The 115,343-nt window shown below is 35.2% G+C and carries 92 protein-coding genes and 22 tRNA genes (2 of these 114 cut by a window edge); 43 read left to right on the top strand and 71 right to left on the bottom strand.

Annotated features, from left to right (window positions below; all coding sequences use genetic code 11):
• The 4 genes from cobN to AVL50_RS22235 all read left to right on the top strand — a co-directional run.
• Positions 1-135: the final stretch of a cobaltochelatase subunit CobN gene (cobN, locus tag AVL50_RS22250; RefSeq protein ID WP_062618642.1), read on the top strand. It extends 3,606 nt beyond the left edge of the window; 135 of the gene's 3,741 nt are visible here — the last part of the coding sequence; the start codon falls outside the window, past its left edge; it ends in the stop codon at positions 133-135.
• Between the two features lie 123 nt (positions 136-258).
• Positions 259-1,530 (top strand): phosphopyruvate hydratase, encoded by a 1,272-nt coding sequence (gene eno / locus AVL50_RS22245; RefSeq protein WP_062618641.1) that lies wholly within the window; start codon positions 259-261, stop codon positions 1,528-1,530.
• Positions 1,531-1,729: 199 nt separating this feature from the next.
• Positions 1,730-2,410, top strand: a complete 681-nt coding sequence (locus AVL50_RS22240; protein WP_062618640.1) for a hypothetical protein — start codon at positions 1,730-1,732, stop codon at positions 2,408-2,410.
• Between the two features lie 6 nt (positions 2,411-2,416).
• Complete coding sequence (locus AVL50_RS22235) at positions 2,417-2,944, top strand: YceI family protein (protein WP_062618639.1); 528 nt, start codon at positions 2,417-2,419, stop codon at positions 2,942-2,944.
• 139 nt (positions 2,945-3,083) lie between these two features.
• Here the strand turns inward: AVL50_RS22235 and AVL50_RS22230 are convergent, their stop codons facing one another.
• Complete coding sequence (locus AVL50_RS22230) at positions 3,084-3,398, bottom strand: hypothetical protein (RefSeq protein WP_062618638.1); 315 nt, start codon at positions 3,396-3,398, stop codon at positions 3,084-3,086.
• Between the two features lie 131 nt (positions 3,399-3,529).
• Between AVL50_RS22230 and AVL50_RS22225 the strand changes: the two genes are divergently transcribed.
• Positions 3,530-4,069: a TetR/AcrR family transcriptional regulator gene (locus AVL50_RS22225; protein ID WP_062618637.1), complete on the top strand. Its 540-nt coding sequence runs from the start codon at positions 3,530-3,532 to the stop codon at positions 4,067-4,069.
• A 75-nt stretch (positions 4,070-4,144) separates the two neighbouring features.
• Positions 4,145-4,912: a carbonic anhydrase gene (locus AVL50_RS22220; protein WP_062618636.1), complete on the top strand. Its 768-nt coding sequence runs from the start codon at positions 4,145-4,147 to the stop codon at positions 4,910-4,912.
• A 307-nt stretch (positions 4,913-5,219) separates the two neighbouring features.
• Here the strand turns inward: AVL50_RS22220 and AVL50_RS22215 are convergent, their stop codons facing one another.
• The 3 genes from AVL50_RS22215 to AVL50_RS22205 all read right to left on the bottom strand — a co-directional run bounded on the left by AVL50_RS22215 (position 5,220) and on the right by AVL50_RS22205 (position 9,873).
• Positions 5,220-6,365: a cysteine desulfurase family protein gene (locus AVL50_RS22215; RefSeq protein ID WP_062618635.1), complete on the bottom strand. Its 1,146-nt coding sequence runs from the start codon at positions 6,363-6,365 to the stop codon at positions 5,220-5,222.
• Between the two features lie 176 nt (positions 6,366-6,541).
• Positions 6,542-7,948, bottom strand: coding sequence for a phosphoglucosamine mutase (gene glmM, locus AVL50_RS22210; RefSeq protein ID WP_062618634.1), 1,407 nt, complete (start codon positions 7,946-7,948; stop codon positions 6,542-6,544).
• A gap of 83 nt (positions 7,949-8,031) precedes the next feature.
• Positions 8,032-9,873 (bottom strand): ComEC/Rec2 family competence protein, encoded by a 1,842-nt coding sequence (locus tag AVL50_RS22205; RefSeq protein ID WP_062618633.1) that lies wholly within the window; start codon positions 9,871-9,873, stop codon positions 8,032-8,034.
• Positions 9,874-9,937: 64 nt separating this feature from the next.
• Here AVL50_RS22205 and AVL50_RS22200 point away from each other — a divergent pair, with 64 nt between their 5' ends.
• Entirely contained in the window at positions 9,938-10,735 is a 798-nt protein-coding gene (locus AVL50_RS22200; protein WP_157491492.1) for a hypothetical protein, read from the top strand.
• A gap of 2 nt (positions 10,736-10,737) precedes the next feature.
• Here AVL50_RS22200 and AVL50_RS22195 read toward each other — a convergent pair whose 3' ends face one another.
• Positions 10,738-11,346, bottom strand: coding sequence for a YceI family protein (locus AVL50_RS22195; RefSeq protein WP_062618631.1), 609 nt, complete (start codon positions 11,344-11,346; stop codon positions 10,738-10,740).
• A gap of 311 nt (positions 11,347-11,657) precedes the next feature.
• Between AVL50_RS22195 and AVL50_RS22190 the strand changes: the two genes are divergently transcribed.
• A complete protein-coding gene (locus AVL50_RS22190) occupies positions 11,658-12,689 on the top strand; it encodes a ferredoxin--NADP reductase (protein ID WP_062618630.1) in 1,032 nt (343 codons plus the stop codon).
• Positions 12,690-13,238: 549 nt separating this feature from the next.
• Here the strand turns inward: AVL50_RS22190 and AVL50_RS22185 are convergent.
• Together AVL50_RS22185 and AVL50_RS22180 are read right to left on the bottom strand one after the other, a co-directional pair.
• Positions 13,239-15,428, bottom strand: coding sequence for a bifunctional alpha,alpha-trehalose-phosphate synthase (UDP-forming)/trehalose-phosphatase (locus AVL50_RS22185; protein WP_062618629.1), 2,190 nt, complete (start codon positions 15,426-15,428; stop codon positions 13,239-13,241).
• Between the two features lie 121 nt (positions 15,429-15,549).
• Complete coding sequence (locus tag AVL50_RS22180) at positions 15,550-16,002, bottom strand: hypothetical protein (protein ID WP_157491491.1); 453 nt, start codon at positions 16,000-16,002, stop codon at positions 15,550-15,552.
• 353 nt (positions 16,003-16,355) lie between these two features.
• Between AVL50_RS22180 and AVL50_RS22175 the strand changes: the two genes are divergently transcribed.
• Entirely contained in the window at positions 16,356-17,318 is a 963-nt protein-coding gene (locus AVL50_RS22175; protein WP_062618627.1) for a FecR domain-containing protein, read from the top strand.
• Between the two features lie 76 nt (positions 17,319-17,394).
• Here AVL50_RS22175 and rpsJ read toward each other — a convergent pair whose 3' ends face one another.
• The 4 genes from rpsJ to rpsL all read right to left on the bottom strand — a co-directional run bounded on the left by rpsJ (position 17,395) and on the right by rpsL (position 20,908).
• Positions 17,395-17,700 carry a 30S ribosomal protein S10 gene (gene rpsJ / locus AVL50_RS22170; protein WP_044202335.1) on the bottom strand — a complete coding sequence of 102 codons (306 nt, stop codon included), beginning with the start codon at positions 17,698-17,700 and terminating at the stop codon, positions 17,395-17,397.
• Between the two features lie 104 nt (positions 17,701-17,804).
• Complete coding sequence (fusA, locus tag AVL50_RS22165) at positions 17,805-19,943, bottom strand: elongation factor G (protein ID WP_082795960.1); 2,139 nt, start codon at positions 19,941-19,943, stop codon at positions 17,805-17,807.
• 6 nt (positions 19,944-19,949) lie between these two features.
• Positions 19,950-20,432, bottom strand: coding sequence for a 30S ribosomal protein S7 (gene rpsG / locus AVL50_RS22160; protein ID WP_062618625.1), 483 nt, complete (start codon positions 20,430-20,432; stop codon positions 19,950-19,952).
• A gap of 101 nt (positions 20,433-20,533) precedes the next feature.
• On the bottom strand, positions 20,534-20,908 hold the full coding sequence (gene rpsL / locus AVL50_RS22155; protein ID WP_062618624.1) for a 30S ribosomal protein S12: 375 nt from the start codon (positions 20,906-20,908) through the stop codon (positions 20,534-20,536).
• A 408-nt stretch (positions 20,909-21,316) separates the two neighbouring features.
• Here rpsL and AVL50_RS22150 point away from each other — a divergent pair, with 408 nt between their 5' ends.
• Positions 21,317-22,075, top strand: coding sequence for a hypothetical protein (locus tag AVL50_RS22150; RefSeq protein ID WP_063850837.1), 759 nt, complete (start codon positions 21,317-21,319; stop codon positions 22,073-22,075).
• Between the two features lie 101 nt (positions 22,076-22,176).
• Here the strand turns inward: AVL50_RS22150 and AVL50_RS22145 are convergent, their stop codons facing one another.
• Together AVL50_RS22145 and AVL50_RS22140 are read right to left on the bottom strand one after the other, a co-directional pair.
• On the bottom strand, positions 22,177-24,027 hold the full coding sequence (locus AVL50_RS22145; RefSeq protein ID WP_062618622.1) for a PAS domain-containing sensor histidine kinase: 1,851 nt from the start codon (positions 24,025-24,027) through the stop codon (positions 22,177-22,179).
• 248 nt (positions 24,028-24,275) lie between these two features.
• Entirely contained in the window at positions 24,276-24,644 is a 369-nt protein-coding gene (locus AVL50_RS22140) for a hypothetical protein (RefSeq protein WP_157491490.1), read from the bottom strand.
• A 232-nt stretch (positions 24,645-24,876) separates the two neighbouring features.
• Between AVL50_RS22140 and AVL50_RS22135 the strand changes: the two genes are divergently transcribed.
• Both AVL50_RS22135 and AVL50_RS22130 read left to right on the top strand, forming a co-directional pair.
• Positions 24,877-25,482, top strand: a complete 606-nt coding sequence (locus AVL50_RS22135; RefSeq protein ID WP_157491489.1) for a hypothetical protein — start codon at positions 24,877-24,879, stop codon at positions 25,480-25,482.
• Positions 25,483-25,629: 147 nt separating this feature from the next.
• Positions 25,630-26,283: a DUF1349 domain-containing protein gene (locus tag AVL50_RS22130; protein WP_062618619.1), complete on the top strand. Its 654-nt coding sequence runs from the start codon at positions 25,630-25,632 to the stop codon at positions 26,281-26,283.
• A 100-nt stretch (positions 26,284-26,383) separates the two neighbouring features.
• On the opposite strand, the gene AVL50_RS22125 is transcribed toward AVL50_RS22130, so the two are convergent.
• Positions 26,384-27,022 carry a MarC family protein gene (locus AVL50_RS22125; protein ID WP_062618618.1) on the bottom strand — a complete coding sequence of 213 codons (639 nt, stop codon included), beginning with the start codon at positions 27,020-27,022 and terminating at the stop codon, positions 26,384-26,386.
• A 123-nt stretch (positions 27,023-27,145) separates the two neighbouring features.
• Positions 27,146-28,510: a saccharopine dehydrogenase family protein gene (locus AVL50_RS22120; RefSeq protein WP_062618617.1), complete on the bottom strand. Its 1,365-nt coding sequence runs from the start codon at positions 28,508-28,510 to the stop codon at positions 27,146-27,148.
• Between the two features lie 210 nt (positions 28,511-28,720).
• On the opposite strand from AVL50_RS22120, the gene yihA reads away from it, so the two are divergent.
• From yihA to fabD, 5 genes are all read left to right on the top strand, one after another.
• A complete protein-coding gene (yihA, locus tag AVL50_RS22115) occupies positions 28,721-29,323 on the top strand; it encodes a ribosome biogenesis GTP-binding protein YihA/YsxC (RefSeq protein WP_044202318.1) in 603 nt (200 codons plus the stop codon).
• A gap of 156 nt (positions 29,324-29,479) precedes the next feature.
• Positions 29,480-29,553 (top strand) — tRNA-Asn (locus AVL50_RS22110).
• A gap of 19 nt (positions 29,554-29,572) precedes the next feature.
• A tRNA-Asn gene (locus AVL50_RS22105) sits at positions 29,573-29,646 on the top strand.
• 16 nt (positions 29,647-29,662) lie between these two features.
• A tRNA-Asn gene (locus tag AVL50_RS22100) sits at positions 29,663-29,736 on the top strand.
• Positions 29,737-29,945: 209 nt separating this feature from the next.
• On the top strand, positions 29,946-30,815 hold the full coding sequence (fabD, locus tag AVL50_RS22095) for an ACP S-malonyltransferase (RefSeq protein WP_062618616.1): 870 nt from the start codon (positions 29,946-29,948) through the stop codon (positions 30,813-30,815).
• A gap of 61 nt (positions 30,816-30,876) precedes the next feature.
• Here the strand turns inward: fabD and AVL50_RS22090 are convergent, their stop codons facing one another.
• On the bottom strand, positions 30,877-31,287 hold the full coding sequence (locus tag AVL50_RS22090; protein WP_062618615.1) for a response regulator: 411 nt from the start codon (positions 31,285-31,287) through the stop codon (positions 30,877-30,879).
• Positions 31,288-31,605: 318 nt separating this feature from the next.
• Here AVL50_RS22090 and AVL50_RS22085 point away from each other — a divergent pair, with 318 nt between their 5' ends.
• The 7 genes from AVL50_RS22085 (at position 31,606) to AVL50_RS22055 (ending at position 40,647) form a co-directional block, all read left to right on the top strand.
• Positions 31,606-32,529, top strand: a complete 924-nt coding sequence (locus tag AVL50_RS22085) for a peptidylprolyl isomerase (protein WP_062618614.1) — start codon at positions 31,606-31,608, stop codon at positions 32,527-32,529.
• Positions 32,530-32,583: 54 nt separating this feature from the next.
• Positions 32,584-33,048: a DUF4920 domain-containing protein gene (locus tag AVL50_RS22080; protein WP_063850835.1), complete on the top strand. Its 465-nt coding sequence runs from the start codon at positions 32,584-32,586 to the stop codon at positions 33,046-33,048.
• A gap of 13 nt (positions 33,049-33,061) precedes the next feature.
• Positions 33,062-33,499: a hypothetical protein gene (locus AVL50_RS22075; protein ID WP_062618612.1), complete on the top strand. Its 438-nt coding sequence runs from the start codon at positions 33,062-33,064 to the stop codon at positions 33,497-33,499.
• Between the two features lie 396 nt (positions 33,500-33,895).
• On the top strand, positions 33,896-34,540 hold the full coding sequence (locus tag AVL50_RS22070; protein ID WP_062618611.1) for a TetR/AcrR family transcriptional regulator: 645 nt from the start codon (positions 33,896-33,898) through the stop codon (positions 34,538-34,540).
• Positions 34,537-35,964, top strand: a complete 1,428-nt coding sequence (locus AVL50_RS22065) for a TolC family protein (protein WP_062618610.1) — start codon at positions 34,537-34,539, stop codon at positions 35,962-35,964. The genes AVL50_RS22070 and AVL50_RS22065 overlap by 4 nt, the downstream gene beginning before the upstream one ends.
• Before the next feature lie 13 nt (positions 35,965-35,977).
• A complete protein-coding gene (locus AVL50_RS22060) occupies positions 35,978-37,141 on the top strand; it encodes an efflux RND transporter periplasmic adaptor subunit (protein ID WP_062618609.1) in 1,164 nt (387 codons plus the stop codon).
• Positions 37,142-37,155: 14 nt separating this feature from the next.
• Positions 37,156-40,647, top strand: a complete 3,492-nt coding sequence (locus AVL50_RS22055) for an efflux RND transporter permease subunit (protein ID WP_062618608.1) — start codon at positions 37,156-37,158, stop codon at positions 40,645-40,647.
• A gap of 186 nt (positions 40,648-40,833) precedes the next feature.
• On the opposite strand, the gene AVL50_RS22050 is transcribed toward AVL50_RS22055, so the two are convergent.
• The 3 genes from AVL50_RS22050 to udk form a co-directional block, all read right to left on the bottom strand.
• Entirely contained in the window at positions 40,834-41,775 is a 942-nt protein-coding gene (locus tag AVL50_RS22050) for an NAD-dependent epimerase/dehydratase family protein (protein WP_062618607.1), read from the bottom strand.
• 323 nt (positions 41,776-42,098) lie between these two features.
• On the bottom strand, positions 42,099-42,800 hold the full coding sequence (locus AVL50_RS22045) for a TrkA family potassium uptake protein (RefSeq protein ID WP_062619163.1): 702 nt from the start codon (positions 42,798-42,800) through the stop codon (positions 42,099-42,101).
• A gap of 104 nt (positions 42,801-42,904) precedes the next feature.
• Positions 42,905-43,519: a uridine kinase gene (udk, locus tag AVL50_RS22040; protein ID WP_062618606.1), complete on the bottom strand. Its 615-nt coding sequence runs from the start codon at positions 43,517-43,519 to the stop codon at positions 42,905-42,907.
• A gap of 456 nt (positions 43,520-43,975) precedes the next feature.
• Between udk and AVL50_RS22035 the strand changes: the two genes are divergently transcribed.
• Entirely contained in the window at positions 43,976-45,280 is a 1,305-nt protein-coding gene (locus tag AVL50_RS22035; protein WP_062618605.1) for an aspartyl protease family protein, read from the top strand.
• Between the two features lie 62 nt (positions 45,281-45,342).
• Here the strand turns inward: AVL50_RS22035 and AVL50_RS22030 are convergent, their stop codons facing one another.
• A complete protein-coding gene (locus AVL50_RS22030) occupies positions 45,343-46,125 on the bottom strand; it encodes a biotin--[acetyl-CoA-carboxylase] ligase (protein ID WP_063850877.1) in 783 nt (260 codons plus the stop codon).
• Positions 46,126-46,297: 172 nt separating this feature from the next.
• Here AVL50_RS22030 and rsfS point away from each other — a divergent pair, with 172 nt between their 5' ends.
• The 3 genes from rsfS (at position 46,298) to AVL50_RS22015 (ending at position 49,438) form a co-directional block, all read left to right on the top strand.
• Entirely contained in the window at positions 46,298-46,666 is a 369-nt protein-coding gene (rsfS, locus tag AVL50_RS22025; RefSeq protein ID WP_044213236.1) for a ribosome silencing factor, read from the top strand.
• A gap of 72 nt (positions 46,667-46,738) precedes the next feature.
• Positions 46,739-48,733 (top strand): ATP-dependent zinc metalloprotease FtsH, encoded by a 1,995-nt coding sequence (gene ftsH, locus AVL50_RS22020; protein WP_253764314.1) that lies wholly within the window; start codon positions 46,739-46,741, stop codon positions 48,731-48,733.
• Between the two features lie 243 nt (positions 48,734-48,976).
• Positions 48,977-49,438 carry a MarR family winged helix-turn-helix transcriptional regulator gene (locus AVL50_RS22015; protein ID WP_062618602.1) on the top strand — a complete coding sequence of 154 codons (462 nt, stop codon included), beginning with the start codon at positions 48,977-48,979 and terminating at the stop codon, positions 49,436-49,438.
• A 53-nt stretch (positions 49,439-49,491) separates the two neighbouring features.
• Here the strand turns inward: AVL50_RS22015 and AVL50_RS22010 are convergent, their stop codons facing one another.
• From AVL50_RS22010 to AVL50_RS21960, 11 genes are all read right to left on the bottom strand, one after another.
• A complete protein-coding gene (locus tag AVL50_RS22010; RefSeq protein WP_157491488.1) occupies positions 49,492-49,917 on the bottom strand; it encodes a hypothetical protein in 426 nt (141 codons plus the stop codon).
• A 119-nt stretch (positions 49,918-50,036) separates the two neighbouring features.
• Positions 50,037-50,109 (bottom strand) — tRNA-Lys (locus AVL50_RS22005).
• Positions 50,110-50,138: 29 nt separating this feature from the next.
• A tRNA-Lys gene (locus AVL50_RS22000) sits at positions 50,139-50,211 on the bottom strand.
• Between the two features lie 29 nt (positions 50,212-50,240).
• Positions 50,241-50,313 (bottom strand) — tRNA-Lys (locus tag AVL50_RS21995).
• A 29-nt stretch (positions 50,314-50,342) separates the two neighbouring features.
• Positions 50,343-50,415: transfer RNA gene (locus tag AVL50_RS21990), tRNA-Lys, on the bottom strand.
• Between the two features lie 29 nt (positions 50,416-50,444).
• Positions 50,445-50,517, bottom strand: a tRNA-Lys gene (locus AVL50_RS21985).
• A gap of 29 nt (positions 50,518-50,546) precedes the next feature.
• A tRNA-Lys gene (locus tag AVL50_RS21980) sits at positions 50,547-50,619 on the bottom strand.
• 29 nt (positions 50,620-50,648) lie between these two features.
• Positions 50,649-50,721: transfer RNA gene (locus AVL50_RS21975), tRNA-Lys, on the bottom strand.
• A gap of 29 nt (positions 50,722-50,750) precedes the next feature.
• A tRNA-Lys gene (locus AVL50_RS21970) sits at positions 50,751-50,823 on the bottom strand.
• A 38-nt stretch (positions 50,824-50,861) separates the two neighbouring features.
• Positions 50,862-50,945: transfer RNA gene (locus tag AVL50_RS21965), tRNA-Leu, on the bottom strand.
• 23 nt (positions 50,946-50,968) lie between these two features.
• Positions 50,969-51,041: transfer RNA gene (locus AVL50_RS21960), tRNA-Lys, on the bottom strand.
• Between the two features lie 125 nt (positions 51,042-51,166).
• Between AVL50_RS21960 and AVL50_RS21955 the strand changes: the two genes are divergently transcribed.
• On the top strand, positions 51,167-51,895 hold the full coding sequence (locus tag AVL50_RS21955) for an SH3 domain-containing protein (protein WP_172826901.1): 729 nt from the start codon (positions 51,167-51,169) through the stop codon (positions 51,893-51,895).
• A gap of 90 nt (positions 51,896-51,985) precedes the next feature.
• Here the strand turns inward: AVL50_RS21955 and AVL50_RS21950 are convergent, their stop codons facing one another.
• The gene (locus AVL50_RS21950) at positions 51,986-53,929 is read right to left on the bottom strand and encodes a GAF domain-containing protein (RefSeq protein ID WP_062618599.1); all 1,944 of its coding nucleotides are present in this window, start codon (positions 53,927-53,929) and stop codon (positions 51,986-51,988) included.
• A 335-nt stretch (positions 53,930-54,264) separates the two neighbouring features.
• Here AVL50_RS21950 and AVL50_RS33565 point away from each other — a divergent pair, with 335 nt between their 5' ends.
• Together AVL50_RS33565 and AVL50_RS21940 are read left to right on the top strand one after the other, a co-directional pair.
• On the top strand, positions 54,265-54,660 hold the full coding sequence (locus AVL50_RS33565) for a transposase (protein WP_062617403.1): 396 nt from the start codon (positions 54,265-54,267) through the stop codon (positions 54,658-54,660).
• A gap of 26 nt (positions 54,661-54,686) precedes the next feature.
• Complete coding sequence (locus tag AVL50_RS21940) at positions 54,687-55,544, top strand: IS3 family transposase (RefSeq protein WP_216639051.1); 858 nt, start codon at positions 54,687-54,689, stop codon at positions 55,542-55,544.
• 233 nt (positions 55,545-55,777) lie between these two features.
• Here AVL50_RS21940 and AVL50_RS21935 read toward each other — a convergent pair whose 3' ends face one another.
• The 8 genes from AVL50_RS21935 to AVL50_RS21900 all read right to left on the bottom strand — a co-directional run bounded on the left by AVL50_RS21935 (position 55,778) and on the right by AVL50_RS21900 (position 62,851).
• Positions 55,778-57,154, bottom strand: a complete 1,377-nt coding sequence (locus AVL50_RS21935; protein WP_253764313.1) for an MFS transporter — start codon at positions 57,152-57,154, stop codon at positions 55,778-55,780.
• Between the two features lie 211 nt (positions 57,155-57,365).
• Entirely contained in the window at positions 57,366-57,563 is a 198-nt protein-coding gene (locus AVL50_RS21930) for a hypothetical protein (protein WP_044203012.1), read from the bottom strand.
• Between the two features lie 209 nt (positions 57,564-57,772).
• On the bottom strand, positions 57,773-58,189 hold the full coding sequence (locus AVL50_RS21925) for a DUF2141 domain-containing protein (protein WP_062618598.1): 417 nt from the start codon (positions 58,187-58,189) through the stop codon (positions 57,773-57,775).
• A 113-nt stretch (positions 58,190-58,302) separates the two neighbouring features.
• Positions 58,303-58,902, bottom strand: a complete 600-nt coding sequence (locus AVL50_RS21920; RefSeq protein ID WP_062618597.1) for a trimeric intracellular cation channel family protein — start codon at positions 58,900-58,902, stop codon at positions 58,303-58,305.
• Between the two features lie 10 nt (positions 58,903-58,912).
• Positions 58,913-59,959 (bottom strand): glycosyltransferase family 9 protein, encoded by a 1,047-nt coding sequence (locus AVL50_RS21915; RefSeq protein ID WP_062618596.1) that lies wholly within the window; start codon positions 59,957-59,959, stop codon positions 58,913-58,915.
• Between the two features lie 84 nt (positions 59,960-60,043).
• Entirely contained in the window at positions 60,044-60,652 is a 609-nt protein-coding gene (locus AVL50_RS21910) for a DUF4254 domain-containing protein (RefSeq protein ID WP_062618595.1), read from the bottom strand.
• 50 nt (positions 60,653-60,702) lie between these two features.
• Positions 60,703-61,500, bottom strand: a complete 798-nt coding sequence (gene rlmB, locus AVL50_RS21905; protein ID WP_062618594.1) for a 23S rRNA (guanosine(2251)-2'-O)-methyltransferase RlmB — start codon at positions 61,498-61,500, stop codon at positions 60,703-60,705.
• Between the two features lie 133 nt (positions 61,501-61,633).
• Positions 61,634-62,851: a M28 family metallopeptidase gene (locus tag AVL50_RS21900; RefSeq protein ID WP_062618593.1), complete on the bottom strand. Its 1,218-nt coding sequence runs from the start codon at positions 62,849-62,851 to the stop codon at positions 61,634-61,636.
• 271 nt (positions 62,852-63,122) lie between these two features.
• On the opposite strand from AVL50_RS21900, the gene AVL50_RS21895 reads away from it, so the two are divergent.
• Entirely contained in the window at positions 63,123-64,265 is a 1,143-nt protein-coding gene (locus AVL50_RS21895) for an acyl-CoA dehydrogenase family protein (protein WP_062618592.1), read from the top strand.
• A gap of 87 nt (positions 64,266-64,352) precedes the next feature.
• Here the strand turns inward: AVL50_RS21895 and AVL50_RS21890 are convergent, their stop codons facing one another.
• From AVL50_RS21890 to AVL50_RS21855, 8 genes are all read right to left on the bottom strand, one after another.
• The gene (locus AVL50_RS21890; protein WP_062618591.1) at positions 64,353-64,553 is read right to left on the bottom strand and encodes a PspC domain-containing protein; all 201 of its coding nucleotides are present in this window, start codon (positions 64,551-64,553) and stop codon (positions 64,353-64,355) included.
• 202 nt (positions 64,554-64,755) lie between these two features.
• Positions 64,756-64,840: transfer RNA gene (locus AVL50_RS21885), tRNA-Ser, on the bottom strand.
• A gap of 86 nt (positions 64,841-64,926) precedes the next feature.
• Entirely contained in the window at positions 64,927-65,877 is a 951-nt protein-coding gene (locus AVL50_RS21880; protein WP_062618590.1) for a YihY/virulence factor BrkB family protein, read from the bottom strand.
• Between the two features lie 6 nt (positions 65,878-65,883).
• The gene (locus tag AVL50_RS21875) at positions 65,884-66,372 is read right to left on the bottom strand and encodes an acyl-CoA thioesterase (protein ID WP_371259050.1); all 489 of its coding nucleotides are present in this window, start codon (positions 66,370-66,372) and stop codon (positions 65,884-65,886) included.
• 172 nt (positions 66,373-66,544) lie between these two features.
• Complete coding sequence (dnaJ, locus tag AVL50_RS21870) at positions 66,545-67,708, bottom strand: molecular chaperone DnaJ (RefSeq protein WP_062618589.1); 1,164 nt, start codon at positions 67,706-67,708, stop codon at positions 66,545-66,547.
• A 17-nt stretch (positions 67,709-67,725) separates the two neighbouring features.
• Positions 67,726-68,289 carry a nucleotide exchange factor GrpE gene (locus AVL50_RS21865; protein ID WP_062618588.1) on the bottom strand — a complete coding sequence of 188 codons (564 nt, stop codon included), beginning with the start codon at positions 68,287-68,289 and terminating at the stop codon, positions 67,726-67,728.
• A gap of 266 nt (positions 68,290-68,555) precedes the next feature.
• Positions 68,556-69,752 carry a M20 family metallopeptidase gene (locus AVL50_RS21860; RefSeq protein WP_062618587.1) on the bottom strand — a complete coding sequence of 399 codons (1,197 nt, stop codon included), beginning with the start codon at positions 69,750-69,752 and terminating at the stop codon, positions 68,556-68,558.
• 43 nt (positions 69,753-69,795) lie between these two features.
• Positions 69,796-71,094, bottom strand: coding sequence for an FtsX-like permease family protein (locus AVL50_RS21855; RefSeq protein WP_172826900.1), 1,299 nt, complete (start codon positions 71,092-71,094; stop codon positions 69,796-69,798).
• 420 nt (positions 71,095-71,514) lie between these two features.
• Between AVL50_RS21855 and AVL50_RS21850 the strand changes: the two genes are divergently transcribed.
• The 3 genes from AVL50_RS21850 (at position 71,515) to AVL50_RS21840 (ending at position 77,199) form a co-directional block, all read left to right on the top strand.
• On the top strand, positions 71,515-74,145 hold the full coding sequence (locus tag AVL50_RS21850) for a WG repeat-containing protein (protein ID WP_157491487.1): 2,631 nt from the start codon (positions 71,515-71,517) through the stop codon (positions 74,143-74,145).
• A 309-nt stretch (positions 74,146-74,454) separates the two neighbouring features.
• Positions 74,455-75,906, top strand: coding sequence for a sodium:proton antiporter (locus AVL50_RS21845; protein ID WP_253764318.1), 1,452 nt, complete (start codon positions 74,455-74,457; stop codon positions 75,904-75,906).
• Positions 75,907-76,167: 261 nt separating this feature from the next.
• Positions 76,168-77,199, top strand: a complete 1,032-nt coding sequence (locus tag AVL50_RS21840) for a gliding motility lipoprotein GldB (RefSeq protein ID WP_157491486.1) — start codon at positions 76,168-76,170, stop codon at positions 77,197-77,199.
• Between the two features lie 417 nt (positions 77,200-77,616).
• On the opposite strand, the gene hpf is transcribed toward AVL50_RS21840, so the two are convergent.
• The 6 genes from hpf to AVL50_RS21810 all read right to left on the bottom strand — a co-directional run bounded on the left by hpf (position 77,617) and on the right by AVL50_RS21810 (position 82,504).
• Positions 77,617-77,931: a ribosome hibernation-promoting factor, HPF/YfiA family gene (hpf, locus tag AVL50_RS21835; protein ID WP_062618583.1), complete on the bottom strand. Its 315-nt coding sequence runs from the start codon at positions 77,929-77,931 to the stop codon at positions 77,617-77,619.
• A 187-nt stretch (positions 77,932-78,118) separates the two neighbouring features.
• Positions 78,119-79,009 carry a tyrosine-type recombinase/integrase gene (locus tag AVL50_RS21830; RefSeq protein WP_062618582.1) on the bottom strand — a complete coding sequence of 297 codons (891 nt, stop codon included), beginning with the start codon at positions 79,007-79,009 and terminating at the stop codon, positions 78,119-78,121.
• A gap of 215 nt (positions 79,010-79,224) precedes the next feature.
• Positions 79,225-79,419: a 30S ribosomal protein S21 gene (gene rpsU / locus AVL50_RS21825; RefSeq protein ID WP_044203046.1), complete on the bottom strand. Its 195-nt coding sequence runs from the start codon at positions 79,417-79,419 to the stop codon at positions 79,225-79,227.
• A gap of 134 nt (positions 79,420-79,553) precedes the next feature.
• Entirely contained in the window at positions 79,554-80,630 is a 1,077-nt protein-coding gene (locus tag AVL50_RS21820) for a potassium channel family protein (protein WP_062618581.1), read from the bottom strand.
• Between the two features lie 247 nt (positions 80,631-80,877).
• A complete protein-coding gene (locus AVL50_RS21815) occupies positions 80,878-81,534 on the bottom strand; it encodes a rhomboid family intramembrane serine protease (RefSeq protein WP_062618580.1) in 657 nt (218 codons plus the stop codon).
• Entirely contained in the window at positions 81,521-82,504 is a 984-nt protein-coding gene (locus AVL50_RS21810) for a PhoH family protein (protein WP_062618579.1), read from the bottom strand. The genes AVL50_RS21815 and AVL50_RS21810 overlap by 14 nt, the downstream gene beginning before the upstream one ends.
• 130 nt (positions 82,505-82,634) lie before the next feature.
• Here AVL50_RS21810 and dacB point away from each other — a divergent pair, with 130 nt between their 5' ends.
• From dacB to AVL50_RS33125, 3 genes are all read left to right on the top strand, one after another.
• Complete coding sequence (gene dacB / locus AVL50_RS21805; RefSeq protein WP_172826899.1) at positions 82,635-84,092, top strand: D-alanyl-D-alanine carboxypeptidase/D-alanyl-D-alanine-endopeptidase; 1,458 nt, start codon at positions 82,635-82,637, stop codon at positions 84,090-84,092.
• A 190-nt stretch (positions 84,093-84,282) separates the two neighbouring features.
• A complete protein-coding gene (locus AVL50_RS21800) occupies positions 84,283-87,462 on the top strand; it encodes a SpoIIE family protein phosphatase (protein ID WP_062618577.1) in 3,180 nt (1,059 codons plus the stop codon).
• Between the two features lie 754 nt (positions 87,463-88,216).
• Positions 88,217-88,720 carry a hypothetical protein gene (locus tag AVL50_RS33125; protein WP_157491485.1) on the top strand — a complete coding sequence of 168 codons (504 nt, stop codon included), beginning with the start codon at positions 88,217-88,219 and terminating at the stop codon, positions 88,718-88,720.
• Here the strand turns inward: AVL50_RS33125 and AVL50_RS21795 are convergent.
• Positions 88,650-90,728 carry a hypothetical protein gene (locus tag AVL50_RS21795; RefSeq protein ID WP_062618576.1) on the bottom strand — a complete coding sequence of 693 codons (2,079 nt, stop codon included), beginning with the start codon at positions 90,726-90,728 and terminating at the stop codon, positions 88,650-88,652. The two genes, AVL50_RS33125 and AVL50_RS21795, sit on opposite strands and share 71 nt — an antisense overlap.
• Before the next feature lie 55 nt (positions 90,729-90,783).
• Positions 90,784-96,045: a C25 family cysteine peptidase gene (locus AVL50_RS21790; protein WP_062618575.1), complete on the bottom strand. Its 5,262-nt coding sequence runs from the start codon at positions 96,043-96,045 to the stop codon at positions 90,784-90,786.
• Positions 96,046-96,167: 122 nt separating this feature from the next.
• On the opposite strand from AVL50_RS21790, the gene recG reads away from it, so the two are divergent.
• Positions 96,168-98,273 carry an ATP-dependent DNA helicase RecG gene (recG, locus tag AVL50_RS21785; RefSeq protein WP_062618574.1) on the top strand — a complete coding sequence of 702 codons (2,106 nt, stop codon included), beginning with the start codon at positions 96,168-96,170 and terminating at the stop codon, positions 98,271-98,273.
• Here the strand turns inward: recG and AVL50_RS21780 are convergent.
• Positions 98,270-99,880, bottom strand: coding sequence for a tetratricopeptide repeat protein (locus tag AVL50_RS21780; RefSeq protein ID WP_062618573.1), 1,611 nt, complete (start codon positions 99,878-99,880; stop codon positions 98,270-98,272). The genes recG and AVL50_RS21780 overlap by 4 nt on opposite strands.
• A gap of 185 nt (positions 99,881-100,065) precedes the next feature.
• Between AVL50_RS21780 and AVL50_RS21775 the strand changes: the two genes are divergently transcribed.
• Positions 100,066-102,981 carry a glycosyl hydrolase 115 family protein gene (locus tag AVL50_RS21775; protein WP_062618572.1) on the top strand — a complete coding sequence of 972 codons (2,916 nt, stop codon included), beginning with the start codon at positions 100,066-100,068 and terminating at the stop codon, positions 102,979-102,981.
• 75 nt (positions 102,982-103,056) lie between these two features.
• On the opposite strand, the gene AVL50_RS21770 is transcribed toward AVL50_RS21775, so the two are convergent.
• The 3 genes from AVL50_RS21770 to AVL50_RS21760 all read right to left on the bottom strand — a co-directional run bounded on the left by AVL50_RS21770 (position 103,057) and on the right by AVL50_RS21760 (position 107,393).
• Positions 103,057-103,842, bottom strand: a complete 786-nt coding sequence (locus AVL50_RS21770) for a hypothetical protein (RefSeq protein WP_062618571.1) — start codon at positions 103,840-103,842, stop codon at positions 103,057-103,059.
• Positions 103,843-104,064: 222 nt separating this feature from the next.
• Positions 104,065-105,696, bottom strand: coding sequence for a hypothetical protein (locus tag AVL50_RS21765; RefSeq protein WP_216639077.1), 1,632 nt, complete (start codon positions 105,694-105,696; stop codon positions 104,065-104,067).
• A 203-nt stretch (positions 105,697-105,899) separates the two neighbouring features.
• Positions 105,900-107,393 carry a DUF1254 domain-containing protein gene (locus AVL50_RS21760; protein WP_062618570.1) on the bottom strand — a complete coding sequence of 498 codons (1,494 nt, stop codon included), beginning with the start codon at positions 107,391-107,393 and terminating at the stop codon, positions 105,900-105,902.
• Positions 107,394-107,605: 212 nt separating this feature from the next.
• Here AVL50_RS21760 and AVL50_RS21755 point away from each other — a divergent pair, with 212 nt between their 5' ends.
• Both AVL50_RS21755 and AVL50_RS21750 read left to right on the top strand, forming a co-directional pair.
• Positions 107,606-108,079 carry an SMI1/KNR4 family protein gene (locus AVL50_RS21755; protein ID WP_062618569.1) on the top strand — a complete coding sequence of 158 codons (474 nt, stop codon included), beginning with the start codon at positions 107,606-107,608 and terminating at the stop codon, positions 108,077-108,079.
• 101 nt (positions 108,080-108,180) lie between these two features.
• Positions 108,181-108,828 (top strand): response regulator transcription factor, encoded by a 648-nt coding sequence (locus tag AVL50_RS21750; protein ID WP_062618568.1) that lies wholly within the window; start codon positions 108,181-108,183, stop codon positions 108,826-108,828.
• Here AVL50_RS21750 and AVL50_RS21745 read toward each other — a convergent pair.
• The 10 genes from AVL50_RS21745 to AVL50_RS21700 all read right to left on the bottom strand — a co-directional run bounded on the left by AVL50_RS21745 (position 108,825) and on the right by AVL50_RS21700 (position 113,444).
• A complete protein-coding gene (locus AVL50_RS21745; protein WP_062618567.1) occupies positions 108,825-111,509 on the bottom strand; it encodes a tetratricopeptide repeat protein in 2,685 nt (894 codons plus the stop codon). The two genes, AVL50_RS21750 and AVL50_RS21745, sit on opposite strands and share 4 nt — an antisense overlap.
• 112 nt (positions 111,510-111,621) lie before the next feature.
• A tRNA-Ser gene (locus AVL50_RS21740) sits at positions 111,622-111,706 on the bottom strand.
• Positions 111,707-111,918: 212 nt separating this feature from the next.
• A tRNA-Phe gene (locus tag AVL50_RS21735) sits at positions 111,919-111,991 on the bottom strand.
• A 38-nt stretch (positions 111,992-112,029) separates the two neighbouring features.
• Positions 112,030-112,102, bottom strand: a tRNA-Phe gene (locus AVL50_RS21730).
• 39 nt (positions 112,103-112,141) lie between these two features.
• Positions 112,142-112,214: transfer RNA gene (locus tag AVL50_RS21725), tRNA-Phe, on the bottom strand.
• 38 nt (positions 112,215-112,252) lie between these two features.
• Positions 112,253-112,325: transfer RNA gene (locus tag AVL50_RS21720), tRNA-Phe, on the bottom strand.
• Between the two features lie 39 nt (positions 112,326-112,364).
• A tRNA-Phe gene (locus AVL50_RS21715) sits at positions 112,365-112,437 on the bottom strand.
• Between the two features lie 39 nt (positions 112,438-112,476).
• Positions 112,477-112,549: transfer RNA gene (locus tag AVL50_RS21710), tRNA-Phe, on the bottom strand.
• 39 nt (positions 112,550-112,588) lie between these two features.
• Positions 112,589-112,661: transfer RNA gene (locus tag AVL50_RS21705), tRNA-Phe, on the bottom strand.
• A gap of 108 nt (positions 112,662-112,769) precedes the next feature.
• Positions 112,770-113,444, bottom strand: a complete 675-nt coding sequence (locus AVL50_RS21700; RefSeq protein ID WP_157491484.1) for a SprT-like domain-containing protein — start codon at positions 113,442-113,444, stop codon at positions 112,770-112,772.
• A gap of 119 nt (positions 113,445-113,563) precedes the next feature.
• Here AVL50_RS21700 and mazG point away from each other — a divergent pair, with 119 nt between their 5' ends.
• A complete protein-coding gene (gene mazG, locus AVL50_RS21695; protein ID WP_172826898.1) occupies positions 113,564-114,382 on the top strand; it encodes a nucleoside triphosphate pyrophosphohydrolase in 819 nt (272 codons plus the stop codon).
• A 395-nt stretch (positions 114,383-114,777) separates the two neighbouring features.
• Here mazG and sdaAA read toward each other — a convergent pair whose 3' ends face one another.
• Positions 114,778-115,343 carry the 3' portion of an L-serine ammonia-lyase, iron-sulfur-dependent, subunit alpha gene (sdaAA, locus tag AVL50_RS21690; RefSeq protein WP_062618565.1) on the bottom strand. It continues 337 nt past the right edge of the window, so 566 of the gene's 903 nt are visible here — the last part of the coding sequence; its start codon lies beyond the right edge, outside the window — the gene reads right to left on this strand; its stop codon occupies positions 114,778-114,780.

Below are 115,343 nucleotides of genomic sequence, written 5' to 3'. Positions count from 1 at the left end.
AATCCTTGGGCATTGAAAGATATGTCGGAGAGAATGCTGGAAGCGATCCAAAGAGGATTGTGGGAAAACCCAAATCAAGAAACATTGGATCAGTTGAAATCGCTCTATATGAAAGCGGAGGGAGAATTGGAATAGGATAATAGTAATATAATTGATATTCAATGTAATGTGAGTGTGAATTTGTGTGGTTAATGTGTCAATAGGTATTCTTTTTCTTTTTAATTTATAAAGAAATAATACACAACCCTTAAACTATTTATGGACACATTAATTGAATCAATCTACGCCCTTGAAATTCTAGATTCAAGAGGCAATCCCACAGTACGCGTTTATGTTGAATTATTTGATGGAACAAGAGCATATGCTTCCGTACCATCAGGAGCATCAACAGGTCAAAACGAAGCCTTAGAACTAAGAGACGGAGATGAACGATATGGAGGAAAAGGGGTACAGAAAGCAGTAGAAAATGTAATCACTACTATTGCTGATGCCTTGGAAGGGATGGACGCTACCCAACAAAAAGAAATAGATTACACTATGATTGAATTAGACGGAACTGACAACAAGTCAAAGCTCGGTGCTAATGCAATTTTAGGGGTATCAATGGCAGTGGCAAAAGCAGCTGCACAATCTTTGGATTTGCCTTTATACCAATATTTAGGAGGAACTAACGCTGTTCGTATTCCAGTACCTTGTATGAATATTCTGAATGGTGGGGAACATGCTGATAACAGTGTAGACTTTCAAGAATTCATGCTTGTACCTCATGGAGCACCTTCATTCAAAGAAGGATTACGTTATGTGGCGGAAACGTTCCATATTCTGAAAGGAATTTTAAAAGAAAGAGGCTTAGCAACAAGTGTGGGTGATGAAGGAGGTTTTGCTCCGGATTGTGAAAGTAATGAAGCGGCGATAGAATTAATTATTGAAGCCATAGAAAAGGCAGGGTACAAGCCCGGAAAAGATCTTTCAGTTGCAGTGGATAATGCGGCCAATTCATTTTGCTCTAATCTAAAAGATAATTATGATTTAGTCTGGTCAGGAAGAGGGAAAATGACTTCAGATGATTTAATAGCCCTAACAGGAGAGTGGTTGGACAAGTACCCGATTATTCTTTGGGAAGATCCATTAGCAGAAAAGGATTGGGATGGTTTTGCTAAGTTCACCGCAAAGTATGGAGATAGAATTGAAGTGGTAGGTGATGATATTTTCGTGACCAATACCAAATACATTAAAGAAGGAATTGAGAGAAAAACAGCGAATTCTTGTTTGATCAAACTCAATCAAATTGGTACAGTAACTGAAACGATTGAAGCCGTCAGAATGTGTAGAGAAGCAGGGTGGCGCTATTTCCTCTCACATAGGTCAGGAGAAACAGAAGATACTTTCTTAGCCGATTTTGCTGTTGCTATGGACGGAGGACACCTTAAAACAGGCTCTGCTTGTAGAGGTGAGCGTATTGCAAAATACAATCGTCTACTGGAAATTGAGCATGAACTGGCAGGGAGATCAGAATATAGATGGAAGTAAATAATACTTCAAATGATATAAAAATATCACCTGCATTTGTAGGTGGTATTTTTCAATGAGAATGAAAATGAAATTTATTTTTCACTTTTTTTGTCAGTAAAATGCTAAAACCACGACTTAAATATGATGCTGTTCAAAACTATCGCTGAACAGCCATTGCAGTAACAATAATTTTTTGAACCAAACTTTAACTTTTACTATGAAAAAGCAATTACTTACCCTAGTAATCTCCCTTTTTTCTTTATGCTTGTATGCACAGGACGCTGAAACATTACCTTCAAAATACTTATATGCTGATGCTACAGTACAAATCAGTTCTGACTTTGTAGGGTCGCTTTCTCTTGGACATTCTTGGGGACTTGGGAAAAAGAAAAGATTTGTTCTTGGAACAGGTGTTCGATATTCATTTTTCCAAGGAAAAGATAATAAAGAGTTTTACTCTGCTCCTCCAGAGTATTTCGGGAAGGCTGATAAGCAAGATACATTGACAATTGCATCTCCTAGTCAGTCAAATATTGTCCTTTATATTTCTTTGAGTTACCGTATCAAGAGTAAGTTTGAAGTGGGTATGAATATCGATGCTGTAGGTTATACTTTTGGTGCTGACAAAGATGCAGTTTATACAGGAAATGGTAGTAGTCAACCTACTACAGCTTCTTCAGGCAATGCATCACTTTTACTTATTGGAGCAAATGATACAGGTATGTTAAGCTCTGAATTCTATGTACAATATCACTTCAATAAAAAGTGGTCAGCGAAGTTAGGTTTTGCTCATACCTTCACAGAATTTCAAACACCAACCGAATTACAACCTGGAAATAAAAGATTCAGAGGTGTAAGTGATGGATTAGTAATTGGAGCAAGGTATAACATAAAATAAAGAACGATGAATAAAATAACCCTAATCTTATTAACCTCATTTTGCCTTTTTATTTCAAAAGGATACGCTCAGGAAATCAATACTTCAGCATCAAAAATTGATTTTACAATCAGTAATTTCAAAGTCAATTCTGTTGAGGGCTTTTTCAATGGCATGAGTGGCAGTATTCAATTTGATGAAAATGATTTATCCTCTTCAGAATTTAATGTTTGTATTGATGCATCAACCGTTAATACCGACAACGAGAAAAGGGATGATCATTTAAAAAATGAAGACTTTTTTGATGTTGAGAAATATCCCAAAATATGCTTTACATCTGATGAAGTAGTGAAAAATGGCAACAAATATATTACTAAAGGAAATCTAACACTGCATGGTGTAACCAAAGAAGTTTCAATACCTTTTGTCAAAAATGGATCTAATCTGGAAGGCAAATTAGAAATAAAACGCCTGGATTATGACTTGGGTAAAGGAACAGGAACATTTACAGTGGGAGATGAAGTTGAAATTAAAATTACGTGTGTTTTAAACTAATTTCCTAATATATAACCGAAACGTTGGGTGATTAGATAAATAAAATGGAACACTCCATCAAATGTAACTTATGGTTATTTTGATGGAGTGTTTCTTTATTCAGAATTCCGTTTTTACTAAAACCTTTCAACTAAAAATATCAAGAGAAATAATTTTTAGCCTTTTGGCTCAATTGTAAAATCAAATAGCCGATAATAGTATAAATTATAAAATCAGCAATCAAAGGTTTTAGATACCAACCGGAGTTTGGTGTACAGCATTCTACAAAGAACTCTTCATAATAAGTAAACGGCAATCCAATCTTTAGAGAAAAAGAACTATCATAAATTGCAATCTCTTTTGGCAGATTAATGTAAGGAAGAAGACTGAAAAATGAAGAAGTGGAAAATAATAGTATGCTTAAAAGAATGATTTTAAAAATACTATAGGAAGCGAGTTTGATAGATGAAAACATGCTTCAATTTAATAAAAAAAGCCCATCAATGTGTTAAAAATTTGATATTAAACAATTATACTTTAAACAAAATATAAAAATGTCACTATGTAGTGACATTTTTTTTACTTTTGTCATCAAAGGGTGACATTATGAAAAGAACAAAGAAAATAATCATCGATTCAGCAATTAAAGCTCTAAGTGAGAATAGCAATGCGACACTTGATGAAATTGCACAAAAAGCAGAAGTCAATAAAAGAACTTTACATCGCTATTTTGATGGAAAAAAAGATCTTGTAGTTCAGGTTTTTGAAGAGTTGGGGAATACTTATTTTGAAGATATCATTGAGATTCTATCAAAAGAACAAAGTACAATTGTCACATTTAAAGAATTGTTCAGGTATGATGTAGAGGTCTTTCAGAATTATAAGACTATCCACAACCTATATGAAAAACATAGGTCTGATTTTCTATTCGAAACGAATATCATGAAAAAAATTAATGGTGAGTTTGCATTGGTATACCAAAGTTTGAAAGATGAAGGTTTCCTTAATGCAGAGTTCTCTATTGAATGGATTCAAGTTTATCATTTCGGGTTATTAGAGTCGGGTTACAGATTTAATAATAATTATAAAGACACGGAAGAGTGTTTTCAAAAACTATGGAAATTATTTTGGTGTGGAGCGAGCTGATTTATAAAAGACTAAAAACTAGACCAATACTATTAATAAGAAATGAGAAGATATGCATTTTTTAATTTTATTTTAATGAACCTTTTCATATGGGGAGTTTATTTTTGTGAGTATCATCCCAAAAGTCATTCTCATTGGGATTATTCTGAAAAACATGGACCACCTCATTGGAGTGAAATCGATTCGAATTGTAATGGAAAACATCAATCACCAATTAATATTATAGATGTTGAAACTGTACCTGCCACATTTACTAAAGGAATTATTGAGACGAAATATGAAAAAGAAACAACGATAAAATCAGTAACCAATAATGGTCATTCAATACAATATAATTTTGATGAAAATCTCAATAGCATTGAGTATGCTAGTGTCGAATATAAACTAAAACAATTTCATTTCCATTCGCCTTCAGAACACACTCTGAATGGAGTCAGTTATCCTTTGGAAATTCATATGGTTCACCATTCCGCTGAAAAGGATGCTTACATCATTTTATCATTATTGGCCCAGCAAGGTAAAGCGGATACGGTTTTTTCTTTCCTGCAGAAATATTTACCTCTACCAAGTGGTGAGACTAAAACAGTAGAAGAAAAGTATGACTTTGGTACTACTATTTCCTCTGCTTTCGGGGTGGACAGTCTAAGTGTATATACCTATAAAGGTTCACTGACAACTCCTCCTTGTTCTGAGGAAGTGTATTGGATTGTAATGAAAGACCCTATTCAAATATCAGAAAAACAATTACATATGATTCAGAAATTGATGCCTCACAATAATCATAGAGATATCAAGCCTCTGAATAACCGGATAGTTTATCATGAGATAATATTTGATGAATAAGACTTAACTCAAATACGCTTATACTAATATGACTACTAGACCAATTTTTAATTAAATCGTATTCCTTTTTTAATCTGAATATATAAATAGAAAACAGAATTGTAGTGAAGCTTAGAAAACGTTTTTTCGGAATCTGAATAAATCGTTTTAAACTCTTGTACGGAAGAGTATTTTTTAATTCTATTGAAAACGTAAATTGAAAGAATGACGGTCATCTCAGTATCTGAGGTGACCGTTTTATTTGCATAAAAAAACACTCTACTTTTCAGCAGAGTGTTTCAATATTTTGACTCGAACTAATAAGGTTTTAAGCCTCTACTAGATCTAAGATTTCTTTCAATTTTACGACTACAGTATCGATTTCTTCTTTTGTATTATATTTTGAGAAAGAAAAACGAACTGAAGTTCTATCAGCATCCCCGCCGATTCCAGCAATCACGTGAGAACCTTGAGTGGCTCCACTACTGCAGGCACTACCGCCAGATACAGAGATTTTTTGAAGATCTAAGGCGAATAATAGCATCCCATTTTTGCTAGAAGGAGGGAAGCTAACATTCAGCACTGTATACAAGCTATTGTCAAGATCATCGCTCATTCCATTAAATTCAATGCCTGGAATATGCTCTACTAATTGACCTCTCATATAGTCTTTTACTTCTTTAATATGAGCTGTGTGAGTATCCATTTCAGCATTGGCAATTTCTAAAGCTTTAGCCAAGCCTACAATTCCCCATACATTTTCAGTACCTGAACGAACTTCTCTTTCTTGCCCGCCACCTTCAATCAAAGCAGGCATTTTTGTTCCTTTTTTGATGTACATAAAGCCTGCACCTTTTGGTCCGTGGAATTTATGAGCAGCACCTGCCAATGTATGGATATGCAATGCTTTTACATCCACTGGGAAATGACCTACACTTTGTACGGTATCAGAATGGAAGTATGCACCTGAAGCTTTGCAAAGTTCGCCAACACGTTGAATGTCGAGGATGTTTCCAATCTCATTGTTACAGTGCATCAATGTCACCAATGTCTTTTCACCATTTTCTGTTAAAAGAGCTTCTAACTGATCAAGATCAAGATTGCCTTTTTTATCTACATTCAAGAAAACTAATTCAATACCGTTTTCTTTTGCTAAGTGTTCAGTGATATGAAGTACTGCGTGGTGCTCTAACTGAGAAGTGATAATTCTTTTCAAACCATAAGCTTGAACAAGACCTTTAATAGCTGCATTATCTGTTTCAGTACCGCCAGATGTAAAAATGATTTCAGAAGGTAAAGCATTAATACTTTGAGCAATCATTTTACGCGCTTTTTCAATCTCAGCCTTAGAGGCTCTACCATGTGCGTGTGTAGAAGATGGATTACCAAATACGGTATCCATTGAAGCAATCATTGCTTCTTTTACCTGTGGATCAAGTTGAGTACTTGCTGCGCTATCTAAGTAAATGCTCATGCCGTGTTTAATTTTGAATTGGTTGTGTGTATGTGTGAAAGTTATATCGTTTACACTCCAAAGCGTAAAGTTAAGACAAAAAACGGGCAATCTGTGAAGATCGCCCGCTTGATTATTATATATTAAGATACAACAGTCAGACTATTAGGAGTTTAACTCTTGTTTTCTTTCTAGTTTTAAGCATCTGAATCTTCAGCTTTGAACTGAATAATTTCCTTAATATCAGAAATGATTTTTTGAGCTAAATGCTCAGCAGTTTGTTCCGAAGCAGATTCAGAGTAAATACGGATAATCGGCTCAGTATTCGATTTTCTAAGGTGAACCCACTCTTTATCAAATTCGATTTTTACACCGTCCAAAGTATTTACAGGTTGATTAGCATACTTCTCTTCCATTTTTTGAAGGATTAGATCAACATCAATCTCAGGAGTCAATTCAATCTTATTTTTAGAAATATGGTAATCAGGATACGACTGACGCAACATGCTGGCAGAACCGTTGAATTTCGCCAATTTAGAAAGGAATAACGCGATTCCCACTAACGCATCTCTACCGTAATGAAGTTCTGGAAGAATTACACCTCCGTTACCTTCACCACCGATTACAGCGTTCGTATCTTTCATCATTTTCACTACGTTCACCTCACCTACAGCTGAAGCAGTATAAGTACCGCCATGCTTTTCAGTAACGTCACGCAATGCTCTAGTTGATGACATGTTAGAAACTGTATTGCCTTTTTTATGCTCTAAAACATAATCAGCAACAGCTACTAATGTATATTCTTCACCAAAAGGAGTTCCGTCCTCAGTAGTGAATGCCAAACGGTCCACATCTGGATCTACAATAATACCTAAGTGATAGTTTCCGTTTTGCAGCGTAGAACTTAATTCCGTGATGTGTTCAGGAAGTGGTTCAGGGTTGTGAGGGAATCTACCATTCGGCTCGCAGTATAACTCTTCAATTTGAGTTACGCCCAAAGCATTCAAAATTTTCGGTACAGCAATACCACCTGTTGAGTTTACACAGTCAATTACAACTTTGAAGTCTTTTGCACGGATAGCTTCAACATCTACCATTGGTAATGCCAAAATCTTCTCAATGTGTTTGTCAATGTAAGTGTCGTCGTGGGTAACTTTACCAGTTTTTTTGTAATCTACGAACTCAAAGTTGCCTTCCTCAGCATTCTTCAGGATTTCTCCCATTGCTTCAGCTGAAATAAATTCACCTTTAGAATCCAATAGTTTTAGGGCGTTCCAATTAGCGGGGTTGTGGCTTGCAGTTAAAATAATACCACCTGCAGCCTCTTCCATTTCTACTGCCATTTCAACAGTAGGAGTAGTAGAAAGACCCAAGTTGATCACATGAACACCCATAGCTTGAAGAGTACCAGAAACGATGTCGGCTAACCAACCACCAGAAACACGAGCGTCTCTACCTAATACTACTTTGTTGTTGTCAGAGTTTTCAAGGATCCACTTTGCATAAGTGGAAATAAATTTAGCTGCATCAATAGGGTTTAATGAATCTTCAGTAGATCCACCAATAGTTCCCCTAATACCAGAAATAGACTTAATTAATGTCAATGTCTCAAATTATTTGATTAGGCTACAAAAATAACGCTTTAAGTGATAGTGTAAAGAGAATTAACATTCTTATTTATTATTATTTAATAAAAAGTATATACCCTTGTGGGATAGTTTTGGAGGTGTAAATAATTGATATTTAGTAGTGTTGAGTCCTCTTTGTATAGTGTGAAATTAGGTTTTGAATAGTGAAAAATTAAACCATTGTTTAGTTCTATTTCCATGACATCTTTATTTTGATTCATATTTATAAAATGAGTCTCTTTTTGGGAGAAAAAAGATTGATGCTTTTTGACGATCGTTTCATATTCAAATTGGGCTTTTATACTGTCTCTTAATATAAAAGAATGCACTTTATTTTCATCAATGATACTAATAGCAGGCGTTCTTGATGCGTATAAATAAATTGCAGGCTGATGTTGAAGGTGTGTGATGTAAAACTGAAGGGTAAAGGTGAAAATCATAAGACTGATGAAGAGCCATTTTTCTTTTCTATAGACTAAAGTGATGTAAATAGTAATACTCAACAAAATGGCGGTATAAGGACTTATGTTCACAAAGGGCAGTTGTGGAAAATATTGAAAAATTGATAGCCACTTTTGAAAAAGAAAGTATACGATATCATAAGTATTGATCAATAATTCTAATGGAAGTTGAAGTGCATCAAAAAGAAGAATAAGCAAGCCATTATACATTAAGAGTAATGTAAAAAAGCCACTTAATAAGCCAGAAAATAAGCTATATGCAGGTATGTATTGGAAGAAATAAGAGGTAAAACTAATGGTGCCTAACTGAGCAAAAACTGAAACGATCACAATAGAAAGAAATGTTCTCCCTGCATAAGGTAGTTGTCTTACTTTTTCCCAATAAGGAAAAACACTAATGAAAAGGACGGCAGAAAATGATAGAATAAAACCAATATCAAAAAGTAGGTATGGATCGTAGAGCAGGAAACAGAAAGAGACAAAGCAGAGTAAATTCAAAAGGTTGACTTTCTGATGAAATGCTTGACCGATTATTAAAATAGAAAACATGCTGACGGCCCTTAAAATGGAGGGAGTGAAGCCTGCAATGGAAGCATAAAACCAAAGTAAGGGAAGGTAAAGGAGTTGTAGTTTTTGAGCAGTTCTGATATTCAAATACTTTCTCCAAAAGAAAATCAAATCCAATATTAAAACGATAATACCTACATGCATTCCAGATAATGCCAGTAAATGCATATTGCCAGTTTGTTGAAAGAGCTTGTATTCTTCTTGTTGAAGGTGGGTTTTGTCTCCTATCAGTAATGAAGAACTGATACCTTGAAGTGCAGATGGAAAAATTGTTTTAATTCTACCTTGGAGTTGATCTCTGAAAGTTGAAGAATATTTTCCCCTTTCGATCACTTCAACAGCATTAGTAGTGACTTTAAAATGTATATTTTTCCCAAGTAAATAATCACTATAATCATACATAAAAGGAAAATGATCCTTAGGAATGGGCTGTAGTGAATCTGAGACGAATACAAGGCTTTTTATAGAGAGATGTTCCTTCCCGAAATAGGTGAGCATTACATTATAATTGACTTCTTGATATGCTGGATGAGATAGGCTTTTGACTTTCGCAAAGTAACGCTTCACTTTTTCTTTTTCAGAAAGAATATCTACTATTTCTAAATAGATTTCATTATGTTTTGGAGGAATAACGCCTCCTTTTTTGATTTGAAATAATGTGAAACCCAATAGAAATACAGTAGAGAAAATGCAAATCGAAGGGAAAATTAATGATAAGTTTTTACGGTAGCCTACAAGTGATAGGATAAAAAGGAGTAATATACACCCAATTAATAATTCATTTAAAAGGAACTGATTTTCAATAAAAGAAGAAAACAGTATCCCTAGAATAAGAAATATATTAATTTTGAAAAAAGGAACATTATGAATCATTTTTTAGCAGTTGAGTTAGTTTTAGAGATTTTTGTTCCTCTAATATAAAGAAGATTTAATACCAATGAAAAAGCTATACCTATTCCTAATTTTGAGCATGCTCTGTTTTTCTTGTTCTCAGAAAGAAGATAATGAAACAGAGACTGAAGATAATTTCTTTGATTTTGATTTTTTTGATGATGAGGAGGAGCAGGAAGTCATTGAGGAAAAGGTTGTCCGAAAACCGCTGGATGAAACACCGAAATTAAAAACTACTGCTATTGAAATAGATCAATTGGAGGAAGTACCTATTGAAGAAGAAGTAGTAATAGAAGAGGAAAATATGGAAGAAGCAGATGAGCTTGAAGAAGTAGTTGCTGAAGAGGAAATGGAAGAAGAAGATAAATTGATTCTTATTGACTATCAAGAATTCAGAGTTCGATTCAAGGCCAAGGAAACTTTTGATGTGAATGAAATTGATTTTGAAGAAAAATTAAAAGATAAAGGCTTATTGAGAAGGTATAAAACCCAACAAAGTTACTTTGATATTTATGATATCGACAAAGCCATAAATTGGAGTGGCGCAGGTGATTTTGCCGAATTTGGTCAAGGTTTTTATGAACGTTCAAAAGAGGTATATAGTGGCAAATATGTCAATTTTGCCAAGCGTAAAGCTTTTATGTTTCATACTAAAATTTCCTTTGAGGAAGACCTGAATTACTCTAATATCAAAAAGTTGAAATCAGACCATGAAGTGGAGAATGATCATAAAGTAGAGGCCATAGTTGTATTTTTTGGAAAAGGCAATTACGGTTACAGGTATATCTATGAAATAGGAAATGAGCACGCAGAATTGACATCACAGACTATTGAAACTTATTAGATTTAATGGTCGTCAATAATGAATTTGAAATTAAAATTCACATCAATATGCGGGTCCACTTTTACCATACCCATCATTTTTTTGGGAGGAGTAAGGCCATAATCAAGAATGTTGATTTGCTTAGCACCTATGATTTGAAAGTTTTTACCTTCTAAATGTGGAACTTCATAAGTGATGTCCTCAATTCTTTCCTGACCAGCGATGATCATACTTACTTTTCCTTTGCCCTTGATTGTCTTGCCTTCAGCTTGATAAATGTACATTGAAAGTAATTTCATAGTAATAATTGGATACTCATCAGCATTCAATAATTCTGTGAATTCCTTATTCATGAGTGCAATACCGCAGTCAAAACATGTGACACAAAACTCTAAACCGGAATGTTGTACTTCGGTTAATTCATTGAAGATATTTTGTGTGAGTGTCAATTGACTTTTAATACCATTTTGAAAAACACAATCAAAAGTATTGATATTAGTTTTCCCGTCTATGTGCATACTTGTATTCGGAACCACTTCTAAAATATATTCAGTGGGAATATAATCTGCTTTTTGACTAAAAGCAGTAAATGAAATTAGGAAAAGTATAAGTGTATGAAGTAAGTGTCGCATCAAAGTTGAAAATCAGGTGGTAGATAATTCTATGTTGATGTGGATAATGCGTAGTAACAATTACCCACTCTTTGTAGTTACATTTAAAATTAATAGAAAAATAGGAAGACTTAAACAGTAACTTCTTAATACAATTTAAAAATGCCTTACTTTTATAATTATTATATTTTAAATTAAGTATACGGGCAGTATAGGATGCTTTTAATCTGCTATTTGGAGTCTAGCATTGACTTTTAATACTTTATTGCCACTGTTTTAATACTTAATTGAATGCACTATTGTAATTGTAGAAAAGGATAAAAATTTATACAATGAATCAAATTACACTCAAAGTAAAAGAAGTAGTTCATGAAACTTCTGATACAGTCACTATAAAGCTAAAGCAACCACTTTTTAAGAAAGTCCAATATCAGGCAGGACAATTCCTAACCATAATTGCAGAAGTAGGAGGCCAAAAGCTAAGAAGGTCTTATTCTATGTCATCAGCACCTCACCTTGATGCTACAATCGACATCACTGTCAAAAGAATTCCAGACGGAAAAGTATCCAATCATCTAAATGACAATGTGAAAGCAGGTGATATGTTGGAAGTGGTGGAACCTATGGGACAATTTGTTTACGAGCCGGATAAAGATACAGAGAGACACGTTGTACTATGGGGTGCCGGTTCTGGTATTACTCCTTTATTTTCAATGTTGAAAAGCTGTCTGTTTTTTGAGCCTAAATCAAAAGTAACTTTAGTATTTGGAAATAGAAATGAGGAGTCAGTGATTTTCAAAAAGTCGCTGGAGGAATTGAAAGAAAAATTTGAAGATAGATTGGAGGTGGTACATGTGATGTCGAGACCTTCAGCTCAGTGGGGAGGATTTTCTGGAAGAATCGATGATGTGGTAGCAATTAATATCATGAATAGATTGTCACTTGACCATTCAGAGCATTATTTATGTGGACCTGACGGAATGATGGATGCAGTCAGCAATGCTTTGAAAAGAAATAAAATGGCTTCATCAAAAATTTTTAAAGAAAGTTTCACACCTGTGTCAGGAAGTGATCACAGTGATAATGTTTCCTCAGAAAATATTTTATTGGTAGTAGACGGAGAAGAGCACAGTGTTTTTGTAGCTCCAGACCAAACCATTTTAGAAGCAGCATTAGAAGAAGGTCTAGATGTGCCATATTCTTGTCAGAATGGAGTTTGTACAGCTTGCAGAGCCAATTGTTCTTCAGGAAAAGTTGAGATGGGAGACACTTCTGTATTATCCCAATCGGAGATGGATAATGGTGATATCTTAACATGTATTAGTCATCCATTGGGTGGAAATGTTAAAATCACTTATGATTAATAACAATATTGATGTTCATTTACTTTTTTTGTTAATGAATCTTGGAATATTGAAATTTTAGTCGTTACTTTGAGTCATCAAGATTGAAGAAAAAAAGAACCCTTTACCTATAAGGTAAAGGGTTACTTCAACTCCTCTTCAATCTGTTCATTTCGCTAAACTTATATTTTTGAATATTCGACTATCAATTACTATCGACTTTTTTGATTAATAGAAATTTTTAGTAAAATATTTTTTCGTATCTATTTGTAAACAGTCTCTTTTCAGTCTATTCCTCTGACATTAATTAATCGACTGTATAATAAAGCAAGTAAACACAACTCCTCTTTCCTTTCTTCTTCTATTCATCTGACATTTATTATTTACTTACATAATGACTTAACGGGCTTACTCGTTTAAGGTTATGTTTATGGTATTTTATTAACGTATTTTTCCTTTTTTTAGGAACTCATAATCGCATCCATAGAAGGATTTGATTCTTGGGAAAGTACAAAAATAAAGGCTAGCACTGTTGTGTGCTAGCCTTTTCTATATGGTATTTTGTACCTGTTATTTGATGTTGCCAAAAGTGGTTAACAATTGTCTAACATCAGCCACCGTCTTAAGATTGTATCTAGCAGCAGAAGCTCCAATTCCTACTTTGATGGTATAAGACTTTTTAGGCATTGCCAAGAAAGTGTCTTCATCTGTTACATCATCTCCTGCGGCAAAAACGAAATCGTATTTATCATCCGCAAGGAATTTGACAGCAGCCTTTCCTTTATTGACATCCTGACTTTTCACTTCAACTACTTTGTTGCCGTGCATTACTTGAAGATTCATGTTTGATACCAAGTAATTTAAGTTGCCAACTAATTCATTTGCTCTCAGGTCACCAAAGTCTGCATCTGCTTTACGGTAGTGCCAAGCAATAGAGAAGGCTTTTTCTTCAACAAAAGAACCTGGCGTTCTATCTACATAACGATCCAGCATTCTGCTGATTTTAGATTTCCAATCAGAGTTAAGGTTGTCAATCATTTCAAAGTCTTGATCACCTCTTCTCAACCAAATACCATGTTCTGCAATGATATCTACTTTAAAATCTGCGAACCAATTTTCCAGTGTTTCTTTATCTCTTCCACTGATAATAACTACCCTGTTTTTTGGATCGGCAGTTAAGCTCGCCATAATTTCTTTTAATTCCTGATCTGGAGATACTGATTGTGGGTCTGCAGCAAATCCTTTCAACGTACCATCATAATCAAGGAATATGATACGTTTAGACGCTGCTTCATATTTTTCAAGCATTCTTTCTTGAGATTTTTTAGGCAATAGGCGAGAGTTCATCGCCATTTGTTTTTCTTTAATATTATCGAGTTGGTTCATAAAGATCTCTACCCAACGGTGTACATTGTAGCGCCTCACTTTTTTCTGCATCTCTTTCATCCTGCTGCGCTGTTCGTCTTCAGGCATAGTGAGAGCTTTGTATAAAGCTTCTACAATTTGGTTTTCATCATTAGGGTTGATCAATATTGCTTCTGAAAGCTCTTTGGCCGCACCTGCCATTTCACTAAGAATCAAAACACCTTGCTGATCTGTTTTACTCGCTACAAACTCTTTACACACGAGGTTCATACCATCACGCAAAGGTGTAACAAGTCCAACGTCAGATGCTTTATAAAGAGCAGACAGTCCATCAAAACTAAATGATCTGTAGAAATAATGAATTGGCGACCAATTCATACGGCTGTATTTACCGTTAATTTTACCAACCAAAGTATCAATTTCCTCTTTCAAGTGTTGATATTGGTCTACCTTGTCTCTTGATGGGACTACTAATAAGATCAAAGACACCTCACCTTGATATTCTGGATACTTTGATAAGAACTTATCAAAGCCTAATAAACGGTGCTTGATCCCTTTGCTATAGTCCAATCTGTCAATAGAAAGGATGGATTTATTTTTACTAAGCAGATCACCATAAGCAATTACTTTTTGTTTAGTCTTGCTAGAGTCTGCTGCTTTTTCAAATTTGTCATAATCAATACCCATTGGAAAGGCATCTACAGAAACTAATCTGTTTTTCACTTTTACAAGTCCCAATGAACTATCATAACCTAATAAACGGTTCACCGAACTTAAAAAGTGCCGCATATCGTCATAAGTATGGAAGCCAATCAAGTCAGCACCCAATACACCTTCTAAAGTTTCCTCTCTCCAAGGGAGCAAACGGAAAATCTCATAAGAAGGAAATGGAATATGTTGGAAAAAGCCGATAGTAGCATTTGGTAATGCTTCCCTAAGCATTCCAGGTAATAATAATAGCTGGTAATCATGTACCCAAATTGTATCTTCAGGCTCAGCATGTTCTAGGATGGCTTTTAAGAAAAGCTCATTCACATGAATATAAGAATCCCACAGTTCTTTTTCATAAGTGGCATATTCTGTGAAATAATGGAAGAGAGGCCATAATGTTTTGTTGCTATAACCTTCGTAAAACTTATTGACATCTTCTTTGGTTAAATACACTGGAGCCATATTGTCTTTTTTAAGCTCTTTTTCAATGTGTACTTTTTCCTGATCATCATGATCGTAAGTTCCAGGCCATCCGATCCATAAATTCCCCCCTTGCTTGTAAGTAGTGCTTAAACCTGTTGCTAATCCTCCTGAACTTGGGTGAAAGCTAAGCGATCCGTCCTCTGAACTTTTATTTACAGTGACGGGAAGACGATTAGAGACAATAATTGTTTTTTTAGACATGTTATTTGTTAGTTAAATAATCTGGTGATGAGATACCCGGTCAAAATATAAGACAGACTGAGGTATTCTAGAGCATGTTTGAAACCAAAATTTAAATAAAAGATAGGTTTCAGAAATGCTCTTATAATATAAACTGAAACACACGTTCCCAATTAAGGAAAATCCATACTCCTATACCTCCAAGAACAATTCCAATGCTTGATCCTAGAAGGAGCATTTTTTGGTTATGCTTTCTTTCTTTTAGTTTTATTTCGAGTTCAATTTCTTCTGGCAAATCAGAAATGAGAAGAAGGTGATTTTCTCTATCTTCAATTTTAGCATCATAATCTTTGAGTTCTTTCTCTTTAGAATCTAAAATGTCTTGATAATTTTCCAGTACATTCAGAACACTATCTTTGGAGTGCTTTAGTTCTTTAAATAAGTCATCTAATTCACCATCACTGATTGGTTTTTTCTTTTCAAACGGGAAATAAATATAAACCCAAAGTAAAATGGTAAAAAGTGAAAGACCACCTATCCACCACCAAAGATACTGTTGAATATTATGAATTAGTTGAAACCATACATCATTCATATAAAAAAATATTTTATTGGTATTAATACCTATTTGCATTAAAAAATGCAACTCTACAATTTACAATTATTAATTTTAAAGTGTATAAGTACTAGGGTAAAAGTTCTTTGATGAATTGAAATAGAAGTTTCAATTTGTTGTTTTGATCATAATCCTCTCAACAACTATATGCTTAATATTAAATACACGATATAATTGCAAGTTCTACTTTTTAAGAATACCAAAAAATCTATTTTACTTCAACTAATTAATATTGTAAGGAATCAAGGTAGGGTATTTTTATTTATACTTGTATAAGTAAATAGATGTTAACGATAAATTAACTACGATTTTAAATACTCTTGATTTTTATTATGTCAGAAGATGATTTCATAAGCAAAGGCAACGAAGCATTCAAAGATGGTAAAATAACACCAATCTCTTCTTCAGAAGATGAAGAGGAAAAGCTGTTGAAAAAAATTTCAGACCATACCAGTAATCTCTCTCTACCAAAATCTAAAACCTCTCATGACGATGCATGGAACAAAATTCAAAAAGATATTCATCAAAATACTTTTCAGGTAGAACGAAATCCTAATGTGTTTGAAAAGTTATTGAGCTCAAAAACGATTACAAGAATAGCCGCTGTCATTGGCGTTTTCGTAGGGTTATACGCATTGTGGTTTTTTACCAATGATATCGAACGTGTCACAGCCAGAGATGGTATGATGGAATATACTTTCCCGGACGGTTCAAAAGCAATGCTGAAAAAGGGATCTTCAATTGAATTTCTAAAAACGGGTTTTGATGGACAAATCTATCTGGACGGGCATGCTCAGTTTGATGTACATGACGATGGCGATGATGATCATAATTTTGAAGTAAAAACAAATAGGTCAATTGTTTTTGCTAATGATGGAAGTAAGTTTGATTTAAGAGATGATCAACATATTTTTCAGCTGACTAACCTTGGGGAATCATCAATCTCATACATTGAGGAACACAGTGTGGCTAAAAAATCATTGAGTTTGAAAAGTGGCGAGATATTGGAATCATTTGATGCACAATTTTCAAATCCAGTGCAAAGAGATTTATCACATACAAAATGGGTAGATGGAAACTTTGCCTATTATGAAGCACCTATTTTAATGGTAATTGATGATATAGAAAAGCACTTTGGGGTAATTATTGAGCATAAACTACATGCTTTAGACTTGTTTTTTACAGGGAAGTTTGAAAATAACGGTATTGAAAATGCATTGATGGAGGTTTGTTCACAATCTTCATTAGAATATATATTGAATGAAGAAAAGATTATTTTACAGCAAAAAAAATAGCTTTATATCTTCTTAAAAAAACAACCCCCATGTACAAAAAGTGCATGGGGGTTATTTGTATTATCAGTTATTGAACTTAGACTTTGATCTCTACGTCAACACCTGAAGGTAGGTCAAGCTTCATCAAAGCATCAACTGTCTTTGGAGAAGACGAGAAGATGTCGATCAAACGCTTGTAAGTACAAAGTTGGAATTGCTCACGTGATTTCTTGTTAACGTGTGGTGAACGAAGAACAGTGAATTTTTCTTTCTTTGTTGGAAGAGGTACAGGACCTGCAACTACAGCGTCTGTTTTCTTTACAGCCTCAACGATTTTACCAGCAGACTTGTCTACTAAGTTGTGATCGTATGACTTAAGCTTGATTCTGATTTTTTGTGTCATATCTTTTGTTATGATGCTAGCCGTCCACTAGCGGATTATATATTTCATAAACTCTGAATCTACCGTTGTAGATTCAGAAGTTTATGATTATTGACAATTTATAATTACTTCTTAGCTTCAGCAATTACGTCTTCAGCAACGTTTCTTGGTACTTCTTTGTACTCAGAGAAAGTTAATGAAGCCGATGCACGACCTGAAGTAATAGTACGAAGGTCAGTTACGTAACCGAACAATTCTGATAAAGGTACATCAGCTTTGATTACAACTGCACCGTTTGAGATCTCTTGTCCTTTCGGAAGACCACGACGCTTGTTGATATCACCGATTACCGCACCGGTGTATTCGTCTGGAGTAACTACAGAAACGTCCATGATAGGCTCAAGGATGATTGGCTGACAAGATTTTGCTGCCGCTTTGAAACCTAATTTAGCTGCTAATTCGAATGATAAAGCATCTGAATCGACATCATGGTAAGAACCGTAGAATAAACGAACGCGCATTGCGTCGATTGGGTAACCTGCTAAAGCACCGCTGCCCATAGCTGCTTCGAAACCTTTTTGTACAGCTGGGATAAATTCTTTTGGAATTACACCACCTTTGATTTCGTCAACAAACTGAAGACCTGGCTTAACAACACCGTCCTCATCTGGCTCAGCTGGGCTAAGTTCGAATTGGATATCGGCGAATTTACCTTTACCACCTGTTTGCTTCTTGTAAGTCTCTCTGTGTTCAGTAGAACCTTTGATAGCCTCACGGTAAGCAACTTGAGGAGCACCTTCGTTGATTTCAACGTTGAATTCTCTCTTAAGACGGTCAATGATGATTTCTAAGTGAAGCTCACCCATACCTCTTAAGATAGTTTGACCAGTTTCGTGGTCAGTTTCAACTGTAAGCGTTGGATCCTCTTCTACTAGTTTAGCGATAGCCATACCTAATTTATCTACGTCACCTTTTGTTTTAGGCTCAATAGCAATACCGATTACCGGCTCAGGGAATACCATCTCTTCTAATACGATTGGAGCACCAAGCTCAACAAGAGTATCACCAGTTTTGATGTCTTTGAAACCTACACCCGCACAGATATCACCTGCCTCAACAAAAGGAATTGGATTCTGCTTGTTCGAGTGCATTTGCATCAAACGAGAGATACGCTCTTTTTTACCAGTACGCATGTTCAATACATACGAACCAGCTTCTAATGTACCAGAGTAAGCTCTTAAGAAACATAAACGACCTACGAATGGGTCAGTAGCGATCTTAAATGCTAACGCTGAGAATTTATCTGAAGCATCTGCCTTACGAGTCTCCTCTTCACCTGTTTCAGGGTTAGTACCTACTGTGTCAGGTAAGTCAAGTGGAGATGGTAAGTAAGAACAAACAGCGTCAAGAAGTGCTTGAACACCTTTGTTTTTGAATGCAGAACCACACATTACTGGAGAGAATTCCATGTTCATAACAGCCTTACGAACTGCAGCACGAACTTCATCAGCAGTAATTGAATCTGGGTCTTCGAAGAATTTCTCCATCAACTCCTCATTGTGAGTAGAAACCGCCTCGATAAGGTTTTCTCTCCACTCAGCAACTTCGTCTACCATGTCAGCAGGGATGTCGATTACTTCGTAAGTAAATCCTTGGTCAGCCTCATTCCAAACGATAGCTTCGTTTGTAATCAAGTCAACAACACCTCTGAAACCTTCTTCAGCACCGATTGGTAATTGTAAAGGAACTGGAGTTGCACCCAATTTCTCTTCAATTGTTTTCACTGCTTTCAAGAAATCTGCACCAGCACGGTCCATTTTGTTGATGAAACAGATACGAGGTACCTTGTAGTCATCAGCTTGACGCCATACAGTTTCAGATTGAGGTTCTACACCAGATACTGCACAGAAAAGTGCTACAGCACCATCAAGAACACGAAGTGAACGCGCTACTTCTACTGTGAAGTCAACGTGACCAGGAGTGTCAATGATGTTTACTTTGTACTCTTCTGAAGCTGGAGTAGCCTTACCCTGCTCAGTAGGGTAGTTCCATGTAGTGGTTGTAGCAGCAGACGTAATAGTGATACCACGCTCTTGCTCTTGCTCCATCCAGTCCATAGTAGCAGCTCCGTCGTGTACCTCACCAATTTTGTGAGATTTACCTGTGTAATAAAGGATACGCTCTGTAGTCGTAGTTTTACCAGCATCAATGTGAGCCATGATACCGATGTTCCTTTGGTGCGAAAGATGGATCTTCTTAGCCACGGATTATTAGAATCTAAAGTGTGAAAATGCTTTATTTGCTTCTGCCATACGATGAGTATCATCTTTTTTCTTCACTGCAGCACCCTCTCCACGAGAAGCGGCAATGATTTCGGCAGCTAAACGTTCTTTCATAGTACGCTCGTTACGCTTTCTAGACATAGTGATCATCCACTTCATGCCTAAAGATTGCTTACGATCTGGACGTACTTCTACTGGCACTTGGAAAGTAGCACCACCTACACGGCGAGCTTTAACTTCCACTGCAGGCATTACGTTAGAAAGACCTTTCTTCCATACGTCTAATGCGTCAACAGTTTCGCCTTCTTTTGAAAGTTTTTGCTCAACGATTTCTAACGCGTTGTAGAAAATGCTGTATGCAATACTTTTCTTTCCGTCAACCATTAAGTTGTTAACGAATTTTGTTACCATAGTATCACCAAATTTAGGATCTGGTAATACGTAGCGCTTTTTAGGTTTTGCCTTTCTCATTTCTCTAAAGAATAAATAATTTAAGAGATGCCCTTACTGACAAAATTGTCTTTGCTTCAGGACTTGGACTTTAATTAATTTTTTAAGTAAGTAGGTAGAGATTACTTCTTAGCTTTCTTAGTACCATACTTAGAACGACGTTGACCACGTCCTTCAACACCAGCAGTATCAAGTGCTCCACGAACGATGTGATATCTCACACCAGGAAGATCTTTAATACGACCACCACGAATCAAAACGATTGAGTGCTCTTGCAAGTTGTGTCCTTCACCTGGGATATAAGCATTGACTTCCTTACCGTTAGTCAAACGAACCCTTGCTACTTTACGCATCGCCGAGTTAGGCTTCTTAGGCGTAGTAGTATAAACTCTTGTACATACTCCTCTACGTTGAGGGCATGAATCTAATGCAGGAGATTTAGATTTTAAAACAATCTTCTTTCTTCCTTTTCTAACAAGTTGTTGAATAGTAGGCATTTACTTAAATTTTAATTTAAATGCGTCTAACGTTCGATACTATTAATTCTCGAATGCAAAAATTTTACAGTGGGCAAAGGTATCAATTATTTACGTGAAATCCACATCTTATTATAAACAATTTGTTATGAGAGTGTTATCATTGATTAATAATCGTGTTAATAAAAGCTAAACGTCTATTGTGGAAAGAATTAATGGAAATTTGATGCTTGAATAATAGTTCATTAACTATTCATTTTTTTGTGGTCAGTTATGGTATGGAATCCTATTATTTATCCTAACTTTACTTTTAGTGTGAAAATAATCTTAATTTTTACACATTTGTAAGCGTATGTTTAGAATATATTAAACCAAGAAAATGAGGAGTTTTAAACATACGGTTAGTGTCAACATTACTAAAAAATTTTTATGCTCAATTTACGTAAGTTTTTATTTCTTACTTCTGCCTTCTTGTTTGCCGCTGTTACCCTATTTGCCCAAGAGGAGCAAAAGAAAAAAACAGAGGTGTATGTTACAGGTGGTTTAGAAGTTATTTTATCTGGAAATACAGGTCTGAAAATAGATAATCAAGAGTTGAATAGTGGGGTGGTACGTTTTGCACCTGTGATCAACTGGCAGTCTTTGGTGAATTTTGACTTCAACCCTCATTTCGGACTTTTTACAGGAGTTGGTATAAGAAATGTCGGAATGATTTTCGATGTGCCTGAAGCTGTAAAGGATCCAACACTTGATGGTCCTGTACGTAAGAAAGTGAGGTCTTATAATTTAGGTATTCCAGTAGGTTTTAAAATTGGCAACTTGCATGGCATGTTCGTCTACGCTGGGTATGAGTTTGAAATTCCATTGCAATACAAAGAAAAGACATTTGTTTCTGAGAGAAAGCAAGATAAATTTTCTGTTTGGTTTACAGATCGTGTTGAATTCCAGCATAGTTTAATGTTGGGAATTCAGTTTCCTTATGGCACAAATTTGAAAATGAAATATTACCTGAACAATTACTTCAACTCTTCATGGGGTGAAGGACAATCTAAAATGGTAGGCACTACAATGAACTATAATCAGTTGACTGGTAATGTGTTCTATGTTTCATTGAATTTCAATATCTTCAAAAATACGAAGTTCTATTATTCTGAATATGAAAAGAAACATACTTTCCCAGAAAGTTAGAATTTATAAAACCTGAAAAAATAGAGAAAGGGATGTAAGAATTGAATCTTGCATCCCTTTTTTAGTAGAAAGAAAGACAGTAGTGAATTATCTGATATTTTTTATTTTTTGTTATCAGGAGTGCTTTTAATGTCTAATAGATTGGTTTCTTTATCAAGGTCTTTTGAGATCGTAAAAATAAAAGTGCTTCCTTCTTCTTTATTATTTTCAGCCCAAATGTCTCCTTTGTGTTTACTGATGACTTTTTTGCAGTTAGCCAAACCTAAACCACTTCCATCGTAACTGGTATTCAGACGAGTAAATGTATCAAAAATGGCTTCTTTCTTATCTTCATTAATTCCAATACCATTATCAGTAATTGTAAATTTCCAGTGTTGTACTTGTGAAAAAGATTTGATAGTAATTACAGGTGCCGTGTTTTTGTTTCTGAATTTTAATGCATTTGAAATAAGATTCAAGAAAACCTGATACATGCCAAGTTTATAGCATTTGATCTTAGGCAGGTTATTTCCTCGGATAATTTTCGCAGAAGAATCATCAATATTAAATTTTAAATCATCCAGCACATCATCAATTAATTCATCCAAAGAGACATTTTCTGTTTTTTTGAAAATACTTTCATTACCGAAATCCAAGAGTGACATAACAAGACTTCTGAGCCTTTTGATGGATTTATCAATCAATTCAAGCTCTTCTTTATTCTTACTATCTTCTAATGATAAGTCAATCAACTGTGAAATACTATTAATAGGAGACCGGATGTCATGACAAGCATGATATACAAAATTTTCAATCTCTTTATTTTTCTGAAGCAGTTCCAGTTCAATTTTTTTAGTTTCTGTAATATCAATAAAAGCACCTATGAAGGATGTGCATTTTCCAGTCTCATCATATTCAAAACCGCTGTCTCTAGACAAGCACCACACCCATTCTCCTTTTTTAGATTTTATACGGTATTCAATAGTAAATATTTGTCCCTCTTTTGAATGCCTTACTTGCTTGAGGTGTTGAATGATATTTTCTCTGTCGCTGGGATGAAAGAGTGAAATGAAATCTTCCTTGTCCATAGTATTGATTTCCTCCCGTGTGTATCCAAATATCTCGGTATACTTTGAATTGGTATATTCAGTAGTAGAACTTTGAAGATTATAGAGATAGATACCATTTAAAGCATTCAAGTCTACTTTCTCAATGAAGTTTTTCCGTTCAATCAACTGTTTCTTGATATTATAATCATTCGTGACGTTTCTTGTGATGAGATTTAGGCGGAAAATTTCTCCATTTTTAATGACTGGCGTGACTGTCGTAGCATAGTGTAAAGCTCCCAAGGGAGAAGGGAAATCAATTTCATAAGATTTAGCAACTCCCGTTTCAAAAACAGAATTAAGTATATTTTTTACTAAATCTTTAGTATACTCACTGGGAAGCAAGTCGATAAGGTATGCCCCCAAAACCTTTTCTTTATGAAGTCCAGGTGAAACGTGGTTGATATAATGGATCTTGTATTCTCGGTCTATTTGAAATAAATGATCCGTATTGTGCTCAATTAATGAATAATAGAGGTCCAGCTTATCCTTAATGGGATTTTTGTATTTGAAAAATCGGTTGATGTCAACAATCAATGCTATTGCCTTTCTAGAACCATCTATATCAACACTGCTTAATGATATTTCAACATCAACAATACTTCCGTTTTGATGTACAATTTCAATAGGATCAGTATTTCCCATTTTTCGGGTTTTGGGCTTTCTGAAAAATGAGTTGAATTTTTGTTTATGCCCTGGTATACTACCTGAAGGCATTAGAATGGACATTGGTCTTCCAATTAAGTTTTCAGGCTTATACCCTAACGTTCCAGTGATAGCATCATTGGCGAATTCGATGATTCCTTCACCATTAACCATAATAAGGGCTTCTGATAGGTTTTTTAGTATAGCAAGTTGAGAATCCAAAATTGTAAATAGTTTATAGTTTTAGGGTGAATCCTTGAATAAGGAAATGTTGCTTTTTTATGAATGCCTCATTTTAATAGAAATTAGCGAGTAGGTGTCATAAATAAAAAGTATATCGTAAATGCTTTTCACTGATAACAGAAATATTAAATTTTATCTTTGATTTGTCTTGATTTAAAGAGGTTAAATGAAAAAAAGACCTCATAAACTATAAAAGCTTATGAGGTCTTTTGAGAGAACAAATAATACTAATGAGCATTCTTCAACTCCTGATTGATGGCTTTCAACTCTGCATTGAAAGCTTTTTTGTCAGTAGCTCCACAAATACTCATGAGTGAACTTGATGTTCCTTTATTAATTTTTTTGTTTTGTGCTTTCGCTTCTTCAACAGTGATCTCACCACTTTTTTTCTTCTTGGCAATTTGTCCAGATTTGTTCATTTGAGTTAATTTCAACTCATAAACCTCTTTGGTCTTTGCTTCATCCAGATCATACTTTTCAGCAAGTGCTTCAGAAAAGTGTTTTGCCTTCTTTTGTTTTTTGTTCATTTTTCCATCTTGTGCAAAAGATGTAAGTGTAATAAGTAGTGCTGCAAGAATAAATAAATACTTTTTCATTTCAGTAAAAATTTTGTTTTTAAAAATCACTATGCTCATTCCCATAATTTTATAATGGTAGCATAGAAGTCACACACGAATAAAAAATCGGTCATTAAAGCTTGTTCTTTAATGTGTCTTAAAATTACTCAAAATATATTATTTATCAATTTTATTCTGAAAACAGGGTGACATTTTAACGTAAGGTATATAACATAGTGTAAAACAGTTATTCACTTTAAAATTTAAGAAAATGAAAAAACAGCTATTATTAATCTCATTGGCCCTAGTTTCTATGTTCACATTTGCCTCTAATAACCCAGAAGATGATGGAGGAAAGTCTACGAGTGCTGCTGCAGTAAAAGCAGAAAGTCATGTGAAAATCTATAAGGGACTTTATTTATCAATGGAAGACATTGAAGTAGAAAATTATATCATTAATGAGTTAAATGGGAAACCCGAAACGAATGGAGATTATGCAGTAAAGTTTTTTGATCAAGATGCTTATATGCGTCCAATTTATGATGAAGGAAAACTAGAAAGAGTGGAAATCATATTAAGAGCACAATATTCTGATGATGTGATTAGTAACTTAAAAAACTTAGAGGCGACTCTAGCAGCTACTGAAGGCTGGAAAGAAAACAAAGCTTCTGATGAACAATGGTTATTTGAAAAAGACCTTGATAAAACAGTTGATAATATGAATCAGATTACAATTTATACTTATGGTATACACTCTGATAAAGTAGGAGGTGGATGGCATTCGCAGATTCAAATAGCACCACGTTTTGAAGGACAGCCTTTATCTGAGGAAGAACTGAATGAGAGAAGTCTGGAATTACAATCTTTGATTAACTAAAAGTCTGGATTAAGAAATATGGATTTATAAAGAATAAATGGGTGTGCAACAATGTACACCTGTTTTTTTGTGCTAATGTTTTTAAAGTCTGTTCTAAGATGAATTTTCTTTTTTAAATTGATAGTAATTATTATTAATGCCATTAAAATGAAGAAATTATTACTGAGCCTAAGTTTTCTATTGGGCACGATTCAACTCACTATGGGACAGAGTTTAAATACAATGCAATGGTTTAATGCTCCAGAAAAATGGAGTGTTGAAGGAAATAGTTTGAAAATGCAGGTGACTCCACAAACAGATTATTGGAGAAAAACCCATTATGGATTTACGGTAGATGATGGCCCTTTTATGTATGATTTAAGAGGCGGAGAATTTGAGGTGTCTGTGAAAATCACTGGAGCTTATAAAACACGTTTTGATCAAATGGGACTAATGCTTCGAATTGATGAGAAACATTGGATTAAAACAGGTATTGAATATGTAGATGGAGATTATAATTTCAGTGCTGTAGTAACTAATGAACATAGTTCTTGGAATTATGTTGCTTTAGAAGGAAAGCCGGAATCTATTTGGATCAAAGCTGTTAGAAGGCAAGATGCAGTAGAGATCTTTTATTCCTTAGATGGAAAAAAATATACTTTAAGCAATCTAGCCTACCTTCCAGATCATAAGCCTGTAATGGTAGGAATGATGGCGGCGAGCCCTGATGGTGATGGTTTTGAAGCGACTTTTGAAGAATTCAAAATCAAACATCTTGCAGATGAGAGAAGATTGGAGTGGTTGGAAAGGAATAAAGAATAATCCAGCAGAATAAATAATGAAGGGTGAATGAAAAGAACTTTTGCATTTTTATGCAAGACATATCTTTTCATCCACCCTTTTTTATTACTCTTAAACTTTTTTATTTCATAATAAAACGCTCAATCAAAGGTCCAATACCCGCAAAGAAAAATTCTACAGCCATTACCATGACAATCAGTCCCATCAATCGAAGCATTAATTTATTGCCAGTATCACCGATTACTTTCATAATAGAACTGGCCGAAAGCAAACTCAAACATGTAATTAATAATACTGCTGTAATGGCAAGAATCAATCCTCCAATTTTCATGGGATCTCCACCGGCATTATCCATCAAAATAATAGAATTGGCAATAGAGCCAGGGCCACAGATTATAGGAATAGCCAAAGGAGTAATTGCAACGTCTTTTGCATATTCGTGAATTTCATCTTTAGTAACTTTCACACTGCCCAATCGAGCCTGAAGCATATCAAAGCCTACTAAAAAGAAGATCATACCTCCAACAACTCTTAAGCTGTCAATTGAGATTCCAAAAAAGCGGAAAAGTGATTGTCCTGTAATTGCAAAAAATAATAGGAAACAAAAAGCAATAAATGAGGCTCTTAATGCTGTGTTCTTTCTTTCTTCTTTTGAAAGCTGATTAGTCATTGTCATAAAGACAGGCATAATCCCTACAGGATTGATCAGTGTAAAGAAAGACGTAAATGCCAAAAGGGCATAAGTAAAAACTTCGTTCATTTTTTATATATGGAGTTGTATGTATGTCGAGTGCAAAGTAAAGGAGAATGAGGGAGGAATCATAACAATAAAGACTTAACCAATTGAAACTGATTAAGTCTTTATAAAAACAAGTAAAATAGATTACAAACTAGCCATCTCCTGAGGGCTCATGACTATTTCCTGTTCTTCAAATGTAATTCCCATACTTTCCAGTTCTTCCAGAACGGGTTCATAGATGTTTTTATGAATTGGGATACAAGTTCCTGTTTTGGTGATTTTGCCTTGTAAGATCAGTTTGGTGACAATAGCTAAAGGAATACCCACAGTATCTGACATGGCAGTGTATGTCTGATCTTTACCTTTTACTACCATATGTGATGTTCTCAAGATATTTTCATTTCCTTTCTTATAAAATAACTTATGATACATCACAATCATATCTTTATCATCAGGATCAAGCTGCCATTTTTCTTCCAATATTTTCTGGAGAATCTGTGCAGGTGTAGCCTTAGGAAGTCCAACTTTTTTATCACTAAAAATATCTAGCCATTCCAATTTTTCCATTTCCAGATCGTCTTGAGACAGTTTTAAATACTGCATCAATTTTAATTCAACAGAATCATTAGGGTTATACCTTAAAAAGGAATTGATGAACTCACGATAAGTCATATCCTGAGTATTTTCCATTTCATAGCTATCATCAGTGACACCTAAAGTGACAAAGCAGTTCCATGCTCTACAGAACCCAGGCCTTCTTAAAGTGCCTCTATAAACGGTGGGAACACCTTCCAAACCGTATTTTTCAACATACTTTAAAGAGTCCCTATTGGCGTAACCTTCAAATTTTCCATAACCTTCAATCTCAATTCGCTCTGTTCTACGGAATACCTTATTATAAGGAATGTATTTATGTTTTCCATTATGAAGAAAACGTACGGCACCACCTTGACCTGCTAAAACTACATTACGAGGATTCCAGGTGAACTTGTAATTCCAAGGGTTATTATCAGACTCAGGAGCAACGAGGCCTCCTGTAAAAGATTCAAAGCCTTCAATGGAATACCCCTTCTCTTTCACTTCCTCAATCATTTTCATGGCTGACATATGATCTATACCGGGATCTAGTCCAATTTCATTCAAGAGAATAATTCCTTTCTTCTCAGCTTCTTTACTCAAAGCCTGCATTTCTTCAGTGATGTAAGAAGCAGTAGTTAAAGGTACTCCATGTTTTACGGCAACTTTTGCTGCTTCTATATGGAAACGGGCGGGAAGTAGTGAAACCACTATATCAGCTTGTGAAATATAGGTTTCACGATGTTCTTCATTGTTGATATCAAATTGAAAAGCAGAAGCTACATTTTCAAATCCTTTGATCTTCTCGTCTGCTAGCTCTTTTTGGTAGTCTCCCACCTTTATTTGCCACTCATTGGTTGTTGCGTGGCCACATAAATAATGGATTAATGATGATGCAGAACGTCCTGCACCTAAAATGATAATTGTTTTCATAAGTGTTTATTTGGTGTATCGAAGTACACTGATAGTGTTTATATGGTAGGGTAAAAATAGAGGATTTAAGTTTTGGTTGAAAGGAAAATTTAAATTAGTGTAATAAATACATTTTATTTAATTCTAAAGAATTAATAATGAACAATTAAGAATTATTCATTCTTCCATCAATCCTCTTACCTTTGCATTTCAAAACAAAGTAAAAGAAGCATGAAAATCAAAGAAGCTGAATTTGTGACAAGTAATACGGATGTTGCAAAATGTCCTGAACCTAAAATTCCTGAGTATGCATTTATCGGAAGATCCAATGTGGGTAAGTCTTCATTAATTAATGCATTTACAGGAAAAACGAAATTAGCAAAAACATCATCTACGCCAGGTAAGACACAATTGATCAATCATTTTATTATTAATAATGAATGGTATTTATGTGACCTTCCAGGGTATGGATACGCACAGGTGAGTAAAACGGAGAGAGAGAAGTTTATGCGTATGGTGAAAAAATACCTTGCTTCTCGAGAAAACTTGATGTGTACTTTTGTTTTGGTGGATATACGTCACGAGCCGTTGAAAAACGATTTGGATTTTATGGCTTGGATGGGAGAGAAGGAATTACCGTTTGCAATAATTTTCACAAAAGCCGATAAATTAGGTCAAGGAAAGATCAGCAAAGCAGTGGCAACTTATAAAAGAGAGTTAAAAAAGCAGTGGGAAGAGTTTCCTCCTATGTTTATTACCTCTTCAGAAGACAAAACGGGAGTCAATGATTTGAGGAGTTATATTGGAGAAATCAATGGATATTGGGAGTCCTAAAAAAAACTTCAATCTTTTTAAGGCTGAAAATCAGTGTAATTTAAATTAATTTGCATTTTTTTTATTTAATGATTTTGCAAATTCAAAAAATGCTACTACTTTTGCCACGCTTTAAAGGAAAAACGTTCCACAAATAAAGCAGAATTTGAAATAACTTCTCCTTTAGCTCAGTTGGTTAGAGCATCTGACTGTTAATCAGAGGGTCCTTGGTTCGAGTCCAAGAAGGAGAGCAAATTTATTCAAATTCATTCCTCTTTAGCTCAGTTGGTTAGAGCATCTGACTGTTAATCAGAGGGTCCTTGGTTCGAGTCCAAGAAGAGGAGCTCCCAAAATAAATTTTCTCCTTTAGCTCAGTTGGTTAGAGCATCTGACTGTTAATCAGAGGGTCCTTGGTTCGAGTCCAAGAAGGAGAGCAAAAGCCTTAGCAGAAATGTTAAGGCTTTTTTTGTTGCTCAAAGATGATAGAAATTCCCAAAATCAATTCATTATCTTATTTAAATCATAAGACAAAGAGGATAAATCATTTATCTTTGCCGTTGCAATTTTTTTTTGACCTTGTATTTCTGCCTTTTTGAGGTGAAATACAGATGAATATTGTTATCAACCAATAAAGATATTTTATATGAAAGCATACGTATTCCCAGGACAAGGAGCTCAGTTTACTGGTATGGGTAAAGAGCTGTATGACTCAAATGAAGAGGCAAAAGCACTTTTTGAAAAAGCCAATGATATTCTTGGTTTCCGTATCACAGATGTAATGTTTGAAGGTACTGCAGAGGAGTTGAAGCAGACTAATGTAACACAGCCTGCTGTTTTTCTTCACTCAGTAATCACAGCATTATGTGCAGAGGAGTTCACTCCTGACGTTGTAGCTGGACACTCTCTTGGTGAATTCTCAGCTTTAGTGGCATGTGGAGCATTAAACTTTGAAGATGCCTTAAAATTGGTAGCAAAAAGAGCTGACGCAATGCAGAAAGCATGTGAAATGAACCCATCTACAATGGCTGCGATCTTGGGTCTTTCAGATGAAGACGTTGAGAAAGTATGTGAAGGTGTTGAAGGTGTAGTTCCTGCTAACTACAACTGCCCAGGTCAATTGGTGATTTCTGGTAGCAAAGAAGGAATTGAAAAAGCATGTGAAGCAGCAAAAGAAGCTGGAGCGAAAAGAGCGTTGCCACTTCCTGTAGGAGGTGCTTTCCATTCTCCATTTATGGAGCCTGCAAAAGCTGAATTGCAAAAGGCTATTGAAGAGACAGTATTGAACACTCCAAAATGCCCAATCTACCAAAATGTAGATGCTAAACCTCAAACAGACCCTGCAGTAATTAAGGAAAACCTAATTGCACAATTGACTGCTCCTGTAAAATGGACACAGATTGTTCAAGCAATGATCGCTGATGGTGTAACTGAATTTATTGAGTGTGGACCAGGTAAAGTTTTATCAGGCCTAGTGAAAAAAGTAGACCGTAAAATGCCAACTACTTCTTTATAGAAGTATTATTAAGGTATTAAATACAAAGGCACTGTAGTAGTAAATCTATTGCAGTGCTTTTTTATGCAATAATAGTTGCATTCAAAATCTCAGCAAGATGTTTCTTGTAAATAGGAGTACTCAGTGCAAACTGAACGCCTAAGTTCAGCAGTTGCTTTCTTGCTCCTGCCAAAGAATAAGGAGTAGTACCTATTATAGAGATCTCTCTATCATTTTCTTGACAATATTCTTTTAATTTGTCAATAGTGTCTTTTAAGTGTCCACCCAATGTTTCAGCATCAAGAAATACCATTTTTACAGATGGATTGTCAACTAATGAAAGTAACGGACTTGCATCTGTTATTACATTAATTTCTAACCCCTCGTCCATAAGCATTTTTTTTAGATAGTGTGCATTGATAATATTATTATCAACCACTATTGCTTCGCTTTTTTGTTCTGAATGTTTTTCTATGCTGTTTGAAAACGCCATCGTCATATTAGTTGCTATCTTGGTCCTTGTTTCATTTTTACTAACTTCGTTGCTCCTTTATAAATAAATAATACAATGTAAATTTATTTATGATGAAGTATTAGTGTAATCAGTTAAAAAAAACTTCCCCCATTTATTACTTTTTCCTTGTGATAACTGTTTAAAAAATTGATTAGAAGCTCTAGTCATGCAATTTCAGCGATGAACTCACAAAAAAATAATAAATAACTCTGCAAAAGTTATTCCTGTCTGATTACTAAGCATTTACTTATCTAACGATAAAAAAACATAAAAAGATATATCCAAGGAGGAAAAAATATGAAATATTCTTTACAAGTAGCTTTTTTTTATATCATTTCGATCAGTTTTATAGGCTTTTCATGCTCAAATTCTCAAGGTGATTGGGAAGAAGGAAAGGAAGTAGCTACGGAAGTTGAAGACCCTAATGATGACTTTTTATTAACCCTAACGACAGAATACGGGGCGATGAAGATAATTCTTTACAAGGAAACACCAATTCATAGAAAAAACTTTATCAAACTTGTGCGTCAACATTATTATGACAGCTTATTATTTCATAGAGTGATTGATGGATTTATGATTCAGGGTGGTGATCCTGATTCAAGGTTTGCTGATGAAGGTGAACATTTGGGCAGAGGTGAAATAGGAGATCAGTTGCCAGCGGAGATCAATTATAAATATTTTCACCAAAAAGGAGCCTTAGCTATGGCTAGAAAAGGTGGAGGCTCTAACCCAGGCAAAAAATCCAGTGGGTGTCAGTTTTATATTGTTGATGGGAAAAAATATACTAAAGAGAGCCTGTATGATTCCAAAACAGATTACAAAAAAGTCAATCAATACTTTACGTCATTAATAGAAGATCCTGAATATTCAAGAATCAATCAAGCCTACGTACAACTAGGAGAAAGAAGTGATACGGCGGGACAGAAGCGTTTGATGAAAAAATGTATTCCAATGATGGAAAAGAAATATGATGTGCAATTGATTGATAAGCCCACAAGAAAAGAAAGAATTGCCTACACAAAATTAGGAGGAACACCATTTCTTGATAGAGAATACACCGTGTTTGGTCAAGTGGTGGAAGGGTTGGATATTATCGATAAGATTGCTTCTCAGAAAGTAAACGCTCAAAAAAGGCCAATTGAAGATATTAAGATGTCGATAACGGTAGAAGAGGTTCCTGCTGTTTATGTGGAACAGCTGCTGAAAGGCATTCAATAGTGCTTATATTTGTAGTATACTAATTCAACTTTTAAAGCATATATCACATTAATTATGAAATTTATTTATTTAGCCTTCTTTTCGATACTATTATTTTTTAGCTGTGAGCAAAAACCATCTCAAGAAATGTCTTATTTCGGAGACACTTTTGAAGTAGAAAATACGATTGCTTCTACTGATTTAAAATCAAAATTAGGTCAGGAAGAAACTGTAAATGTGCAACTGGAAGGTGAAATTACAGGCGTCTGTCAGAAAAAGGGATGCTGGATGACCATGCCAATGGGAGAGGGCGAGAAAGATGTCTTCGTTAAATTCAAAGATTACAAATTCTTTGTTCCTAAAGATGCAGCAGGAAAGAAGGCTGTCATTAAAGGAATCGCCAAAAAGGAAGTGATTGATGTTGCTACCTTAAAACACTATGCAGAAGACGCTGGGAAGACAGAAGAAGAAATTGCAAAAATTGATGCGCCTGAAGTGAAATATACTTTCATGGCAGAAGGTGTTGCTATTGAAAACTAGACGATGTATTAAAATGAGTAAAATAATTCCAATTCTAGCTTCTGTCAGTTTTATCCTAACTACATTGATTTGTTGTCAACAACCTAAAGAAAAAGTTTCTTCTCGATATCCTAATGGAGGTTCTGAATTAGCTTGGCTGATGCGTGATGCTACAGATCAAATGGAAGCCCAGAGGAATGCTATTCTAAAAGGTCAATCTTTTCAGTCAATATTCTTGAACGCAGATCATATTTTGACGGCTATACCTACTGAAGAAGGAAAAACAGCTTCAAAGGACTATCAACAAAAAGCAGATCAGTTTTTAAAACATATTGCACAACAAAAGGATATCCCTTTGGAAGGTCAGATGAATTATTTCAATTCGACGGTTTCATTGTGCGTCAATTGCCATGAGACACAGTGCCCAGGGCCAAATGTAAGGATCAAGAAATTATATATAGATAAAATTTAGTTTCTTTCTTTTGTAAGAGAAACCTGTCAAGGAGGTAAAGTATTGAAAGATGCTTTACCTCTTTTTTTGCTAAACTTTTTTGAAGTTCAGTTGTTGGGAGAGAAATTATCAAGCATAAAGACAGTCGGTTTTCAATCAAAAAAACTTAATTTTTAACAAAACAATAGTTTCCATGGAATATTTTTTAAAATTAAGTAAAATAAAACCTCGGAAACTTTTTTATTACTTCGGGTTTCCCTAAGTTTGTCCCATCAAATAACAATAGTTTATTTCATCTTAACTTTAGATAGAAAGCCAAAAATGCCAGAATTATTTTTGAACAAAAGTTTCATAAATGAACTGAGATTTAAGGTCTACTATATATCATCTAACTAAAATAGTCAATTCATATTCATCGTGGTAAATGATCAATTACGTCTGCGTATCATTGAAGAAGCACGAAAACAATTTCAAGGTTTAGGGCTCAAAAGAGTGACAATGTCTGACATTGCTGAGCAATTGGGGATGTCCAAAAAGACCTTGTATAATGTCTTTAGAAACAAAAAAGAACTCATCGAATTTACTCTTTCTTTTTACATGGAAGAGGATTCAAAATTTATAGAGGAAGTTGGGAAGCTGGACCAGGATGGTGTTTTCAAAATGGCCAAAATCTTTTACTTCTTTTATGAAAGAATGCGTGCGATTAACCCTTCAGTTTTTATGGATTTGAAGAAGTTTTATCCTGAAGTTTGGGATAAATACGAATGCCATAAAGAAGGATGCTTTCATGAAACTTTAATATCCATTATCAAGCAAGGAAGTTCAGAAGGACATTTCTATAATGATATTGACGTCGAGATGTTAGTATTAATGAGAATGTGGCAAGTAGAAGTAGCTTTTGATACTTCAGTATTCCCGCATGACCGGTTTCCAGTTGCAAAAGTTCAAGTGGAATTATTCAAACACTTTATTAGAGGTATTGCCACTCCAGATGGTGTCAAATTACTGGACCACTACCTTCACGAATTTATTAATCAAGAATCACAATCTACAAACTTATGAAAAACGTCCTTCAATGGATCGTAGCTTTTTTAAGCTTATTTTTTAGTTTACAACTGTCTGCACAACAAACAACCACTAACGAAAACGGTGTTCCATTATACAGTGTGCAAGATTGTATAAACTATGCTTTCCAAAATACAGGAATCATCAAAAATGCAGTTTTAGAACAAGGCATCTCTCAAGCAAAAGTCAAAGAAATTATCTCGATTGGTTTACCTCAAGTTAATTTTGAAGGGCAATTTGTGGATAATATGAAAATTCAGAAGGCATTTTTGCCAGAAAATACCTTTGACCCAATTAATGGAGATCCTCAAAAAATACTTGCTATTGAATTTGGAACAAAGTACAGTTCTAATCTTCAGTTACAAGCTTCTCAGTTGATATTTGATGGAACATTCTTTATCGGTGTTCAAGCGGCTAAGGTTTATAATGAGTTGGCTTCAAAGGAATTAATCCGTTCTAAAATTGATGTAGCTGAAGCGGTTACTCAAGCTTATTATTATGTATTAGTGCAGAGGGAATTCTTAAAACTGATCATTGAAAATAGAGAAATTTTAGAAGGCCTTTATAATGAAACCAAAGCCATGTATGAGGCAGGTATGGTGGAAGAAACCGAATTAAATAGAATTGAGGTAAGTTATAACAGTATGGTCATTCAGGAAACACAATCTACTCAAATGAATGTGATTGCTGAAAAATTGTTGAAATTCCAGATGGGAATGGACATCAATTCATCTATTGGTTTAGCAGAGAAGCTAGAAGACTTTAGAGATTTTATTGTTACTCCAACTGATTTGGCAGTGGCCAAAAACAGAATAGAATACTCAATTTTAAATACTAATATTAAGTTAAATGACTATGATATTAGATCTACTAAAGCTGAGTATTGGCCTAAATTATATGCATTTGGAGGATATGGTTTTAATGCTGGTGGTCAGGAGCTACCAGGTTTGTATGGTAATGGAGGAGATTTCGCAAATATAGGTTTAACACTTTCACTGAATGTTTTTGATGGGTTTGCTCGTCAAAAAATCATTGAACAGAAGAAGTTGAAAGGACAGCAGTTATTAAATACTCGTATCGATTTGGAACGTCAAATTTCTATAGAGCAAGAGCAATCTCGTATCGTATACGAAACTAATATGGCTACTTTAAACCTTCAGGAAAAAAACATGGGAGTTGCTGAAAAGGTTTATACAAATACACAGGTAAAATTCAAAAATGGAGTAGGTTCTTCAGTAGAGGTGACAACATCATCACAAGACTATGCTACAGCTGCCAATGAGTTTTACAACTCTCTTTATGAAGTACTAATAGCAAAATTATCTTTTGAAAAAGCAAATGGACGTCTATTGGAATATGTAGATAGTGAGGATTTTGAAAAGGATAAAGAGACATTAAAGTTGAATAACGAAAGAAAATAGAAAAAATACAGATATGTTATCAAGATATAAATTAATCACATTACTATCAGTTGCTTCCTTTGTATCTGCCTGCGGTGGAGAAGATGAAAATTCAATAGAAGCAAAAAAAGCTCAATTAATAGAATATCAGCAGCAATTAGTAAAGTTGGAAAGTGATATTCATACATTAGAAGCAGAAATTAAAGATTTAGGAGGAGATAAAGCAGAGGCAAATACTTTAAAACCTGTTACTGTATTTGATGTTAAAGCATCTACTTTTAATCACTTTGTAGATGTTCCTGGTGATGTTACTTCAAATAGAAATGTAGTAGTAGCCCCAGAAACAACAGGTCGTATTATTAGGAGATATGTGAGAGAAGGTGCTTACGTGAAGAGAGGACAATATCTTGCGAAATTAGATGTAGAGTTAGTTCAGAAGCAAATTGATGAGGTAAAAACAAGCTTGGAACTGGCAGAAGTACTTTATGAGAAACAAGATAAACTGTGGAAGCAAGGTATCGGTTCTGAGGTACAATATCTTCAAGCAAAAAATAATAAAGAGTCATTAGAAGCAAAATTGGAAAGCTTGAAAGAGCAGGAGAATAAAGGATATGTGGTTGCTCCTATTTCTGGTAAAGTAGATGAAATCTTTATGAAAGAAGGTGAAATGGGTCCTGCAGGTCAGCCTTATGCTCGTTTGGTAGATATCTCTAATATTGAAGTTGTAGCAGAAGTATCTGAAGCTTATAGTAGAGTGGTAAAACAAGGAGATAAAGTGAAGGTGAAATTCCCAATGCTGGAAATTGAAAGAGATATGAAGGTTGATGTTGTTGGACAAACTATTAACCAATTGAATAGAACTTTCAAAATCCGTATGCGCATCTCTGAGAAAGGGTTGGATATTAAGCCTAATACTATGGCTGTGGTAACGATCAATGACTTCTCTAAAGAAAATGCTGTAGCTATTCCTAGTAATCTGGTTCAGAAAAACACAAAAGGAGAAACATTTACTTATATCCTTGAAAACAAAGAGGGTAAGCAGAATGTTGTGAGAAAAGTTGAAATAGAGACTGGTAAATCTTACAGAGGAAACACTATGGTTACATCTGGAATTAAAGCTGGAATGAGAGTAATCAATAAAGGTTATTCTGAAGTGATTAATGGTGAACAAGTTAGAATTGTTGATTATCAAATTTAATTTGGAGCAGACTGATGGAGGAAAATAAAAATATAAAAAACGAAGAACAGTCAAACTCAAAGGAATTTGGGTTGAGTAGTTTTTCAATCAATAACAGTACTTCAATTTTTATCCTTACGATAATTATTGCTGTATTTGGTATGTTGTCATATGTTGGAATGCCAAAGGAACAGTTTCCTGAAATTCGTATTCCAATGGTGTACATCCGTACAATGCATCCAGGTAACTCGCCTGTGGATATTGAATCATTGATTACTCGTCCTATTGAAAAGGAATTGAAGTCAATGAAAGGAGTGAAGGAAATTATCTCAACTTCTGCTCAAGATTTTTCAGTGATTACTGTAGAATTCAATGAGGATGTTGAAATCTCAAAAGCACTTCAAGATACAAAGGATGCTGTTGATAAATCGAAAAGTGAATTGCCAACCGATTTAGATACAGATCCCGATGTTCAGGAAATGGACTTTTCTGAGATTCCAATTATGGTAATTAACCTTTCAGGTGATTTTGAAATTCAAAAGCTGAAAGATTATGCTGAGGATCTTCAAGATGAGTTAGAAGAATTTAGAGAAGTATCTCGTGTAGATATCACTGGTTCTGTAGAAAGAGAAATTCAGATTAATGCAGACATCTATAAGATGGATGCCATGCAGTTGGCTTTCTCTGATATCTCAAATGCAATTGCCAATGAAAACGTAACTATGTCAGGTGGTGATGTGAAAATGGGTAATGGTTTCCGTAGAGCGTTGCGTGTAGACGGAGAATTCAAAACGGTGGAAGAAATCAAGAACGTGATTGTAAAGTCGGAAGACCAGAATACAATCTACTTGAAAGACCTTGCTGAAATTAAAGATAGTTATGTTGAACGTAAGAGTTATGCACGTTTAGCTTCTTCTGATTTCAATTCAAAAGGAGCTTACCCAGTAGTTTCTCTAAAAGTAGTAAAAAGAGGTGGTGAAAACTTAATCGATGCTACTGATAAAATCATGGCAGCTTTAGATGACGCCAGAGATAACTACTTACCAAGTAACTTGGATATTGTGATTACAGAATCTCAATCCAATGAGATGAAAACTTCTCTTAAAAACTTAGAGAATAGTATTATTTCAGGTATGATTCTCGTGGTTGTGGTACTTCTTTTCTTTATGGGATTAAGAAACGCAATGTTCGTGGGTATGGCTATTCCATTATCAATGTTCTTGTCGTTCTTGATTTTAAGTTCATTGGGTGTAACTATCAATATGGTAGTATTATTTGCTTTGATCCTTGCATTAGGTATGCTAGTGGATAATGCCATTGTAGTAATTGAAAATATCTACCGACTGAGGGAGTCAGGAATGACCACCAAGGAAGCAGCAAAACAAGGTACAGGAGAAGTAGCATTGGCGATTATTTCATCAACAGCTACAACTTTAGCAGCCTTTGTTCCTTTGGCATTCTGGGGAGGTATTATGGGTGAGTTCATGAAATACTTACCAATTACTTTGATCTCCGTACTAGCATCATCACTGTTTGTTGGTTTGGTAATCAACCCAGTAATTGCTTTTAAATACATGAAAGTCGATTCAGAAGAGGCTTACAGAACTATCAATAAGACTAAAGTTACTGTTGGACTTGTACTTTTAGGGTTGTCGATTCCAGGTTACATTATGTGGTCAACGTATACATTAGGAAATGTATTAATGCTGGGAGCTATTATCGCATTGCTTGATGGCATGGTCTTAAAAAGATTGGCTTATTATTTCCAGAATGTATTCTTAACACAACTTGAATCAGTTTACTTAACAACATTAAGATTTGCTTTAAAAGGAAAGACTCCTTATTTCTTGATCGTAGGTATTTTTGCTTTCCTTGTGATTGCTATTGGTTGGTTTGGAGCTAGATTAGGTAGTGGCAAAGTACCGATCGAATTCTTCCCTGATTCAGATCCTCGTTATGTATACATGTACATTGAGGCACCACAAGGTACAGATGTTGAAGAAACCAATAAGATTGCTTTAGACCTTGAGAAGAGATTATATAAAGAATTATCTCCCTATAGCGATATTATTGAATCGATTGTAGCTAATGTAGGTGAAAACACAAATGATCCTCAAGATGGAGCCGCCAATACAGTAACACCAAACAGAGCGAGAATTGCAGTAGGTTTTGTACCTTATGAAAAGCGTGATGGTGTGAGTTCGGTAGAAGTAATGACACTTTGTGCTAAAATCGCGAAGGATATCCCAGGTGTAGAAATTGTAACGGATAAAGAGCAAAATGGACCTCCTACTGGTAAACCGATTTCAATTGAATTGACAGGTGAGGATTACTTAGTGTTGATCAAAGAGGCAGGGAAAATGAAGGCTATGATTGAGCAATCAGGTATCCCTGGTATTGATAAATTATCCATTGATATTTCAGTAAGTAAGCCAGAATTATTGGTGAACATTGATCGTAATAAGGCAAGACGTTTCGGAGTGTCAACAGGTTTGTTAGCTCAAAACATGCGTACTGCTATTTATGGACAAGAAGTTTCTAAATTTAAAGATGGAGAGGATGATTATCCAATTCAGCTTCGTTTGAAAGATGAGTACCGTTATGATTTATCTACTTTGAACGATCAAAGGGTCACATTCAGAGATAATAAAGGTAAGTTCCATCAAGTACCTGTTTCATCTGTTGCAAAACTGGATTACAGTACAACTGTAGGTGAGATCAAGAGAAAGGATTTGGATAGAGTAGTAACACTTAGTTCAAATGTTTCCAAAGGATATAATAATCAAGTGGTAGTAGAGAATGTGAAAAATCTGCTAGGCTCTTATGAAATGCCTGCACAATACAATTATAAATTTGGCGGTGAGCAAGAAGATCAAGCCGAATCAATGGCATTCTTAAGTAGAGCGATGTTAATAGCAATGTGTGCAATCTTCTTGATTCTTGTTTCTCAATTCAACTCATTCGTGAAGCCATTCATTATTATTGCTTCAGTAATGTTCAGTTTGATTGGTGTATTATTAGGTCTGATCATTTTCAATGACCCATTTGTAATCATCATGACAGGTATTGGTATCATTTCATTGGCAGGTATCGTAGTAAACAACGCCATTGTATTGATTGATTGTGCTGATCAATTGGTTGCAGCTAAAAAGGAGAAATTAGGAATGGATCCTGATGATCGTTTACCAATCAAAGACTTAATCGAATGTATTGAGCAAGCAGGTTTCACTCGTCTACGTCCTGTATTGTTGACGGCGATTACAACCGTATTAGGTTTGATTCCATTAGCAACGGGTATGAACATTGATTTCTTTGGAATGTTTGCTCACTTTGATGCGGATATCTATTTCGGTGGACCAAACGCAGATACTTGGGGACCTATGGCATGGACAGTAATCTATGGTTTAACGTTCGCTACTTTCTTAACATTGGTCATTGTACCAGTAATGTTATTATTAGCGGAACAGTTAGGCTGGTTCTTCCAGAACTTAACTTCAAGTGAAAAGAAAGAAGCAGTGCACAACTAAGATAAATTATAATGAAAAACGTGATAAGTACTAAGCTAAAAAAAGATCAAATTAATTTTGGCTTAGTACTTAGAGCATGTTTGAAACATCTCTTTTAGTTCATGTTCTTCATTAAAAATAAAAAGGGGGAAAAGTAATTATATCAGTTACTTTTCCCCCTTCTTTTTTATTAAGCTATTAATAAACTTAAGCGTTGGCTTCCATACGTTTCTTTCTAGCTTCAATGACTTTATCCATACCTTCTTCCAATAATGTAAATGGACGGTCTAGAATGGTCTTTAGTTTATCTACATCTGGCTGTCTTCTTGTCATGTCACCTTCTTTCAATGGTGGAAGGTAAATGATTTCAGAAGATGATCCAGTTTTTTCAATAATCAATTCTGCTAATTGCTTGATTGTAGTAATGCGGTCGTTTCCTACATTGATAACATCATTCACTACTAAATCTTCTTCCAACATTTTAATTGTTGCATCAAGGTTGTCTTGAATATAGAAGAATGTTCTAGTTTGAGAACCGTCACCATAAATTGTAATAGGTTCATTTTTCAAAGCCGCGTCAATAAATTTAGACATTACAAAGTCAGTACTTTGTTTAGGTCCGTAAGTATTGAAGAAACGAAGAATTGTATAGTCAAGATCAAACTCTTGTTTGAATGATCTGCAGTATGCTTCACCTACATTTTTAACGATGGCATATGGTAATCTAGAGTTTAATGGAGTAGTGTGTTCGTGTTGAGGTAAGTGTACAGGCTCTCCGTAAACTTCAGAAGAAGAAGAATAAAACACTCTCTTTACTCCTGTGTTCTTAGATAAACGAAGTACATTTTCAATACCTTGAAGGTCTTCTAGTACCATTACAGGGTTCTCTAAAGTTCTTTTTACTCCAACAACAGCTGCATAATGGAATACATAATCGAATTTGTATGCCGTCATAATTGCCGCAATTTCATCATAGTGGTTTACGTCACATTTGATGAATTTACAATTGTCGTGAGTGGGAACTTTCCATTTTTCACCAGTTAAGAAATTATCCACACAAACCACAAAGTTGTTAGGGTTTTCAAGAAGTTTATCTGCAATTGAGCTTGGGATAAAGCCTGCTCCACCTGTAATTAGAAATTTCTTCATTCTTTAAAAGTATAATTTTCTCTCCTATAAATGGAGAGCGACAATTTAGTTAAGTACTAAGTCAAAATAGTAAAAGTAATTCTCCTTTCTTTATTAGTGAATACGACGCTGAAGATAATTGAACTTTTATTCATTTTAAAATGAGGCAATCGCAATACAGTAATAAGAATTATAGGAAGTTATTTTGTCTTGATACTTATTAAGTGATAAAAAAACATGCCAATTGGCATTAATAAGCCTTTAAATGTAAAAAGCTTTTTATTTAAAATTGAATTCGTCGTATTGGAAACTCAATTCGTGATTTTAGAAAACTTATAATTCGATTAGCTATTAATCTCAAGAAACTGTTTAATAGACTTTTTGGTTGCTAACATGACCAACTTATCGCCTTTCTGTAAAACAGATTTAACATCCTTGGGGTTTCGAATTAAATGCTCTTTATACTCTGTTACTCCAAGAGCATTACGTTCTTCAAATAATCTACGGAGTGCAATTATATCAGCATTAAAAGTGGCTTCTATGTCCAGATCTTCTAAATACTTCCCATACAATCTTCGAGGTACAATCACTTCCACAATCTCATAACTATCGGGTAGAGTCATGAAAGATTGAATTTCTGGGTTCAACAGCATTTCAGCAGTCATCTTACCTACTTCATCTTCAGGAAGGATAATTTCAGAGACTCCTAGTTTTTGAAGGATGATTTTTTGCTGTTCACTGACAGCCCTTGCAATAATACGTTTTACCTTAAGTTCTAGAAGTAGCACAGTAGTTAGCAGCAGGCCTTCTACATTTTCACCAATAGCCAAAAGCACAGCATCCATTTCATGGATAGACTGTGCTTTTAGTGCTTTTATATCTGTAGAATCGAGAGCTACGGCATAAGCGACGTCGTCTTTCACGATGTCCACTCTTTCTATTTCTCTATCAATAGCCATTACTTCCGCTCCCAATTTAGAGAGATTTTTGGCCACTGATGTACCGAATTGCCCGAGTCCTATAATTGCAAATTTTCCGTCCGCCATATCAATTAGTTTCAAAGAGTAATTTCAGTGAAGTACGAGATAAAAAAGTTATTTCTATTTTCTTCCAGTACTACTACTCTGAATTAAGGCGGAAAGTTAGGACCTTATATTTTCTGAAGCAAGAATGTTTTAACTACATCTAAACCTGTGTCAAAATTAGTGTCGTTTCTGATGATCAAATCAACAGTTTCTTTATGAGGCTTGATGTAATTCTCATAAGCAGGCATTACGTGATTTTCGTATCTGTAAAGTACGTCGTTGATATCGTATCCTCTTTCAACATTATCTCTTTTGATACGTCTACTCAATTTCAAGTGTGCTTTTGCTTCGATGAAAAGTTTTAGATCAATCATGTCAAAAACTCTTGGATCATGAAAAACAAAAATACCTTCTAGGATGATTACTTGCTTTGGATTGAAAGTAAGCAGTTTTGGCTCTGCAGCTGCATTATTAAAAGTGTATTCCTGAATTTGAACTACCTCTCCATTCTTTAACTTTTGAATGTCTTGGTAGAATTTTTCTAAATCAATAGAATAAGGAGTATCAAAGTTTTTTATTCCTTTTGCATCTTCAGGTTGATTTTCTTTGTCGATGTAGTAATTATCTTGAGAGACAGTACAGATATTATCTTCACCGATTAGATCTGTCAACATTTTAATAAAGGTAGTTTTTCCTGAACCACTACCACCTGTGATACCTACTATATAAGGAGTTTCCATTTATGGATTTTTTATGAAACAATAATTCAAAATTAATAGATCAGATTGAGAAAACAGTAATTTGTATAGTTTCATTAGAAATTTATGGTCAGATCTACGAAAAATCCAAAAATGAGGAAAAAACAAAATTAAAATACCTATAAATGGGTATTGTCTAATAGTGGCCTAACCGGTACTTTTGTAATATAGGCTATTGTAAAAAATAGCACTGTTGGTTTTTCCACAGCTGAATATTAACTATTACAAATGTTACAACGTATCAGATACTAAAACCTATTAAGACTAAATTTATTATCTTACTACTTTATCTTTTAATTACACCAATGAGGAGACTTTATGAGTCTCTTTTTTTGTTTAAGAGGTTTACAGTCAGTGTGTAATACTTGATATACTCTTAAAATATCACTATATTATAGGTGTCAAATTTCTCTCCGTCAACTAACATTACTATCAAAAATGAGAACCAAAAAGACAACATTATTTTTTTTGGTGAGCTTGCTACTTTTAATTGTCAATCCTCTAAATACATTAGCTCAGAATAAAGCAGAAGTTCACCTTAAAAACCTGGCGTTCATACAAGAGAAGCATAATTTTACACAAATAAAGTTTAAGCTTGTCAATAACTTAGTGGTTATTCCTGTTTCAATAAACGGTTCAGATACCTTGAATTTTATTCTCGATTCTGGAGCCTCTTATATTATACTGTGTGATCCTGCCTTCGCAGAACAATTAAATCTAGATCCTAGAAGAACTAGGGAGGTTGATATCAATGGTATGGGTACCGAAGGTCCTCTTCAGGCCTTTCATTCATGGGGAAATAAAGTCAATATAAAAGGTGTAGAAGGTTTTAATCAGGATATTATTTATCCTAACCAAGATATCTTCAAGCTGACCGACAATATGGGAATGCTGATTCATGGCTTAATCGGATCTACAGTTTTTCAGCATTTTGTGGTAAGTATTGATTATAAGCGAAAAGTATTGACACTCTACCAAAAGGATTTTTATTATGCTAAGCGAAGAGAAAAGCTGAAGAAGCGTTATGAATGCATACCTTTGACAGTACGTAAAAATAGAGCTTACATTGAAACAGCTTTATTAACTAGTGAAATGAATAAAACACACAAAGTCTCTCTCTTGGTGGATACAGGAGCAAGTCATGCATTGTCTATTTTTGAGTCAAAACATCATAACCTTAAAGCTTCAGTAAAGGCGATTCGAGATCATTTAGGAGTGGGCATAAGTGGAGATTTATACGGTAAGGTAAACCGGTTGGAAAAATTAAGCTTAGGTTCCTTTACTTTGGAAGATCCTATTGTGAAATATCCAGATTTTGAGTCTTTAGGTTTAAAAGTTATCGATTCTACGCGTCATGGAAGTGTAGGGGCAGAGGTATTGAGGCGGTTTACTGTGATTTTTGATTATGAAAAAGAAGAGTTGCTGATCAGAAAGAATACAGATTTTAATGATGATTTTTTATATAATTATTTAGGTTTAGACTTTGTGACGCCATACCCTGGTTTGCCTTTTTTTAGAATTTCACAAATTAGAGATGAATCGCCTGCTGATAAAGCAGGAATTCAACAAGGAGATAGAATCATAAAGGTAAATGGTCAATCTGTCGCTTTTTTATCTCCAGAAGAAATTAGGGTTTTATTCAGAGGAAAAGTCGGCCGGAGAATATCTATTGATGTAGAGGATCTGGAAGGGAGGAATAGGTCCTTCTCTTTGAAATTAGAAGACCCTTTTCTACAGAATTAAATCAAAAATATAAAACCTGAGTTCAGTGATTTTTTTCAATAAACTCAGGTTTTATATTATTTTTAATAAAGGTGTTTTACTTCTTTGAAACCAAAATGTCTGATTTTACCATGTTCATCAGCAATTGAAAGACAGCCATTTTCATTGACTCCCAAAATTTGACCTTCAAAAATGTGTATCTCACCATTTGGAAGAGTTTCTTGAAAACTCCCCATTTCATGATACCAAAACAGATGAGAGTAATATTCCTGACGGAGTCGATCATACCCTTCATTTTTCAGTATTAAATATCTTTTTTCAATATTTTCCAAAAGCGTTTCAATCACTCTAGGAACTTGAAATTTTTTCTCGGATTCCATAAAGAGAGAAGTGGCCGGAAAATCTCCAACAAAACGCTCTTGATTAATGTTTAATCCAATCCCTACAATACTATGTGAGATGTTTTGGCCTATAATAAAGTTCTCAATCAAAATTCCTCCCACCTTTTTATTGTTGATCAGGATGTCATTGGGCCATTTTATTTTTGTACCTGAGGGAGTTAAATGATGTATTGTATCAAAAACACCCAAACTTATAGCAACATTAAGTTGGAACTGATTTCTTGCGGTGATAAATTGAGGCCTCAATAAAAAAGACGCTGTGATGTTTTCATTGGGATTTGATTCCCAGGTATTTCCTCTCTGACCTCTCCCTTGCGTTTGTTCAGGAGTCAGAACAATAGTGCCCTCTTGTAAGTTTTTATTCTGTGATAGTAAGGTTCCTACAGAATCATTTGTAGAATGACAAGAAGGCATATATATGACACTTTTACCGATAAAAGACGTATTGGCAGAAATTTTATACAAGTATTTGTTACTTTTGTTTATAATCTTGTTATAATTCAATACAAATCAAAAAAAGTATTGAATTTGCAATGCAATTATACAAAATTGAGTTCAATTGAGAACATTTTATAGCTTTTGTTAGAAATATAAAAAATTATAGATATAAAGGGAGGAAAATCCTAATTTTAAAAATATGAGTAAAAAGGAGATCGGAACGGAAGAGTTTGCACATGTAGTGGCAAAAGGAATGCAGGAAATGAAGGCTCAGCATATTGAAATATTAGATTTAAGAAAAGTAAAGAACGCAGTTACAGATTTCTTTGTAATTTGCACTGCTACTTCAGATACTCAGCTAGATTCAATTGTTGATAGTATTGAAAAAGAAGTGAAGGAAACTGCAGGTGAAAAAGCATTTGCTACAGAAGGAACAGGTTCACAAGGTTGGGCCCTTCTTGATTACATTAATGTAGTAGCTCATGTATTTCTTCCCAAAAAGCGAGAGTTCTACGCTTTAGAAGAGCTTTGGGGAGATGCTAAGGTTTTTAAGCTTCCTACTGAATAAAAAATTAAATAACACAAATTAGATCATACATTTCGGATGGATCAGAACAAGAGGAATATTCCAAAAAATCCTATGCCCAAAAATAATTACCAAGTTTGGATGCTGATTGCATTGATACTGGTAGTTGTTGGATTGGCCTATTTTAGCAAGAGTAGTACTACTGAGACTACAACATTGCACGCCTTCAAAGAGATGGTGGAAGAAGGAGATGTGAAGGAGGTAATAATCGTCAATGATAATTTAGTAGAGGTAATATTAAAAAATGAAGCCCTTAAAAAGAGCAAATACTCCAAAGCACAGGAGGAAAGAAGCCCTTTTTCAGTGGTATCTGTAGAACCTAATTTTAAATTCAAAATAGTATCAGGAGAGCATTTCCTTTCTAAATTAGATGAAATGGAAGAAGGAAAACCTGAAGATCAGAAAATTCCTTATGAAATTCAGCAACGAGAAAGCTTCGGAAGCTGGTTCTTCAGTTCTGGATTCTTGTTGGTACTTCTTTTTGGATTCTGGTTCTTGATGAGAAGAATGGCAACAGGTGGTGCTGGCGGACAAATCTTCAATATTGGTAAGTCTAAAGCCCAAATGTTCGAGCCAAATCATATGAAGGTGACATTTAAGGATGTAGCTGGATTGGATGAAGCAAAAGAGGAAGTAGAGGAGATTGTTGACTTCTTGAAAAACTCAAAAAAATATACAGACCTAGGTGGTAAAATTCCTAAAGGTGTGCTGCTTGTAGGCCCTCCAGGTACTGGTAAAACATTGTTAGCGAAAGCTGTAGCAGGTGAAGCAGGTGTGCCTTTCTTCAGTATGTCAGGTTCAGATTTCGTAGAAATGTTTGTAGGTGTAGGTGCGGCTCGTGTACGTGACCTATTCAAACAAGCTAAAGAAAAAGCGCCATGTATCATCTTTATTGATGAGATTGATGCAATTGGTAGATCAAGAGGTAAAGGTTCAATGCCAGGTTCTAATGATGAACGTGAGAATACTTTGAACTCACTTCTAGTAGAAATGGATGGTTTCGGAACAGACTCAGGAGTAATTATTCTGGCAGCAACCAACCGTCCTGATGTATTGGACAGTGCCTTGATGAGAGCCGGTCGTTTTGACCGTCAGATTTCTGTTGATAAACCAGATATTAATGGTCGTGAGCAAATCTTTAAGGTGCACTTGAACCCTATTAAAGTTGCAGATAATGTAAATCCAAAAGAGTTAGCAACACAGACTCCAGGTTTTGCTGGTGCTGAGTTGGCCAACGTTTGCAACGAAGCAGCACTTATTGCAGCTCGTAACAATAAGCCCGCAGTGGATATGGATGACTTTATGGCGGCAATCGATAGAGTAATCGGTGGATTGGAAAAGAAAAACAAGATTATCTCTCCAGAAGAGAAAAAGATTGTAGCTTACCATGAAGCGGGTCACGCAGTAACAGGCTGGTTCTTGGAGCATGCCAATCCATTAGTGAAAGTAAGTATCGTTCCTCGTGGTGTTGCAGCATTAGGTTATGCTCAGTACTTGCCAAAAGAACAATACTTGAATACTACGGAGGAAATGATGGATGAAATCTGTATGACACTTGGTGGTCGTGCGGCAGAGGAAATCATCTTCGGTAGAATCTCAACAGGTGCTTTGAGTGACTTAGAGAGAACAACTAAAATGGCTTACAGCATGGTTTCTATTTATGGTATGAATGACAAGATCGGTAACGTATCTTTCTATGACCCGAATAGAAGCGAATTCAGCTCTAGACCTTACTCAGAAGCTTTGGCAGAGAAGATTGATGATGAGGTGAAGAAGTTGATCGATAATGCTTACCAAAGAACATTAACTCTATTAAGAGAGCATGGTGAAGCGTTAGAGGCTTTAGCACAGCAATTATTGGAGAAAGAAGTGTTATATCAATCTGATCTTGTAAAACTGATTGGAGAGCGTCCTTTTGATAAAAAGACAATCTACCAAGAATTTACAGATGTGAAGGATGTAGAGCCGATAGAAGAGCCAAAGGCTGAGGCAACTGAAAGTACTGAAAGGTCAGCGTCAGAAGAAGAAGTAAAAAAAGATGATGCTTAGTTTATAACATCATTTGTATTATATGAAGAGGCTATCCTGTATGGGGTAGCCTTTTTTGTTCTTATTTTTTAGGTTAATCATGTTTTAAAAATGCTCTTAGTGTTGTGAAGAATACTAGTTTGCTGATAGAAGTTGTTTGAACAAAATGTTTCCTAAACATATTTTTAAAAATTTGCTTTAATAGAAAAAATATCCCTTATTGCAAGAATTACATATTTTGTTTAAACAAATTATAGTACGACAATGTCTATTGAGAAGGATATAAATCAAAAGGAGTTTAAGAATGCATTTCAGAAAGTGTATATCAATTTGATGTACACTAATAGTTGGATGCAAGATCTATCAAAAACATGGTGTAAGCAATTTGATATTACCCAACAACAATATAATGTTTTAAGAATCTTGAGAGGTGCTCACCCTCACTGTATGAACCCAGGTAGTATCAAACAGGTGATGATAGATAAAAGTCCTGATTTAACGCGTTTAATTGATAGACTTATTGACAAGGAATATGTACAAAGAGAAACGTGTGGCAGTAATAGAAGAAAAGTAGACGTATTAATTACTCAGAAGGGTCTAGATAAGCTCTCAGAGCTCGATCCTCATGAAGATGGTATTTTGGATACCGTACGTAATTTAAGCGAAGAGGAGGCTGTTCAGCTAAGTACTTTGCTTGATAAGCTGAGAAATTCAAAAGATGACTAGTTGAAAGAAACAGTGTCTTATTAGAGATGTAAAAAAATGGTTGTTAATCCAGGTTAATCCTGAGTATTAACAACCATTCTTCTTGTTACGCGGTTTGTACCGTTAAGTACGGATACAAAATAAAGACCTTCTGTGATTTTTGTTTGTGGCTTAAATTGGAATTGAATAGTGGCTTTGTCTAATGACAAGTCCATCCTGTATACTAAGTTTCCTATTGTGTTGTAAAGTAAAACTTGTACTGGGAAATTTGTGTCAATTCCCTTTACCTTCATTTTAACATCGATTGTATTGTTCACACATATAATTTGTGAAGGTATAATTTCTAGCGTTAAAACATTATTCTCTTCTAGAGTGAAGGTGTTTTTTACCGGCTGATTAATTGGTTTTGCAGTGATTTGCAATGCCGAATAAAAAAACATAAAACCGAAAAGAATCACTATTCGAAAATCCTTTGTAATATAACTTTCAAGTGATTTCATAGTAATATAGAGTATTTTTATTGCATAAGCATATATAATTTGATGTGCCAATTAATATGCTAAAAAAAAGTCAGTTTTTCAAATAAAAAAAGCCAACACTTCAGCAATGTTGGCTTTTGTGATCCCGCTGGGGCTCGAACCCAGGACCCTCTCCTTAAAAGGGAGATGCTCTACCAACTGAGCTACGGAATCGTCGTTTTTCAACGAAGTTATTTTAGAAGTGATCCCGCTGGGGCTCGAACCCAGGACCCTCTCCTAAAAAGGGAGATGCTCTACCAACTGAGCTACGGAATCGTCGTTTATCAACGAAGTTATTTTAGAAGTGATCCCGCTGGGGCTCGAACCCAGGACCCTCTCCTAAAAAGGGAGATGCTCTACCAACTGAGCTACGGAATCGTCGTTTATCAACGAAGTTATTTTAGAAGTGATCCCGCTGGGGCTCGAACCCAGGACCCTCTCCTAAAAAGGGAGATGCTCTACCAACTGAGCTACGGAATCGTCGTTTATCAACGAAGTTATTTTAGAAGTGATCCCGCTGGGGCTCGAACCCAGGACCCTCTCCTAAAAAGGGAGATGCTCTACCAACTGAGCTACGGAATCGTCGTTTATCAACGAAGTTATTTTAGAAGTGATCCCGCTGGGGCTCGAACCCAGGACCCTCTCCTAAAAAGGGAGATGCTCTACCAACTGAGCTACGGAATCGTCGTTTATCAACGAAGTTATTTTAGAAGTGATCCCGCTGGGGCTCGAACCCAGGACCCTCTCCTAAAAAGGGAGATGCTCTACCAACTGAGCTACGGAATCGTCGTTTATCAACGAAGTTATTTTAGAAGTGATCCCGCTGGGGCTCGAACCCAGGACCCTCTCCTTAAAAGGGAGATGCTCTACCAACTGAGCTACGGAATCGTCGTTTTTCAACGAAGTATTTTTAGAATAATAACAAGTGCTCACGATTGGATTCGAACCAACACGGGATTGCTCCCACCACCCCCTCAAGATGGCGTGTCTACCAATTTCACCACGTGAGCTTGATATCTGTTATTATCAAGTGTGATCCCGCTGGGGCTCGAACCCAGGACCCTCTCCTTAAAAGGGAGATGCTCTACCAACTGAGCTACGGAATCATAATTTTTCTAAAAGATTGGACTTAATATTACTTAATTCAAAATCCTCCCTTAAATTTGAAAACTCGTTTAGTTTCCTTTTTTGCGAGTGCAAATGTAGAATGATTTTTAATGTCAAGCAAATAATGAGATTTTTTTTATTCTTAATAAGTTTTTACGCGCTGATTTTCAGTCAAATATCCTTTGCAAATTCTTCGATAGAATCTGAAATTAATAGGGCTGATGAGTTTTTTGAGTCAAAACAATACATCGATGCCTTCAATATTTATGAAAAAATATTGGAAGAAGATCGTGTTTATTCTTCAAAAATGTTGTTGAGGATGGCGTTTATTCAGGAAGGACAGGGTAATTATGCCTCGGCATTGTACTATTTGAACCTTCAATATGGATTAACTGCCGACCGAGGGACGTTGAATAAAATGTCAAAAATTGCAGAAGATCATAATCTGTTGGGATATCAATACTCAGATAAAGAATATTTGACTTCTCTTTTCAATAAAATGAAAAGTGAAATTGGAGGCGTTATTATCTTCCTTCTGATTGTATGTGTTGTATTGATGTACATGAGAAGAAAAGAGCAGCATTCTATCACTACGCTGACTGTTGCAGTGTGTGTCTTGAGTGTTTTAGCACTGTGGGCCTTCAATGGAGGTATGAAGAGAGAATTAGGCATTGTGAAAGGTTCTGGGGCATTATTGATGCAAGGGCCTTCAGCGGGAAGTAAGAACATTTCAAACCTTTCTTCAGGAGAGCGTCTTAAATTAGTGGATCAGGATGACATCTGGTACAAAGTAGTTCTTCCTAATGATTCAGAAGGATACGTTCGAAAAGGGATGGTGTTTGAAGTGAAATAATTTTTTATTTCTTCTGTATCAAATTTCAAAAAAGGGCATTCAGTAATTTCATTAAGCTGAATGCCCTTTTGGGTTAAATGGTGGATGTACTTATTTACCCATTATTTTGAATACCCATTTGTCGGTTTCTTCTAAATAAAGTTTTTGAATAGTGATTAAGACTTCAATCGCTTCGCCTTCATTTTTCTTGACTGAAGTAGTTAATTCTGTTTGTACCACTTTCCAATCGTCATTTTCAGCATAAATAGGAAATAACTGCCCAATTTGATATTGATGAAGCTCTTCTAATTCATAATCTAGAAAGTCAATGAAAGAGTGACTGCCAAACCAGATTGATCCATCTTCTTCCGCAATAACCAAACGTCCACCTGTGATGTCTACAACCTCGTTGAGTAGCTTCTTTGATTTCTCGGTTTCTCTTCTTTCTCTGACAAGGAGTTCTTGTGTAGCTTGAAGTTCCTCCATATTCTGCTTCATTTCCTCCTCACTGGTTCTTAACTCGTCTGTGAGTCTTTTACTGTCATTATAAAGTTTGCTTACGTTAGACGTGTTCTCAGAGGTTACTACAGAGGTGGCAATTGCTCCGCCAATTTCTTCTAACAGTTGGAATGACTTTTTCTCGAAAGGTTTGAAAGATGCAATTTCTAAAATCACCTCAACATTACCGTGTGATTTAAAAGGATACACAATCAAGGCTGAAGGTCCTGCATCTCCTAAGCCCGAACGGATCTTAATATAATCTTCAGGAATTTCTGTTAGATAGATAGACTCTCCTTCTTGCCAAATTTCACCAATAAGTCCTTCTCCAATCTGTACTTTCTGTTTATCTGCTTCTTTATGGAGGTCAAAGGCGTACATGGCCGTTAATTCCATGAATTCTTCATCGGTGATAGGATCTTTCTTGTGGATGTAAAAAGAGGCGTGTGAGCACTCCATAAACCTTGAAATTTCCTTTACAAGTGCTTTTCCTAACTCATCAGCATCATTGCTGTGAATACGAATCAGTTTATTGAGAATAGCGGACCCTTCATTGACCCATTCGCGTTCGTTTCTTTCTTTAGAATTTTGTTCCAACCGGTTTTTTGTATCAATCAAAGAATGAATAAAAGGGTCATTTTTAAATTGCTCTTCATTTATTTTTTCAAATTCAATATTGAAATTCCCCTTACTGAACTCCATTACATATTCAGAAATATCTTCCAACTTCTCCTTCATAAACAGTAATGAATTTCTCATGGTGTTCATTTCCTGTGTGCCGGAGGAATCAAAATTGACATTTAAATTACCAGAAGCGATTTTATTACTTTTTTGAGCAAGCTCTTTAAGTGGTGTAATTAAAGCTCTTCTCAATACAAAAATATTGACCATTCCTAATAACAATATCAAGATAGTTGCAATGAAAATAAATCGCGTGATTTGATATTCAATTTCTACAGCATCATTCACATAAGCTTTTACAAGGTCTTGGTTCACCTTAAGCATATCTTCAGACGTTTTTTCTAAATAAGTTAAACTGTTTCTTATTGTGACATTTTCCTCGTCTACTTTGGAAAGCAATCCCACACTGTCAAGTAATGCGGTGTCAAGAGGAATATTCATGTTGAAAGTGTAGTTGGAGGTCGTTAATGGTTCCTCAAGAATAATCCTTAGGTGCGTACGAAATGGCTTCCAGACTTCTTCAACTCTTTCAATATAATCATCCACACGGTCACTTGCTGGTCGGATTCTCTTCCCTTCAAAGCCAGGAACAGTACCGCCGTGTTTCATGGCAAGCAATGATCCGTCATAAAGGTCTAAAGCTTCTTTAAGACTGTTCAGATTATCTTTTTCTCCGGTATTAACATAAATATTTGACAGCAACACCATTCTTTGCGAAAGCATAGCATTTCTAGAAGAAATATCCACTTCCAAACTTTCATTCTGGTATAAACCTAATAAGGTCAATACAGTAAAAAGCATTGTTGCAGTGAGGATACCTCCAATCCAGAATATGATTTGTTTGATAGTGAATTGCTTTAAATACTTGTCTATCATTATTTTATATTGTTAGATCTTTTGACTGTCCTTCGAAGATAACTCAGGAAGAAAAAATTTGGTTTATTTTCCTGTGATTAAAAATACTAGAATTAATTTATTCTTTGCCGTGTATTTTTCTGAAACTCTATTTTATAACGCTTTTATAAGTAAAAATGTATAAAGAGTAGACTTGAATGAAGCGAAAATTATGTGCCAATTTTTGAATTGAGTGATTTGCAGGGGGAATACAGAAAAAATGACAGAATAAAAAAAGCCACTTCAATTTCATGAAGTAGCTTTTCTTTTACAGCTGTAAAGTCCTAAAATAACGATACACTAAAACAATCGTTATTATGGAAGACAATAAAAGTCAATATGTTAAAAGAACTCAGAAGGATTATTCAATGTCCTTAAAACTTCAAATTGTCTCAGAAGTTGAAAGTGGTCAATTAAGTTTAAAAGGAGCTACACGTAAATATGGAATACAGGGAGATAGAACAGTAAAGGTTTGGTTACAAAAATATGGTAACTTTGACTGGAACCATAAAGTCAGTACCATGAAGAAGAAAACACCTGAACAAGAACTGTTAGAGCTCAAACTGGAATTGGAAACCGCCAAAAAGAAAATCAATAGATTAGAAGCAGAAGCTGAGAAAGCAGATCATAAGGCCATCATTTTCGATATGATGATTGACCTGGCCGAAAAAGAGTATAAAATTGACATAAGAAAAAACTCTTCACCCAAGTAGTTGATGATTTCAGAAATGGATATTCTATAAGTATTGAATATTCAAGTCAGTTACTTGGGAAAGATCGTCAAGTGTACTACCGCTCCATCCATCGTAAGAAGAAAGATCTGGAAATTTCTGAGCAAGTAGTAGCACTAATACAAAACGAGAGGATAAAACTTCCTAATAGTGGGCATAGGATGCTGTATTCACTACTCTATCCTCAATTAAAGTCTTTAGGTGTAGGTCGTGATAAGCTACTTCAAATTATGAAAGCTAACCACTTAGAAATACAAGCTAAGAGAGCTTATCATGTCACAACTGATTCAGACCATAGATTTAAAACTTATCCAGATTTGGTAGATGGTCTTGAGATAAATAGACCTGAACAGGTTGTAGTAGCAGATATTACTTATGTAGGAACAAGAGACAACCCTTGGTATTTGGCATTAGTAACGGATGCCTATTCAAAGAAGATAATGGGTTACGACTTATCTAGGTCTTTAGATAAAGAGGGAGTAATTAGAGCCTTGAAAATGGCGATAAAACAACGTGAATATAAAGGAGAAACATTGATACATCATTCTGATAGAGGAGTCCAATATTGTAGTAAAGCCTATCAGAAGTTACTTAGGAAATCGAAAATCATAACAAGTATGACAGAAACTTATGATCCGTATAAAAATGCTATTGCAGAACGCATTAACAGAACAATAAAGCATGACTTTAACTTAAGTAAATATGTCAGTTATGAAATCGTATTTGAAGCCTATTTAAAAGAATGTATAAAAACATATAACTTTATAAGACCACACATGTCATGTTATATGAGAACTCCTATTCAGATGCATAAAACAAGAGGTAAGAAACGAAGGACTTATCGGACAGTAAAAGTCACACAATAAGCCTCGAAATTTATTGAGGTGAAATTGACAGCGAAGCGAATCAATTTTGCATCGTTAAATTTGAGGAACTCGCGGTAGCGAAATAAAAACTGAAGGCTACCTATAAAAAAGACCCAATAATTTTTAAATTATTGAGTCTTATATCAAAATTAATTCACTAAAAAACTGTATCGTTTTTTCAGGGCATTACAAGCATTGTATACTTTCAAAAGTACCAATTCTAAGACTGTATATTAATCTTTCTTCTGGTCAGAAACTAATGATACACAGAAAGCACCGATAATTAAAACGATACCCGCCATAGTCAATAATCCAACAGCATTACCGTTAAAGAAAGTAGATGCGATTGTACCACCAAAAAGACCTGCAAAGATTTGTGGGCCTGCAATTGTTACATTGAAGATACCCATATAAATACCCATTTTTTCAGCAGGAAGGTTTTCAGAAAGAATACTGAATGGCATTGCTAAAATTGCTGCCCAAGCAATACCTACACCTGCCATTGAAGCAAATAATAAGTACTTATCTTGAATCATTTCAATACTCAATAATCCTAGACCACCTAAAATTAGTGCTCCAGCGTATACTGTTTTTCTATTTGTAGCTTTGATTAAGCTAGGCATTGCTACAGAGAATAATGCCGCCGCCAAACTGTACATTGCAAACATTAAACCTACCCAGTTACCTGCTTCGTTGAAAGCTGCAGACGTAGAATCACCTGGTTCTGTATGCCAGATGTGCTGTGCAATGGCAGGAGTTGAATATACCCACATAAAGTAAAATGCTACCCAAGAGCAAAGCTGTACAGCTGCTAATTGGAACATTACCTTAGGTGATGATAAAAGCGTTTTAAAGAACGAATCCTTATTTTCAGTATCGGTCTTTTTAGCTTCTAAATCAATATTGTTGTACTCTGCATATTCTTCTGGAGGATATTCTTTTGTTCTTAAAGCGGTCCATAATACAGTAATCATTAGTGTAGCTCCTCCAATATAGAATGACCATACCACTGAATCTGCAACTTTCTGTCCTTCGGCAGGCTCATTGGCAACACCAATCATTGTTAAGATAAAAGGTAATGCAGAACCAATCACAGCACCTGTGTTAATAAGGAAACTCTGAACAGAATAACCAAGGTCACGTTGTTTGTCATTTACCATATCACCCACCAATGCTCTAAAAGGCTGGAAAGTGACGTTGAATGAGGCATCCATTATCAAGAGCATTGTTGCACCAAAAAGCATTGGAGGCATTAAAGCAACAAAAAATTCAGAGTTAGGCATTAAGAACATTGCAGCAGTAGCGGCAATTGCACCTCCAACAATAAAAGGAATTCTTCTACCCAGTTTTGTCCATGTACTATCAGAAGCACCACCAATAATTGGTTGAATAATGATACCTGCAATAGGAGCAGCTAGCCAGAAGTAGCCTAAGTCATGAACATCAGCACCTAGCGCTTGAAGAATACGGCTTACATTACCGTTTTGTAAGGCAAAACCAAATTGAACACCTAAGAAGCCAAAGCTTAGATTCCAGATTTGCCAGAAAGATAAATCAGGTTTAAGGGATTTATTGGACATAGATAATTTATTGATATTAATTTTTTTCATACTTTAAGTATCAAGACATAAGTTCCGCTGGTATTTGCCTTACTACTTTTAGACAAATATAGAAATGTAAACATAACAATTAACTGATAATCGTTAGGTCAATGAAGTTTTTTCCTACTTTTTTCTCTGCAATCGGTTGATGATGGAAAATAAAAAAAGGCCATTACTAAAAAGTAACGGCCTGATCTATTTTTTCTTAAAAAGAGGTCTATTATGCAGACTGCTTTTTGTTTTTACATTGGCTTGGATCGTTTCCACAGAAGCTACAAGTTTTGCCTTCAGGATTTAGGAATGGACTTTGAGAAGCACATGTCCCTTCAAACTTACCGTCTTTCTTGAAAATTAATTTTACGGACATTAAAATGAAAAATGCACCTAGAATACCAACGGTTAATAATACGATTTCCATAATGAACTTTATGTTATGAGCCTTGTATGAAGGCAATGATCTTCTGTAAAAAGGTTAATATCAGTTTTTTTGATACTAACAATTTATTTTTTGTTGTGACAAAGATAAATAATCTTTGCGTGTTTTTGTGTTAAATGGAAAGACGAAAATGTACTTTGCCTTAAACTTTCAAACAAATTAACAAATGTTCATATGTTTTGTGCACTGTATTATAAGTACTGAAGTTTAATGTTAACTAGTGCGTTATTTTCTTTTTCGAGTATAAAAGCATATTCTTCAAAATCAGGTTCTTTCATTTTTACCTTTTTGTCCCAAGAATAACCAAAACCTTCTTTAGGAATGCCGATCCAATTATTAGTCATTTCGTCATTATTATCTTCGTCATGACAAATTCTGATTCCATAGGTTCCTGGTTTTATATCAGGTATTGAGATTTCAACAACATCTTTTAAAACTTTCTGCTTTAACTCAACAATTGAAGCCATGTTTTTATCTACAACTTGTACAAGAATATGCCCCTTAGTATTGCGTAATCCTTCAACTGTTAATTCAATTTTTGATTGGGATTGAGCAAATAGGGAATTGAAGGTTAATAATAATAGTGTTCCTAAGATGATGTTTTTCATGATGTTGGTTTTATTCAATTAAGTTTCAAATGAAATATGTGTGATATTTGTTTACTAACAACAATATAAAGAGAATTTTGTTATCTGAATAGTTGTAATGAGTAGTGAACAAATTAAATCTTGGGAAGACCAATTTTATATTTAATGGCAACAAGTCGAATGCCGATCACAGTGCCGATACAACTCCAAGTGCAGAAGATACCGCTTATTCCTAAAAAAGATAATCCAATAAAAACTAGACAGCCCACTATACATGCAGTGGCGTAGATTTCATCTCTGAAAATCAAAGGGACTTCATTACACAGTGTATCTCTGATAATACCTCCAAGTACTGCAGTAAAAGTTCCCATAATCACCCCAATGGCAGGTGATATATCATGAAGGAGGGCTTTTTCAAGACCAATAAAAGTAAACACCCCCAAACCCATGGTATCAAACAAGAAAAGTGTTTTTCTAAGTTTGGCTACTTGCTTTTTAAATAAAATGGTGAAACCAACAGCCATCGAAATGACAAGTAGGTAATTGGTATCTATCATCCAGAAAACGGGAGTAGCTCCCAGCATCATATCTCTCGTTGTTCCACCTCCAACAGCCGTAACGCTGGCAACGAATAACGCTCCGAAAATATCAAAGCGTTTTTCTGAAGCTGCAAGTGCACCTGAGATAGCAAAAACAAAGGTTCCAATAAGGTCAAGGATGTTTATTAATGTCATATTGATTGCATTAAGCTTTTTCTATAACGTCTGCCACTTTTTTGTAGACCATCTCAGGAGTGATGCCTTCTAAGCAGGCATAATCTTCTCTAAGGCAAGGTTTATTGCCAAATACAGAGCAAGGACGGCAATCCAGCTCCTTGACAGAGATCTCTGTAATATTATCAGTAGATTGACCATATCCTAAAAAGCCTGCGTAATGATGGGTTGCCCCCCAAACAGATACACATTCAGTACCTACTAAAGAAGCCATATGCATGTTGGCAGAGTCCATGCTGACCATTACATCAAGATGAGTGATAATTTCTAATTCCTCTTTTAGTTTTACATTTCCAGCCAGATTGATGCTGTTGGGAACTTGTTTTACACATTCATCCAATATTTCTGCTTCTTTACCTGGACCCCCAAAGAAAATCACTTTAGCATTTTTCTTTGCAGCTAAAAGCTTACCTAGAGCCACTGCTTTTTGCTCTCCCCAAATTTTTCCTTTATGCTGTGCAAAAGGGGCAATGCCGATCCAAGGAGCAGTTTTTGATCCAAGAAGTTTGATGTTCTCCTCACACATATCACCTTGTTTTTTTGTAGGTAATTGATGTGATAAAGAGGCTTTAAAACCTAGTTTTTGGAACACATCAGCGTACCTTTCCACTGTCAGTTTGAGTGGCTTCAATGTTTTAGAGCCTGATGCTACTAATGCCTTTTTTTCTTTTCTACCCTTGTCAATTCTGATGACTTTATGACCAGATAATTGAAATAGACCACCAATAATAAAAGTTCTAAGTACTGAATGTAAATCTGCAACAGCATCAAAAGGGCCCATTTTTTTAAGGTCTTTGACTAATGCTCTCAACCCTTTAAAACCTTTGTACTTATTGTTCAAATCTGCTCCAAAGAAGGTTAACCTTGGAATATCATCAAAGAAGGGTTTCAAAAAAGGACGGGAAACCATTACAATTTCTAGGTCCTCATTTTGAGCTAAAATTTCTTTTAAAACAGGTGCGGTCATTGCCACATCACCCATTGCGGAAAACCGTAAGGATAGAATTTTTTTAGACATAACTTAGTACTTACAAAAAGAAGTTGTTCTTTTTCCATTCAGTAGAGGAAATAGAACAACTTCTTAATTTATGATAGTAAGGAATTACTTTCCTTCTTTATACAATACAGGGTTTAATGAAGGGTCATTGTACATTTTCATTTGTTTGTACACCTTCATGTATTTTTTGCCTGCCTCAATATCGTTGATCAATTCTTCGATAGCAGTTGACAAGTCCACTCTTTGCTCTAAAAGAATGTCCAATTTAGTCTGACAAGCAGCTTTATGCTCTGGAGTAGCGCTTTCACGATCTACTTCTTCTTGCATATGATAGATTTTCAACGCTAAGATTGATAATCTATCAATTGCCCAAGCAGGGCTTTCAGTGTTGATGCTTGCACCTTCAACAGGTTGAACATCCTTATTTTTTTCTAAGAACCAGCTATCGATAAACTCAACAACGTCAGTACGCTCTTGGTTTGAAGCATCAATTCTTCTTTTAATTTTCAAAGCTTCATCAGGATTGATGTTAGGATCACGAATGATGTCCTCAAGGTGCCATTGCACAGTGTCAATCCAGTTTTTTAAATATAAAAGATGTTGAATATCTTCCTTTTCGAATGGATTTTTGATAGGTGTATCCACATGATCTTTAATATGGTATTTCTCTATACTTTGTGAGAAAATAGAATTACAATTTTCTGTAAATTGCATACTATGTTTTTTTATAGTTTATAATTTGACTGCAAAGATAAGAAAAACTCTTACTGTGCCATCATTCTTTGTCTGTTTGCCTCAAAAATGATAATTCCTGCCGCAACACCCACATTCAATGAGCTTACTTTACCTGTCATTGGGATTTTTGCCAATTTGTCTGCCATATGAATAATATCTGGAGAGATGCCATCTTCCTCAGACCCCATTACAATAGCAGTTGGAATTTCCATGTCTACATAGTAAATATCTTTTGAACCTTTTTCAGTACAGCATACTACTTGTAGTCCGCTTCCTTGTAAATCCAAAATAGCAGATTGTAAATCATCTACTCTTGCCACAGGAATGTGGTTTAGTGCACCTGCTGAAGTTCTAACAGCATCGCTGCCAATTTGAGCAGATCCTTTTTTAGGGATGACAATCAAATCTACTCCAGCACATTCTGCTGTTCTGGCAATAGCACCGAAGTTTCTAACGTCAGTCACTCTGTCCAATACTAAAACCAATGGAGTTTTCCCTTCTTCAAAAGTAGTGGCAATCACATTTTGTGGGTCCACGTAATCAATGGCAGGTACGAAACCAATTACGCCTTGGTGATTTTTTGATGTGATTCTCTGCAGTTTCTCCACAGGAACTCTTGAGACAACAATCCCCGCTTTATGGGCCATTTTGTGAATCTCAGCAATTGATTCATTGTGAGAGTCTCTTGTGATAAAAAGCTTTTCAAATTGCTTTCCAGCTTCCAATGCTTCTACGATAGGCTGAATACCGTACATGATATCTGCCGCATTAGGTTTTGGTTTTTTGTTATATCTTGAAAAGTTTTTTTTCTTTTTATCGTCGTACATAATCTTAATTCTATCTTATAAACGAACCAAGTACATACGATTGCACCAGGTCCAACATAGCGCAAAGTTAACGAACCTTATCCACATGAAGGCCTTCATTTTGTAAACTTCTATTAATCATGACATAAAAAGTTTAATAATCTTCTATTTGTAAGGCATTTGTGAAGTCAATAATTAGTTTGTAAGCACCTTCAAAGCCTGATAGTGGAAGAGGAGGGGCGTCATATACATCATGATAATGTGTCCATGAACTACCCATCAAATAGAAAAAGAAGCTAGGTACACCGCTTTCAGAAAAGAAATAATGATCGGAATTGGCAGCTTTTCCTCTTTGAGCTACCTTGGAAAGGTACTTATGTTGCTTATTTATTTTTTCTAATAATTGATACTCTTCTTTGAATACGCTTCCATTTACAGTCATCATGCCTTCCTCTCCACTTCCAAAAAGATCGAGATTGACAACAAAGCGTATTTGCTCCAAAGGAAAGAAAGGATTTTCAACATAGTGTTTTGAGCCAATTAATCCCGCTTCTTCACTGCCAAAGCCAATAAAAACAATAGAATAGTCTGGCGGATTTTGAGTATAATATTTAGCTACTTCTATCATCATGCTTACACCAGAAGCGTTATCGTTGGCTCCAGGGAAAATGCATTTCTTACCAATGCTTCCAAGATGGTCATAATGAGCAGAAATGATGATGTATTTTTCAGGGTGCTTTTTACCTGCTATATGCCCAATAACATTTTGAGAAGTATACTCCTGAATCATTTGGGCTTCTAATTCAAATGAAATAGATGAAATATCTTCAGTGATAATTTCTTTTTTTACATAAAACCTTGGTTTAGGGAGTTGCCAACGTCCTACACTGTGATTAAACTTGTTTTCATAAAGAACAATGATCCCTTCCGCCTGTAACATTTTCTCTAAAATCACTCTATTCCATGAGAAACGTTGCCTTTCCTGTGCTTCATTGTATATTACAACTTTTCCTGTTAGATCAATTTTCAAGAATTCTTTTAGTTGAGTTTCATCTGTAAATATTTTCTCATTAATGTAAAAAGGAACCCCATTTTTTAGTTCTCCATTTCCTGCATCAGAGGCAGGAATATAATCTTCTCCCAGTTTTAGTTTCTTTTTATTAATTCTGAAATCTACTTTTCCATGAAATGTATTGACAGGTAAAGTGTAATGTTGGTAGTAACTATTTTTACCCGGAAAAGGAGAAATGCCCAATGTCTGGAATTCTTCACTGATAAATTGAGCCGCTTTTTTATCTCCATCAAAGGTATAACCTCGTCCTTTGAAAGATTTTGAACATAATGTGTTGATATTGGACTTTACAGCTTTCATGTCCTGTGCGTAACTTGAAATAGTCCAACTAAGAGGAATGATAAAAAAATACTTGAAAATATGTCGGAAAAAATACACTTATAAATTGATTAAAGGTTTTATTTTTCATAGTTTAAACTAACGAATACCTAAAACTACTATTCTTACTATTTAAAACACAGTATATAAACAATATATTTTACGATAAAAGGTGCAGCATAATTAATCATTGATTTTTAGATAATTGCACCAAATAAACAATACTAACCACATACACATAAAAACAAACACTATGGTACAAGAAAGTTTAGACACCCAAAAAATGGTCGCTGACTCAGTGCAGCGTTTCGGCGAGAAACATATCGCTCCCTACAGAGAACAATGGGATGATGAAGAACACTTCCCGGTTGAAGTTTTCCATAAACTTGGAGAACTGGGTTTGATGGGTATTTTAGTTCCTGAAGAATATGGAGGAACAGGCCTTGGTTACAATGAATACGTGACAGCTATCTCTGAATTGGCTTATTTTGATCCAGGCATTGCATTGTCTTTGGCGGCGCACAATTCTTTGTGTACAAATCATATCTTGATGTTTGGTAATGAAGAACAGAAACAAAAGTGGTTGCCGAAATTAGCATCTGGTGAATGGATTGGAGCTTGGGGGTTGACAGAGCCAAATACAGGTTCTGATGCAGGTAATATGATGACTGTAGCCAAAAAGGATGGTGATGAATGGGTGCTTAATGGCTCAAAGAATTTTATTACGCATGGTAAATCAGGTAATGTAGCAGTAGTAATGGCTCGTACTGGAGAAAGAGGTGATAAGCATGCCATGACAGCTTTTGTGGTGGAAAGAGGAACAAAGGGTTTTTCTGGAGGCAGAAAGGAACGTAAGCTAGGAATGAGAACCTCGGAGACCACAGAAATGATTTTTGAAGATTGCAGAGTGTCTGAAGCGAACGTATTAGGCGAAGTAGGAGAAGGCTTTGTGCAAGCATTGAAAATATTGGATGGAGGAAGAATATCCATTGCCGCTTTAGGTTTGGGTATTGCTAATGGAGCATTGAGATGTGCGATTCAATATTCCAAAGAAAGAAAACAGTTTGGAAAGGCTATTTCATCATTTCAAGGTATCTCCTTTAAGTTAGCTGATATGGCTACTCAGGTTGAAGCTTCAAGATTATTGATCAAAGAAGCAATTATCAAAAAACAAAGAGGTGAAAATATTAATAAGGCTTCCGCTATGGCGAAGTATTATGCTTCGGAAGTGGCAGTGAAATGTGCCGATGAAGCAGTACAGATTTTTGGAGGGTATGGTTTCACAAAGGACTATCCAGTGGAGAAGTACTACAGAGATGCTAAGTTGTGTACTATTGGTGAGGGAACTTCCAATATTCAAAAGCTAGTCATCAGCAGATGTTTGCTTGACGAATAGTATTGATACACTCTTAAATACAAAAAGAGATGAATTCCTCACAAGAATTCATCTCTTTTTATTTATAAAATCTTATTTTTTTTAATCTTAATAAAAGTATGTTTCATCTTTTGGCATAATGAAAGCCATCACTAAATAGATTAAACCAGGTGAGCCTAATCCCAAAAACAGACTGACTACAAAACCTAAACGAATAACTGTTGGATCAATATTAAAATATTTACCAAGGCCACCGCAAACACCGGCGAAAACTGAATTTGATGTTGATTTGACTAATTTCTTTGACATAGTTGATATTGTTATTTCTTTATATTTGACACTTATTTACATATACGGCTTTCAACTAAAAAAGATGCATGAAAACCTAAGAATTTTTAGTTGAACAGTATTGATTTTGAAAGTAATTCAAATTGGCTTTTTAAGCTATCTAAAAATACAAAAAAGAGGGTATAAAAAAAACCTTCAGAACGAATTCTGAAGGTTTTACTTGCAGAGAGTGAGGGATTCGAACCCCCGGTACCTCGCGGTACAATGGTTTTCAAGACCACCGCATTCGACCACTCTGCCAACTCTCTGTGTCATTGGACGGGTGCAAATATGCACGCTCCATTTGAATTATCCAACCTTTTGTGAAATAAAAAATCTAAATAAAATTAAATTTTTATCTAAAATCCTCAGGTTCATTGTCCTTAGCCCAAAGCTGTGCTTCTTCAATTGTTGTATTAATTTGAAACCCTATTAGAAGTATCATAGCAATAGTATAGATCCACCCCATCATCCCCATGATTGCTCCTAGTGATCCATATAGGATGTCATAAGAGTTGAAAGTATCAAGGTATAATCCAAATAACAGAGAAACTGCTATGGACAAAGTGGTGGCAACTACTGACCCCGGATTGAAAATTCTCTTTTTCATCACTTCACTAGGTGCGTATTTGAAAATCAAAGTGATATTCAAAAAGAAGATGAAAATTATCAACAACAAACGAAGGGTTAATAAAGAATAAAGCGTGAATTGATTATTCAGAAAACCAATATCATGCAGATGTTCCAAGAAGTGTTTACCTGAAATCAGCAGGAAAGAGGAAAGGAATAATGTCATTAGAAACAGAATAGTGAGGTTAAGTGCAACTCTGAACTGCTCAAACATTGATCTTTTGTCTTTGAGGTGATAACAGCTGTTGAAGGCATTCATTAATGTTCTCATACCTGTGGTGGCTACATAGGTGGCCCCCACGAAACCAAAAGAAAGCAATCCGCCCCTTGACCTGCCTGTAAGGTCTTGGATAGGTCCTTCTATGGCTTGATACACATATTGTGGCAACATTTCTTCCCTGAAGATTTTAAACATCATATCTACCTGACTACTTGGGACGTAAGACAGTAGGGTAGAGAAGAAAAGAATAAAAGGAAGCATGGCAAGGCTAAAACTGAATGCAATCGCTTGGCCTCTTTGCAAAAGATCATTCTGCTCTATCCGAAGTGTAAGAGCCTTGATAAAAGTATAAAAGGATACTTTAGTATGAGGTACTCTGGTACTCGTGAGATAGTGGCTGATTTTTTGATAAAAATCCTGTTCCTTTATTTTATTTTTAAGATCTTTCTTAGTCAAAATAGTTTAATTTTCTGAAAAGAAAGGAGCAATACAATCTAAAAATCGTTGTGGTGCTCTGCATGGACGGTAAGTAGATTTACTCATAAAAGCGAGTTTTGTCCAACCTTTGTGAAGTAATTCACCTTCTTCATTCGTAATCTCATATTCAAATTTGAGTTTCACGGTAGGTTTTTCCACTAAGTTGGTAGTGATGGTTAGAAGGTCATCATACTTTGCCGGTTTGATGTACTTGGAGTAATTTTCCAATACAGGTAGCATTACACCGTCTGCTTCCATTTCTTTATAACTCATCCCTAAACTTCTTAATGCTTCTGTTCTTCCTATTTCAAAGAATTTGGCATAATGACCATAATAAACAAAGCCCATTTGGTCAGTATCAGCATAATTGATGCGTATTTGTGTTTGACGAGTTAACATTTGAAATTCACTTTTACTATTAATTGTGCAAATATAAGCATCTGATTCATCAAAATCGGTAATTTTGATCTCCATTTTTCGGATTAAAGCAGGAAGCAGTTCAAAATTCACTTCACTTTAATTGGTTTGTTTTCAAGTGGATTTTATTGTTGAATCGATTAAATTAATGATAAAAAAATCACTTCAATGTACTAGACAGTGAAGTGATTTTAATATGGTCAGATTCCTCAACTATTGATTTTAATGCTTATTGAGCAAAGAAATCTTTCATTCTAGAGAAGAAACTCTTACGTTTTTCTTGTTTATGCTCCTTAGTAGGACTGAAGTTTTTGTGATCTCTCAGTTTTTTCAAAATATCTTTCTCTTCTGAAGAAAGTTTGATTGGAGTGAAAACAGAGATATGGATCAATTGATCACCAACGCCATAACCGTTGATATCACGAATACCTTTTCCTCTTAAGCGAAGCACTTTACCACTTTGAGTACCGGCATCAATTGGCACTTTTACAGAGCCAGTCAATGTAGGGATTTCAACAGTAGTACCTAAAGCGGCATCCATAAAGCTTAGGTGTAATTCAAAGTGAATATTTTCACCGTCTCTATGAAGTTGCTCATCTTCGATAGCTTCAATTACAATAAGAAGATCACCAGGAACACCACCACCTTTTGGCATGTTACCTTTACCTCTCATTGAAAGTTGCATACCGTCATCCACTCCTGGAGGGATATTGATCGCCACTTCTTCTTCAGTGTAAACACGTCCTTCACCGTGGCAATGCTCACATTTTGTCTTGATGATTTTACCTTCACCATTACAAGTAGGACAAGTAGTTTGAGACACCATCTGTCCCAACATAGTGTTGACCACCTTTTGAACTTGTCCAGAGCCATGACATTGATGACATGTGTCTAAGTCAGTGCCATTTTTCGCACCAGTACCATTACAGTGCTCACACGAAGTATAGCGTTTGATTCTAACTTTCTTCTCAACCCCTTTGGCCATTTCCTGAAGGTTAAGCTTTAGTTTGATTCTTAAGTTAGAACCTTTTCTCTGACGACGGCCTCCGCCACCGCCACCTCCGAAGAAGTCGCCGAATGGGCTTCCACCACCACCGAAGATATCGCCGAAGTGAGAGAATATGTCATCCATATTCATACCTCCGCCACCGCCGAAGCCACCAGAACCGTCAAATGCCTGATGTCCGAAACGATCATATTGAGCACGTTTCTGGTCGTCGCTCAATATTTCATAAGCTTCTGCAGCCTCTTTGAATTTCTCTTCCGCCGCTGCGTCACCCGGGTTTTTATCCGGGTGATATTTGATAGCTACTTTTCTGTATGCCTTCTTTATCTCACTACTCGAAGCGTCTTTACTGACACCAAGAACTTCGTAATAATCTGCCTTTGCCATAAATAGGATTTATAAAATTACTGACCGACTACTACCTTCGCGTAGCGGATTACTTTATCGTTCAACGTGTAGCCTTTTTCTACAACGTCAACAATCTTGTCTTTAAACTCTTCAGTAGGAGCAGGGATTTGAGTGATTGCATCGTGGAAATCAGTGTTTAACTCTTTTCCAGTAGCATCCTCCATTTGTTTTAAACCTTGTCCTTCTAAAGTTTTAAGCATTTTATCTTTAATCATCACAACGCCGTCAAGCACAGGCTTCACTTCTTCGTTTTCAGATTTTGTATTTGCAATTGCTCTTTCTAAATCATCGATAGTAGGGATGATTGCTGAAAGTACTTTCTCACTAGCAGTTTTTGTAAGGTCAACTTTCTCTTTCGCAGTACGTTTACGGAAGTTGTCAAATTCAGAGTATAAGCGAAGGTATTTATTCTTCATTTCTGCTAACTCTTGTGCTAGTTTGTCAGTTTCAGAAACTTCTTCTTGCGTTTCTTCAGTTTGTTCTTCAGTAGTTTCAGAACTAGTTTCTTCTACTTGTTCCTCTTTGTTTTCGATATTTTCTTTTTCTTTATTTTCTGCCATTTCGGTACTTTTTTCTAGTCTAAAATTACATCACGTAGCTTTTCAACAATATTGCCAAGGCGGTTATTCAAGTCAAACTGTCCTGAAATACTATGACAAGAGTGCTAAATTGTTGACATTCTGTCTTTTTTTCTGTCAGGAAAAGAATATCAAATCATACAAAAACCTTGTACAATGCGCAATTATACAAGGTTTTCAAAAGTGATAATATTTTTAATGGAATTTATTAAGCAATTAATAAATATATTTTTCTCATTAATGAATGCTTAACCTTTGAAATTCAATTCATTCAAGGCTAACCAAGTCATAAGTCCAACACCAATTTCAAGAGCATCTTCGTCGATGTCAAAAGTTGGAGTGTGAACTGAAGAAACAATTCCTTTTTCTTCATTTCTTGTTCCTAAACGGTAGAAGCAAGAATCCATTTCTTGAGAGTAGTAAGAAAAATCTTCTGCTGCTAACCAGATGTCCAAATCAACTACGTTTTCTTCTCCTAAGAATTCAATTGCAGCCGCTTTGTTTCTTCTTGTCAACTCCGGTTCGTTTACTAGGAAAGGATAACCTTTTTGAATGTCCATGTCCACAGTAGCACCCATACCTTCAGCAATTCCCTTTGCAATGCTAGTGATACGCTCATGAGCTTCCATTCTCCACTCTTCGTTCATCGTACGGAATGTACCTTTCACTTTTACCTCATTAGGAATCACGTTAGTAGCACCAAATGCTCTTACATCACCAAATGATAAAACTGAAGGGATTTTTGGAGCAGCATACCTACTTACAATTTGCTGTAGAGCTACAATAATATGTGATGTGATCACAATAGGGTCAATATTTTTTTCAGGCATTGCACCATGTCCACCTTTACCTTTTACAGTAAAATAGATCTCATCAGCACTGGCCATATACATACCTTCTCTGAAACCTACTTTGCCACAGTCAATAAATGGCATCACATGCTGTCCGATCATTTTAGAAGGAGTTGGATTTTTAAGCGCTCCATCTTTGATCATTAAAGAAGCACCTCCAGGTAATTTTTCTTCTCCAGGTTGGAAAATCAGTTTCACAGTTCCTTCAAACTCATTTTTGATAGATTGTAAAATCTGAGCCGTACCTAAAAGTGAGGTCGTATGAACATCATGACCACATGCATGCATCACGCCTTCATTTTTAGATTTGTAAGGGACATCATTTTCTTCAATAATAGGAAGAGCATCCATATCAGCTCTTAATGAAATCACTTTAGAGTCAGGGTTATTGCCTTTAATCAAACCAACCACACCTGTTTCCGCTACACCTTCCTGTACTTCCACACCATAACTTCTTAGCTTTTCAGCTACATATTTTGCTGTTTCAAATTCCTGATACGATAATTCAGGGTTTGCATGAAGATGTCTTCTATTGGCAACAATCTCATCAAGGTTCTCTTTTACAGAACTTTTGATTTTTTCAATTAAACTCATCCTATATTTTATTTTAATATTTGAATCTCACAACTTATAATACCTATCTGCCGGCGTTTTTCATCGCGTTTTTAGCAGGAATAATTGAAGCAAAGACTGTGATAGTAGTGACAGTTAGACAGATGATAAGGAAATCAATCCATCGGGTTTCTACAGGGTAAGCATCTAAAATGCCGTTGTTGGCTCCTGTGCTTATCCATTTAAATTTCTCTTGAGAGAAACAGAAAATATACCCTGATAATAAGCCGAAAATAGCACCTGATAATGCTACTAATCCGCCTTCAAATAAGAAGATCTTGCCAATCATTTTATTGGTGGCTCCCATTGACTTCAGAATACTCATATCATGACTTTTCTCAATAGAAAGCATCGCTAAAGCAAAGAAGACATTGAAAGAAGCAATTCCTAAAATCAGGGCAAAAGTGCCATACGTAAAGAACTTCTCAATTTTCAAGGCCCTAAGTACTTGAGCTTGCTGTTCAGGTCTGGTTTTAATAATAAAATCATCCCCCAATATTTTCTGAAGCTTACTCTTGACGCTTTGAGCAGTATGATCGTCTGTTGTTTTAATCTCTAATCCAGTTCTTAGGTTACCGTATTTCAAAAGGGAATTTGCAAACTGTAAAGAAACAATCACAGTAGCCTGATCAAACTGAGGTTCTGCTACAAACACTCCACCGGCCTGTATTATTTTTTTATTAAACGCTTTTCCTGGGTCTAAAGATGCCTTTCCTTTTCGTTTTGGATACCAGAACTGAAGCGGATACATGCTGTCTCTTAATCGAAGACCCAATTCCTGATATACTCCAGAACCTACCAGAACATATCTTGTGTCATTACTAAAAAGCTTGTTTGTTCCTAATACAACAGTAGTATCTATTTGTGTTTGAAGGGCGAAGTTTTCACTTACACCTTTCATTGTTACTACTTTTTGTTTGTTATTGTAAAGAATTAAAACTTTATCTTCAATTACTTCTGTAATTGCTTTCACTCCCTCCACATTTTCAATTTCATTACGAAGTGACCATGTATACGGAAATGACTTTCCTTCAGCAGGAATGATTTTCAACTCAGGGTTATGCCTGTTGAACATGCCCGTCAACGTTTGTTCCATTCCATTAAATAATGAAAGTACAATTACAAGTGCAGCAGTACCAAAACCCACACCAATCATCGCAATATTAGATAACGTTTGTATGAAGTTTTGTTTAATAAATCGTTCTGCTAATCCTTTATATGTTTTACGGATTCTTTTCGGTGAGAATGTGAAAAGTACTCCGATGGCCTTTCCCAAGAATATAATTAACCCAAAAGACATTTGAACCACTAGTACAATGAGCATGAGTGGTATGCTTTTGATATTTCTTTGAGATAGGAAATATCTTTTTGCTACAAAGAAAGGTAGTCCTGATTTCGACATTTACTTTTTTATTAACTTAGCCACAAAGTTAAGCGTAGAGTTTAATTCTTAACAACATTGTAGTAATAACTTCACGTGAAATTTGAAAAGTTTGTACTTATTGAAGATAATAAATAGGTTTTCAAATTAAATTATTTGAAACAAGTTAGTTAAAGCTTGATAAAATAGTGGTTTAGGAATCAGTTTTTGGAGTATAGTCACAGAATATCTTAACTTTGAGGATATAAATAGGTACAGAGTAAAGAATAGTAGTATAAATAATATTGCTTTCGATACATTATAAACTAAATAGCAATCAAACTAATCTTGGATAAAGTATTACCTTATTTAGGAAATAGAAAGATGAAATTTTACTTTCTTTTGCTACTTTTTTATGCTTGCACTAATACACTTTATGCTCAAAATGTGAAATCATTTTGGAAGCTATTGGATAAGGGTGAGTATATTAAAATTGAGAAAAAGATACAAAAGGAAAGAAGTACGGACTCCCGGAATGCAGTATTGCAATCTTATTTAGGGCTTTATTTCTTTCATGTTCCAAAGGTTGCCAACTTAGATTCAGCGTATTATTATTTCCAAAGTGCTGATACAATATGGAGTAATGCGTCTGAAGATGAGCTTAATTCCTGGGCTAAAAACTATGTAACTGAAGACTCTATCAAAAATTGGATTAAAGAGGTAGAGAAAACTGGTTTTGATCACTCTATGACAGAGATGACAGAACAAGGCTTTGTGTCCTATATCCAAAGATTTCCTCATTCATTTCATATTCCTAGGGCTATTGAACTAAGAGACAGTTTGGGATATGAGAATGCTAAAAAAGAGCATAGCTACAATGCTTATGAAGTTTTTGTTAGATCTTATCCTGAAGCAAAGCAAGCGAAAGAAGCACAGCATCAATATGAACTATTGGTTTATCATTCTAAAACAAAGGATGCTGATGAGAAAGTGTTAGCTCAATTTTTAATAGAACATCCAGAAAATAAATACAGAGATAAGGTAGAGGGACAGCTTTATGCTATTCGGATTGAAAACAGATCTAAAAGCGACTATGAGCAGTTTATAAGAGATTATCCTAACAGTGTTTATGCTGATTCTGCTATTTCACATTTATGGTATTTTTCTAATTCAAAAGACAGTGTTTTAGAGCAATATCCTTCTTGGTCTGAAAAAGAGTACTATCAATCCCTCTTAAGTGAAACAGAAAGAATATTTCCAGTTGTTAAAGATGGTAAAGTAACATTCATAAAAGTTGATGGAGATATTTATCTGGAAGAAAGTTTCATAGCAGCATCTTCGGATTATAATTGCCACGGTACTGAAAACGCTTATTTGGAAGTAGCAAAACCGTCTGGAATTGGATGGATTGACAGAAAAGGGAAAGAAGTTGTTGCTTGTCAATATGATGAGATTCTTCCTTTAGAAGAAGGGTTGGTAAGTGTAAGGAAGAATGGAAAATATGGTATTTATGCTTTGAATGAAGGAGAGTGGATGCCTGTAGTGTATGATCAAGTATTAAGAGTAAGCAACAGATTGTTTGGGGTGAGAAGAAAGGCAAGATGGGGTGTGATTTCATTAGAAGGTGAAATCAAACTTCCTGTAGAAGCTGGACAGTTGATTCATATCTCAGACAATATGGTGTTAGTAATGAAGAAAGGAAGGTGGGCTAGTTATAGAGAGTCAGATATTTTTGAAAATAACATTTCAACAGCAGACTCAACTTTTAGGTTTGAAGGGTATAAACTGTTGAAGGATCAGTGGTACGCCTTATCTCAAGAAGGAAAATGGTCGATCTATTCGCCAAATGGAAAACAGTGGAGCAAAGGAGAAGCTTTTGATGAAATAAGAGATACCTCCAACGAAGAGGGATGGCTTGTAAGGAAAGACACGCTTTGGCAATTGGTCAATTACGATATGGAAGTCAAAATTGATTCTATGGTCCAGCCAGTACTTGTTAAGGATAAAGGTGTGATATCAAAATGGAATAGCCAGTGGGTTGCTCATCAATGGGATGGTACCAAGATCAGTGAACATGATGCAGATACGCTCTCGTTTATGAATCATGAATTGGACCTTTTGATTGAAAAGGATAAAAAACACTCTATTCAATTTCAATCAGGAAAAATATTGTCATTGCATAAATATACTGACTGGAACATCACGCACATCAAAATGGATTCGTTAAATCCTGCTTATCTGTCAGTTAAAAGTAAAAGCAATAAAAGATATGCTTTGCTGAATGAAGATGGCTCACAGATAATGACGCCACAGTTCAGTAAACTCAACGTCTATGAGGAAGGAGTGGTGACCGCAAAGTATGGTTCCTTAGAGTACTTTTATTCAGTAAAGGGAAAAAAGATTTTTAATGAGGGATATTCGTCCATAAAATATGATAACGGAGTATTTCATTTAAAATCTAAAGGAAAATATGGTTTATTTGTGCCTGATTCCACTTTTAAGATTCCACCAATGTTTGATGAACCTTTGAGCAGAACACATCTAAAAAAAGATGGAGAACTATTGTGGATGGGTAAAAAAGGAGGGAAGTATGGTTTACTCAGTTTATCGAATGCCAAAACCGCAAGACTTTACTATGAAAAAATGAAGCCCATCAATAATGGACTAGCATTTGTATGGGAAGATGAAAAATGGAAATTACTTAACGTTGTGGACAATACTATTAACTTAGAATGTGATAGTTATGAATTGTTTGCATTAAGCAATGACCAGTTTTGGATTCGCTACGTAAAGAAAAATAAGTTCGGAGCTTACACTTCCAGTTTTGGAGATGTAATATTCCCCGAATTTGAGTCCATAGAAAATATGGGAAATACTGAAAGTCCTTTGTTAATTGGTAAACAATACATACATCAGGCGAAATTAAACATACTACTTTACATGGATTTACAAGGTAAAGTTGTATATCAAACAATATTAAACGAAAATCAATACAGGAAAATAAAATGTGAGTAATTATCTACGATTAACGTTTCAGATCTAAAAAGAGGTTAAAGAACTGTTAAAACTCTCTTAATGAGCTCTCTTAAATAGATTTGTTGAATTTTATCATTGTTTTGAGTTCTCTAAATTTTCTAAAATAGCATTGCAGTTACAGAGGATAAATATTAAAAAGATACGAGAATTTCAACTTATGCGATTGGCGTTCAAGTAAATACTAATTAAAAACAACAATCTTTCTAGTTGCATCAAGCATCAAGTACGATATAATACACAATTATGAAAAAGAAATTATTACTTCTACTTTTGTCGATTGGAGTGGGTATGACAGTAGGAGTAGCTCCAGCCCTAGCAAGTGGAGGGAGTCATCCAGAAGCAGCAGCGTGGTCAGTTATTCCATTTGCAACATTATTAACGATGATTGCAACAGGGCCACTTTTTTACGAGAAATTTTGGCATCACAACTATCCAAAAGTTGCAGTAGGTTTAGCATCAGCAGTAGTACTATATTATATTTTTGGATTACACAATACTCATGCTCCAATTCACGCATTTTTTGAGTATTTCCAATTTATTGCCTTACTATCAGGTTTGTATATTGCCTCAGGTGGTATTATGATCAAAGTAGATAGAAAAGGTACACCAATGGTGAATACTATCTTATTGATTTTCGGTGCAGTTATCTCAAATATCATTGGTACAACAGGAGCTTCAATGTTGTTAATCAGACCATTTATGCGTCTAAACCAACAAAGATTGCAACCTTACCATATTGTATTCTTCATCTTTATTGTAAGTAACGTAGGTGGTGCTTTGACACCAATCGGTGACCCTCCATTATTCTTAGGGTTCTTGAAAGGTGTGCCTTTTGAGTGGACATTAGTACACAGTTTACCAATGTGGGCTTTTGCAATCACTATTTTAGGCTTAATCTTCTACTTCTTTGATAAACGTTTTATTAATAAAACAAACTTATTATATGATGGAGAGGAAGAAAAAGAGTATTCAAATAAAATCAGTGTTACTGGTTCTAAAAACTTTGCATGGTTAGCCGTTTTAGTAGGTGCAGTATTCTTAGACCCTTCAAAAATTGCATGGTTACCAGGTATTCTTCAGACCCATGAAGGTTTCTCGATCGGATTTTTATCAGATTTAGAGCATCATGAAGGAGCTACACTATTCTCTTTCATCAGAGAGATCATCATGTTGACAGTAGGTTTCTTATCTTTCAAACTAGCAGATCAAGAGGCAATCAAAGGAAATGAGTTCAATTTTGAGCCAATCCGTGAGGTGGCATTTATCTTTATTGGTATCTTCGGTACAATGATGCCAGCTTTAGAATTGGTAGCCAATTTCGCTAAATCTCCAGAAGGAGCAGCGTTGATTACTCACAATTCATTGTATTGGGCAACAGGTGCTTTATCGGGTATCTTAGATAACGCTCCAACTTACTTGAACTTCTTTACTGCAGCGATGGCCTCTAAAGGTGCTGATATTGGTGTAGTGAAAGATGTAATCGACTTTACAAATGGTATTGTACAAGGATCACCAAATGCTGAAGCAATTTTAGAGTTAACAGCTATTTCAGTGGCAGCTGTATTCTTCGGCGCAATGACTTATATTGGTAACGGACCTAACTTTATGGTAAAATCAATTGCTGAACAATCAGGTGTAGAAATGCCTTCATTCTTCGGTTATATTGTACGTTACTCATTACCAATCTTACTAAGTGTATTAGTGATTGTTTGGTTAGTGTTCTTTGCTTTTGCAGGATAATACATCAAGACTTTACGTTCTTGAATTAAAATATAGAAGGCGTTATCATGGTATTCATGGTAACGCTTTTTTGTTTTCTTTTTCTAAGCACCATGACAAAATTATTTTTGATTAGTACTTAAATTGAAATAATGTAATGTTACCTCATTTCTATACAAGCTTGTTTAAACGAACAAATAAAAGGTTACATTTTTCTATTTCTAATTGTACAACTGCTTATATTTGGTTGCTGAATTAATATATCAAACGATCGGATTTTTTATGAGAAAGATGTATTCCCATTTTTTTGTAGGGATGTTATTGGTATTGACTTTTATAAGTTGTAGTGATGATGCAGAGAAGGAAATACCTGATGTATCAAACATTGAAATCAATCTAGAGGTCAGAAGGTTAGAACAGGAAATCTTTGCATTGGAAAGTAAGGATGAAATTGTAAAATATTTGATTGAAAATCCTGAGATAGAGCAAAAATATTTTCTTCAAGCAGGGTTGTATCCATCAAGATCTTATTTGGTGGATGCCTTATGGGATTTTAGGCAAAAAGTAGAAAACGATACTTTGAAGTTAGATGCTGATCGAATCTTTGGGAATTTTGAAAAGCAGAAGAAAGAATTTGAACAAGCTTTTAAATACATTAAGTACCATTTTCCTGATTTTGAACCGCCAAGAATTTACACTTCTGTTTCTGGTTTTGCAAACTGGGGTTTTGGTGGAGATGTATTAGATTTTGGAGATTTCATTGTAATAGGCTTGGATTATTTTGAAGGAGAAACAGCAACATACAGAGTACCTGAAGTACCAATGTATATTCTCAAGCGTTACTCTCCAGACTATTTGGTGCCATTTACATTACAAATTTTATCCAATAGGTATAATAAAGTCAATCCAACCGATAGAACCGTACTGTCACATATGATAGCCTGGGGGAAAGCTTATGAGTTTCTTGATGAAGTATTGCCTTTCGCACCAGATACAATCAAAGTGGCCTATACAGCACAGCAGTTAAAGGAGGTTAATTACAATGAAGGTTATATTTGGTCACATTTTGTAGAAAATGAGTTGCTCTACAATTCAGAGCGTATGACAGTGAAGCGATATGTTGACGATAGACCATTTACCTCAGAAATCTCTGGAGAAAGCCCAGGAAGGATAGGAAGGTGGTTAGGATGGAGAATTGTGGGCAGTTATATGAAAGCTCACCCTAATGTTACTTTGGCTGAATTAATGGAAGATAATGATGCAGGCAAGATACTGAGGAAGTCCAAATATAAACCTTTGAATAGAAAGAAATAGATTAGTTAATTCTTTGATTCTGAATTTAGTATTAAGCAAAGAAATATTAGATTACTCTAAACAATCTTAAAGGATTAGTAACTATCTATAATAATATATAGTATTGGTAAACGAGGAATATAGAAGACTTATGATCACCTTATTGAAGTGTATTTAATCCCACTTTGATAAGGTGAGATAAGTACCTTGAAATAATTTCGGTGAACGTTGAGTAGTTTCAATGTTGAAGAAGAATTATTTATATCCTCGTTTACTGAGCCTCCCATTTTGTTTTGCATTATGTGGAGGTTTTTAATTTGTAATAATATTTTATTTTCTATAAAGTAAAAAGGCAGTTCATTGCAAAATGAACTGCCTTTTAGCATCTTTTTATATTGGACTTTTAGCCTCGTTTTCTACAAATGAGGTGACTAGAGCTTAAGCTCCGGATTTATCTAAAAGTTTTTCTTTATATTTTTTTACTTGGCGGCGTAAAGACTCAGTGGCTTCATCTGTTGCGGCTTCAAAGGATACACCATGCTTTTTAGCAACTAGGATATCTCCTGGAATATGTAACTTGATTTCAACTACCTTGTTATCTCGACTGTTGTCACCATTTTTTTCTACCCTTAGGAATACTTCTCCTCCTGTAAAACGGTCATAAAAAGTTTCCAATTTATTAATTTTAATCTCAATAAAATCGATTAATTTCTGATCTGCTGTGAAATGTATTGATTGGATGTCGAGTTTCATATTCTTACAGTTTTATGTGTTATGAAAAATTTTAACTGTGAAAAGATGCTGTACATTTTCTCATTTGTACAAAACATTGTGTCAGATAACACCCTGCTAAAAGTATTAATTTTACCGTTTATCTTATAATCTATATTACGGCTTTTTTCCAACTTGGTTGTATGAATTTACAACATTTTTTCAGTATTCAAACCCTTTTTTTCTTTGCTCTAGGATGGGCTTGAGCATGTACTTTTTTCATTCTTTGGAGCGAAGAATGTGTATATATCTGAGTGGCAGAAAGATTGGCATGTCCAAGGAGTTCTTTTACATCATTTAAGGCTGCTCCTTTTTCTAAAATATTTGTTGCAAAAGAATGTCTTAAAATATGAGGACTTTTTTTCCCTGCTGTTGTATTCATCTCCAAGTAGTGCTTTACAATGCTGTAAAGTTGACTGTACTTCAAGGTGGCACCATCTTGAAGTAGGAATAGATCGGGGTTTTGATGTTCTTTTCTATTACTAAGGTAAATTTTAAGTTGTTGTACTAATACTGAGTGCAAGGGAACGATACGCTCCTTGTCTCGTTTTCCTAAAACTTTTACGGTATTCTTATAAAAGTCTAAATCATTGACTTGTATGCTTAATAACTCATTTGCTCTTAATCCGGTTCCGTAGAGGAACTCAAAAATTAATTTGTCCCTTACACCATCAAAAGAGTCGTCAAAAACGTCTCCATTGAGCATGTTATCCATTTCTTGTGGCTTTACATACTGAGGGATCCTTTTTGAGGTTTTTAATACATGTACAGTCTTGGCAGGGTCAATGTCTATGATTCCACACTGTTTTAAATACTTGTAGAAACTTTTCAGTGAAGTACTTTTCCGATTAATACTTCTGGGATTTAAATCAGCTTCCATTAGTGAAGCTATCCAAACTCTCACTTCTGCTTTTGTTGCTTTTTCGAGTGTTGCGTCTTTATCTTCTTCTTGTAAAAAAGATAAGAATTGCTCTAAGTCAATGCTGTAGGCAGTGAGTGTATGGGAACTTACTTTCTTTTCAAATTCTAAATAGGTTAAAAAAGATTGGAGTATTGTCATATAATTGTACCTGCTGTTAGTGCTCTCCGAAAGCTCTATTCTTTATAATTTATGAATCTCAAAATATTAAATTATTATTACTCAATACACAATAATATTTCGAAGAGTACTTACGTCTAAATTACACTTAATATTTAGAATTTGAAAATTTTTTCATACAAAAAGCCCATCAATTTTAAAATTGATGGGCTTTTATTGAGAACTCAAAAAAGAGATTAAGCACCTTGCTCAGTTCTCATTTTGATTTTGTAAGCTGTTTTGATAGCTTTTTTACGGTCAGCTACTGATTGCTTCTCATAGTAAGCACGTGCACGTAATTGACGTAATACTTTTGTTCTCTCAAATTTCTTTTTGAAACGCTTAAGAGCACGGTCGATAGACTCGTTATCTTTTACTTTAATTTCGATCATTATATTTTCCTTTTAATAAGGTTTTTTCAAATTCAATTCATGATTTCGGATCGCAAATATAATCAAGTTTTATAAAAAAGGAAAATGATTTGCAAAAATAATCAAGAAGATTTCTAAATGATTCTTATTGATTGTCAATCTTGTAGTACAAGAATTTCCCTTTCAATCTCCTTCCATGAGAAGTTGGAATAAGTAGCAATCGACAATAAATCCCCTTTATTCAGTACAGTTTCGGGCTTTGGACAGGCATCTGTCTTGCCATTTTGTATTAATGCTATAACATTACACTGTTGATTTAGAGTAACGCTGGCCTTCATTATTTTGAGCTGAAGGTCCATCCATTTTATCCCATCTAAGCTATTGATTTCAACTGTTACAGGGTTGGCGCCTTTAGTATTATAGAGTAAATCTTCTACTACCATGGCTGAATAAGGGTCTTGACATTCTTGTACAATTGCCAATACTGATAAGTCTGCATTAATATAAGTAGCATTATTATCGTCAAACATCCATGTATTGGCTTTTTCTACCAATACAAACAATATTCTAGTACCTTCAGTAACAAAACGCTCTAATAAATCTACTGTAGTTTTTGTAGCACCATCAGCAGATGAATTATTCGAGGCGTTCGGAAATACAATGATTGTTTTATTTTGATTAATGTTGGCATTCAGGTAAGTGTTTTTTTGTAAAGGACACCCTTTGACAAAGTGAATATTGGGGATTTCCTGAATTTCTAATGGTAATGCCTCAATGTTGTTGTCCACAAAACATATCCCAACGTCTTTTTCAATGGCTCTTAATTCTTCAATAAAATTCTTAGCGATAGCAGTGGCAGGGAAGTTAAAAATTACATACCCATCATTAAATGGATTTTTCATATAGCCTAATTTCTTTTGTGTTTTGTGATATTCTTTATAGTCAAATACAGCACTGAACATTGCTCCAACAAATGCAATACTAACAGTACTTAGAATCATGGTAATAATTCGTCCAAATAATGTTTCAGCAGGCCGGTTGCCATATCCCACGGTGGTGGCGGTTTGCCAGGTTTGCCAGATTGCTTCATTCCATGAAACAGCTTCAACATATTTGAATAAAATAGCGAAAAGAAGATTGATTCCTAAAGTGTATAAAATAATACGCTTTACATTTCCATATTCTTCACTACCCCTGTGGAGTCTGAGCTTCCGAAATAAGTTGAAAATCATATTAAGGTTTGATTGTCGTGTAATTTTTTAGAGAATGTGGTTTTAAATGTCTTGTTTAAATTTAAGCACTAAGACAAAAAATAAATTAAAATTAAATAGGATCTATCTTTGGCTTAGTACTTACTTATAATTAAAATATGCTATCCTCTTCAAAAAAATAAAAAGTAAGTACATAAATATACAACACTTGATGTAAATAAATAGAGGTGAAAATCTGAAAGCTTCTTAAAATGTAGAGGAAAGGTTATTAGTTGTCTTCATTTTCTTTATAAGTATATCTGAAGTCTTTGTTTTCAAGATTCCTATAGCCTTCAAAGGAAAAGTCATCTTCCACTTCCAGTATCTTCTTTTTTGAGAATTCAGTTTCTACGTGACGGTAATAATAGGCCATCACACAACCTACAATAAAGCCAGACAGATGTGACTCCCATGAAATACCTTCTTCATTGGGAACCAAACCTACTAACATGCCGTGATTGAGGACTGCAATACAAAGTGATATAATTAAGGAACCTGGGTTTTTCTGAAATATTCCTATAAAGAATAAAAAAGAAGCAATGCCATAGATAACACCACTTGCTCCAATATGAAAAGAGGGGCGAGCAAAAAGCCAAACCATGATACCTGTAAATAAGGTCAGCTGTCTTAATACTCTAGAAGCAATTTTGGGGATGAAAAAATAAAGTGAGAAACAAAGAATGGCAAATGATACGGTATTAGAAAAAAGGTGTTTAAAACCTCCATGTATAAAAGGATGGAAAAATATACCGAATATGCCTAGCCTGTTTCTTGGGTAAATTCCAAAATGAAAGAGGTCGACTCCTAAAGACCATTCAATACCCTTTAGGAGCCATGCTATAGCTATTAATAATAAGGTGATTTTTGCACCTTTATTTATTGTCATTCTTAGCACTCTCTTTTTCTTCTTTTTTTCTATCTTCTACTTTTTTATAAGCAGAAATAATACTTTTAACTAATCGGTGACGCACTACATCTTTCTGAGTAAGGTGCATTACTTTAATACCAGGTACATTGGAAAGTATTCTTGAAGCAGTGACCAATCCCGAACGTTGTCTTGGAGGTAAATCAATCTGAGATTCATCACCTGTGATTACCATTTTTGAGTCTGGTCCTAAACGGGTAAGCAACATTTTCATTTGCATCTCCGTTGTGTTTTGTGCTTCATCTAACAATACAAACGCGTTAGAAAGTGTTCTACCTCTCATATAAGCTAATGGTGCAATTTCAATGACTCTGTTTTCCATATAGAACTTTAATTTTTCTGATGGAATCATGTCGTCCAGTGCATCATAAATTGGTCTTAAGTAAGGGTCAACTTTGTCTTTCAAATCCCCAGGCAAGAAACCGAGGCTTTCGCCAGCTTCTACCGCAGGACGTGAAATGATAATACGTTTTACTTGCTTATTTTTAAGTGCTTTTACAGCTAAAGCAGTAGCCACATAAGTTTTACCTGTACCGGCTGGTCCAAGTGCAAAAACAAGATCATTTTTCTTGATGGCATTGACTAGTTTTTGCTGATTGCTGGTTTTAGGTCGAATGGCAATTCCTTTTGCTCCGTAAAGTAATATTTCATCTTTAATATCCTCATCATGTAGATCTGCGTTCATTTCTACATAATCCAGAACATTATCCACTGTCACTTTTCCAAACTTTTTATAATGAATGAGTAATTCATTAATGGCTTTGTGCACCTTGATAATTTCAGCACTCGTACCTTGAATACGAATCTCATTTCCCCTTGCAATGATTTTACTATGAGGGAAAGCTGTTGATAATTCTTTGATATTACTGTTGTCAACCCCTAAGAAGTCGACCAAAGTAATATCTTCTAATGGAATTACTTTTTCTATCAAATGTTTATGTATTTAATTTTTTGTGATTTTTCTATTTAATCTACTCTGAAATAGTAACAAATAAATAGTTTATACTAACTTGTTTCAAATGTCAAATTTACCGAGAATTTGCGAGATAAACGAAGTAAACATGAATACTAATCTAATTAAATCATCCTTTCTCACAGTCAGTAAGATATTATTTTTTAACCTAATTCTCCAATTTTTGTTTTTACAAGCTAATGCTCAAACTAAAAATCAAATCCTGGAGGGTGAATTTCGGAAGTTTTTAGACCATGAATGGATGAAAGGAGCTTCTGTATCATTTCATGTGAAATCAATAAAAGGGAGCGATTTTGAGTACAAACATGATGCTCAAAGAGCTTTAACTCCAGCTTCAATCACTAAGTTATTGACAACATCGGCGGGTTTATTTCAATTGGGCAAAGACTTTCAGTTTATAACAAAGATCAGTCATACAGGTACTTATAATGAAGGTGTTTTGAATGGAAATCTCATTATTCATGGTGGTGGAGATCCTACGCTTACATTAATAGCGTTGGATAGTGCAGTGAAGGCGTGCTTTCCAGCATTAAAAGAAATTAAGGGTGAAATAATTGTTGACGCTTCATTGTATGGAACCAGAACTACACCGCCTAATTGGGTTTGGGAAGATTTAGGGAATTATTACGGAGTGGGTATCGCATCTTTAAATTTGAATGATAATATGTTCAAACTTTATCTTAAGACAGGAGCAACAGGCTCTGTGGCCTCTATTAATAAGATAGATCCTCACCCTCCCTATCTTCATATTACATCTGAAGTGACAGCAGGAAAAAAAGGCACAGGTGATAATTCATTTCTGTTTTCTGCACCTTATTCCGACAGGCACATTATAAGGGGTACATTACCGCCTAACCGTTCAAATTTTAGAGTTAAAGGAGGAGTGACGGACCCAGACTATCATGCAGTGTGGATGCTTGCGGATACATTGCAGTCACAGGGAATTACAGTCAATAAAGAAAGACTCAAAGTAGAATACCAACAAAAGAATTTACCTCCTTCAAAAGCAATTGGAGAAATAAAATCGAGACCACTTTCTTGGATTATTGATAAAACAAATAAAAAAAGTATCAATCTGTATGCGGAATCCATTGCAAAGTACGTTAGTAACAAGAAGACAGGGTCAATAGTACCTGATAGCATTACTTCAACTTTATTGAATGAATTAGCGACTGTGGGAGTAAATACAGAAGGAATTTATTTGGAAGATGGAAGTGGTCTTTCACCGTTTGATGCTTTTTCGGCTTCGCATATGACTTCTGTTTTAGAAAAAATATATCATACTCCTCAATATGAGGCTTTTCACAACTCCCTCGCAGTGACGGGTGTTTCGGGTACATTGAAATATTTCTGCCGTTATAACCAAGCAAAAGGCAAGGTTTACGGAAAGAGTGGCTCAATGAGAAGAGTGAGAAGTTATGCTGGCTATATTAACACAGATAGTGGTGATATTTTGGCATTTACGATTATAGTAAATAACTTCTCATGTAAAAGTAAGGTAGTTAGAAAAGCGATGGAACCACTACTCGGAATATTGGTAAAATAGAATTATTCTAATATTTTATTGAATTAAGGTGTAATTTTCACAAATAAAATTTAAGCAAAAGCTTTGTACATAGGCTTGATGTTATGTACATTTAAGAATATTCATAAAACCGCCTTTATTTTTAAGTAGATCACCGCTATTGGTTTTTTATATATAGGTATTATCAGGAAGATTTAGACTAGCAAGGTTTATGTTAACAAAAAAATTAACTCGTTTAATTTTAGTACTTTTTGGATTTCTGTTCATCTCTACTCAGTCTTTTTCGCAAGACATCAATGAGTTGAAGTCCCAAATATCAACACTTCCAAATGGAAGGACTAAAGTTGATAAATTAATCCAGTTAGCCCATTTAGAATTAGACAAAAGTAATTTCACGTCAATGCAAGAAAGCATTGACAAAGCTTTAAAAATTTCCGACGAGGTTAATTATAATCTAGGAAGAGCAAAAGCATTGATGATGTATTCTACAATGCACAAATTAAGAAGGGATTTTGATGTTGCCATTGATTATGGTTTGAAAGCCATTAAAATCTTTGAGCAAGAAGATCAAGATATACCTTTGTACGATGCTTACGGAGAAATGTGTTTCTTGTATCAGGATTGGGGTATTTACGAAAATGCCATCGATTATGAGAAGAAAGCATTGAGAGTAGCTGAGCGTATGAATGACTTGGAACGTCAGACTGAGATATGGTACCTTTTGGGTAACTCTTATCTTCTGTTGAGAAACTATGACGAGGCCTTGGTTTATTTCCGTAAAGGTGCTGAATACTACAAAGGGCAGTATGCATTAAACAACAAAAAAGAAGACCTTCAATCCTACAACAATGCTTTATCCAAAATTGCTTCAATAGAGATGAGAAGAGGCAATTATGAAATCGCAAAAGACGTCAACTTTGAGATTCTTTCCCACAAACAAATCTTAGGTGATGAAGAAGGAACACACGTTCCTCTGAATGATATTGGTTATTGTTTTCAGAAATTAGGAAAAAGTGAAAAAGCACTGAAGTACTTCAATGATGCATTAGCCGTCAACAAGAAATTTGGTAAACCTGATGTTCAAAACACAACCCTATTGATTAACATTGGTACTTTATCCAACCAAAATTTCCGCCATAATGATGCCTTGAAAGCTTATGATGAAGTATTGAACATCAGAATCAAGCAGGGGCAACCTGGACCAATTGCACAAGCCTATTCTTATAAAGCAACCGTTTATCAAGGACGAGGAAGCTTTAGTGAAGCACGTAAGTACTTTAATAAATCTTCGGAGTATGCACGTATGGCAGGGGATTATGAGCAGTTGGAAAAGAACTATAAGAAAATTGCAAATATCTATGTAAGAACAAATGACTATAAAAAAGCCTTCCAAGCAATCAGTAGCTTGAACGTTTTAAAAGATAGTATCATTGGTGCAGAACGTAGACGTTTGAATGAGATTACGGAAGCGAGAATTGCTGCTGAGCAAAAGGAAAAAGAAATTGACCTTTTGATCATGGACCAGAAAGTGACGGAAGCTCAAATGAAAAAGCTAGCCGAGGAAAATGCTCGTAAAGCAAAAGACCTTGAGCTTTTACAACAAGAACAATCGTTGAAAGAGTTTCAGTTGAAACAAAATGAGTTAGAGAAAGATAAGAAAGCACAAGAGCTCCTTATTACCTTGAACGCTCTTGAAGCTGAAAAGAAATCAAAAGAGATTGATCAGCTTGTAAAAACGAAAAAGCTGAATGAGTTAAGAATTCAGGAAAATGAAATTCGTAACCGTCAGAAGGAGCAGGAATTAGAGCTTCTTGAACGTGATAAAGAATTACAGGAAAGTAAGATCAAAGAGGCCGAAACAATGCGTAAGGTTTACATCATTATGATGGTGTTGCTCTTTGTAGTGATTGGTGTAATTGTAACAGGTTATATTCAAAACAGAAGTAAGAACAAAAAGCTTGCAAATAAGAACGATGAGATTTTAGGTCAGAAAATGGAAATCGAGAAGCAAAGAGACGCTCTTGAATCGGCTAAAACTCAAATCGAAAAAGCATACGATAATATTCAAGTCTTATCAGAATTCGGTCAGAAAATTACCGCAATTCTTGACTTAGAATCAATCAACTGGACTTCTTATGCTTATGTAAATACATTGATGGATGCAGCAGTATTCGGTATCGGTATTTACAGAGAGAAGTATGATAAGATTGAGTACATCAACTTCCTTGAAAATGGTCTTAGTTTGCCATTATTCAGCTATGATATGGATAAGAAAAACAGTCTTTCTGTATTGTGCTACAAGTCAAGTGAAGAAATTGTGATCAATGATTATGAAAATGAAGTGGACAATTTCTTGAGAGAAACTCCTGATTTTAAAACTTCCGAGATTCCAAAATCATTAGTTTACTTGCCATTGCTTACAGAGAAGTCTCTAGGTGTATTAACGGTACAGAGTTATGATAGAAATGCTTACTCTAGAAACGAGTTGAACATCTTAAGAACGCTAGCTTCATATGTAGCAATTGCCCTGACAAATGCCAACGCTTATCAGGAAATTGAGAATCAGAATAAGCACATTACAGATAGTATTCGATACGCTCAGACAATCCAAAGAGCCATTCTTCCTTCAAATGCTAAAATGCAGACAGGTTTATTAGAAAACTTTATTTTCTTTAAGCCGAAGGATATTGTATCGGGTGACTTCTATTGGTTCTCGAAAATTGACGAGAGAAAAGAGAATCTAGCTTCAGTGAACTTCTCGAAGAATGATGTTTCTGAAAGAATATTTATTGCGGCGCTTGACTGTACAGGTCACGGTGTACCAGGTGGTTTCATGTCTATGATTGGTAACACATTATTGAACGAGATCATCAACCAGAAACAAGTCTATGATCCAGCTAAAATTCTTGACATGTTGAATGAAGGTGTAATTGACGCCCTTCACCAAGAGAACAAGAGTAATGATGACGGTATGGACGTTTGTTTATGTATGATTGAAAGAACATTGACAGGTGAAGATCGTATTGTATTCTCTGGAGCGAAAAGACCACTTTATATTATGGAGCCTGGTAGCACAGAAATGTTAGAATACAAAGGTGATAACAAGTCAATTGGAGGTGTCCATAAGAGAAAATCTTCGAAAATCAGCTTCTCTAATACTGTGATTGAGGTAGTGAAAGGTTCTTCAATTTACCTTACAACGGATGGTCTTCAAGACCAAAATGATAAGAATGGTAAGAAGTTCGGTAAGATTAAATTGATTGAAATGTTACAGCAAAATGCTGAAAAGCCAATGCTTGAGCAGAAATCAGCATTAGAAAAAGCATTAGATGAACACATGGGAGTTATTCCACAACGTGATGATATCACAATTTTAGGTTTAAGACTATAATACGTCACCTATTGATAAAATATATTTTATTAAAAAAGTACCTTATTCATAATTGTGATGAGGTACTTTTTTCTTTTAATGGAGGTAGAAAAAAGTGAATGCTCTTAACCTTTTAAAATCTAGAAAAGAGATCTATTGTATTTTAAGTAGTCTATACTTGATACTTAGTATTGTGGCATATAACAAGTATGGGGTGAAAGTAGTGATAGACTCCGGGAGATATTTGTTGTCATCAGAAAATGTTTATGATCTTATTGTAAATCAAGGACACAATTTCTGGTACTTGGGGTATATACTTTTTTTATCACTCCTAAGGTCCATTTTTGATCATCTACTTTTTGTCGTTTTCATTCAATACTTAATTTCCTTTTGCTCAATATTTCTATTATTTGAGTCGATTTTCATCATCACAAAGCAATATAAAATCTCCACAATTTTGACTTTAATCTATCTCTTCAATTTTGAGATCGTGTCATGGAATTCCTATATATTATGTGAGAGCCTATATATTTCGAGCGTCATTGTATTGATTTACCTTTTTCTTTTGCTCTATCAAAAACGTTCTAGGTTTCGTTATTTTTTATGTTTTACAGGTTCAATGTATGTCGCCTTTATCAAGCCCACAGGAGTATCGATTATCATTTCATTGATTTTCCTCTGTTTGATGATACTGATGAAGTACAAAGTTTATCGAAAGTATATTTACATCTTAGTTCCTTTTTTGGGAATAGGAATAGTGTTTTTGATCAAGTATATGCTACTGACATTCGAAATTCCATCGGATTACATTAAAGGTGATATAGTATACAATATATCAGGTTATCCTTCAGTGCTTGCTGAATATCCTTACCTGCAACTGAAGCCAAATTCTACATTAGTATTGAATAAAGTAGGTGATGATACTTTTTGGGAGACTCTTCAATTCATTAATCACAATTTTACGTTTTGGTTCAAGCTCTTTTTAACTAAAATCTTCTTCTTTTTAGCACATGTCAGACCGTATTGGTCGCTTGCTCATAATCTGAACTCAATCATTATTCTTCTCCCACTTTATTCTATGCTCTTGGTCGCTGGGGTGAAAGGTAAACTCAATAATATCATCAGTAAGATCTTGCTTATTTTTGTTTTGTGTCATGTCCTTATTGTGGGGTGTTCCGTTGTGGATTGGGATGGTAGATTTTTGATGCCTATTTATCCTGTCCTTTTTTTACTTTTGTCTTTTTATTGGAAGAAACCTCAAAAATTGTCAATTCATTAAAAAACAAAGGTTGCTGTCTTATCTTTTGTAAGTTTCTTTTTTCTGATAATCTGTCTAATATGAATTGAGATTTCTTGAATGATCTCTCAGCGAATAGTGTTAATGAATCAGTCTTTTTTTCTTGCAAAGTAAAGTTCAAACTTAGCATTCCCCATTTTTCACTCAGCATGTCATAAGACTCGAAGTTGTTATTCTCTCCAATTTTATTTTCACCTTGATACAATGTTAATTTGTCAAATAAGAGACTGTCTTGATGAAAATGATAGAGCCAGATATTCAGTTTATATTCCTGAGCAGTCTTTAGTTCATCTAATGGAATTGAAGTGATTTTTCCTTTATAAAAAGCAGAGATTTGTAGCCCTTGTTTATTACTGTTGGTGATTTCAGAAATACTATTCTTACTTAGTGGGTCTACATAAAGAGCTTTTTTTCTTAAAGAATCTATACTTATTGGAGTAGGAATGAAATCTTTTATTGTAGAAGTGTAGACAAGCTGATTTACGATCTTTAGCTCATTATACTTTTTACTCAATGTATCTCCTAAAATAATTATTTTTTCTTCTTGGTTGATATACTTCAAAATGGAAGGCTTTACTTCTTTTATAAAAGGAGTAGTGAATTGCTTTTGTATATTTCTCTCTTCAATACTGTGCCTTGATAGATAATTATTGATCGGAGAAATTCCATATTTAAGGGCTAGTTGATATTGTAAATCGGCTAGTTTTGACCGTTTGCTTGTAGTATCAGTTTGATAAATAATTGAGGCTGTAATTTTATCTTCTAAGTTATTTTTGAAATCATAGTTTTGAAGATTGAAAATATTTTCTTCAAAATGAATCTCCTTTTTTATTTCTGTCATAAAGTAAATAGATTCCAATATTCCTATACATAAAATGAGGAGTAGAAGTTTTCTATTGAAATAAGAATAGCCAAATTGAATAACACTGATAGCAATAACGAAATAGGATACCCAGCCGAAACGCTGTAGGTCACGAGTTTGTTCGAGTTGCGGTAAAAATTCTAATACAAGCTGGAATCGGAGAAACAAAGATGTGGCATAAATAATAAAGAAAATTCCAGTAAGTAATAATGGCAAATTGAGATGACTTTTTTGTCTTCGGTAAAACGTTAATAGTAAAAATAGCACCAAAACATAAAACCATATGTTGAACTGTAGGTTTTCATGAACAGAAATTGAGTCCCATAAGGTAAAGGGCTTAATTCTATTAATATTGATTGCATAATCGAATAACCCAACAGGATGCTGACTTCTCCATAAATTCTCGTCAGATAAATAAACGGCAGATGTGAAAACTAAAGTTGGTAGAATACCTAAAAGAGTGTAGATAAAGTTGAAACTTTTCTTTACAACACTTTCAGTCAGAAAATAAAAGATGACTAATCCAGAAAATAGAGTACCAACATAGCCATGAAGGAAAAAGCTTCCAAAACTGAATAAGAGAATAATCAGGCCGTTCTTTCTTTTATTAGAAGAGAAGGTAATTAATTGGTAAATCAAGAAAGGTAAAAGCCCCGTAAAGAATAAACCAAAATGAAGTAGAATTCTACTATTAGAGGGAGCACCTAATGCTAATAATAAACTCCCGACAACTGCTGTTACCTTGTCAAGCTGATAATATCGAAATATCTTATAACAATAAGTGTAACTTACAATAAACACCAAAAGCATTTCGACATGTAAAATCCCGATACTGTAATCAGATATATCAATTATATTTTTTGAAATGAAGCTATTGAAGCAACTCAGCAATAGTACTGAATCTGTATATAACAAGGATTCTCCAAATGGAAAGTTGATATGCTCTAAATTTCCATACTTTGAAACAAAGGCAAAAAGGAAGTAGTTTTTTAAAGCATCACCGCCTTTATATAAAAAATGAAGGTTAGGGTTGTAAATGATTTCCTTAAAGATGAAAAAAAGTATGCACCATAGAAAAATCAACCCTAATAGAAACTGAGGATGTTTAGTAATTATTTTCTTTGTCATAAAAAATCAATCTCTTTCAATGAAATATCTTGAATGAGAATGTTTTAAAATTAGTTTATCGGAGTAGGTATAACTTTCCAATATTGTGTTTGAAAAGGTTGTCTTTGCTGGTTTTTCGGTGCTGGTATTCTCCATTATTTTTTTGAGGAATGATCACTCTGTATAAGTAAACACCGTTGGCCAGTTGATCTCCAAATTCATCTCTACCGTCCCAAGCATATTCAGAAACATTAGTACCAATCCTTATTGGACCTAATTCGTCTTGGAAAATCTCTTTTACTACTCTGCCTGTCACAGTCATAATTTGAATTTTGATCTGATCAGGTGCTTCAACACCTGTAACTTGAAAAACGAATCTTACTTTGTCGGAAAATGGGTTAGGATAAGGATAGAAATTGGTAATAGTAGATTCTTTACTGATTTCAAATTTCATCAATAAGAAAGGTCTTTGGTTTGCAGATTCATCAGAACCATTACCGGCTCCATTACCAGTTACATCTCTTCCTTCGACCTTTAATGTATACACACCGTCAGCCAAACTTCCATCGGTGTCAATATGATTTACATTCACCAATTGATTGAGTGGGAGTGATGCAATGATATGATTTTTACTTCCAACATTTTCAAAAGAGAATAAGAGAGAATCCAATACATGGAAATTATCATCTTCCTCATTTTTGATAGATAAGGACAAAAGGTTTGCTAAAGGGTCATCTGTATGGTCTTCTAATCTAAGAAATTCGTTTTCATCAATGAGACTGATTGAAACTTCTGCTGTAGGAGAAACAATATCACCACTAATGATCCTTTGACCGTCAAAAAGGACTTCAATAAGTGGATTTGTATTATCAACAGCTACTCTAAAACTAGAGTTGACAGAGTTGTTGTTATAAAAATTTTCAAGCAGTTTTATATCTGGATTTGTAACTAATGATAGAGATACATTTCCTGTAAGTTGGTCACGCCATGTATCTGGTTTTATTTTAAAATTATACTGACCGCCTGCAATAAGTGGAGGTATGCTGATCGTATCAGAAATGATTTTACCATCTGTTTTATAGGTAAGTACTGTTGGTACCTCTTCTTTAAAAGGTTGAGTTGAAATGTTCTGTAATAGATATTCATACTCAATATCTTGTCCTTGTTGTACTTCTTTTATATTGGTTTGGTCAGTGATATCCTGATATGTCAGTACTGCTTCAGGTAATGTGTTGTAGGATACTCTGATGTGTTGTAATTGTGAAGGAACTCTTGCTGAAGAAGTATCCGTAAGAGTAGTTCTTAGTCCAATGTAATTGTATTCATTAATGGAAGGAATTCTTTGTAGATCAAGGCCGTTAGAAGGCGTTTCTCCTTTGAAAGTATAAATGTTCTGGGTGATAGAAGACCCTTTGTCATCAAAAGTGATGCCTTGAATTATGGTCTCAATCTCTCCTGAAATAGCACTGAAATCCATCCATAATCTTTCAAAGAAGTTAGTCCTGCCTATTGGAGTTGTACTAATAATACCTTGACTAACATTCGGTTGGATATTAAAAGTTTCTTCTAGAAAATCACTGGTTGTACTACCTATAATAAGTTGGCCTTGTGGTTGATCAGCATTGAACTTTGTCCAACCAATAAAAGGCACTCCTTGAGGAATATTGTAGATAGCAGCTGTATCAAAACCAGCAAAATGCATTGCCTCTTTATTTAATAGATAAGCTTGGTAGTTTTCGCTGTTTGTGTCAGATGGAGCGGTAGGGAAGTTGAAATTACCAGAAGCAAAAGCCAATACAAAATCCCCATCTTTTAAATTCGATGTTTTAGGGTCTATGAATAATGAATTGGGACCGTAATAAGTGATGGATTCAGAAAGTGGCCATGTTGTTCTTAGAAGGTCATTCGGCCTTAACTGAATTGCAGCTTGACTTGGGAAACCGATGCCACAGTATCTTGTATTCCATTGATAAGCATCAGCAGTGATCACTTCTCCTGAACCTTGATCGAATATCATAAATGTCAATGTTCCGCCATTATTACATTCTCCATTGATGACGAATTTTTCTCCATTGACCTCCACTTCATAGAATGTACCGTCTCCAAAGGATGCACCACCTGTTTTTACTGTAATCACTTGGTTTTCGTTAGGAAAAGTCCATGTTACATCTCCCTGTCCATCATCTTCTGAAATCAATGCTGTCAGTTGATTGTCTCTCATTTGATGGCTATTGTTTTGACTCCATCCTTCTCCAGAACTTTTAGGTAAGTGTGTGAATGAAATTTTATTGTAAGGAAAAACTTTTCCATTTCTGTCTTTTAGGCGAATACGAGCATAAATGACCGTTGTATCCGAGGTGATGAAATCATTTAAATGATACAGATTTAATTTATAATGGATTAATTGCTTTGGAGTTGTTGTAGTAGGTACGATTGTACTGAAAAGGCTGTCTTTTGAGATGTCTATTTCAATGATGTCACCTTCGGTTCTTTGTTCGAAACTATTGTCAAAAGCATAAAAATTGACAGTAGAGTCATGTTGTACTGACAAGTCGAGAGGTTGTATAAAACGAATAGTATTGTCGGAAAAAGTAACTCTTGTAGAACCTGTATTGTTGTTGACATTATATTCTAAATTTGCATCAACTAAGACCTCATTTTCATTCAGTATAGTACCAACTGTTACACTAATAATGTTTTCACCTCCACCAAGAATTTTATCTTCCTCTGAATTGATAAAATCAAAAGAGAGCGTATCTGAAAGGTAAGTGGCATTTACACTATCAATTAAAGAATTGAAAGAGTTGGCTCCGTTGCCATAAGTTCTTTTTACCTGAACATAAAGTGTTTGATTACCGAGTGCTTTACCAAAGTTATTGACCACTACTTGAACTCTGAAGAAGTTGTCATCAACAGAAAACTCACTGCCATTTTGAGGGCTGACACTTACGTTGTTATCAGCAACAGCATAATCAGGTTGAGCAGGAGAAATCTGTAATAAAGGATCACCTTGAAGGCCCGTTTGTTCCACAACTGCGATGTTAGAAATAGAAGAACTTCCATTTAAAGCATCAGTTTGAGCTTTAATGATATGGTCTCCTATGGGTAATCCGATTTGATCTTTGAAGAAAGCCTCATAAAAGTTTGTTCCGTAGTTTTCTAAGAGCCTGCTACTTCCTAAACCACTTTTAGAGATAAAACCAATTGATCCTTTGTCGGGCGTTTCAATCCAATCTTCACCCCATGATTTTCTAGTTGTGAAAAGGTTACCTCCACCACAGCCAATCATATTAATCAGTGGATATAATCCTTTATTTTGATAGCCTCTTGAAGGATCACTCGCTAATCCAATATCAATGTCTGCATCCAGTGCAGAAGAGTGACCATAAAAAGTCATTAAGCTGATGCCGTCATTCACCACATCTGTAACATCAATGAATTCAATAGCGCCTTCACTTTGCCTGCTGATTGTGGTTACACTACCTCCTTCTAAGGTATCAACAAAAATATTTTTATAACCATCAACAATTCCTTTGAATCGTTCTTGTTCACTTAAACTTGCTCCTCCACTAAGGTGAAGTGCTCTTTTTCGCCATAATGCATCAAACGCTAAACTTTCATGCTCCTGCACCTTGTTGAAATAGTCTTCAATCACTTGAGGTTCGTGAGCGGAAATTCTACCAATTGGAAGTATACCTACTTCATTACCGTCAAAGCCCATCATATAAGCATTATCGGCAGCTGGAAAACCATAAGATGGAATATAATGAAAAGCACGTTCGCCAGTTGGATTACTTTCATAAGGATCAACATCAAGGTCTAAACCTTTTCCCAAAATAAGAACATATTCTAATTGCTCAGATCGAAGCAGGTCAATACAGTTTCTGACGGCAATAGGAGTTTGTTCTCCCCAAGAAAAAGTATTGTAGAGTTTGATGATGTCAGCGACATAAACTGCTCTATTGCCACCGCTTACGGATGCTCTATAATTAGCATACGTTTCAACAGGATCATTAAATGAATTAGAAGGTTGTCTTAAAGCAGGATGGGAAATGATAAGGTAGTCATATGAAAGGCTGTTGTCTGTAAATTCAAACTCTGCTAAGGTTAAAGCATTGACATTTTTTGGAACTACGCTATAGTAAAGGTCTACTCTTTGTCCATTATTATTGTCAACAACAGATTGATCTCTTGAGCCACTGGAATTTTTCTGTAATAAGATGGGAGAATTTACATTGCTTATATCATAAAAATTACCACCTCCATTTTGCGGAGCAGAAATTATATTTTTTGAATTTGGAAAAAGAGTAAAAGGGATGTCTTGGTCTGTAGTGATAGCAGAGTGAGCTTGAGGATAAGTTAAATTAAAGTATAACACACCCATTTGATTGAAATCCGACCCACTTCCGTTGAGATTGTTGACGAGTTGTACAAAAGTGCTTCTATTAGCATCAGAAAAATCAGCATTAGAAAGCTGTACACTTATGTTTGTACTTACCTCATATCTGTTGATAAATTGAGAGTCTCTTGTGCTTGTGTTTCCTTCAGCATTTCCTATTTGGAAATCAATATCTGCAGTTCTGTAAGAGTAATTCATTACTCTACTTTCTAATTGAAGGTATGTATTAGGGGCACTTGAGAAGAAATTATTTGTCCTGAGTTGAAAATTGACAATGCCAGTTTTGTTCCTGTTTTCATAAGTAGTCCAAGAACGAGGCCCTCTAAAAGCAGAACTGAATGAAGTACGTGAACTTCCATTGGTAGATTCTCCTTGACTGAAAGATTTCCTGAACTCAAAGCTTTTTTCTGTTGGCGTATCTCTGTAGGTCTCAGTATACCAATGATATTCTACCTCAGTGGCGCCATTGCTATCTACATTACTATTTTGAATTCGTAAAGGTGCACTGCCAGATAATGCTGAAGTACTTAAAAAGTATACGGCTGTTTTAGAGTAAATAGGTTCATAAGGGTTGACAAAATCATTGATATCTCTGAATAAATATCTGTCAGTTTCCCCATCATTAGGTTGACCATAAAATTCAATATAGTCTCCATCATCAAGACGGTTATTTCTATTATTATCTTGTATATTAATGGCCACTTCTTGCCCTCTTCTAAACATTCTGATGTCTGATAGAAGGACATTATTTACAGGATAATTTGCTCCAAGAAGTTCAGTATATGTAATTCTGTAAATGCCATATTCTCTTACTTCCATTTTATAGAAAGTAGTATTTCTTGTTTTTTCTCTCCAAGCGTTGATGTCAGCAATAGGAGTTTGAGAAAATACGGAGAGGAGATTTAGAAAAAATAGAGTTACGATGAGTAATAATCGCATTGTAAACGGCAGAATAATGATTTAATAAAAAAGCGTTTTTTAAAATTAACATATTCTCGCAATAATCTACTAATTTCGAGCTGTTGACTGATAATAATTTTAAGGAAACCTAGAGGAAGCAAGTGAATAATATCTTTGATACAAAAATTGAATATCTAAAAGGAGTAGGGACTGTTAGGGCAGAGATTCTCAATAAAGAGTTGGGTGTATACACTTTCGGCGATTTATTGGAGCAGTACCCTTTCCGTCATGAGGATAGAACAAGGTTTTACAAAGTCGATGAAGTAATCAATGATACTACAGCCGTACAAATAATAGGTCGGCTAACATTTAAGAATACAGTTGGAGAAGGAAGGTCTAAAAGGTTGGTAGCCTCTTTTTCAGATGAAACTGGTGAGATTGAATTGGTGTGGTTTAGAGGAGCGAAATGGATTGAAAAGAAATTGACGGTAGGGAAGTGGTATGTCCTTTATGGAAAGCCTCAACGATTTGGTGCCAAAATGTCTTTTTCACATCCTGAACTAGATGAATACGATCCTTCAATACCCCGTACGCAGAAAGGTGGTTTAGTGCCTGTTTATCATACCACTGAGAAAATGAAAAATAAGGGAATGGACTCTAAAATGCTGGCGAAGTTGACGAGGACTTTGCTTGAAAATGTGTACCGTTCTATTTCTGAAACATTGCCGGAATACCTTATCAAGGAAAATGATTTAATATCAAAAGGATTAGCGGTTGCTTGGACACATTTTCCAAAATCACCTGAAACTTTAGCACAAGCATCGTATCGTTTAAAATTTGAAGAACTCTTTTTTCTGCAGTTAAAAATAATAGCATCAAAGGCAGGGAAAAGGACAGATAAATTTAGAGGGCAGATTTTTGAGAAAATCCCAACATTCAACCTTTTTTATAAAGAACAATTACCTTTTGACCTTACAGGGGCACAAAAAAGGGTAGTAAGAGAGATTTATAATGACATGCGAAGTGGCTATCAGATGAATCGTTTACTACAAGGAGACGTGGGAAGTGGTAAAACCATCGTTGCTTTTATGTGTATGTTGATGGCACTCGATAATGATGCTCAATCAGCGTTGATGGCGCCTACAGAAATTTTATCTCAACAACATTATAATGGGTTGAAGCCTTTTGCAGATGAGATGGGAGTAACGATTGCATTGCTGACAGGTTCCTCTAAAACCAAGGAAAGAAGAGTGATAGATGAGACATTGAGAGATGGCTCTTTGAAAATTATTGTAGGTACTCATGCTTTAATTGAAGATAAAGTAGACTTTTATAATCTTGGACTTTGTGTGATTGATGAACAGCACCGTTTCGGTGTAGCACAAAGAGCGGCGCTTTGGAAAAAGAAAAGTAAAGCCAAGCCTCATATGTTGGTGATGACGGCGACACCTATTCCAAGAACGTTGGCAATGACCGTTTATGGTGATTTGGAGGTGTCTATTATTGACGAATTACCGGCAGGGCGTAAACCGATTATCACTTGGCATAAGTTTGAAAAAGGGAGACTGAGAGTATTTGGCTTTATGAAAGAGCAAATAGAATTAGGTCGTCAAGCTTATATCGTTTACCCATTAATTGAGGAATCAGAAACTTTGGATTATAAAAACCTAGAAGAAGGTTACGAAGCAGTATCAAGAGCCTTTCCTGAATATAAAGTCAGCATTGTGCATGGCAGAATGAAACCCGCTGACAAGGATGCTGAGATGCAACGTTTCGCCGATGGTAAAACCCATATTATGGTAGCCACTACTGTAATTGAAGTAGGTGTAAATGTCCCGAATGCCTCTATTATGATTATCGAAAATGCTGAGAAATTTGGTTTAGCACAGTTGCATCAATTAAGAGGTCGTGTTGGTAGAGGGGCAGAGCAGTCTTATTGTGTTTTGATGACAGGTGATAAGCTTTCTAAAGATGGAAAAGTCCGTATTCAAACGATGGTAGATACAACAGATGGTTTTAAAATTGCCGATGCAGATTTAAAGTTGAGAGGCCCTGGAGATATTGAAGGCACTCAGCAAAGTGGTGTCTTGGATTTACGTCACGCAGATATTGGTCAAGATGCTGCTTTATTGCAATATGTGAGAGGAATTGCAGAGAAATTGATTGATGAAGATCCTGACTTAGCAAAGGAAGAACATGGGATTATCAAACATCAGCAGTCACTCTTGGTGAAAAAATCTGTAACGAACTGGAGTAGGATCAGCTAATACCGGTCAATTACATTTGATAAGCTCTCTTCTCTTTCAAGCTTCAGTTTTTTTCGAATTCTATACCTCGAAGTATTGACGCCATTGATTGAAATATTAAGTAATTGTGCCATTTCTTTAGCCGAGAAATGTAATTTTATAAGAGCACAATGCTTCAATTCAGTAGAAGTTAGTTCAGGGAATTTACTTTTAAGGTTATCATAAAAATTTTTATTTACATCAATAAATCGTCGGTCAAATTCATTCCACAATTGAATACGATGTTTGGTATTCAATTTCACCAACTTTATTAAAGCTTTATTTTCCGAAGCATGTATTTTGATTGCACTCATTAATTCATTGAGGAGTGATTCTTTGTCAATTAACTGTAATGTAAAAGAAGTCAGTTCTTTATTTTTGATTTCAAATAAAGCCTTATTTTTTTCTTCCTGATGCATCGCTTCAAGCTGTTGCTTTTCCCTTTCAACCTTAAATTTTTGTTGTTTCTGTCTTGAATGTATGATTAGAAGAATGATGATAAAAAAAGCAATGACCACTACAAAAAGGATAGAATATTGAAGACTTTTTGCTTTCTGGTGAGCAAGTTCATTTTCAGTTTGAAGTAAGGCTTGATCTCTTTCTTTTAATTTCTCTAAATAGTTATTCTTAATATCTAAAAGTCCAGCATTCTGATTACTCTTTGCACTGAAGAGTTGATCATTTACTTCCTTGGATTCATTCATTAATTGATAGGCTTCTTTGTATTGCTGTTGTTTATTTAATGTAAAAGCCAATAGTTTTAAGCATTCTGCTTTGGTGTCGTAATGAGCATGTCTGACTTCAATATTTCTCAAAGCTTTTCTAAAATAATTTTCTGCCATCGGCCACTTTTCGAGTTTTATATAGGCACTGCCCAAGTAATAATAAATGATGGTAAGGTAAAATGGATTAAACCGCTCAAAGTGTTCTTTTGCTTTTAGTAGGATGGGAAGGGCTTCATTTATTTTACCTTGAAGCATAAGAATATTTCCTTTTTCCGTATCTAAATAAACTTTCTGCTTCTCTGTATATTTCATTTGTTCCGCTAGTGTATAGCAGGTATCCAAGTAATGAAATGCTTTTTGATAATCGCGTTCAATACGATAATGTAGCGTGAAATTATAGTAACAGGAGATGATTGCTTTTGGCGTTAATTCACCTTTTTCAACCGCTAGCTTTGCAAATTGAAGCATCTGTTTTTCATGAAAAAAAGCTTCCTCATTCTTGTCAAAAACATTATAAAGGCGAGCAATGTGTTTGTGGACTTCATAGAGTAAAGTGAAATGATTGTACTGTTCAGCAAGATCTTGGGCTTTCCAAATATGAGTATAGCTATCACTGTAATTTCCTTTTCGAGCATTGTGGTCAGAGAGTCCTAATAGGGCCTTGATCATCCATGAAGAGTCTTTTTTTGAAGTAAAATGATCATAGCAATTTTGAAGTTCCTTTATTTTTGCAGAATCATGCTGAATGACCGTATTGTATAATTGAATATAATGTGAAATACTGTCTTCTTGTGCTTTCAAAGAAGTGTTAGTTTGAAGAATAAGATAAAAAAGCACCCCAGTAATGATAAGTAATCTCTTCATTTTCAGTATTTAATTAAACTGATAAATTTTTCCCTTTTACTGAATATATAAACAGGTGAAGAGATGCGGTGAAATAAATTTTTGTGTCTTTGTATAATTTTTGAATGACCCCGTTTTTTGAATAAAAAAGTCTTTCAGAGGATCTTTAGGTGGAATTATTACTTATGTAAAGAACACGTAAAACCATGAAATCTCTTTTTTATTTTTTCATCTATGGACTGTTGATTTTTGAAGTCAATGCTCAAAATATTATTACAGAAAAATATCATCCGTCAGCTTTTCCATTAATCGAAAATGGAAAAATACCTACCATACTATTTGCTCAAGAAGATCATGAGGTTGTAAAAACGACTGTCAAACATTTTACTCAAGATTATCAATTAGTAAGTGGTAAAATACCCAGAGTCACCACATCTAAATACCCAAAAGAAAATGTGATAATTATTGGCTCTCTAAATAACAGTAAAGTGATCTCGGCCTTAGTTGAAAAGAATTTAATCGATACTGTTGGGCTGACTAATCAATGGGAAAAATACAGTATTCAAGTGATTTCTAATCCTTGGTATAAAAAGAAAAAAGCATTAGTGATTACAGGGAGTGATAGAAGAGGGACAGCTTACGGAGTATTTGAAATCTCTAAACAAATGGGAGTGTCACCTTGGTATTGGTGGGCGGATGTTGCTGTAGAGAGAAAGAAATCACTTTACGTCGATCATAAAGGATTTAAAAGTAAATCGCCAGATGTAAAATATAGAGGGATTTTTATCAACGATGAAGATTGGGGATTGCATCCGTGGAGTGCTAAAAACTTTGAAAAGGAGTTAGGAGATATTGGACCAAAGACTTATGCCAAAGTATGTGAATTGCTGTTACGCTTAAAAGCCAATTACCTTTGGCCTGCAATGCATGAGTGTACCGGTGCCTTTAATAAATATGCCGACAATAAAGTAGTGGCTGATCAATACGGAATTGTGATGGGTTCCTCTCACTGCGAACCTGTTTTATTTAATAATGCCACGGAATGGGATAAAAATAGCATGGGGGAGTGGAATTATGCCACCAATCGAGAAGGAATCTGTAAGGTATTGGATCAAAGAGTTTCTGAAAATGCACCTTATGAAAATCTGTACACAATAGGTATCAGAGGTATTCACGATCATGCTATGGAAGGTGGTTTTTCAGTAGAAAGAAAAATAGAATTGGTAGAAGAAGCGATCCAAGATCAAAGGTCAATTTTGGCAAAGCATACAGGAAAGTCAATAGAAGAAGTTCCTCAAATATTTGTGCCTTATGCTGAAGTGCTTCATCTCTATAACAACGGTTTAAAAGTTCCTGATGACATTACGTTGATGTGGGTAGACGATAATTATGGCTATATCCGTAGGCTCAGCGATCCTTTGGAGCAGAAAAGGTCTGGAGGGAGTGGTGTCTATTATCATATCGCTTACTTAGGAAATCCACATGAATATACATGGTTGAGTACTACTAATCCTGCATTGATTTATCAAGAAATGAAAAAAGCGTATGATTATAAAGCGGATCGAGTTTGGATGGTAAATGTGGGTGATATCAAACCAACGGAATACAATACACAATTTTTCCTTGATTTAGCTTGGGATGTCAACTCCATAAAAAGAGAGACTGTTTTTGATCATATGTACCAATGGTATCAAGATATTTTTGGAGAAGAGTTAGGTAAACAATGTGCTGACTTGATGTATGATTATTACCAAATCAATTTTACAAGAAAACCTGAATTTATGGGTTGGGGAGAAGAGTTTTCCAGTTCAAGATGGAGAGAAAGAATTGAAGATACGGATATCAGTTTTACTAATTATAGAGAAGCAGAGTCAAGACTTTCGGAATTTAAAGCATTAAGTCATCGTGCCAATAAGCTGAGAAGTTTAATGCCGAAAAAAGACCAAGAAGCCTTTTTTGAGTTGGTTTATTATCCCGTTCGTGGAGCACATTTTATGAATCATAAATTGCTTTTAGCTCATAAAAACAGATGGTATGCTTCTTTACAGTATTCGGGGACAAATGAACTGATAGCAGAAGTCAAAGCCTATCACGATAGTACAAAATGGTTGACAGATGAATATGGAGCACTATTAGATGGAAAATGGAAAGGGATTATCTCAGAGATTCAATCACCAGGAGCAACTTTTGCGAAGCTACCTCCAACAACTAAAATTGATATTGCTCAAAAGGCAGGGTTAGGAGTGATGGTAGAAGAAAATGAACCTTCCATCGGAATCAATACACTTTTGTGTCTGCCTACATTTACTTCACATTATAAAGAAGCCTATTATATTGATGTTTTTAATAAAGGCAGGGTACCTTTAATATGGTCTGCTGAAGTGAGTGAAGACTGGATTCAACTGAGTAAAACTTCAGGAACCACGGCGTTAGAGCAACGTATTTTAGTGACGGTAGATTGGACTAAACTAAAATTTAATTCTACGGGAAACATTCGTATCACAAGCGGAGAGGAAGAGGAAATTATTTATGTAAAGGCATTCGATACCAAAATTAATCAAGATAGTCTTCAAGGCGTATTTGTAGAGCAAAATGGTGTGATTTCGATTCCATTGGAGAAATACCATCAAAAAGTAAATAAAGAAGAGGTCAGTTGGGTAGTCAATCAAGGACTGGGAGTGACAGGAGCCTCATTGACCATCGATAATAATCATGCTAAAACCGCAGGTCATTGGGCTAGAAATGATAAATACGCTCATGTGGAATACGAATTCTATACGTTCAATTCAGGTCGATTTGACATCTCCACCTACGTATTACCGACTTACCCTATCAATGGTTTCCAATTGCACCGCTTTGCAGTTTCTGTAGATGATGAATCACCAAAAACAATTTATGTGGGAGCAGAAATTGACAGTGATCGATGGAGAAATAATGTAAGGAGAAATTCCTCTATTCACACTTCCTCTCATTATATCACTAAGCCAGGAAAACATACGTTGAAGATTTATTATTTAGATCCAGGGGTGGTATTGGATAAAGCAGTGATGGATTTTGGAGGATTGAAGAAGTCGTATTTGGGACCTGGTGAAACAAGATTAGAAGATTTAAAGATAAAATAATAGTTGGTTGATTCTTTACGAAGAAAGAGGCTGTTCTTATTTTGAACAGCCTCTTCGTTTATAATTTATTTTTTTCTAGAACTGCATATTCAATCCTCCATAAACTTGGAATGTAGGTTGACCTGCTCCGTGTACGATAACACTTGGTTGTGGTTCAACAAAGAAGTTTAAAACCGTTTTATCTAGTTTCACAACTTTACCAACACCTAAGCCGATTGGAACAGCATAGTTACCAGTTTCCATATCAAAAGCCATGATTGGTGCACCTCTGAAGTATAACCCTTTACCTAATTGCCAGAAGTAGAAAGGTTGTACTGCTAATAAGTTCACACCATCACGGCTTGGATCACCACCGATGTCTGTTCTCCATGTTACTAATCCACCATATTGGAATTGAGGACTAGCGATGGCATAAACAACAGCGGCAGCACCTAATGTATTTTTTCCGCTACCCAATGCAGCATCACTTGCTGTGTTGAAACTTGCTGATGGACCAAATCCAAAAGTGATTTTTGGTTTCATTACACCTAAGTAGAAAGCAGTTAAGTCAATATCACCTAGGCCTGATTTACTAAAATTAGTAGTTTCATTATTGATAAATCGAGTTTCCAAAGGAGCTGATAATCTCCATAATACACGACCTGTTGGCATTGCAAATCGCATCCAAGTAGAATTTGCCGCTCCTCCCGTAGTTTCATTTAAAGCAGGTCGAGCATAATGTTGAATATTGAAAGCGACAAGGTCAGCTAAAGGGTTGTTGGCTTTGGTTAATTCTTCTGCTGAAGGCCCTTTTTTATCTTGAGCAAATAAGGACGTTAAACTTAAAAGTAAAATAGCAATTGAAGTGATGAACTTTTTCATTTTATTAGTATTTAGATTGATAAATGAGATTGTTTAATTATCTATTACAAAGGTGGTTATATCTCCGTTTCTATCCTTTAGGGAAAGGTTAGATCTAAAAAATTAGGGTTTCCCTTAGTTTTTGAATCGATAGTATTGAACGCAAAAAAGCCCTCCGAAGAGGGCTCAAAAGCATAGTCTACGAATGATCGTAGTTCTCTCTAAAAATTGATATGAAAATTATTATTTTTCAAAATTAATACGTTTGGCACTGAAGAATCCACCAAGGATTAAATCCCCATCTTCAAGGAAGTACCCGATACCACCCCAGTTGTTGTAGTAAGCACTTTCTGTTGGCATTTTCCAACGACCTACCATTTCACCAGTGTTCCAATCCAAACCAGTGTATTCGTAGTTCAAGCCTACCTTGTTAGCAAAGTAAATGACGTTCGATTTGGCAGATACGTGAGGTACCATTGTGTCCGTATTATCAATCGTCATATTAGTCCATGACTTCTCGAATTTGTTTTCTTCTGTATTCCAAACAAACTGTTGGATACCTCTTGGTGCATGACGAGTGACACCTGATGTCATCGCATTACCAAAAATATCTCCTCTAGTTTCTGAAGGCTCAGGGAATGTACAGTTAATTACAACGACTCTATTTCCCATCACAACAGGAGAAGGTTCGATAGTAAGATCACTGACATCTACTCTGATTTGATCCGCAATTCTGCGTGATTTTGTACCTTCTTTTTGTTTAAAGTTGGAAGGGATTTGATCTCGCCAGAAAGCGACTAGTTTTGTTCCGTTTTCATCAGCATCAGCGATAAGAACCAATTTGTCTTCATCACCACCGAAGCCCATCAAAGTAGGGGTTGTACCACTACCACGTGATAACGCACCCATGGCTACTGCTTTTTCACCGTCCATGGTATCATAAGGTGCTTTCCAACCACCATCTTTTTCATCATAAGATAGTTTTTTTCCTGTCCATACTACCTTGTACATATTTTCAGAAGTCACCACGTAAATACCTGTTTCGTCGAAAGCGATACTGTTATCTACAATTTCACCAGGGAACGTGATATAACCTTTTAGATCTAAATCACGAGAGTATAAACCTACCATTCCTGGAGCAGCAACTGCCAAGTTACCATCGTAAGTCATACCAAAACCAACGGCTCTTGTTACATTTTTTGCAAGATCAGCAGGAAGACCGTCAGTGATATTGGCTGTTTTGACCAATTGCTGAGGTGCATTTACATCATTATTATCAGTTGATTTCATAATGTTTACACCACTATACATGGAGTAGTGGTAGCCCTCATTATCAAACAAGTTATATACACCATTGGCTACTGTTTTAAAGGTAAAACCAAGCTCTGCCATATTCTTTGATTCCGCTAAAATGGCTTTATCATCATGAGCAAAACGTGCTTTGTCCATACGGTCAACTACTTCCATTATTTCATCTGGATTAGCACCTTCTAATCCTGGGTAAGGTAAGAAAGAAACTTGCTCGAACTGATCGCCAGTAGCAAGCACTTTTCTCACTCCATTTACACCGCTAATCATGATAATTCTATCTTTTCCGATATGTTTCGTGGTAGGATTAGAGTTGAAAACGGCAGGGATAGTTTTAACTTGATCTTTACTTAATTGCATACTAAATGCTGGACCTGCAATAGGTGATACATCCGTTTGTGCTGGGTTATGATGCGAGGTAGGATAAACACTTTCAGTTAACCAAGGGTTCGTTTGTGGTAAAGCATTCATCTTACTATTGGGGTGATCTGTTTGTGCTAATGCCTGAAAACTAGATGCTACCATAAGACTTGCAACTACCGCTTTTTTTGAATTTAAATTAATCATTTTCTTATTGTTTAGATTGATAAATGAGATTGTTTAATTATCTATTACAAAGGTGGTTATATCTCTTTTTCTATCCTTTAGGGAAAGGCTAGATCTAAAAAATTAGGGTTTCCCTTAGTTTTTGATATTTAAATTTTTGGCATAAAAAAAGCCCTCCGAAGAGGGCTTAATAGTATCATAAAATATAGGTGTATTGTATATTCTTAATATGACTTTTTCTCAATATCAGGCAGTATCCAAGTGCGGTCTACAACTTCTTTTCCAGGAGAATAGAATCTGAAGTAAGGGAACCACGCACGACCCTCTTCGGTTTGAATCCAATTGCTTTCAAATCCTTTTGGAGCTTTTGGACCAAAGTAAAGGTCAATAGAACCGTTCATATTTACTTTTAAATGCTGTCTTGAAGATAGATCTGCTTTTTGCATCTCATTTTGCAGTAGCGTACGAGTGTTCACTTCATACAATGTCACCGACCAGAATGCTTTTGCTGGAGGATTATCAGGAAGACGTAAACGGTAATTCTGTCCACCGTCTAACCAATCGCCATCCGCATCTTTATAAGAAGTAAGGTAAACTTGACCATATCCACCATTGACCATACCGTGCATAGCGATGTCATTAGAAACGGCTTCATAGAACCAAGCAGCACGTCCGTCTAAAGCATCCATATTTTCACGACGTTGGTTTGGAGGAGATGTAGTAGCAATTTCCCACGCTGATCCTTCCATGTACGGAGCATCTTCTAGGCGTTCCGTTCCATCAAAGTCTATCGCTTTAGTCATTGCTTCACCAACGTAAGAGGCCTCCGTTAGAATTTCTTTTTGATAAGCTGTAGGAGCAAAAGGTTTTCCTCTTTCGATACCTAGCGGTTTCAACATTGCCATAAAGAAACGGTCTCTTTCATGAATAGGACCATTAGTATTGATTCCTTCTGCTAAGCGTTCAAAATATTCCAAACCTCTTGGCGCAGCCGCCATCCAAGGTCTTTCATTGGTTTCAATATATCCTCTAGGGTGTGGATCTTCACGTTCTGAATAAGGATAGATGTTGTAATTGTCCAATACCTTCATTCTTTCATCTTTGTCGGGAGACATTAATCGAAGACCTGTCATGACTGAATTAGTATTTGACCTTACAACTTTATATTCTGATAAATCACCTTCTGGCATTTTCGTTTCAGGTCCTAATATCAAGAACTTGGTAGGTTCTGTAAAACTAGCCAAACCAATTTGCCACATATTGGACATTGATCCCCTTACGCCTCCTTCTGGCACTTCCATAATCCAAGGATCATCCTGTACTTCTATAAAAGTAAGTGCGTAAGGAGTAGTGGCATTATAAGTCAAACCACCCACTCTGTCTTTATAAGATTCATGCAATATGATTTGTCCATTTTTTAGTCCTAAATCATGATGGAAGGAGTGTTGCCATTGTAAAAAGGAAACATAAGGTGTAGCCCAAATATAAGCTTGAGTGGCACGTTGGAAGTCCATTTCATCAAACAAAAGATGTACAGTTTCTTCCGTTGGGTAACCATTTTCAAAACCATGAGTAAAACCTAATTTCCCAATTCTAGTATCCATTGAATTAGAATCTGATTTGATTTCTTCAACAGTATCAGTAGTTGGCAGGGTAGTATTACAGCCAGATAATAGCACTGAAGCTAACGCCACTTTAGCAATGATATCTTTTTTCATTTTCTTGATGATTTGATTGAATTTTGATATTACAAAGCTACGGCGGGTGCTCTCCTTAACCGATGGTGAAATTCTGAAAATAGAAAAACTAGGGTTTCCCTTACTTTTTCAAACAACATTAAAAAGTGATGGTTATATTTAAAAGTTGTGCTTTATTAATTTTACTTCAATTTGATGATTTAAAAAAAGGTCTAAACGATAATTAATTAGACATGAAATATAATTTAACATATATCAATCCAAAGCAAATTGCATACTCTGAAATTAAAGAATTAGAGAAAAAAATAAACCTTACTTTTCCTCAAGAGATAGAGGAATTCTTGTTTAAATATTCAGAATCAAAAATTGAGGTTGATGGTTTTGATAATATTATAAATATCATTAATGAAGATGGTTATGAAATAGGAAATGGTATAGAAAAAGTGTTGTCACTAAATGAAATTGAAAAATATTGTTCTGATATAGAATATCTTTATGAATTTCAAGAGCATTTCGAACTAAGTAATGAATACGTAGATGTAAAATATCTTATTCCGATAATAGAATTATTTGGAGGTATGTTATATGTTAGTTCAAGAGAAAAAGATAGGGGAGCAATATTTTGGGTTGATAATGGAGATGAAGGAATACTGAAAATAGCAGACAATTTATTTGAAGTGTTATTGGCTTTAGAACCGGATAAATAGTAATAACAGAAGTATAAATACCAACTTTATAGTAAGTCTATGTTAACGCTTTTTGCATAACAATTTCAATAATTAATAACTCTTCAATTTAAAAAAACACTATGATTAAAATATTTTTAGTAGACGACCATGAAATGATCCGTGAAGGTTTGAAAACCTATTTTGAAAAATCTTCAGAAATAGAATGTATCGGAGAAGCAGAAAATGGTGTGGATTGTCTTGAAAAATTAAAATCATCTCAACCCGATATTGTAGTAACTGACTTGAATATGCCGGAAATGGACGGTATAGAATTAGCCAAGCAAATGAGTAGTCTTCACCCTGATATAAAAGTTTTAGGTTTGACCATGATGGATGACCATAGACATGTGAAGCAGTTTTTAGCTGAAGGAGCAAGTGGTTATTTACTGAAAGACTGTAAGCAGGAAGAGTTATTGATGGCAATTAAAACAGTGTCAACTGGTGGTACTTATTTTTCTCCTAAAGTCACTGAAATCATTATCAATAGTATCCAAAAAACAAAACCTCACGCTAAAAGGATGGTTGCTGAAGTAAAGTTGTCGAAGCGGGAAAAAGAGGTCTTAGAGTTAATTCTAAAGGAATATTCAAATACTGAAATTGCAGAAGCCTTGTTTGTAAGTATGAAAACGGTAGAAGCACACAAGCGGAACCTTTTGGTAAAAACAGGGAGTAAAAATATTGCAGGATTGATCCTTTACGTAATAGGAACCAACTTGATTGACTTTTAAATTGTCTTTGATATTTCAACAATAATAGTCGTACCGTCACCTTCTCTGCTATCCACTTCCAAGGAACCATTGATAGCATCTAGTCGATTTCTGATATTTCTGAAACCATGTCCTTCTTTGTCTTTTAGTTTGGAAGTGTCAAAACCAATCCCATTGTCTTCAACCGTCAAAGAGTACGTGTCTTCATAATCATACAACTGAATATTGACTTCAGAAGCTTTGGCGTATTTCATGACATTGTTCAAGCTTTCCTGTAATATTCTATAAAGCGTAATTTCTATCTGTTGGTTTGGAAGTCGTTCGGAAGCTAAGTTATGTTGGAAGTCAAAAGTAATTTCATCCGTTGAACTATTCATATCATCAATCAACATCTGGCAAGCCGCTAAAACACCATAATCCACAATGGATTTTGGCATCAGAACATGAGCAACTCCTCTAGCTTCCTCGATTGATCGCTCTAGATATTTCCATCCCAACTCAAACTTTTCCTTTACGCTTTCTGGAATATCTTTCATTTTGCTTCTAAAATGTCGGATGTTCATAAAACTTATAATTAAAGTCTGTTGCAAACCATCGTGGATTTCTTTCGAAATACGACTCCTTTCAGCGTCTTCCGTTCTTAAAATAGCTTCTAGCATTTCTTGACTTTTTAGCTTTTGAGCAGTGATGTCGGTGTGAGTGCCCACTATTCGGAGCGGTTTATTTTGTTCATCTTTTTCAACAATTTTACCTTTCGATTGCACCCAAACTACTTTTCCATTTTTGCCTACCAAACGGTATTCATCTTCCAGAAAATCGGTTTTTTGTCTGATGGCAAACAAATGGTGAGCTTTTCGGGTTTCTATCTTTTTTTCTTCCGAATGTAATAAGTCATAAATACTATCTCTCGTTTCAGGAAACTCATAAGGTTCAAATCCAAGCATTGTATAAATGGCAGGACTAAAAGAAATTTGGTCTTCTTCTACATTATAATCCCATATTCCATCATTAGAAGCATCCAAAGCATAGGCATAACGTTCATCACTTGCCTTTAGTTCTTTGTTGATTTTTGTGATTTCAAAAGTTCTTTCTTCTACCTTTTTCTCTAAATTCTCATTCAATCCTTTCAATTCATCGGTGAGGGTTGTAAGCTTTTCATTTTGAGAAGTGATCGTACTGTTTTGATTTTTGATGGTTTGATTTCTTCTGTAAAGCAAAACCACTGATATGATCACAATCAGAAGTATGACCATAGAAAGACGGAGTTGAGTAGTGCTTTTTTCAAGTTTTGCCGTTTGAATCGCTTTTTGGTTTTCAAAGGCAAGGCTGTCAGCTAGTGCCTTTTTATCGTAATTATACTTTAATTCTTTCCGTACAATTTCTTTTTGGTTTTTGTCATTACCGATGCTATCTCTGGCAATGATATAATTTCTATAGGCTTCAAAAGCGAGAGTTTTATTACCTGCTTTCTCATACACTCTGTAAAGGTCTTCGGCTACATTTTTCTGGATTTCAATATCAGAATCTACAGCTAGTTCGTAGGCTTTTTCCAAGTTGGTGATCGCCAATTTATTTTTACCAATAGCAGTATAATATTTTCCTAATGCTTGATGTGACAATGCTATTCCAGAACCATCTTTCAGTTGCTTATATAAGTCAAAAGCAGAGTTTATATCTTTAATTCCATTATCCAATTGATTAGTTTCAATGTAAAGAACCCCGCGTTTGAGAAGAACATTTGCGATACCATTCTTGTCTTTAATTTCTTTGGATAAGGGAACACATTTATTGAAATACTCTAATGCTTTATCATAATCTCCCGTTTCAAAATAAATAGAACCAATATTGGTAAGATTATAAAGTATATTTCTTTTGTTGTTGAGCTTAATCCATATATCAAGGCTTTTCTCATTGTATTCAAAAAATTTATCATTATCCCCTAATTTTTGATACATCTGAGCAATATTAGTATAGACATAAGCGATGGAACTTTCATCCTTTTCCTTTTCGTTAATCGCCAAGCTTTTCATGTATAAATCCATTGCTCCTTGATAATCACCTAATCTTTCCTTGAGCAAAGCATAATTAAGCATGGGTACATTTGTTTTGTGTGGTAGATCGACTTCAATGTAGAGTCTGATACTTTCTTCAAAATTATTAGCGGCACTGTCATACTGATTTTGACGCATATTAATGATACCGATATTAGAAGAGATGTTGGCAACACCTCGTTTATTGCCCATCATTTCTACCCAGTTTTTACTTTCCTTATAATAAGAAATAGCATGTTCATAGTCCCCCATATAGTAATAGCTTACTCCTATGAGGTAAAGTGAATTGGCAATAGAAAGACTGTCATCTGTTTTTTCTGCAATTATAAGTGCTTCCTTATAGGCTTGTATAGCTTCTTCATTTTTAGAATTTCTTCTTAATACTCTCCCTAATTGCATATAGGTTTGCTGCTCAATAATTCCGTTTTCTTTAGCAAAAGCAACCGACATTTCTATAAAGTGAAGTGCACTGTCTTTATTGATTTTTAGATAATGTTCAGAGTATTCATTCAGTGCATTTACTCTTTCTTTTTGATCAATAGTTTCATCGATCCAAACGCCCCAAAGTGAGTCACTCTTTTGAGCATTAGCTGAATTAAAATAAATAATTAAGAAGAATAAAATAGTAAACGATCGGAGGAAAGCTGTCATAGTAATGAGTTACTGTTTTGAATACTTTTCACAAAATAAAAAATATTCGACAGTCATTTTCAAAAGGGCATAAAAAAAGCATCAAACCTTTCGATTTGATGCTTTCTGTTTGCAGAGAGTGAGGGATTCGAACCCCCGGTACCTCGCGGTACAATGGTTTTCAAGACCACCGCATTCGACCACTCTGCCAACTCTCTATGTGCTATCTTTGTGTGATAGCGGGTGCAAATATGTAGGTTAATTTCGAATACACCAAACATATTTTGAATTTATTTTTGATGTTGGTTTTAATCTGTTGTTTTTTAGTGATTTAAATTTCAAATAAAATGAAAATTAATTCTCTAAATACATAAAAACCTAACTATCGGATATAAAAAAAGCCTACCCAAATGGATAAGCTTTGCTTTTGTGGTGATGGGCGGATTCGAACCGCCGACACACGGATTTTCAGTCCGATGCTCTACCAACTGAGCTACATCACCGGGAAACTGTTTTAGAGTCTTGTTTAACCTTAGACTTGTGGTGATGGGCGGATTCGAACCGCCGACACACGGATTTTCAGTCCGATGCTCTACCAACTGAGCTACATCACCGGGAAACTATTTTAGAGTCTTGTTTAACCTTTAGACTTGTGGTGATGGGCGGATTCGAACCGCCGACACACGGATTTTCAGTCCGATGCTCTACCAACTGAGCTACATCACCGGGAAACTGTTTTAGAGTCTTGTTTAACCTTAGACTTGTGGTGATGGGCGGATTCGAACCGCCGACACACGGATTTTCAGTCCGATGCTCTACCAACTGAGCTACATCACCGGGAAACTATTTTAGAGTCTTGTTTAACCCTTAGACTTGTGGTGATGGGCGGATTCGAACCGCCGACACACGGATTTTCAGTCCGATGCTCTACCAACTGAGCTACATCACCGGGAAACTATTTTAGAGTCTTGTTTAACCTTTAGACTTGTGGTGATGGGCGGATTCGAACCGCCGACACACGGATTTTCAGTCCGATGCTCTACCAACTGAGCTACATCACCGGGAAACTATTTTAGAGTCTTGTTTAACCTTTAGACTTGTGGTGATGGGCGGATTCGAACCGCCGACACACGGATTTTCAGTCCGATGCTCTACCAACTGAGCTACATCACCAGATACTAGAAAAGTACCTTTTTCGCTTAAAGCGATGCAAAAGTGGGGAAAAAAGTTGTTTAATCAAACTATCTGCCAAAGAAAATTTCATTTTTAATTAAACAGTCGTTAACAAGCTTTCTCGTGATTTAAGTTGTTGAGAAGTTTTACCTTGGCTAAGGAGTTGATTCTAAATTGCTTGCCTGTGGATTTTTCAGTGCATAAATAATATTTACGCAATTTTTTATTTCTAATAAAAATTCTCCCATCTTCCATAGAAAACGCATCATTGTCATGAATATCCTCTAAATATAGGGTAGAGTGGTCTTGTTCCTGATCATAAAATGCCAGTGCTTTTTTCAAAGAAATGTCATTTCCACTCGAAGCAGAAGGATTTTTTTTGTGTTCTTTAACTTCTTCGATCAGGTTAGAAGGGAAAATTTTATTGTTCAGTAGTACATCCAATAATTTTCCAAAATTACTTTTCCACTCTTTTCCATGAGGAGCAACATGATTCTGGTACTTGTCCCAAGTGAGCAAGTGAGCTACTTCATGTGTAAAAGTGATGATAAACTGATAAGGGTTTAAAGTAGAATTAATACTGATTTTATGGCCATGTCCTCTTTGCGGAGGTCTGTAATCGCCGTTGATGGTTTTTCTTCCACCTTTAATAGTCACATAAATCTGATATTTCAATATCCAATGGGCAAAAATCGTTGCAGCCTCAGGAGTCGTATATTTAGATAAACGTTCTGTGATTTCGATATGGGTCATTGATTGTTTTTGAGGGTGTGCTGATTTCATTTTCATATAGAATTTATTGATTTCTGACTTCTTTCTTCAATTTTTACTTGATTAGTACAATAATGTGTTTCTAATTGACAATATTAAGCGGAATCTTTTGAAATAAAAGTAAAAAAAGAATGAAAGGAGATAGGACGATTGAAGATCCAAGGTTAAGAGCATTTAAAAGGTTATTAGACATTATGGATGACCTCAGAGAAAAATGCCCTTGGGATCAAAAACAAACTTTAGAATCATTACGTCACCTAACTATTGAGGAAGTGTATGAGCTTTCTGATGCTATTATTGAAGATGATAAAGCAGAAATTAAAAAAGAGCTGGGCGATGTGATGCTTCATTTGGTGTTTTATGCCAAAATCGGTTCTGAGACAGGAGATTTCGATATTGAGAGCGTGCTTAATTCTATTTGTGAGAAATTGATTGTAAGACATCCACATATTTACGGTGATGTTGAGGTGGCAGATGCGGAAGAGGTGAGCCGAAATTGGGAGTTGATCAAACTGAAAGAAAAAGAGAATAAAAATAAAACTGTTTTAGGAGGAGTGCCGAAGTCACTGCCTGCACTATTGAAAGCATTAAGAATTCAGGATAAATCAGCAGGAGTTGGTTTTGAATGGGACAATAAAGAAGATGTTTACAAGAAAGTGGAGGAAGAGTTACAAGAGCTGCAGGAAGAGGTAATTGCTCATGATAATGGAGCGGATAACTTGGATAAAATTGAAGATGAATTCGGAGATGTCATGTTCTCAATGATCAATTATGCTCGCTTCTTGAATGTAAATCCTTCTGATGCTTTGGAGAGAACGAATAAAAAATTCATCAATAGATTTAATCAAATGGAAGAAAAAATGAGTCAAGAAAATGTTGATTTCGAGAGTCTTTCATTAGAGGAGATGGATAAGTATTGGGAAGAAATCAAAAAAAATGAAAAAAAATAGGAACTTTTTTGTCTATTTCTGAATACCAATTGTCTAATCTATACAAAAGCTTTATCTGGATATTTATAAGTTTTTAGTCCAATTTGTTATTCGTTAATTATGATGTTATGGTAACTTTTAACTTTAAGAAAAAAAATACTTCATCTCATTCTACTAAGTATAAAAACTACGCAGATCGTTTTGAAACTGCGATCAAGAATCTTGACCTGTATGTTGAAGAAGAAAAGGTAAGAAATAAGATGGAGTTGAATAAAAAATTTGAGGGATATATTCTCTAGTTTTTTATCAATACAAGATTATATATACAAACAGTATTATGCTCCTAGAAAGGTTACTTGTGAAATATTTAAAAGTCACAAGTAGCCTTTTTGTGTTTCATGCCTTAGTTGAAATTATTATTCTTCACTAGAATCTATAATATCAATATCTGAAATTAAAACTTTCTTTGAGATACTTTTTCCGGTAGGAGTAGCCGCCAAACCACCTAAAGCCGTTTCTTTGTAGCGGTCTTCCATGCTTTGTCCCACTTCACCCATTGCATCTACACATTCATCCACAGGAATAACCCCGCTGACATTCGCTAAGGCAATTTGAGCAGAAGAATTGGCAATAGCCGCCGCACTGGCATTTCTTACCACACAAGGCACTTCTACTAAACCGGCTACAGGATCACAAACAAGTCCCAACATACATTGAGTAGTAATCGCTACAGCATTAAAAATCATATCAATGTCACCACCAAGACAGTGAACGATTGCACCAGAAGACATTGCGGCAGCAGTACCGGTTTCAGCCTGACAACCACCAACAGCACCTGCAATACCCGATTTTTTTTCCATAATCAGTGCAATACCAGCAGCGATAAGAAGACCTTCATAAATTTTTTCATCTTCAATCTTATGAAGTTCCTGTAATGTAACAAGTACACCTGGTAAAATACCTGAAGCACCTGCAGTAGGAG

The sequence above is a fragment of the Flammeovirga sp. SJP92 genome, assembly GCF_001583495.1.
Lineage (GTDB): Bacteria > Bacteroidota > Bacteroidia > Cytophagales > Flammeovirgaceae > Flammeovirga.
Note: the sequence above shows the minus strand (reverse complement) of the source record. Positions and strands in the feature narration are given on the sequence as shown.

Excerpts from the sequence above, each read along its gene's own strand:
- AVL50_RS21770 (WP_062618571.1), bottom strand. The coding sequence starts at position 103,842 with ATGAAAAAGTTCATCACTTCAATTGCTATTTTACTTTTAAGTTTAACG.
- AVL50_RS22035 (WP_062618605.1), top strand. The coding sequence starts at position 43,976 with ATGAGAACCAAAAAGACAACATTATTTTTTTTGGTGAGCTTGCTACTT.
- AVL50_RS21955 (WP_172826901.1), top strand. The coding sequence starts at position 51,167 with ATGAGATTTTTTTTATTCTTAATAAGTTTTTACGCGCTGATTTTCAGT.
- rpsJ (WP_044202335.1), bottom strand. The coding sequence starts at position 17,700 with ATGACACAAAAAATCAGAATCAAGCTTAAGTCATACGATCACAACTTA.
- AVL50_RS22075 (WP_062618612.1), top strand. The coding sequence starts at position 33,062 with ATGAGTAAAATAATTCCAATTCTAGCTTCTGTCAGTTTTATCCTAACT.
- AVL50_RS21935 (WP_253764313.1), bottom strand. The coding sequence starts at position 57,154 with ATGAAAAAAATTAATATCAATAAATTATCTATGTCCAATAAATCCCTT.
- AVL50_RS22205 (WP_062618633.1), bottom strand. The coding sequence starts at position 9,873 with ATGATTCATAATGTTCCTTTTTTCAAAATTAATATATTTCTTATTCTA.
- AVL50_RS22060 (WP_062618609.1), top strand. The coding sequence starts at position 35,978 with ATGTTATCAAGATATAAATTAATCACATTACTATCAGTTGCTTCCTTT.
- rsfS (WP_044213236.1), top strand. The coding sequence starts at position 46,298 with ATGAGTAAAAAGGAGATCGGAACGGAAGAGTTTGCACATGTAGTGGCA.
- AVL50_RS21750 (WP_062618568.1), top strand. The coding sequence starts at position 108,181 with ATGATTAAAATATTTTTAGTAGACGACCATGAAATGATCCGTGAAGGT.
- AVL50_RS22055 (WP_062618608.1), top strand. The coding sequence starts at position 37,156 with ATGGAGGAAAATAAAAATATAAAAAACGAAGAACAGTCAAACTCAAAG.
- AVL50_RS22125 (WP_062618618.1), bottom strand. The coding sequence starts at position 27,022 with ATGAACGAAGTTTTTACTTATGCCCTTTTGGCATTTACGTCTTTCTTT.
- AVL50_RS22215 (WP_062618635.1), bottom strand. The coding sequence starts at position 6,365 with ATGAGCATTTACTTAGATAGCGCAGCAAGTACTCAACTTGATCCACAG.
- AVL50_RS21875 (WP_371259050.1), bottom strand. The coding sequence starts at position 66,372 with ATGGAGATCAAAATTACCGATTTTGATGAATCAGATGCTTATATTTGC.
- AVL50_RS21855 (WP_172826900.1), bottom strand. The coding sequence starts at position 71,094 with ATGCTCATTGTACTAGTGGTTCAAATGTCTTTTGGGTTAATTATATTC.
- AVL50_RS22135 (WP_157491489.1), top strand. The coding sequence starts at position 24,877 with ATGAAAAAACAGCTATTATTAATCTCATTGGCCCTAGTTTCTATGTTC.
- AVL50_RS21795 (WP_062618576.1), bottom strand. The coding sequence starts at position 90,728 with ATGACAAAGAAAATAATTACTAAACATCCTCAGTTTCTATTAGGGTTG.
- AVL50_RS21760 (WP_062618570.1), bottom strand. The coding sequence starts at position 107,393 with ATGAAAAAAGATATCATTGCTAAAGTGGCGTTAGCTTCAGTGCTATTA.
- AVL50_RS21765 (WP_216639077.1), bottom strand. The coding sequence starts at position 105,696 with ATGATTAATTTAAATTCAAAAAAAGCGGTAGTTGCAAGTCTTATGGTA.
- fabD (WP_062618616.1), top strand. The coding sequence starts at position 29,946 with ATGAAAGCATACGTATTCCCAGGACAAGGAGCTCAGTTTACTGGTATG.
- AVL50_RS22235 (WP_062618639.1), top strand. The coding sequence starts at position 2,417 with ATGAATAAAATAACCCTAATCTTATTAACCTCATTTTGCCTTTTTATT.
- rlmB (WP_062618594.1), bottom strand. The coding sequence starts at position 61,500 with ATGTACGACGATAAAAAGAAAAAAAACTTTTCAAGATATAACAAAAAA.
- AVL50_RS22130 (WP_062618619.1), top strand. The coding sequence starts at position 25,630 with ATGAAGAAATTATTACTGAGCCTAAGTTTTCTATTGGGCACGATTCAA.
- AVL50_RS21900 (WP_062618593.1), bottom strand. The coding sequence starts at position 62,851 with ATGAAAGCTGTAAAGTCCAATATCAACACATTATGTTCAAAATCTTTC.
- AVL50_RS22120 (WP_062618617.1), bottom strand. The coding sequence starts at position 28,510 with ATGAAAACAATTATCATTTTAGGTGCAGGACGTTCTGCATCATCATTA.
- AVL50_RS22085 (WP_062618614.1), top strand. The coding sequence starts at position 31,606 with ATGAAATATTCTTTACAAGTAGCTTTTTTTTATATCATTTCGATCAGT.
- AVL50_RS21820 (WP_062618581.1), bottom strand. The coding sequence starts at position 80,630 with ATGATTTTCAACTTATTTCGGAAGCTCAGACTCCACAGGGGTAGTGAA.
- AVL50_RS22230 (WP_062618638.1), bottom strand. The coding sequence starts at position 3,398 with ATGTTTTCATCTATCAAACTCGCTTCCTATAGTATTTTTAAAATCATT.
- AVL50_RS21745 (WP_062618567.1), bottom strand. The coding sequence starts at position 111,509 with ATGACAGCTTTCCTCCGATCGTTTACTATTTTATTCTTCTTAATTATT.
- rpsG (WP_062618625.1), bottom strand. The coding sequence starts at position 20,432 with ATGAGAAAGGCAAAACCTAAAAAGCGCTACGTATTACCAGATCCTAAA.
- mazG (WP_172826898.1), top strand. The coding sequence starts at position 113,564 with ATGAAAGGAGATAGGACGATTGAAGATCCAAGGTTAAGAGCATTTAAA.
- AVL50_RS22180 (WP_157491491.1), bottom strand. The coding sequence starts at position 16,002 with ATGAATGATGTATGGTTTCAACTAATTCATAATATTCAACAGTATCTT.
- udk (WP_062618606.1), bottom strand. The coding sequence starts at position 43,519 with ATGGAAACTCCTTATATAGTAGGTATCACAGGTGGTAGTGGTTCAGGA.
- AVL50_RS22225 (WP_062618637.1), top strand. The coding sequence starts at position 3,530 with ATGAAAAGAACAAAGAAAATAATCATCGATTCAGCAATTAAAGCTCTA.
- AVL50_RS21815 (WP_062618580.1), bottom strand. The coding sequence starts at position 81,534 with ATGACAATAAATAAAGGTGCAAAAATCACCTTATTATTAATAGCTATA.
- AVL50_RS22220 (WP_062618636.1), top strand. The coding sequence starts at position 4,145 with ATGAACCTTTTCATATGGGGAGTTTATTTTTGTGAGTATCATCCCAAA.
- AVL50_RS22200 (WP_157491492.1), top strand. The coding sequence starts at position 9,938 with ATGAAAAAGCTATACCTATTCCTAATTTTGAGCATGCTCTGTTTTTCT.
- dacB (WP_172826899.1), top strand. The coding sequence starts at position 82,635 with ATGAATACTAATCTAATTAAATCATCCTTTCTCACAGTCAGTAAGATA.
- AVL50_RS21830 (WP_062618582.1), bottom strand. The coding sequence starts at position 79,009 with ATGACAATACTCCAATCTTTTTTAACCTATTTAGAATTTGAAAAGAAA.
- AVL50_RS22140 (WP_157491490.1), bottom strand. The coding sequence starts at position 24,644 with ATGAAAAAGTATTTATTTATTCTTGCAGCACTACTTATTACACTTACA.
- ftsH (WP_253764314.1), top strand. The coding sequence starts at position 46,739 with ATGCCCAAAAATAATTACCAAGTTTGGATGCTGATTGCATTGATACTG.
- AVL50_RS22185 (WP_062618629.1), bottom strand. The coding sequence starts at position 15,428 with ATGTCTAAAAAAACAATTATTGTCTCTAATCGTCTTCCCGTCACTGTA.
- AVL50_RS21890 (WP_062618591.1), bottom strand. The coding sequence starts at position 64,553 with ATGTCAAAGAAATTAGTCAAATCAACATCAAATTCAGTTTTCGCCGGT.
- AVL50_RS22045 (WP_062619163.1), bottom strand. The coding sequence starts at position 42,800 with ATGGCGGACGGAAAATTTGCAATTATAGGACTCGGGCAATTCGGTACA.
- AVL50_RS21755 (WP_062618569.1), top strand. The coding sequence starts at position 107,606 with ATGAAATATAATTTAACATATATCAATCCAAAGCAAATTGCATACTCT.
- AVL50_RS22010 (WP_157491488.1), bottom strand. The coding sequence starts at position 49,917 with ATGAAATCACTTGAAAGTTATATTACAAAGGATTTTCGAATAGTGATT.
- AVL50_RS21930 (WP_044203012.1), bottom strand. The coding sequence starts at position 57,563 with ATGGAAATCGTATTATTAACCGTTGGTATTCTAGGTGCATTTTTCATT.
- AVL50_RS21920 (WP_062618597.1), bottom strand. The coding sequence starts at position 58,902 with ATGACATTAATAAACATCCTTGACCTTATTGGAACCTTTGTTTTTGCT.
- AVL50_RS21925 (WP_062618598.1), bottom strand. The coding sequence starts at position 58,189 with ATGAAAAACATCATCTTAGGAACACTATTATTATTAACCTTCAATTCC.
- AVL50_RS33125 (WP_157491485.1), top strand. The coding sequence starts at position 88,217 with ATGCTACTGACATTCGAAATTCCATCGGATTACATTAAAGGTGATATA.
- AVL50_RS21865 (WP_062618588.1), bottom strand. The coding sequence starts at position 68,289 with ATGGCAGAAAATAAAGAAAAAGAAAATATCGAAAACAAAGAGGAACAA.
- AVL50_RS22175 (WP_062618627.1), top strand. The coding sequence starts at position 16,356 with ATGTCAGAAGATGATTTCATAAGCAAAGGCAACGAAGCATTCAAAGAT.
- AVL50_RS22195 (WP_062618631.1), bottom strand. The coding sequence starts at position 11,346 with ATGCGACACTTACTTCATACACTTATACTTTTCCTAATTTCATTTACT.
- AVL50_RS22065 (WP_062618610.1), top strand. The coding sequence starts at position 34,537 with ATGAAAAACGTCCTTCAATGGATCGTAGCTTTTTTAAGCTTATTTTTT.
- rpsL (WP_062618624.1), bottom strand. The coding sequence starts at position 20,908 with ATGCCTACTATTCAACAACTTGTTAGAAAAGGAAGAAAGAAGATTGTT.
- dnaJ (WP_062618589.1), bottom strand. The coding sequence starts at position 67,708 with ATGGCAAAGGCAGATTATTACGAAGTTCTTGGTGTCAGTAAAGACGCT.
- AVL50_RS22015 (WP_062618602.1), top strand. The coding sequence starts at position 48,977 with ATGTCTATTGAGAAGGATATAAATCAAAAGGAGTTTAAGAATGCATTT.
- yihA (WP_044202318.1), top strand. The coding sequence starts at position 28,721 with ATGAAAATCAAAGAAGCTGAATTTGTGACAAGTAATACGGATGTTGCA.
- AVL50_RS21950 (WP_062618599.1), bottom strand. The coding sequence starts at position 53,929 with ATGATAGACAAGTATTTAAAGCAATTCACTATCAAACAAATCATATTC.
- hpf (WP_062618583.1), bottom strand. The coding sequence starts at position 77,931 with ATGAAACTCGACATCCAATCAATACATTTCACAGCAGATCAGAAATTA.
- AVL50_RS21895 (WP_062618592.1), top strand. The coding sequence starts at position 63,123 with ATGGTACAAGAAAGTTTAGACACCCAAAAAATGGTCGCTGACTCAGTG.
- AVL50_RS21850 (WP_157491487.1), top strand. The coding sequence starts at position 71,515 with ATGAAATTTTACTTTCTTTTGCTACTTTTTTATGCTTGCACTAATACA.
- AVL50_RS21800 (WP_062618577.1), top strand. The coding sequence starts at position 84,283 with ATGTTAACAAAAAAATTAACTCGTTTAATTTTAGTACTTTTTGGATTT.
- AVL50_RS21910 (WP_062618595.1), bottom strand. The coding sequence starts at position 60,652 with ATGCAATTTACAGAAAATTGTAATTCTATTTTCTCACAAAGTATAGAG.
- rpsU (WP_044203046.1), bottom strand. The coding sequence starts at position 79,419 with ATGATCGAAATTAAAGTAAAAGATAACGAGTCTATCGACCGTGCTCTT.
- AVL50_RS22150 (WP_063850837.1), top strand. The coding sequence starts at position 21,317 with ATGCTCAATTTACGTAAGTTTTTATTTCTTACTTCTGCCTTCTTGTTT.
- AVL50_RS21915 (WP_062618596.1), bottom strand. The coding sequence starts at position 59,959 with ATGTCTAAAAAAATTCTATCCTTACGGTTTTCCGCAATGGGTGATGTG.
- AVL50_RS21780 (WP_062618573.1), bottom strand. The coding sequence starts at position 99,880 with ATGAAGAGATTACTTATCATTACTGGGGTGCTTTTTTATCTTATTCTT.
- AVL50_RS21860 (WP_062618587.1), bottom strand. The coding sequence starts at position 69,752 with ATGAGTTTAATTGAAAAAATCAAAAGTTCTGTAAAAGAGAACCTTGAT.
- AVL50_RS21840 (WP_157491486.1), top strand. The coding sequence starts at position 76,168 with ATGAGAAAGATGTATTCCCATTTTTTTGTAGGGATGTTATTGGTATTG.
- AVL50_RS22090 (WP_062618615.1), bottom strand. The coding sequence starts at position 31,287 with ATGGCGTTTTCAAACAGCATAGAAAAACATTCAGAACAAAAAAGCGAA.
- AVL50_RS21775 (WP_062618572.1), top strand. The coding sequence starts at position 100,066 with ATGAAATCTCTTTTTTATTTTTTCATCTATGGACTGTTGATTTTTGAA.
- AVL50_RS22080 (WP_063850835.1), top strand. The coding sequence starts at position 32,584 with ATGAAATTTATTTATTTAGCCTTCTTTTCGATACTATTATTTTTTAGC.
- AVL50_RS21845 (WP_253764318.1), top strand. The coding sequence starts at position 74,455 with ATGACAGTAGGAGTAGCTCCAGCCCTAGCAAGTGGAGGGAGTCATCCA.
- AVL50_RS22240 (WP_062618640.1), top strand. The coding sequence starts at position 1,730 with ATGAAAAAGCAATTACTTACCCTAGTAATCTCCCTTTTTTCTTTATGC.
- eno (WP_062618641.1), top strand. The coding sequence starts at position 259 with ATGGACACATTAATTGAATCAATCTACGCCCTTGAAATTCTAGATTCA.
- AVL50_RS21700 (WP_157491484.1), bottom strand. The coding sequence starts at position 113,444 with ATGAAATCAGCACACCCTCAAAAACAATCAATGACCCATATCGAAATC.
- AVL50_RS22050 (WP_062618607.1), bottom strand. The coding sequence starts at position 41,775 with ATGAAGAAATTTCTAATTACAGGTGGAGCAGGCTTTATCCCAAGCTCA.
- AVL50_RS21790 (WP_062618575.1), bottom strand. The coding sequence starts at position 96,045 with ATGCGATTATTACTCATCGTAACTCTATTTTTTCTAAATCTCCTCTCC.
- AVL50_RS33565 (WP_062617403.1), top strand. The coding sequence starts at position 54,265 with ATGGAAGACAATAAAAGTCAATATGTTAAAAGAACTCAGAAGGATTAT.
- AVL50_RS22190 (WP_062618630.1), top strand. The coding sequence starts at position 11,658 with ATGAATCAAATTACACTCAAAGTAAAAGAAGTAGTTCATGAAACTTCT.